This window comes from Mesorhizobium sp. WSM3866 (assembly GCF_002294795.1).
Lineage (GTDB): Bacteria > Pseudomonadota > Alphaproteobacteria > Rhizobiales > Rhizobiaceae > Mesorhizobium.
Genome location: NZ_NSGC01000017.1, coordinates 1 through 90,358, shown reverse-complemented (window position 1 = coordinate 90,358; position 90,358 = coordinate 1). Strand labels below are relative to the sequence as shown.

81 protein-coding genes, 2 tRNA genes and 7 pseudogenes are annotated in these 90,358 nt (G+C 59.4%); 38 read left to right on the top strand and 52 right to left on the bottom strand.

Annotation, left to right across the window (positions count from 1 at the left end; translation table 11 throughout):
- Positions 1 to 441: hypothetical protein (locus tag CK222_RS27565; RefSeq protein ID WP_245433312.1), on the top strand; the 441-nt coding region annotated here is incomplete at its 5' end.
- 361 nt (positions 442 to 802) lie between these two features.
- On the opposite strand, the gene hxsC is transcribed toward CK222_RS27565, so the two are convergent.
- The 3 genes from hxsC to CK222_RS32750 all read right to left on the bottom strand — a co-directional run bounded on the left by hxsC (position 803) and on the right by CK222_RS32750 (position 5,664).
- On the bottom strand, positions 803 to 1,891 hold the full coding sequence (hxsC, locus tag CK222_RS27560) for a His-Xaa-Ser system radical SAM maturase HxsC (RefSeq protein WP_170954325.1): 1,089 nt from the start codon (positions 1,889 to 1,891) through the stop codon (positions 803 to 805).
- Between the two features lie 73 nt (positions 1,892 to 1,964).
- Positions 1,965 to 3,383 carry a His-Xaa-Ser system radical SAM maturase HxsB gene (hxsB, locus tag CK222_RS27555; protein WP_210199702.1) on the bottom strand — a complete coding sequence of 473 codons (1,419 nt, stop codon included), beginning with the start codon at positions 3,381 to 3,383 and terminating at the stop codon, positions 1,965 to 1,967.
- 2,125 nt (positions 3,384 to 5,508) lie between these two features.
- Positions 5,509 to 5,664, bottom strand: coding sequence for a hypothetical protein (locus CK222_RS32750; RefSeq protein WP_210199703.1), 156 nt, complete (start codon positions 5,662 to 5,664; stop codon positions 5,509 to 5,511).
- A gap of 68 nt (positions 5,665 to 5,732) precedes the next feature.
- Here CK222_RS32750 and CK222_RS27545 point away from each other — a divergent pair, with 68 nt between their 5' ends.
- The 5 genes and pseudogenes from CK222_RS27545 to CK222_RS27530 all read left to right on the top strand — a co-directional run.
- Complete coding sequence (locus CK222_RS27545) at positions 5,733 to 6,674, top strand: DUF6361 family protein (protein WP_245433311.1); 942 nt, start codon at positions 5,733 to 5,735, stop codon at positions 6,672 to 6,674.
- A gap of 200 nt (positions 6,675 to 6,874) precedes the next feature.
- A complete protein-coding gene (locus CK222_RS27540; protein ID WP_141247139.1) occupies positions 6,875 to 8,581 on the top strand; it encodes a hypothetical protein in 1,707 nt (568 codons plus the stop codon).
- On the top strand, positions 8,521 to 9,987 hold the full coding sequence (locus CK222_RS27535; RefSeq protein WP_095807913.1) for a helicase-related protein: 1,467 nt from the start codon (positions 8,521 to 8,523) through the stop codon (positions 9,985 to 9,987). The genes CK222_RS27540 and CK222_RS27535 overlap by 61 nt, the downstream gene beginning before the upstream one ends.
- 253 nt (positions 9,988 to 10,240) lie before the next feature.
- Entirely contained in the window at positions 10,241 to 10,495 is a 255-nt protein-coding gene (locus CK222_RS31970; RefSeq protein WP_141245926.1) for a hypothetical protein, read from the top strand.
- 102 nt (positions 10,496 to 10,597) lie between these two features.
- Positions 10,598 to 10,899, top strand: a pseudogene (locus CK222_RS27530) (DUF2958 domain-containing protein); the annotation flags it as partial.
- Positions 10,900 to 10,925: 26 nt separating this feature from the next.
- Here CK222_RS27530 and CK222_RS27525 read toward each other — a convergent pair.
- Positions 10,926 to 11,366: a MucR family transcriptional regulator gene (locus tag CK222_RS27525; RefSeq protein ID WP_095802530.1), complete on the bottom strand. Its 441-nt coding sequence runs from the start codon at positions 11,364 to 11,366 to the stop codon at positions 10,926 to 10,928.
- A gap of 513 nt (positions 11,367 to 11,879) precedes the next feature.
- Between CK222_RS27525 and CK222_RS32545 the strand changes: the two genes are divergently transcribed.
- Positions 11,880 to 12,137, top strand: a complete 258-nt coding sequence (locus tag CK222_RS32545; RefSeq protein WP_170954327.1) for a hypothetical protein — start codon at positions 11,880 to 11,882, stop codon at positions 12,135 to 12,137.
- A gap of 1,367 nt (positions 12,138 to 13,504) precedes the next feature.
- On the opposite strand, the gene CK222_RS27505 is transcribed toward CK222_RS32545, so the two are convergent.
- The 8 genes and pseudogenes from CK222_RS27505 to CK222_RS27465 all read right to left on the bottom strand — a co-directional run bounded on the left by CK222_RS27505 (position 13,505) and on the right by CK222_RS27465 (position 21,528).
- Entirely contained in the window at positions 13,505 to 13,906 is a 402-nt protein-coding gene (locus CK222_RS27505) for a MucR family transcriptional regulator (protein WP_095776686.1), read from the bottom strand.
- 968 nt (positions 13,907 to 14,874) lie between these two features.
- Positions 14,875 to 15,985 (bottom strand): annotated as a pseudogene (locus tag CK222_RS27495) (IS701 family transposase); the annotation flags it as partial.
- A gap of 501 nt (positions 15,986 to 16,486) precedes the next feature.
- Positions 16,487 to 17,272: an ectoine utilization protein EutA gene (gene eutA / locus CK222_RS27490; RefSeq protein WP_095776685.1), complete on the bottom strand. Its 786-nt coding sequence runs from the start codon at positions 17,270 to 17,272 to the stop codon at positions 16,487 to 16,489.
- A gap of 5 nt (positions 17,273 to 17,277) precedes the next feature.
- A complete protein-coding gene (ehuD, locus tag CK222_RS27485; protein ID WP_095776512.1) occupies positions 17,278 to 17,937 on the bottom strand; it encodes an ectoine/hydroxyectoine ABC transporter permease subunit EhuD in 660 nt (219 codons plus the stop codon).
- A complete protein-coding gene (gene ehuC / locus CK222_RS27480) occupies positions 17,937 to 18,596 on the bottom strand; it encodes an ectoine/hydroxyectoine ABC transporter permease subunit EhuC (RefSeq protein WP_095776511.1) in 660 nt (219 codons plus the stop codon). Before ehuC ends, ehuD begins: the two co-directional genes overlap by 1 nt.
- A gap of 152 nt (positions 18,597 to 18,748) precedes the next feature.
- Positions 18,749 to 19,603 (bottom strand): ectoine/hydroxyectoine ABC transporter substrate-binding protein EhuB, encoded by an 855-nt coding sequence (ehuB, locus tag CK222_RS27475; protein ID WP_095776510.1) that lies wholly within the window; start codon positions 19,601 to 19,603, stop codon positions 18,749 to 18,751.
- Positions 19,604 to 19,702: 99 nt separating this feature from the next.
- The gene (gene ehuA / locus CK222_RS27470) at positions 19,703 to 20,527 is read right to left on the bottom strand and encodes an ectoine/hydroxyectoine ABC transporter ATP-binding protein EhuA (protein ID WP_095776509.1); all 825 of its coding nucleotides are present in this window, start codon (positions 20,525 to 20,527) and stop codon (positions 19,703 to 19,705) included.
- Positions 20,528 to 20,622: 95 nt separating this feature from the next.
- A complete protein-coding gene (locus CK222_RS27465; protein ID WP_141245927.1) occupies positions 20,623 to 21,528 on the bottom strand; it encodes a peptidyl-alpha-hydroxyglycine alpha-amidating lyase family protein in 906 nt (301 codons plus the stop codon).
- Positions 21,529 to 21,842: 314 nt separating this feature from the next.
- Here CK222_RS27465 and CK222_RS27460 point away from each other — a divergent pair, with 314 nt between their 5' ends.
- Both CK222_RS27460 and CK222_RS27455 read left to right on the top strand, forming a co-directional pair.
- The gene (locus CK222_RS27460) at positions 21,843 to 22,859 is read left to right on the top strand and encodes a 2-hydroxyacid dehydrogenase (protein ID WP_095776507.1); all 1,017 of its coding nucleotides are present in this window, start codon (positions 21,843 to 21,845) and stop codon (positions 22,857 to 22,859) included.
- 159 nt (positions 22,860 to 23,018) lie between these two features.
- Entirely contained in the window at positions 23,019 to 24,404 is a 1,386-nt protein-coding gene (locus CK222_RS27455) for a PLP-dependent aminotransferase family protein (protein WP_095776506.1), read from the top strand.
- Positions 24,405 to 24,877: 473 nt separating this feature from the next.
- Here the strand turns inward: CK222_RS27455 and CK222_RS27450 are convergent, their stop codons facing one another.
- From CK222_RS27450 to CK222_RS27425, 8 genes and pseudogenes are all read right to left on the bottom strand, one after another.
- Positions 24,878 to 25,270, bottom strand: a complete 393-nt coding sequence (locus CK222_RS27450; protein ID WP_095776505.1) for an ectoine synthase — start codon at positions 25,268 to 25,270, stop codon at positions 24,878 to 24,880.
- A gap of 3 nt (positions 25,271 to 25,273) precedes the next feature.
- A complete protein-coding gene (locus CK222_RS33570) occupies positions 25,274 to 25,750 on the bottom strand; it encodes an aminotransferase class III-fold pyridoxal phosphate-dependent enzyme (RefSeq protein ID WP_348628423.1) in 477 nt (158 codons plus the stop codon).
- Between the two features lie 23 nt (positions 25,751 to 25,773).
- Positions 25,774 to 25,887: pseudogene (locus tag CK222_RS33565) on the bottom strand (aminotransferase class III-fold pyridoxal phosphate-dependent enzyme); the annotation flags it as partial.
- 166 nt (positions 25,888 to 26,053) lie between these two features.
- Positions 26,054 to 26,584, bottom strand: a pseudogene (locus CK222_RS33560) (aminotransferase class III-fold pyridoxal phosphate-dependent enzyme); the annotation flags it as partial.
- 59 nt (positions 26,585 to 26,643) lie between these two features.
- A complete protein-coding gene (ectA, locus tag CK222_RS27440; RefSeq protein WP_210199706.1) occupies positions 26,644 to 27,153 on the bottom strand; it encodes a diaminobutyrate acetyltransferase in 510 nt (169 codons plus the stop codon).
- 480 nt (positions 27,154 to 27,633) lie between these two features.
- A complete protein-coding gene (locus CK222_RS27435; RefSeq protein WP_095776503.1) occupies positions 27,634 to 29,022 on the bottom strand; it encodes a PLP-dependent aminotransferase family protein in 1,389 nt (462 codons plus the stop codon).
- 565 nt (positions 29,023 to 29,587) lie between these two features.
- The gene (locus CK222_RS27430; protein WP_095802528.1) at positions 29,588 to 32,287 is read right to left on the bottom strand and encodes an HAD family hydrolase; all 2,700 of its coding nucleotides are present in this window, start codon (positions 32,285 to 32,287) and stop codon (positions 29,588 to 29,590) included.
- A 431-nt stretch (positions 32,288 to 32,718) separates the two neighbouring features.
- Positions 32,719 to 33,999: an LLM class flavin-dependent oxidoreductase gene (locus tag CK222_RS27425; RefSeq protein ID WP_095776501.1), complete on the bottom strand. Its 1,281-nt coding sequence runs from the start codon at positions 33,997 to 33,999 to the stop codon at positions 32,719 to 32,721.
- Positions 34,000 to 34,238: 239 nt separating this feature from the next.
- On the opposite strand from CK222_RS27425, the pseudogene CK222_RS31965 reads away from it, so the two are divergent.
- Positions 34,239 to 34,407 (top strand): annotated as a pseudogene (locus CK222_RS31965) (IS110 family transposase); the annotation flags it as partial.
- A 397-nt stretch (positions 34,408 to 34,804) separates the two neighbouring features.
- Here CK222_RS31965 and CK222_RS27415 read toward each other — a convergent pair.
- Entirely contained in the window at positions 34,805 to 35,404 is a 600-nt protein-coding gene (locus CK222_RS27415; RefSeq protein ID WP_245418805.1) for a hypothetical protein, read from the bottom strand.
- Positions 35,405 to 36,535: 1,131 nt separating this feature from the next.
- Here CK222_RS27415 and CK222_RS33150 point away from each other — a divergent pair.
- The 4 genes and pseudogenes from CK222_RS33150 (at position 36,536) to trxA (ending at position 37,687) form a co-directional block, all read left to right on the top strand.
- Positions 36,536 to 36,769, top strand: coding sequence for a type IV secretory system conjugative DNA transfer family protein (locus tag CK222_RS33150; protein ID WP_095776498.1), 234 nt, complete (start codon positions 36,536 to 36,538; stop codon positions 36,767 to 36,769).
- Positions 36,769 to 36,834, top strand: a pseudogene (locus CK222_RS33475) (hypothetical protein); the annotation flags it as partial. The gene CK222_RS33150 and the pseudogene CK222_RS33475, both read left to right, overlap by 1 nt.
- Before the next feature lie 74 nt (positions 36,835 to 36,908).
- On the top strand, positions 36,909 to 37,244 hold the full coding sequence (locus tag CK222_RS27405) for a hypothetical protein (protein ID WP_095776497.1): 336 nt from the start codon (positions 36,909 to 36,911) through the stop codon (positions 37,242 to 37,244).
- 122 nt (positions 37,245 to 37,366) lie between these two features.
- Positions 37,367 to 37,687 (top strand): thioredoxin, encoded by a 321-nt coding sequence (gene trxA, locus CK222_RS27400; RefSeq protein WP_095776496.1) that lies wholly within the window; start codon positions 37,367 to 37,369, stop codon positions 37,685 to 37,687.
- 422 nt (positions 37,688 to 38,109) lie between these two features.
- On the opposite strand, the gene CK222_RS33145 is transcribed toward trxA, so the two are convergent.
- Positions 38,110 to 38,364: a hypothetical protein gene (locus tag CK222_RS33145; RefSeq protein WP_245418806.1), complete on the bottom strand. Its 255-nt coding sequence runs from the start codon at positions 38,362 to 38,364 to the stop codon at positions 38,110 to 38,112.
- Between the two features lie 129 nt (positions 38,365 to 38,493).
- Entirely contained in the window at positions 38,494 to 38,646 is a 153-nt protein-coding gene (locus CK222_RS33140; RefSeq protein WP_245418807.1) for a hypothetical protein, read from the bottom strand.
- Positions 38,647 to 38,670: 24 nt separating this feature from the next.
- On the opposite strand from CK222_RS33140, the gene CK222_RS27395 reads away from it, so the two are divergent.
- Positions 38,671 to 43,143, top strand: a complete 4,473-nt coding sequence (locus CK222_RS27395) for a shikimate kinase (protein WP_245433310.1) — start codon at positions 38,671 to 38,673, stop codon at positions 43,141 to 43,143.
- A 96-nt stretch (positions 43,144 to 43,239) separates the two neighbouring features.
- Positions 43,240 to 43,801 (top strand): annotated as a pseudogene (locus tag CK222_RS27390) (type IV secretory system conjugative DNA transfer family protein); the annotation flags it as partial.
- Between the two features lie 724 nt (positions 43,802 to 44,525).
- Here the strand turns inward: CK222_RS27390 and CK222_RS27385 are convergent.
- Positions 44,526 to 45,764, bottom strand: coding sequence for an integrase arm-type DNA-binding domain-containing protein (locus CK222_RS27385; protein ID WP_095776684.1), 1,239 nt, complete (start codon positions 45,762 to 45,764; stop codon positions 44,526 to 44,528).
- A gap of 433 nt (positions 45,765 to 46,197) precedes the next feature.
- Between CK222_RS27385 and CK222_RS27380 the strand changes: the two genes are divergently transcribed.
- The 5 genes from CK222_RS27380 to CK222_RS32745 all read left to right on the top strand — a co-directional run bounded on the left by CK222_RS27380 (position 46,198) and on the right by CK222_RS32745 (position 52,581).
- Positions 46,198 to 47,400: a site-specific integrase gene (locus tag CK222_RS27380; protein WP_095802525.1), complete on the top strand. Its 1,203-nt coding sequence runs from the start codon at positions 46,198 to 46,200 to the stop codon at positions 47,398 to 47,400.
- 187 nt (positions 47,401 to 47,587) lie between these two features.
- Positions 47,588 to 47,791: a helix-turn-helix domain-containing protein gene (locus CK222_RS27375; RefSeq protein WP_095802524.1), complete on the top strand. Its 204-nt coding sequence runs from the start codon at positions 47,588 to 47,590 to the stop codon at positions 47,789 to 47,791.
- The gene (locus CK222_RS27370; RefSeq protein ID WP_095802523.1) at positions 47,788 to 48,045 is read left to right on the top strand and encodes a hypothetical protein; all 258 of its coding nucleotides are present in this window, start codon (positions 47,788 to 47,790) and stop codon (positions 48,043 to 48,045) included. Before CK222_RS27375 ends, CK222_RS27370 begins: the two co-directional genes overlap by 4 nt.
- A 208-nt stretch (positions 48,046 to 48,253) precedes the next feature.
- Positions 48,254 to 50,065 carry a hypothetical protein gene (locus tag CK222_RS27365; protein WP_095802522.1) on the top strand — a complete coding sequence of 604 codons (1,812 nt, stop codon included), beginning with the start codon at positions 48,254 to 48,256 and terminating at the stop codon, positions 50,063 to 50,065.
- Between the two features lie 86 nt (positions 50,066 to 50,151).
- Positions 50,152 to 52,581, top strand: a complete 2,430-nt coding sequence (locus CK222_RS32745; protein WP_210201948.1) for a hypothetical protein — start codon at positions 50,152 to 50,154, stop codon at positions 52,579 to 52,581.
- Positions 52,582 to 52,590: 9 nt separating this feature from the next.
- On the opposite strand, the gene CK222_RS27355 is transcribed toward CK222_RS32745, so the two are convergent.
- The 3 genes from CK222_RS27355 to CK222_RS31955 all read right to left on the bottom strand — a co-directional run bounded on the left by CK222_RS27355 (position 52,591) and on the right by CK222_RS31955 (position 54,391).
- Positions 52,591 to 53,367, bottom strand: coding sequence for a toll/interleukin-1 receptor domain-containing protein (locus CK222_RS27355; RefSeq protein WP_095802521.1), 777 nt, complete (start codon positions 53,365 to 53,367; stop codon positions 52,591 to 52,593).
- Between the two features lie 73 nt (positions 53,368 to 53,440).
- Positions 53,441 to 53,851, bottom strand: coding sequence for a hypothetical protein (locus CK222_RS27350; RefSeq protein WP_095802520.1), 411 nt, complete (start codon positions 53,849 to 53,851; stop codon positions 53,441 to 53,443).
- Positions 53,852 to 54,076: 225 nt separating this feature from the next.
- Positions 54,077 to 54,391 (bottom strand): hypothetical protein, encoded by a 315-nt coding sequence (locus tag CK222_RS31955; protein ID WP_141247138.1) that lies wholly within the window; start codon positions 54,389 to 54,391, stop codon positions 54,077 to 54,079.
- A 125-nt stretch (positions 54,392 to 54,516) separates the two neighbouring features.
- Here CK222_RS31955 and CK222_RS27345 point away from each other — a divergent pair, with 125 nt between their 5' ends.
- The 8 genes from CK222_RS27345 (at position 54,517) to CK222_RS27310 (ending at position 60,677) form a co-directional block, all read left to right on the top strand.
- On the top strand, positions 54,517 to 55,299 hold the full coding sequence (locus CK222_RS27345; RefSeq protein WP_245433309.1) for a terminase small subunit: 783 nt from the start codon (positions 54,517 to 54,519) through the stop codon (positions 55,297 to 55,299).
- Positions 55,300 to 55,312: 13 nt separating this feature from the next.
- On the top strand, positions 55,313 to 55,576 hold the full coding sequence (locus CK222_RS27340) for a hypothetical protein (RefSeq protein WP_095802519.1): 264 nt from the start codon (positions 55,313 to 55,315) through the stop codon (positions 55,574 to 55,576).
- Between the two features lies 1 nt (position 55,577).
- Positions 55,578 to 56,159: a hypothetical protein gene (locus tag CK222_RS27335; protein WP_095802518.1), complete on the top strand. Its 582-nt coding sequence runs from the start codon at positions 55,578 to 55,580 to the stop codon at positions 56,157 to 56,159.
- Complete coding sequence (locus CK222_RS27330) at positions 56,159 to 56,821, top strand: hypothetical protein (protein ID WP_095802517.1); 663 nt, start codon at positions 56,159 to 56,161, stop codon at positions 56,819 to 56,821. The genes CK222_RS27335 and CK222_RS27330 overlap by 1 nt, the downstream gene beginning before the upstream one ends.
- 26 nt (positions 56,822 to 56,847) lie before the next feature.
- Positions 56,848 to 57,138: a hypothetical protein gene (locus tag CK222_RS27325; RefSeq protein ID WP_245433308.1), complete on the top strand. Its 291-nt coding sequence runs from the start codon at positions 56,848 to 56,850 to the stop codon at positions 57,136 to 57,138.
- 507 nt (positions 57,139 to 57,645) lie between these two features.
- A complete protein-coding gene (locus tag CK222_RS27320; protein WP_245433307.1) occupies positions 57,646 to 59,784 on the top strand; it encodes a M15 family metallopeptidase in 2,139 nt (712 codons plus the stop codon).
- Positions 59,785 to 60,123: 339 nt separating this feature from the next.
- Complete coding sequence (locus CK222_RS27315; RefSeq protein WP_095802514.1) at positions 60,124 to 60,408, top strand: hypothetical protein; 285 nt, start codon at positions 60,124 to 60,126, stop codon at positions 60,406 to 60,408.
- Positions 60,405 to 60,677, top strand: a complete 273-nt coding sequence (locus CK222_RS27310) for a pyocin activator PrtN family protein (RefSeq protein ID WP_245493355.1) — start codon at positions 60,405 to 60,407, stop codon at positions 60,675 to 60,677. Before CK222_RS27315 ends, CK222_RS27310 begins: the two co-directional genes overlap by 4 nt.
- A gap of 124 nt (positions 60,678 to 60,801) precedes the next feature.
- Here CK222_RS27310 and CK222_RS27305 read toward each other — a convergent pair.
- The 10 genes from CK222_RS27305 to CK222_RS32540 form a co-directional block, all read right to left on the bottom strand.
- Positions 60,802 to 60,877: transfer RNA gene (locus tag CK222_RS27305), tRNA-Phe, on the bottom strand.
- A 157-nt stretch (positions 60,878 to 61,034) separates the two neighbouring features.
- Entirely contained in the window at positions 61,035 to 61,256 is a 222-nt protein-coding gene (gene yacG / locus CK222_RS27300; protein WP_067328558.1) for a DNA gyrase inhibitor YacG, read from the bottom strand.
- Entirely contained in the window at positions 61,253 to 61,879 is a 627-nt protein-coding gene (locus tag CK222_RS27295; protein WP_066993800.1) for a Maf-like protein, read from the bottom strand. The genes yacG and CK222_RS27295 overlap by 4 nt, the downstream gene beginning before the upstream one ends.
- Before the next feature lie 19 nt (positions 61,880 to 61,898).
- On the bottom strand, positions 61,899 to 62,117 hold the full coding sequence (infA, locus tag CK222_RS27290) for a translation initiation factor IF-1 (RefSeq protein WP_006200926.1): 219 nt from the start codon (positions 62,115 to 62,117) through the stop codon (positions 61,899 to 61,901).
- A gap of 196 nt (positions 62,118 to 62,313) precedes the next feature.
- Positions 62,314 to 62,778, bottom strand: a complete 465-nt coding sequence (locus CK222_RS27285) for a low molecular weight phosphatase family protein (protein WP_082954052.1) — start codon at positions 62,776 to 62,778, stop codon at positions 62,314 to 62,316.
- Positions 62,766 to 63,251 (bottom strand): UPF0262 family protein, encoded by a 486-nt coding sequence (locus CK222_RS27280; RefSeq protein ID WP_095802512.1) that lies wholly within the window; start codon positions 63,249 to 63,251, stop codon positions 62,766 to 62,768. The genes CK222_RS27285 and CK222_RS27280 overlap by 13 nt, the downstream gene beginning before the upstream one ends.
- A gap of 2 nt (positions 63,252 to 63,253) precedes the next feature.
- Positions 63,254 to 64,546 (bottom strand): histidinol dehydrogenase, encoded by a 1,293-nt coding sequence (gene hisD / locus CK222_RS27275; protein WP_095802511.1) that lies wholly within the window; start codon positions 64,544 to 64,546, stop codon positions 63,254 to 63,256.
- Positions 64,547 to 64,555: 9 nt separating this feature from the next.
- On the bottom strand, positions 64,556 to 64,987 hold the full coding sequence (locus CK222_RS27270) for a DUF2948 family protein (RefSeq protein WP_066993786.1): 432 nt from the start codon (positions 64,985 to 64,987) through the stop codon (positions 64,556 to 64,558).
- A 78-nt stretch (positions 64,988 to 65,065) separates the two neighbouring features.
- On the bottom strand, positions 65,066 to 66,358 hold the full coding sequence (murA, locus tag CK222_RS27265; RefSeq protein ID WP_095802510.1) for a UDP-N-acetylglucosamine 1-carboxyvinyltransferase: 1,293 nt from the start codon (positions 66,356 to 66,358) through the stop codon (positions 65,066 to 65,068).
- A gap of 142 nt (positions 66,359 to 66,500) precedes the next feature.
- Positions 66,501 to 66,677, bottom strand: a complete 177-nt coding sequence (locus CK222_RS32540) for a hypothetical protein (protein WP_095802509.1) — start codon at positions 66,675 to 66,677, stop codon at positions 66,501 to 66,503.
- Between the two features lie 224 nt (positions 66,678 to 66,901).
- On the opposite strand from CK222_RS32540, the gene CK222_RS27255 reads away from it, so the two are divergent.
- Together CK222_RS27255 and CK222_RS27250 are read left to right on the top strand one after the other, a co-directional pair.
- A tRNA-Thr gene (locus tag CK222_RS27255) sits at positions 66,902 to 66,976 on the top strand.
- Between the two features lie 380 nt (positions 66,977 to 67,356).
- Positions 67,357 to 68,787 carry an NAD-dependent succinate-semialdehyde dehydrogenase gene (locus tag CK222_RS27250; protein ID WP_245433315.1) on the top strand — a complete coding sequence of 477 codons (1,431 nt, stop codon included), beginning with the start codon at positions 67,357 to 67,359 and terminating at the stop codon, positions 68,785 to 68,787.
- Positions 68,788 to 68,853: 66 nt separating this feature from the next.
- On the opposite strand, the gene CK222_RS27245 is transcribed toward CK222_RS27250, so the two are convergent.
- Positions 68,854 to 69,600, bottom strand: a complete 747-nt coding sequence (locus CK222_RS27245) for a GGDEF domain-containing protein (protein ID WP_245433305.1) — start codon at positions 69,598 to 69,600, stop codon at positions 68,854 to 68,856.
- A 252-nt stretch (positions 69,601 to 69,852) separates the two neighbouring features.
- Complete coding sequence (locus CK222_RS27240; RefSeq protein ID WP_095802506.1) at positions 69,853 to 70,554, bottom strand: thermonuclease family protein; 702 nt, start codon at positions 70,552 to 70,554, stop codon at positions 69,853 to 69,855.
- Positions 70,555 to 70,685: 131 nt separating this feature from the next.
- On the opposite strand from CK222_RS27240, the gene CK222_RS27235 reads away from it, so the two are divergent.
- Positions 70,686 to 71,222: a hypothetical protein gene (locus tag CK222_RS27235; RefSeq protein WP_095802505.1), complete on the top strand. Its 537-nt coding sequence runs from the start codon at positions 70,686 to 70,688 to the stop codon at positions 71,220 to 71,222.
- A 43-nt stretch (positions 71,223 to 71,265) separates the two neighbouring features.
- Here the strand turns inward: CK222_RS27235 and CK222_RS27230 are convergent, their stop codons facing one another.
- The 10 genes from CK222_RS27230 to CK222_RS27185 all read right to left on the bottom strand — a co-directional run bounded on the left by CK222_RS27230 (position 71,266) and on the right by CK222_RS27185 (position 79,396).
- On the bottom strand, positions 71,266 to 71,811 hold the full coding sequence (locus tag CK222_RS27230) for a hypothetical protein (protein ID WP_095802504.1): 546 nt from the start codon (positions 71,809 to 71,811) through the stop codon (positions 71,266 to 71,268).
- Entirely contained in the window at positions 71,808 to 72,371 is a 564-nt protein-coding gene (locus CK222_RS27225; protein ID WP_176477755.1) for a L,D-transpeptidase, read from the bottom strand. Before CK222_RS27225 ends, CK222_RS27230 begins: the two co-directional genes overlap by 4 nt.
- 55 nt (positions 72,372 to 72,426) lie before the next feature.
- Positions 72,427 to 73,590, bottom strand: a complete 1,164-nt coding sequence (locus tag CK222_RS27220) for an AAA family ATPase (RefSeq protein WP_095802502.1) — start codon at positions 73,588 to 73,590, stop codon at positions 72,427 to 72,429.
- On the bottom strand, positions 73,587 to 74,183 hold the full coding sequence (locus CK222_RS27215) for a TadE/TadG family type IV pilus assembly protein (RefSeq protein ID WP_245307567.1): 597 nt from the start codon (positions 74,181 to 74,183) through the stop codon (positions 73,587 to 73,589). Before CK222_RS27215 ends, CK222_RS27220 begins: the two co-directional genes overlap by 4 nt.
- 41 nt (positions 74,184 to 74,224) lie before the next feature.
- Positions 74,225 to 74,695 carry a TadE/TadG family type IV pilus assembly protein gene (locus tag CK222_RS27210; RefSeq protein WP_280951796.1) on the bottom strand — a complete coding sequence of 157 codons (471 nt, stop codon included), beginning with the start codon at positions 74,693 to 74,695 and terminating at the stop codon, positions 74,225 to 74,227.
- Between the two features lie 62 nt (positions 74,696 to 74,757).
- Positions 74,758 to 76,260, bottom strand: a complete 1,503-nt coding sequence (locus CK222_RS27205) for a pilus assembly protein TadG-related protein (RefSeq protein WP_095802500.1) — start codon at positions 76,258 to 76,260, stop codon at positions 74,758 to 74,760.
- A 68-nt stretch (positions 76,261 to 76,328) separates the two neighbouring features.
- Entirely contained in the window at positions 76,329 to 76,616 is a 288-nt protein-coding gene (locus tag CK222_RS27200) for a hypothetical protein (protein WP_067325475.1), read from the bottom strand.
- Positions 76,603 to 77,994: a type II and III secretion system protein family protein gene (locus CK222_RS27195; protein ID WP_245307569.1), complete on the bottom strand. Its 1,392-nt coding sequence runs from the start codon at positions 77,992 to 77,994 to the stop codon at positions 76,603 to 76,605. Before CK222_RS27195 ends, CK222_RS27200 begins: the two co-directional genes overlap by 14 nt.
- Before the next feature lie 109 nt (positions 77,995 to 78,103).
- Complete coding sequence (gene cpaB / locus CK222_RS27190) at positions 78,104 to 79,135, bottom strand: Flp pilus assembly protein CpaB (RefSeq protein ID WP_067325480.1); 1,032 nt, start codon at positions 79,133 to 79,135, stop codon at positions 78,104 to 78,106.
- Positions 79,136 to 79,216: 81 nt separating this feature from the next.
- Positions 79,217 to 79,396: a Flp family type IVb pilin gene (locus CK222_RS27185; protein WP_067325482.1), complete on the bottom strand. Its 180-nt coding sequence runs from the start codon at positions 79,394 to 79,396 to the stop codon at positions 79,217 to 79,219.
- A gap of 519 nt (positions 79,397 to 79,915) precedes the next feature.
- Between CK222_RS27185 and CK222_RS27180 the strand changes: the two genes are divergently transcribed.
- The 6 genes from CK222_RS27180 to CK222_RS27155 all read left to right on the top strand — a co-directional run bounded on the left by CK222_RS27180 (position 79,916) and on the right by CK222_RS27155 (position 85,566).
- Positions 79,916 to 80,998 carry a phosphatase PAP2 family protein gene (locus CK222_RS27180; protein ID WP_141247137.1) on the top strand — a complete coding sequence of 361 codons (1,083 nt, stop codon included), beginning with the start codon at positions 79,916 to 79,918 and terminating at the stop codon, positions 80,996 to 80,998.
- A 119-nt stretch (positions 80,999 to 81,117) separates the two neighbouring features.
- A complete protein-coding gene (locus CK222_RS27175) occupies positions 81,118 to 82,503 on the top strand; it encodes a CpaF family protein (RefSeq protein WP_067325489.1) in 1,386 nt (461 codons plus the stop codon).
- A complete protein-coding gene (locus CK222_RS27170) occupies positions 82,503 to 83,474 on the top strand; it encodes a type II secretion system F family protein (RefSeq protein ID WP_067325493.1) in 972 nt (323 codons plus the stop codon). Before CK222_RS27175 ends, CK222_RS27170 begins: the two co-directional genes overlap by 1 nt.
- 16 nt (positions 83,475 to 83,490) lie before the next feature.
- On the top strand, positions 83,491 to 84,441 hold the full coding sequence (locus tag CK222_RS27165) for a type II secretion system F family protein (RefSeq protein WP_067325496.1): 951 nt from the start codon (positions 83,491 to 83,493) through the stop codon (positions 84,439 to 84,441).
- Positions 84,442 to 84,493: 52 nt separating this feature from the next.
- Positions 84,494 to 85,039: a tetratricopeptide repeat protein gene (locus tag CK222_RS27160; RefSeq protein WP_095802499.1), complete on the top strand. Its 546-nt coding sequence runs from the start codon at positions 84,494 to 84,496 to the stop codon at positions 85,037 to 85,039.
- On the top strand, positions 85,036 to 85,566 hold the full coding sequence (locus CK222_RS27155) for a prepilin peptidase (protein WP_067325502.1): 531 nt from the start codon (positions 85,036 to 85,038) through the stop codon (positions 85,564 to 85,566). The genes CK222_RS27160 and CK222_RS27155 overlap by 4 nt, the downstream gene beginning before the upstream one ends.
- 263 nt (positions 85,567 to 85,829) lie before the next feature.
- On the opposite strand, the gene CK222_RS27150 is transcribed toward CK222_RS27155, so the two are convergent.
- The 3 genes from CK222_RS27150 to CK222_RS27140 form a co-directional block, all read right to left on the bottom strand.
- Entirely contained in the window at positions 85,830 to 87,236 is a 1,407-nt protein-coding gene (locus CK222_RS27150) for a penicillin-binding protein activator (protein WP_245433303.1), read from the bottom strand.
- 26 nt (positions 87,237 to 87,262) lie between these two features.
- Positions 87,263 to 87,631, bottom strand: a complete 369-nt coding sequence (locus tag CK222_RS27145; RefSeq protein ID WP_067325506.1) for a hypothetical protein — start codon at positions 87,629 to 87,631, stop codon at positions 87,263 to 87,265.
- Positions 87,632 to 87,703: 72 nt separating this feature from the next.
- On the bottom strand, positions 87,704 to 90,346 hold the full coding sequence (locus tag CK222_RS27140; RefSeq protein ID WP_176477753.1) for a DUF5801 repeats-in-toxin domain-containing protein: 2,643 nt from the start codon (positions 90,344 to 90,346) through the stop codon (positions 87,704 to 87,706).
- Between the last annotated feature and the right edge of the window lie 12 nt (positions 90,347 to 90,358).

Here is a 90,358-nt window from a genome sequence, read left to right as displayed (position 1 = left end):
AATCGCTGTCCGCGAATTACTGAAATCACTGTCCGGGATTTAGCGAAAAGGGTGTCCGGGAATTACCGAAACACGCACCGCTGGCGCATCGTCGAAGCGGATCTGTGGGATCGCAGCTACCTAAACCTCGGCGGCCCCGCCATGATCACCATCGGCGGCGACAACAATGGCGAGATCGCCTTTGGCGTCCTGCAAGCCGGCCTCGATCTCAGCTACAGCCCCTCGATCGTTCACTTCACATGGGCCGGATGTGACGAGATGGACGAAGTCACAGACGATGGCCACGCCGAACTGCTCGACGACGGCTCGATCGAGATCACATTCACCTACCACAACGGCGACGAGGCCATCCTCAAGGCAATACGGCAGACTTCTTCAACATGCCAGATAAATCAAATCGGTGTCGACTATCAGTATTATTACTTTCTCATGAGTTGCTAAAAGTGAAGAGCGGCCAAGTCGTGGGCCTTGAGGTTCTCGATAATGTCCACGTTGAACGTCCTGATGGTAGCCAGTTGCTGATCCAGTTGAAGCACACCGTACAGCGGAACGCGCAAGACCTCCCCATCAATCTTACGACCATGGACAGTGACCTGTGGAAGTCGCTATCGAACTGGTGCAAGGTGATCATCGACCCTGCGGAGGGCGGATATCCATCCCCGCTCTGATCTACCTCGCGGTCAAGGCGGGTAGGGCGGTCTTGGATATCAGCGACTCATAGTCAACGCGTTCCATGGAAGCCGTCGTCACCCCTGCAATTCTGGGAGCATGCATCGACCGCGGATGAAATGAAAGCAAGACGCTATTGAAATGCTGAGATGTGGGCGCTTCGCGCGAGGTTGCTAGATGAAAAGAAGCCGCCACATTGGTTGCGCTTCGAGCAGTCGTTGCATTCCTCTACATATTCATTTTTCCAGTCGCTGATCGACTGCTTTGCGTATCCATGGAGGGATCTATCAAGCAGACAAAGCTGGTGATTGTAGACAGAGACGTTGATCCTGGCGGCACCCAGATACTGGACTGCCGCCCGCAACTCACTTCTATAATCGTAGGGGTCCATCCAGAGCTTATCCATATTCGCCCTTGTGAACCCAGTGATCTCAAGGCCCATAAACGCTACGTGATCGACGAAAGTCAGGTTTCTAAAAATGAAATCCGACAGGTCGGCCAGTCCTTCGTAAGTCTGCTTGTGAACCACAACCCGTATCTCGACTTCAGCCCCAACGGCCTTCAGGTTCATGATCCCACGGATTGTCTCGTCAAAAGCGCCTTTGGACTGAACGACATAGTCGTGAACCTCCGGGTCCGCGGAATAGATCGGTATGCCTATCGAAAGGCGGCGATGCCCAATCGCTTGATATCTTTGTGCGAACGCCTTGTCCTTGAATGACCGGCCGTTTGATAGAATGTGGATTGGCGTGGAGGGGAGGTGGTCGCGGGCACAGGACAAAATCTCGAAAAAGTCCTCGCCGACTAGCGTTGGCTCTCCTCCGGTTATGCCGAGAAACGGTGTCGTTGAGGGCAGCAGCGGCAGCACATCTATGATTTCTCGCGCCAGCCAGTGATCATCGACATCTTTTGGCGGCTGAGAGCACATCAAGCAGAGATGGTTGCACCGCTCGGTCACCAGGAAATAGTTGGCGTTGGCCTGCTTGCGAAAGAGGACGCGCACCGCCTTTCGATCCGGCCCGAAGCGGATAACGTCTCCATCGCCGAGGTAGGAAAAGTAATCAGGCAGAACGATCAGCTCTCGGTTTGAGAAGATCTCCTCAGCCTCGGCCTGATGCTCTTCAAAGGTCACGACCCATCGGCAGTCAGGAGCAGACTTGTCACCCCGGAAAAGATAGGCGTCATGATCTGGATTCGGCGCCTGACCTGTTGTTGAGGTCATAAGCCGGAGTGCCGATCGAGGGGCGGACGGTTCGATGCTGGCTGACGAAGCAAATCCGCTCAAACGTAGCATCTTAATTCGCCCAGCTTAGAAACAGCTCACGAGTAGCAACGTCGCTTTCCATGAGCGCAATCAATCTTTTGAAGATCGACATGTTACGATTGCAGAAGCCGGAGCGGGTCTTGAGGCCAACGAAGTCGCTATGCGTTGCGGTGTGGAACACCGGGTCGGAACCACAAAACGGCTCGTAAGCGCACTCGGAACACATTGGGACTGAACCCGCGAAGGATTGCTCGATTGGGTCCAGTAGGGCATCGGCCCCAAAGATCTCAGCGTAGGTGTTTTCGTGAACATTCCCGAGCAGGAAGGTTTTGTCGCCCATTTCAGCCAACATTCGAGCCTCGTCGGAGGCGTATACGCTGGCGTCGTAGTTGTAGACGACGGCTGAGATACCGATGCCAGCTGGGCTCATAAGGTCCACGTATCCCGGCTCGAATGGCGTCAGCATCTTCGTGAGGATGGTCGCCGCGTAAAACTCCTTGAACGGAATTCCCCTCCGATTGAGCTCCAGGATGTAGTTCAGTCCTTCGAAATAGAAATCGAGCCAGCGGTCCACGTCGTAGGCGGCATAGAACTTCGTCTTGACGGCGAAACCGTATGGAGAGAGCGGTCGAAGGAATATCCCCGGGAACTGCAAGCTAACGTATTCGTCGATGATCGTGCGGACTTGCGAGAGGCTAGCCTTCGTAGTGGTCATCAACGCGCTAACTCGCTCGTGGCCGAGGGCGTTTCTAGCCTTGTGAATGCCTGCGACGGCCAACTCGCAGCTGTTTTTTCCGGGGCGGGGGCGGTTGGCGTTGTGAAGGGCAGCCGGACCATCTAGCGATGTGGAGATCAGGATGCGATGCTGGCGGCAAAACTCTAGGATTTCGTTCGTCACGACGGCGAGGTTTGTCGTGATAACGAACTGCAAGGATCGTCCGGCTGTCTGATTGATCTCTTCAGCCCGGCGCACGACATGCTGGATCAGAGGGAAGTTTAGGAGGGGTTCGCCGCCTTGGAACTCGATCTTTATCGCCGGACTTGGAGATTGAAAAATAAGCGCTAATGCCTTCTCGGCAGTCTCCTCCGACATGTCGAAGGCCGAGCGATCTTCGCTTTGACGAGAAACCTGACAGTATGGACAGGAATGCTCGCACCGGAGGGATACGACCATGATGTGAAGCGACGTGAAGTTCTCAAGCCGCTTTGCCTTGGTGCGAACCTTTAGCGCCAGCAGGTCTCGCCCCAAATTTGAGGAGGCATCGAACAGAAATTGACGGCTGCGAAGACGGGAGTACGCCGGGTGGGTGCTTGGCAGTTCGTGCTTGACAAGGGAAGCCAGCACGGCGCGCGGCAGCACCAGAAATTCACCGGCTTGGTTCGTCAGGACATACCGTTCGTCATCCAGCGGCGAAAAACGGAAGTAAGCCAGCTGGTACGTGTCGTCCACTGGTCGGCGAAAGTCGCTCGCCGGAGCAAACCTAGTCATCCGCCTGTAGGCCCGATCTCGAGAAGGCCAATGCCAATATCGCATTCCTAACTGAAGCTGTTTCGGCTGCGATCGTGCCTCGCAGGTCTTGGTCCAACACCTCGAGCCGCAGCCTCTCTATCGCTGCGTCCGCCGAAGCTCGCCCGACCGCCTTACTGAAGTTGATCGTGCAAACGGCGAAGCCGCCTTCGATGGCAATCTCGATGGCAGCGTTCCCGGTTGCCCGGTACGCTGCGCGCTTCACACAATCGAGACCGAAGACAGACAGATCAAACTTGGCTTGGGCAGTCCGGACGAGCTCGCTATCGCGAGGAGCGTCCGCCATCAGCAATAACTGTAGCCAGAGCAATGAGACCCGTGACTAGCATGGCTCGAATGGCTGGTATGGTACGCCATGATGACGCCCGTACCATTGGAGCGGTCGAGAACCTCACCGTAGCCGAGGTCCGCTGGAACCGTCCCAGCCTCTGCCAGCTTGGTCGAAGGCTGATTTGCCGATTCGACAAGCGTTGCGGCCTGTACTTGGCCGCCAAGAATCATCGTGGCCGACAAGGCCACTGGCGATAGAAAACTGCGTTTTGACATTTTCCAAACCCCCGTTTGCACGGAATCATTAGCAAGGCCCGTCAAGCTGGGCAAGTACCAATTACGCAGAAGTGCTTAAGCTTCCACTAATATGATTGTTCAATACTGCATTGTCTTCGCGGACGCTAACTCCCACAGCTCGGCTCACCGTCGGCTACGTCCCGGAGGTCACCTCCCACAACCCATGCAAGATAGGCGGCTGCACCATTGTCTCTTGATCAATTCAGCGTCGCAGCTATCGCAGCAGGCTCTCCCGCATCTTGAGTGGCACGTTCCCATTAGGTGTCTGGGAGACTATGAGAAGCCTACGTTAAGACCGAGTGTAGGGCCGTTGATCGGCCGGAGGCGTCTCCTTGTCGACAAGGAATTTGATCCCTCGGTGGAACCAACTTTCGCGCTATTAGCTGCCACTCTGCTCGGCCATCGCACCGGCTGCGGGAGATCCAAAATTCGGCGCTATAAACTTTCCTGTATTCCACGACCTTCTCATCTCGCATCCACTGAGAGGTAGAACACGGGCAGGAAGTGATCTTTTTGCGGATTTGACACGAATCCTATTTAGCTGCGTCGACGAACATTGGTCAGTACTTAGGGAAGTCGTTCGGAGTAGCTTCCGACGCCACACCCCAGCCACTACTACCTCGCCGGCAGCTCGGCCTTGGCGCTAGTTGTCTTGACCAACGTTAGGAAGAGTGTTGTTCAATCCAGTTCACTCGCGTCCCTCATAAAACTCGACACAGGGAGCTGCCTCTTGAGGCGAAAACCAGGCGCAAGACTATTTCTTGTCGTGGCGGAGTTCGTCGCCAACGCAAACTCGAATAGAACATACTACTCCGTATGAATTTAGTCTTTCACATGACGTCCAGAGACGTCGAGTCCGCGTGGCACCGCATGGTACTTCAGGGGATACCCCCAAGTGACTTTTCGGGGTTTAGGCCCGTCGCTAAGGTGTCACAAATAGTCGGTGCCAACCTAGATGTTACGCCGTGCGGTGCTCACCGAGTTACGGGTGACACCATGGCATCGAGCCGGTGGACTACCAGCTTAACCGAATGGCGGCTTTGCGCCCCATTTGAGTCGTTCGACGAGCTTTCGCGAGATCTCAAAACCGGACAACACGTCCTTGCCATGCGAGTGACAAATTGAGGGTCGGAGCCGGACGCGTAGTTTTTTGGTGGGAGACTGTGTGAGAACATGGCTCGACGCATCGCTCACTGCCTGCTGGCGCTGCCCTCTCTCCCGCCGGTCCTCTCAAGGCATTTCCCATCTGCTGTGATTTTCCCAGCGAACAACTGCCAAGAGCCTCGCCTATCGTTTTTTAATAACACCGAGTTTAATTCTTGCATGTCGGACACTGCAACGCTCTTGAGAATAACTTCTGACTCCTAGTTGCTCGCGCCGGTCAATTCCTGCATGGTGCCATAGCTGGTCTAGGGATGAACCAAGCAGTTTACACACCTGGTTTTTTAGGAGCACCCCATGCGTGGAGATACTCTTGTCTTCAATCGGATGGATTGATTTTGACGAAAAGGAGCGCGAACGGGCCCATGCCCTGATGCAGCTCTTCACCGAGCAGGAAGCAAGAGATGAACTCGGTCTGGGCGCGATCCGGGATTCCATCGCCGATCACCTCTTCCCCGGCACCAGCACCGTCCAAACCCGCCTCCGCTACTGTTCGTCCCCTGGATCTTCTCTCGGCTTCCTCGCCATCGAAATTCCATCGAGGTGCTGGACCAGATGCGGTCCGACCAGCTCAAGCTTCGCAATGCCCTGGTTGCAGGCAAGGAGAACAATGGCGTTATCGGCGTGAATGCCGGCCGTGAATTGAAAAGACTGCCTGCCAGCGTCTATTGGGCTGGTTTGGAGAATTGGGGAATCCGGCTGTTCCCGGGATCAATCGACTCCTATGCCGCCTCGCTGCCTTCCTGGCCGAAAGAGACCAGCAGGGACCACGACGAAGACGACTATGGTGCGAACCGTTCCGGGTCAGCGCTATGGCACCCGCAGCTTCCCGCGGCGCCGAAAGGCCTCTTCGAAAATGCGAGCTTTGCGCTGAAAGACGAAGAAGCCGAATTCATCGTGGACCGTCTCAACGCCAGCAATCCCGACAGCTTGCTTACCTTCCTCGCTCGAAAGGGCGGCAATGCTCGGGCCGGCTACATTTGGGCACATCCGCACGTTTCCGAATTCCCCGCCCGCATGCGCCGCCTCGTCGAGCACGCCTCGATCTTCTCAGAGGCCATGTACGGCGCTGCCCTCCAGTACAATCTCCAGCTCAGCCAGCTGCGTGACAAGGATGACTGGGTCGAGAACTACAAGTCGGAGATCGAGAAGTGGCAGCAGGACCTTGATCTTGCCCGGTTGAAGCACTGGTCGCTGGAAGACTTCTGGGATGAGATCCGCCACCCGGCGCATCGGGTGCTCGAGCCCGCGCGACGGTTCGTGATCGATTGGACCGAACTGCTCAAGACCAGCGGCGGCCTCAAGCGAGACAAGGCCAAAGGGCAGGCATTGGTGAAGGAGCGAGAGCGGCGCCTGAAGAAGGGACAGTCGCGCTTCACCAACCAAGCAGCACTGGGCCGCTGGAAGGGATCGTCTGGCGCTTACCGCCTTCAGTTCCGCTGGTCGCAAGCAAGCCGTCATTTGCAGGATCTTGCCCGTGGCTAAGTCGCCACTGGATCCAGAAACGCGCCTGCTCTACGGCGATAGCCTCAAGGCTCCTCCGGGCTACGAATTCGATTGCGGGGTGGCCACAACCTTCTCGATGGATTTCGAGACGGCCCTGGCTGTCCCGGTCAACATTGCCTTCTTGTCGTCCAAGAACCGAGACGATGTCCTGAGCGACCACGTCGCACTGCTCGAAGCCTTTGAACGCACTGCCAAAAGGCTTGTCGTACGTCGACGCCGGGCAGATCAATGCCGACAAGGGCGAAGGATCACGCCTGGCCTCCCTCCTTGAGAAGATGGTGGTTGAGGTGAAGTCGCCAGGCGATGGCAGCTTCCATCCCAAGCTCTGGTTACTGCGCTTCAAGCCGCTCTACGCCGACGATCCAATTAAAATGCGCTTGCTGATCCTGTCGCGCAATCTAACCCGCGATAGATCCTGGGACGCTGCGCTGTCACTCGATGGCAAGGTTGTCTCGAGGCCTTCCGCTGGCAACAGGCCATTGCACGATCTGCTCAAGGAATTGCCAGGCATGGCCGTCGGGTCAATGGATGACGCGCGGCAACGCGTGACCTTGGCGATGGCCGACGAACTCAGATACGTCGAATGGGATATGCCCGCAGGCTGCGACACCTTGGATTTCCACGTCAATGGCATCAAGACCGGCGGCTGGAAGCCAACCAGGAGCAGGAGCATCGCCGTGATGTCACCGTTCGTTGACGAAGAGGCTTTGGAGCATCTGGCTGCCCTGGCACCGCGCGCAGCCAAGAAACTGATCAGCAGGCCCGACCAGCTCGCCTGCGTGCCTGCAGCCACGTTGAGCAAATTCGACCAGGTCCTGGTCCTCTGTGTGATGGCGTTGCAACCTGACCTGATCATCCTCGACGAATTCCAGCGTTTCCGCGAGCTGCTCTCGGGCGACGACGATGCCGCCGACCTGGCGCGCGCGCTGTTCGAGTATGGGGATCAGGAAGCGAGTGCCCGCACCCTGCTGCTGTCGGCCACGCCCTATAAGATGCTGACCCTGTCCGAGGATTCACCCGATGACGGCGACCACTATAAGGATTTCCTCAAGACCATCGGTTTCCTGCACGGTCGCGATCGCGCGTCCGCAGTTGCGGATGAACTCGACCTCGAGATGCGCCAGTTCCGCCGTTTCCTCCAGCGATTGCCGGCCGCGACCAAGCAAGCCAAGAAGGCGCGAAAGGGCATCGAAGCGCGGCTCAAGAAGGTGATGAGTCGCACCGAAAGGATCGACAGCACCATCGAGAGGGACTCGATGCTGAGCGAGCCATCAATGGAAGCGAAGATAGCCGCGGACGATCTTCGTCAGGCCATTGTGGCGGCTCAGGTCGCGCGAAGCGCCGGGGCGCCTGAGATCATCGAATACTGGAAGTCCGCGCCTTACCTGCTGAACTTCATGCGGGAGTATAAGCTCAAGAAGTTGCTCAAGGACGCGGTGGCGAAGCCAGACCCCGCCCTTGTCGCAGCAGTCGCCGAGGCGGAGGCGTTGGCACTGCGGATGGACGACATCGAGAAGTACAAGCCGGTCGAGCCGGGAAATGCCCGGCTCAGGGCACTGATGTCGGACCTATTCGACGCCAAACTCGATCAGCACCTCTGGATATCTCCGTCGCTCCCCTATTATGGCGACGAGGCAAAAGCGCCGACGCTGACCAAGGCGTTGGTCTTCTCCGCCTGGCAGATGGTGCCGGACGCGCTCGCAGCCCTCATCTCCTACGAAGCCGAGCGGCGTATGGGGGCTGCGGAAACGAAGCTGGCCTACTCGGACGCAGAGAAACGCCGGCCTTTGCAATTCCGGCTCGACGCCAACAATCGACCGGCCGCGTGCGCACTCTCAATCTCATCTACCCCTCCCCACTGCTGGCCGAACTCGGGGACCCCTTAGCGGTTTTTGCCGCAGCTGCCGAACGGCCCTCCACCGAGGAGATGCGGACCGCCCTGCGCCACAAGCTTGCCGAAAGTCTTGCTGGGCTTCCCAGGGCCGAGGATGGCGACAACTCTAGCGCGCGAGATTGGGAATGGTCGAGCGTCGCATTGCTGAATGTTGCGGCTGGCAATCGGGCGTCGGAGTGGCTCCGGAGCGGAGCGTTCGCCTCGACCGGCAATGAAGCCGGCTTCCGGGACCACGTCGTCGAGCTGATCTCCGCAAAAGGCATCGGAGAAGATGGCAGTGAAGCTACATTGGAACTGCTCGTCGATATTGCACTAGGCAGCCCCGCGGTATGCGCCGTCCGTGCTATCAGACGCATTGCACCTGAACTTGCCTGGGACGCGCCAGAGCTGCTTGAGGCTGCGGCCCATGTTGCCTGGGGCTTCCGAACCCTGTTCAACCAGCATGAGACCGTGGCGCTGCTGCGCCAGGAGAGCGATGAGCATTATTGGCGCAGCGTTCTCGCCCATTGCGGAGCACACAATCTCCAGGCCGTTCTCGACGAATATGTGCATTATCTCGTTGAAGGCGAGGGGCTGGTGGCCAAAACGCCGTCCGAGCGCGCAAGAGGTGTGGCAGAGGCCATGGTCAGGGCGCTGTCCATTCGCCCCTCCCAGATCGAGGTCGACGACGTGAGGGCTGAGAACGGACGCTTCGTCTTCAAGAAGCCTATCAAGATGCGCGGTCGGTTTGCCATGCGGCTGGCCGAACTCAAGGATGAGGAAGGTGGTGCCGTCCGGCTGTCAACTGTCCGCGAAGCCTTCAATTCGCCTTTCAGGCCATTCGTCCTTGCCACGACCTCGATCGGCCAGGAGGGTTTGGACTTTCACCCGTTTTGCCACCGGGTCTACCACTGGAACTTGCCCGGTAACCCGGTCGATCTGGAGCAGCGTGAAGGGCGCGTTCACCGCTTCAAGGGCCACGCCATTCGCCTGAACGTCGCCGAGGCACACGCTGACGCAGTGCGACAAGGCCGAATGCCACCTGCAGACCCCTGGGCCGCCATGTTCGCCGCAGCACGACGCGCTACCAAAAGCCGCGACGAGCTCATTCCATATTGGATCTTTGAAGGCTCGACTAAGGTGGAGCGGCGCGCGCCGCTGATACCATTGAGCCGAGAGGAGAAACGGCTCCAATGGCTGAAACGAAGCCTGACGGTCTACCGGCTGGCATTTGGGCAGCCACGGCAGGACGATCTCCTGGCGCACCTTGTCCGGCTAGTCGGTGATGGCTTCGATGCCAGCGAGTTCGACGAGCTCCAGATCCAGGTTGCGGCCCTAGGATGTCTGTTCTCGAAGCGGGCCTACGAAACGCAGCAATGCGCCCCCCATTTCGGCCGTTGCCGACATGAGGCCGGTTAACTAAAGCGGACAGGAGCGTTGCCACATCGCCGCAATGCCCTTTATTCGGTACGGGAGATTAGGGATCATACGTCTTACCGCGCATTTCGCGAGTCGTGGGTCCAACAACCGGACCATCGACCGTCACCACGGGAAGGATTGTGGCGACGAATCCGGCCATCACACTCGGTGCCATGCGGTTGGCAGTCGCCTTTTCCGTCGCTAGTCCGCCGGAGCCGATGACGTTCCCTTCTAGCCGGCGCAGCCGTCTTCTTTGGAACGTCCTCCGGGACAGAAACCATCAACCAAAGGAAAAGACCATGACCAACAATCGCAACACCAACCCGAGGCGAAATGGCCGCTCTACCAAACCTACACCGTGCGCGACGCCAGGGAAGGCCAGAAGGGCTTCTGGGCCCACATCGGCTCCCTCTTCGCCCACGACGACGGCGAGGGCGGAACGCTCCTCCTCGACGCACTGCCCATCGACGGGCGGGTCGTCCTGCGCACGCCTAAGGCTGACGAATAGGAGGCCGCCATGCAGATCTTGACCAAAGACTGCGGGAGAAGCTGCTGGCGAATGGTCGCCAGCAGCACCTCTCCGCGGCACCGACGACGAACCGAGTTCGTCCCGGTCCTTAAGCTGTTCACGCCGGATGCCGGCGCGACCTGGCTCCTGACGGAAATTTACCCCGAGCACCCTGACCTCGCATTTGGACTTTAGGACCTGGGACTTGGCTACCTGAGATCGGTAGTCTGAGCCTCTACGAGCTCGCTGCCGTTCGTGGCCGCCTGGGCTTGCCTGTCGAACGCGACCTGTGTTTCAAGCCGGACAAGCCGCTGTCGGCCTATGCCAGTGAGCCTCACGCTTCGGCCGCATCCAGGTGTGACGTTCGTCACGATGCTCAACGCCAGCCTTCCGGGTGGCGTTGAGTGCCCAAGGCAATAGCGGCCAGACCTCAGGCCCTGGCCTTGCGTTTCGTCGCTGGTTTCTTGGCTGGAGCTGGCTTTCGTCCCAAGCCCAGCGACTTTGCCAATGCCGATCGGGTCGCCGAATAACTCGGCGCAACCATGGGATAGTCCTTGGCCAAACCCCATTTCGTCCGGTATTCGTCAGGCGTCAGCCCATGACTGGTCGCAAGATGCCGCTTGAGTGACTTGTATTTCCTGCCGTCCTCAAGGCTAATGATGTAGTCCGGAAACACCGACCTTTTGGGATTAACTGCCGGTTTGGGGACAGGCTCTGGTGTGGGAGATGGCGGGCTAATATTCGACAATGCCGAATTCACGCTCGCGATCAAATCCGGCAATCCGGACACTGGAACCGCGTTCTTTTGGACATAGGCAGCAACGATATCGGCAGTAAGTTCAATCATATTATTGTTTGGTTCCCCGGGCATTGGCGTGCTCCTTCAATCACCACGTCCTCATATCCGTCAGGTGACGATATGCAATCAACCTATGCCACTTGGAATTTGTCCGATCAATCCGGATATTTGATATTTCTGTATGACGCGAGGGCAAAACGATCTTTTGTTTAGCGGCAAAGCGTACCCACGCCAAACCCTGCAGCCTGAAAATCGTATAGAGAGATGAAATTGCCTCAACGGACGCTAGGCAATGGGCATGAAGGCGGGGCTGGATTATGCGAACCACGTTTCCTCTTCCCATTTTTTGAAAGCTTTCAAAGATTATTTTAGCATGCTGCCTAGACATGCCCGTCAGTTGGTAAGCAACGTTGTACAGGTGTCCAAACGCGGCGCAGCCGGGTGAATAGCAAATGGCAATCGTCGATGGACCCGGGCCGTCGACAGCCTTCCATAGCCTAGCCCGGTCGGCCATATTTATCAGGCGGTGGCCGGCTCGCTCGGCAGAAAGACTGCCATCAGGAACGTTGAATGAAGGGGAAATGAATGCTGTCAACCTCGGCGAGCAAGGATGGCAACCGGCGAAGCTTCCGCTATCGCCCAGAACTCTCCGGTATTTGGCTGATGCATTGTTCGAGCTTCTCCAGGCGGAACTTCGCCTTCGGGAAGTTCATGGCCGGCGTCGAAACGTCGATGGCGTCGCAAAGGCGTGGTCGTCATGAGGTCGCGCCCCAGTTCGGCAATGCGCGCGCGCACCTGTTGAGCGTCGTCCTGGCGCAACGCTCTAATCAATCCACGTCCTAGCATCAGTCTTCCTTGCGCCATCCAAAAAGCCTTGCGGGTCTATCCACGAGGACCCTGGCGAAGACTAAGAGGCTCCTGGGAAAAGTCCGGCGAGTAGCAGCAAAGGGCCTGAACACGGGGCCGACGCTCGAAGGTAGCGCCGGCAAATAGCGCGACTGTGACGCCGCATCGGCTGCGGAGTCGGCGGCTGAAGTGTGGATAACCAGCCCTTGCTATAGCCGCTTGCGCCAGCCGGCGTGCACCCCAGCAGTCATGGTGGCGGAGCATGTTAAACTGGCGTTGTTTGGGCCGTCACTCGGCTACCGCGAGGGCGTGCATCAACCGTTCGGTGATCGCGTGGCTGGCGCCGCGAACAAAACCGGAGGATCGGTTCTATTCGACATACGTGTCGACGGCGATACCTGCATAACAGCAATAATGGTGATGGAGAGAAGCGGTGGCGCACGCGCGGTTCGGGTACCAGGCGCACGAAATGGTTGAATCTCCGCCTCAGTATGATAGGGCAGGTGCAGAGAGGACGCGCCGTCACTATAGCCAGAAGCTTGGGAGATATTTCCCACCTCGGAACTTGAGATCGACGATAAGGCCCCCGATCGGGCCGCCGTCACCGCCTATGACGAAGCGCACATCGCCGCCTACGCTGCCTTGCTGGTCGCGGAAGCAGAGGGCGCCGATTGGAGCGACGCGGCTTGGGACATCTTGAAAATCGACCCTAAGCGTGAACCGGCACGGGCACTTGATGCCTGGACATCGCACTTGGCGCGGGCGCGCTGGCTGGCGATCAGCGGTTTACAGAGTTTCCGAAGCGACTTGTTGCAATAGGCAACGCCCCCCCAAGTTGTCATTTGGGGCACCCGTGGCTCGAAAAGGAGGAGGGTGCGAGCTAAGACCGCCGCTGTTATAGCAAAGATAGGAGAAAGGCAGTTCCGCCTAACCGCCGGGGAACGAGGGGCGAGGTTGCCCATCGCTACCACAGCACGATTTTCCCGGCTACATCCGTGAAGGGACGTTCTAGGCTTCCTCATACCTTGGCCGTCCGCGGGGCCGGCCCACATGCTTCCCATTCGGAACAGAACTGTTTCCCTATGTCATAACCTGCCTTGCGCCCTTTGCGGCTCGCTCGATGACGTCCATAGGAGTTGGATCGGCAGCCAAGGTCGGTTGTCGGCCGCGACATGAGGCGGCAGACGAGATCCCAATCAGCGCTAGAACGATTGCAACATGGGCTTTGAGAAGCCTGTGCCACCATGCAGTTCGCCGGTTACGTCATGGCTGAACCGCATTCCCATCACCCCACTCCCTAGGTGAGGACGCGTTTGCCGTGGCAAAAAAATCAGAAGGCGCCAGCAAGCAGCGAGGTTGGATCTTCACACTGGTGTTTTGACGGCTGACCTGCGGCCGAGACCAGCTGACTTTGCAAGACGAGAACGCTGAGCAGCATAGTTAGGCGCCACCATCGGATAGTCATGGGCAAGTCCCCATTTTGCTCTATAATCCTCGGGTGTCAGGCCGAAATGGGCTTTGAGATGGCGTTTAAGGGACTTGTATTTTTTTCCGTCCTCCAGGCAGAGGATATAGTCGGGAAACACGGACCGCTTGGGGTTGACTGCCGGAACGAGCCCGGGGCCTTCTGAACCAGGCGGCAGCACAACAATCGCCCTCAACGCAGAATTGACACTAGCGATCAAGTCCGGAAGTCCGGCAACAGGGATCGCATTCATCCGGACGTAAGCCGCGACAATATCTGCCGTAAGGGACAGTAAATCCATGCTGGGCGCCTCGGCAGCCTTCTCATCCACGTTTATGCGCGCAGTATTCTCCTCAATCACGCCCGTCTGTTCTGTATTGGCGTCCTCTGCGCTTGTGCGCTCGGTATTGTCGTCAATCATAATCATGCTCCTTTCTTTCTGTAAGCCTTCCTATTCGAGACGTGCTGGCGGTCCAAATGTGCGGCGCAGGTTGAAGGCGTCATCTCAAAAGGCGCAAACTGCACATTCCCACTAGGTCTCATTGCAGCCATCGAAGGGATGGCATCTCGTTTACTTCGAGTACGGCCGGTTGAGGATCGAGCCTAACCTCTCAACGAAGATTACGTGCTTGTCCAAGTAAGGGCAGGGCCTAGGTCGGTGGGCCATTCTCTTCGCCAGTGCGCCCGCCCCCGGACTCCGCCCGGGTTGCATGCCAAATTGCCCGAATTCGATCGCTGGCTTCTAGGTAAGCCATCTCGACCAAATAGGTCAGGAGGCTCTCACCATCTGACTGCGCCGTCTGACGAATTTGTCTCAACATTGCCTGGGCATGGTGCAAGTTCTGCAACTTTCTGGACTGTTTCACTGGAATCCCGGCTTTCAAACGGCGTTCTCCCTAAAGGACAACTGACACTCGCTCCAACCCGAAACGCGTGCCCTCGCAGAGCTTCGCGCTACGCCCTTGCTCAGGGTCGATCCATCACCGATGAGGCATTTGTCGCATGAATTTCTCCCAATCCAAGCTAATCCGGCGGCCTGGTCGGTCCTGTTTCGGAAGAGGGGTGGATCTCGTGTCATGATGGAAACCTCACGCTACTATTGCGTTTTGACCGGCAAGGGCTTGCGGCTACGTTCGCGGGATTGATCTTGCCATGGACAGCGGCCGCGGCGCCGAGCGATCCCGGCTTCGGCTTCCTGGGAGGCCTCGGTAAGCGTTCGAAGCGGCGGCTCGTTTCCATGAGCCTTCCAACCGCTCCCGAGGGGTCGAGGCTCGCCTTGTGGCGAACGGTCGACACCATCGCGAATGCACGAGCGAGACGTTGCGATGCCACCCGCGCCAAGAACGGTTTCGTTATGGTCGAGGCCCAGCTCGTTCTTCGCCGTGCGGAGGTTTTCCTCGACAATCCTGCAGCATTGGTGCACTGCGACAAAGGTTTCGATCTCAGTTCCCACTGGAGACCATGTTGAAAAGTAGCTGAGAGCCTGATTGGCATCGCGTCGGATTAAGAGCCCTGCGGTCCAGAGGCCTGAGCGGATTTTATCGAATTGCGCGAGGTCCGTGTCAGTGAACGGGCGGTAAGCCCATGATTTAGAGCCCTTTAGCGCCTCTCCTGGGGGGAATATCCGCCAACCGGAGAGATCGAGGTTCCGTGCGATATCTTCGGCCATTCCTCCTTCCGGAAAAAGGCGATTTCGGAAAGCGAAATGATGGTCTGCGCTAACGGCGAGCACGTATCCCTTGGACCAGCGTCGTAGGGCCATCTCGATGTCGACGTCACTGTAGACCAAGTCGACGGCTACCCAACTGAAGGGTACGTCGGCTGAGACGATACGCGCGATCATATCAATTGCTAGGCGGGACTTCGTCGCGAAAGTCCTGCCCCAGGCACGTGGGACTGCGCAAGGCGGGCAGGGTCTTCCGTGCAGGGCCCTTGGCAGATACAGCACGCGATCGACGAAAGCATTCCCGTGCTTGGATGCATAGGCGGCGAACACGCCGATCTGGCAATTTGCCGTCTTGCCCGTCGAGACATTGACCTGCCGCGCTACCCCACAGGACGTCTTGCTTTGCTTGACGAAAACCGTCTCATCGATCACCAGGACCGCTTCGGCGTCAGCCAACGTTTCGAGGGCATATTCGCGCACAATGTCGCGCGAGACGTCTGCGTCCCTCCGGCCCCTTCCGAGAATGGCCTGTTGGCACCACGGCCCAGGGTCACCCGCAGCCTCGGCGCGCATCCACCCGGTTTTGCGATGCGCATCCCGGAGCAGGCCTTTAAGGAACAGTCCGGCCGAAATCGCCACACGTTCCTGAGGGAAAAGTCTCCTGATCCGGGACTTCACCTCGGGCATTGCCGAGGCCCATATCTCCAGTGTCATATCGATTCAATCATTCCCAATAACTCCCTTTTGGCCGCCCGCGCAGAATCGACAAAAAACAACTAATTCACCTGTGAACAGCTCTCCGGTATTTTCTCGCGATAACAGTAATGCCTGAGCGACATTTGAGCGGCGCTCAACCCTCACATTCTATTGTTCGAGACAAGCTTGACTTAACAACCCGTGATTGCCATAACTCCGACGTAGACGACAATGCAAGCATCTCCGCGAAGGATTACCGAGGAAATCGCAAACAGGGGCTCGCGCGACAAAGTTAGATATGTTTAATAAGCGTTAGCTGGCAGCGGATCAGTAGGAGATATCCAAGAACAGCATAAACAAAGCAAAAGGTGACAGCCTTATTTTGTAGCGATTACTTCATATCCGGACCTCATGTATGCTCGGGGTTCGATGGTGCGCGGAGCATCGGGAAGGTATGCGCAAGTCCTGCGAGTTCGTAGGGCAACGACCGCAGTCGAGGGGAACCTTGGAGAGCTTTCCTTAGTGGGAGTTATCTCCTGGCCGCTTCATCATCAGCCGGCCGAATTCGGGCCGCGCTGCGCCGTCCCCGCAAAGCCGCAGGCAGTTCCAGGCGCTGGCCTGATTGCTGGTGACGACCGGACGGCCGATCGCTTCTTCCATGTCGGGAACTGCGAGAGCCGCGCGCAGCGCCGTGCAGGAGACGAACAGCGCATCGGCCTGCGCATCCGCTGCCTTGCGCGCGAGGTCCACAAGGGAAGCGGGCTTGATGCGTGCCATTTCGCGATCGTCCTTGAAGTCGAGGCAGGTGAAGCTCTTGATATCGAAACCATGCGCCGCGAAATAGGTGGCCATCGGCCGGCTGGTCTCGATGGTATAAGGCGTGAGAATGCTGATGCGCTTCGCCCCTAAGGCCTTTAGGCCGCGCACGCCTGCCATCGGCGGCGTGACCACGGGAACGCCGGGCTTAGCCGCCTGGATCGCGGCCTCAATCTCGGCATCGCGGATCACTACTGAGGCAGAGGTGCAGGAGTAGCAGATGGCATCGAGCGTCTCGTCCGGCAAGATGAGCGCCGCGCCGGCCGAAAGGGACGGCTGCATCTTGCGCAGATTTTCCGCTGTCGTCGGATTGGCATAGGGAATGCGAGCGACATACACGCCGATCCGCTCGCTCGCCACCATGCGGCGGAAGTCCACCTCGCTGGTGTGGTCGGTGGCTAATGCGATCAGCCCGACGCGCTTTTCCAGCGGACGCGCGTCAAGCGCGGGACGTGCCGTTTCGAGGCGGATCTCGGGCAATGCATTCATGACTTTCATCTTTCGATCCTGCCGTAGCGATGCTCCAGCCAGCGCAACAGCACGACGGAGCAGAGGCTGATGAAGAGGAAGAAGGCGCCGACCAGCGTCATAGGCTCGATATAGCGGTAGTAGCTGTTGGCGACGCCCTTGGCCTGGTTCATTAATTCCAGAACGGTGATCGCCGAGAGAAGGGGTGTTTCCTTGAACATGGCGATGAAATAGTTGGCCAAGGCCGGGATCATCGGCGGGATCGCCTGCGGCAGGATGATGTGCGTCCAGGTGTGGCGTCCCTTGAGATTGGAGGCCTTGGCCGCCTCCCACTGGCCGCGCGGCACATTGTCGATGCCGGCGCGATAGACTTCCGCCGTGTAGGTGCCGTAATGCAGGCCAAGCCCGATGACGCCCGCCACCAGCGGAGGCAACAGGATGCCGATATCGGGCAGCACGTAGAAGATGAAATAGAGCTGCACCAAGAGCGGCGTGCCGCGAATGAATTCGGCAAACCAGCCGACGCTGCGCGAGACGAGCAAGTTGTCCGAGCGCCGCGCCAGCGCAATTCCTAGGCCGACGATCGCAGCCAGGATCGAGCCAAGCACTGTGGCTAGGATGGTGATCTTCACACCCTTGAGCAGGACCGGCATGATCTCCCGAACGAAGTTCCAATCCCATTCCATCAGACGCGCACTCCGTCGAGCCCGCGCGCCAAGCGGCGTTCCAAGGACCGCACACCCCAGGAGATGATCATCGAAAGCACGAAATAGATGATAAGGACGGAGAGGAACGGCATCAGCGTGCTGCCTGTTTGCGAGCGCACCACCTGCGCCTGGAAGGTAAGGTCGGCAAGCGAAACCAGTGACACCACCGAGGTCGCCTTGAGTAACTCGATGGCGTTGTTGCCGAAGGTCGGCAGCATCACCAGCAGCGCCTGCGGCAGGATGACATGGCGCATGCCTTGCCAACGGCTGAGGTTTAGCGCCGTACAGGCCTCATATTGCTCGCGGCCGACCGACAGGATGGCGCCGCGCACCACCTCCGCCCCATAGGCGCCGACATTGAGACCGAGGGCCAGCACGCCGGCCTGCAGCGGCGTCAGCGTTAGGCCAGCGAAAGGCAGAACGAAGTAAGCGAAGAACAGCTGCACGAAGCCCGACGTGCCGCGGAAGAACTCGATATAGGCCGTCGCGAGGACGCGCAACAAGAAGAAGCGTGACAGCCGTCCCATGCCAGCAATGAATGCCATCGCTAGTGCGACCGCTGCGCCCATCAAGGTGATTTGCACCGTGACCACCGCACCCTGCAAAATCAAGTCAAGATATCCGGACCAGTCTGTCATGGGATCGGGGTTGCCAATTAGAAGCTAAAGACTTGCCTTGGGCTGACTTCATATCCGTCGGGACTTGCTGCGGCACGTCCGGTGGGGTTAACAGACGCGGTCCGAAACCCCTCCCGTTCGCCGATCTTCCCGCTGCGAGGTCAGACAAGGTCCTATTGCGCCGAGGCGCAGAGTTTCTCGCGCGTGGTCGACATAGCCGCCTTGGCGGAGAACCCGTACGGCTCGACAATCTTGGCGAATTCGCCTGACTTCTTCAAATTGGCGAGTTCGGTATCAAAAGCATCGCGCAACGCCTCGTCGCCTTTCTTGAAAGCGGCGCCGTCGCACGAGACCGGCAGCCCCTGCACCGGGGCGATCACTTCGAGGTTGGGATCGTTCGCCTTCTTGACCAGGTCAGTGATAGAGAGGATCGGGAGCGTATAGACGTCGATGCGCCCGTCCTGCACCATCTTCAGGCCGCTCTGACCGTCAGGCACAACAATGAAGCGATCACTTGGCACGCCGGCTTTTAGAGCGTACTTCGCCTGAAGTCCGCCACCCGGTCCACCGATGGTGGCGGATGTGTTCTTGGCGATATCCTCATAAGTCATCAAATGTTTTGGGTTGCCCTTCTTCACTAGAAAGGCGTCAGCGTCGCAAAGCACGGGTTCGGAGTAGGCAACCGCCGCGCAACGCTCCGGCTTCATCATCAGGCCGGCGGTGACGACATCGAAGCGGCCAGCTTGCAGCCCGGGGATCATCGCGCCGTATTCGGAGATCGAGGCGACGACGTCCTTGACGCCGAGTCGCTTGAAGATCTCACGCGCCACGTCGGGCGCCGCTCCCGAAACCTTGCCGTCGGCCGCCACCGCCGTATAGGGGGGCTCGTTGGCAATGGCGACGCGGGCGAAGCCCTGTTGCTTGAGCTGATCCAGCTTGGCGTCATCCGCCGACCGCGCGCCGGAGGCAAGCAGCATTGTGGTGACAGCGAGGCCGGCGACGCCGGTCAGAATGCCTAGTTTCTTCATGTTCCCAACTCCTTTGTCTCTTTTGTTGCTCGAATTGGGCGCACAGCGTCGAGGATATTTCGTTACCTCGGGATGGACTGCGTCGCCCATGCATCGCGGTTAGACCCTATGTCCGGCCGCGATGATCTTCTTCAGGAAGCTCTGCGTTCTTTCCTGTTTGGGATGGCGAAAAATCTCATCGGGCTTGCCTTCCTCGACGATCCTGCCGCGGTCAAAGAACAGCACGCGATCGGCAAAATCGTGGGCGAAGCCCATCTCATGGGTGACCAGAAGCATCGTCATGTCTGTCTCGGCCGCGAGCTTGCGCATGACGTTGAGCACTTCCTCGACGAGTTCCGGGTCGAGCGCCGAGGTCACTTCGTCGAACAGCATGATCTTGGGCGACAGCGCCAGGGCGCGCGCGATCGCCGCGCGCTGCTTCTGGCCGCCGGAAAGCTGCCCGGGCATCGCTTTCGCCTTGTCGGCGAGGCCCACCATGTCCAGCAGTTCCATCGCCCGCTTCTCGGCGGCGGCGCGCGCGGCACTCTTGGTCAGCATCGGCGCCAGGGTCACGTTGTCCATGACGCATTTGTGCGGGAAGAGATTGAAGAGCTGGAAGACCATGCCGATCTTCTGGCGCATCCTGGCCAGATGCCGCTCATCGGCCTGCAGCAATTGGCCGTTGCGCTCCATGTGATAGAGCTGCTCGCCGTCGATCTGGATATGGCCGCCGTCGATCTTCTCCAGCGTCATCAAGATGCGCAGGATCGTCGTCTTGCCCGAGCCTGATGGACCGATCAGCGCCAGCTTCTCGCCGGGCATAACCTGCATCGACAAACCGTCGAGCACCTTGAAGGCGCCAAAACTCTTCGAGATTCCGTTGATCCCGATCATAGGCGCCGGCTTGCTGTGCGCCTCATCAAGAGATTGCGAAAAATGTCTCATTCGTACTCCAGCGGGAAAAGATTGCCTCAGTGTAGTGGGTCTCAACTCGCCACCGAAACGGCTCCTAAAAAGCCAACACTTACACCTTTGAGCGATTATTGGACTTTTCGGAACTTTGATACACGCCAGCCGTAAACTTCGCAGACATAAATGTCGCCGTTTTCAGCTACACAGAGATCGTGCGGCCCGATCAGAGTGTCTTTGTTGCCACCCGCCGTATTATCCCAGCTGCTAAGAAGCACGCCATCCAAGTTATATAGCGAGATCGATCCGCTTCCCCTTCCATTTGACTTGTCCTCGAACGGCTGTAGTTGAGCGAAGTAAACAATGTCATCTCTAATGCAAATACCGCTAGGATTACCAAGCGTCCATTCTTCCAAATATTTGCCTTCGGTATCAAAGAGCTGAACTCTGTCATTCTCGTCATCGCAGACAAGAACTCTGTTCCTGCTATCGATCCAAACATTGTGGACCAGCTCAAATTGGCCTGGTTCGCGCCCTTGACGCCCCCAAGACAGCAGCAGTTCACCCTTGGAATTGAAGCGGTGGACCTTGTGGCCACCGTAACCGTCCGCAACGAAGATATCTCCGTTGGGTGCAATCGCGAGATTCGTAGGCAAGTTGAACGGCTGCGCGTGGACTAAGCGCCCCTCGCAAGTAGGTGATGCTGAATTCTTGTTTCCTAGTGTGCGCAAAAGCTCGCCGTGCGGTGCGAACTCCATCGCGACGTGAGCGCCACAATCCACTATCCAGACATTGTCGTTCTTACCGATGAATATTCCATGGGGTGTAGCTGAGAACATGCCGTCGCCCCACGACCCAATGAAGTCCCCCTCCGGAGTCCAGATGGTTACCGGATGTTTGCCTCGAGAGAGAACGAAGATCTCTCCCGAGGAGTTGATGGCAACGTCGCTTGGTTGCCCCATCTCAAAATATTTTGGGACGTTTGGCCAACTCTCGACCCGTTCAAAGCGGTACTGACCCGACCCTAGTACTTTCAATTTCTTATTCTCCTGGGCTGGACGTGGTGCGCGGCTGCAGCCATTGACACGGCCCGATATGGGGCAATGTCACTATTCGTGCGTTTTAAAAAAGCTGTCAATCGCGAAATTGCCTCAATTCAATCGCCTGCTAATCGTGATCTTTTGTTGCCGGAGGAGTAACAACTGAAGATTGCGATGCCCTTGCCGCGCCTCTCGTTCTTCGGGGTCGGGCGGTGAGGTCCTATTGACATGATGCAAGTTTGCTATTGAGACATGTCAAAACTGATGCTACCAGCAGGCGACTTAGCGTTTAAAAAGGATCAGAGGATCAAATGAAAGTTTTATTGGGATGGCACGCTACGGACGAAGAGGTGTCAACGTTTGAGCGGTCGCTTGCCGGCGCTACTCTCGTAAGGCCGCGTCCTGAGCCCTATCTTTCTCGTTTCGATCTAACACTAGAATCGATCGTGGAAACGCTTGGAGACGTAGACGCCTTCGTTGGATATGTTTTGCCCGAAGGGTCGTTGGACGTCGCAAAGAAATTGAAGGTGATATGCTGGATGCACGCCGGCTGTGATGAACTTGACTTAGCTCGCCTGAAGACAATGGGCGTCCAAGTTACTAATTTGCGAGGCGCCAACAGTATTGCAGTTGCCGAACATGCGATGTCGATCATTCTGGGGCTGGCAAAGCGTCTGATCACGAAGCACCAGGCCTGCGTCGACGCTCTCCCAGTGCCAGTTTACGATCGCGATTCCTGCTCAGCGATGTTGCATCGCAGAACACTGGGAATAATCGGCCTAGGGCAGATTGGAAGTGCGATCGCCCAGCGCGCCAAGGCTTTTGACATGGGAGTTTTGGGTGTTCGCCTCCATCCTGAACTCGGTGCGGGTGCGGCGGACGCGGTTTTCGGCGTCGACCAGATGGGGCAGGTGCTGGGAAGCAGCGATTACGTTGTGTTGGCCACACCTATCACCCGCAAAACGAATTCGTTTTTTGGGGCTGCTGAGATAGATGCGATGAAACCAGGGGCATTCCTCGTAAACATCGCTCGTGGCAATCTGATACAGGAACGACCCCTCTATGATGCTCTTAAAACCGGAAAGATAGCAGGCTACGGTTCTGACGTCTGGTGGACATATAACAACGCCTTCCCCGCAAGTTATCATTTTCCGGTGCCCTCGCGAACGGGGATCCAGAGGATGCCGAATGTCATCGGTACGGGTGATCAGGGAGCTAATGCCGATGACGTTCTCGAGCGCAACATAGCGCGCTCTGTGGAAAGCTTGCTTGAGTTCCAGAGCGACAAGCCTCTTACTTGGAAAATCGATCTCGACTTAGGATATTGAAGAACCTTGCAGCTTTTTCCGAAAGGTGTTGATGACAAGAACGGCTGGTCGCCATCGTGCGACCGGCCGCTTCATTTAGGGAACTTCAGTGATACATCGGATAGCGCAATTCATTGAGTTTGTTAGGGCTTCTCCCGTACCCTAAGAGGATCGTGCAATATGGATGTGTGGCTACCTGATCCGAGTTCGCTCGAACGTCCCATCTATCTTTCTTTAGCAGAAAGGGTCATCGAGGCTCTCCAAGCTGGCAAATTGACGGAGGGTGCGCGCTTGCCGACGCACCGCGAGTTATCGTTCCGCTTGAAGATTTCAGCCCAGACCGTTAGCCGGGCATATGACGAATTAGCTAGACGGGGGTTGGTCACAAGCACAGTCGGTCGTGGAAGTTTCGTCAAATTCTCACTCGATAAACCAGCCTATCCTCACTCCCCTGAACGCTCCGAAACATCGATTGACCTTTCGATTTTGAAGCCGGTGAGTGGTTCAACCCATCTTCAGCATATGAGTAGGGTGCTCCGGGACCTCGCGGTGGATCTTCCCCATACGAATTTCTTCTCATTCCGGCCAAATAATGCATTGGCCCGCCATCGCAGCATGGGCGTCGACTGGTTGCGATCGTATGGCATCGAAGTCGACGAACGCAACTTGGTGGTCACGAATGGTGCAACGCCCGGCATGACACTTGCGTTGATGTCCGTTCTAAGCCCGGGGTCAACTCTGCTATCCGAGGAAATAGGCCACCACACGCTAAGCCCGCTCGCCGCGTACCTCGGCTCGAAGCTCCATGCGGTAAAAATAGATTCGGAGGGCATTTGTCCGGATTCGTTGGAGCAGGCTTGCTTGGAGCACAAGGCGCGCGCTCTGTTCATCATGCCTGGTCCCATCAGCCCAACTGTCAGTATTATGAGCAACGGGCGGCGGGCGGAAATCGCTGAAATCGCGCGGCGCCATGGGTTATTTATTGTTGAAAATGATCCTCTCGGTGCGCTGGTCGATCGCGGCCTGACGTCCTTTGTTGAACTCGCTCCCGAACGGACATTCTACATTACCTCTTTGACAAAATCCCTTATGCCGGGTTTGCGAACTGGCTATGTGGTCGTTCCGAGTAGCTTGATTCCTGCAGTCACAAATCGGTCCCTCGTAACGACCTGGATGGCTACACCACTCATAGCCGAGATTGCCAGCCGTTGGATTGAAGACGGCACTGCAAAAGACCTTATCGACTGGCAGCGGAAAGCGTTGGCGGAGCGGCACAAACTAGCCGCTGAACTTTTGGGCGGCGTTCCCTATCTTTCCCACCCGCAAAGTCTTCACATCTGGCTCCCGATGCCAAAAGGTCACACTGAAGATGGGTTCGTCGCCAATGCTCGTCTCCGGGGAGTGGGTGTCGCACGCGGCAGCGCATTTACGTTATCGCAACACGCGCAGCCTCCTGCAATCCGCATCTCTGTAGGATCAACGCGCCCAGATGAATTGAGGCGTGGCCTTGAGACAATATGCGCTATGCTAAGAGAGGAGCCTGAACCGCTTCTCCACAGGCTGTAAACTATCACCGAAGCTGCCGCAGCCCGTCTGTCCACGAAGATCGCCTCCCGCGGAGACAAATGTGGGGCCCTGGGCTGGCGGTTAGGCAAGAAGAGGTTTTATCTTTAGCCTTTCAGCGAAGTGGGTTGGACAGTTGGTCACCCGCATCCTCAGCCAGTATTGCGCCGCAAGAGGTCTTGCATGCGCGCTCACGTCCCCTTCTCCTTCTGACGTCACTCGCAGCGCTACCCCGTCGTAGGAAGGTCCTCCGAAACGCCAGATCGCATCTACTCAACGTCGCACTTTCCTGTCTGCTGAGGTGCACGGTGCTCGCGCCCTGCAGAACCGGCAACGGCGCAAAATGGGGAAGGCTCCCACGGCACATTTGGGGAGTATTGTTCCGATAGACAGACGAGCGCGGGGAAGAGAGGCGGAGGAGCCAATCCTCGAATGCCCTCCGATGTCGACGCTCATTGACCTTCTCTGAGGCGTCATCAGATCGCCTCCGAGTCGAGCGGATACGCGCCGGTCTCATCATGGACCTCGCTGCCTGCCAAGGGAGGGACGAAGACGCAGGCTAGCACCAGTTCGGTCTCTGCACACAGCAGGTGAGCATCATGTTTATCAAGCGCGTAGATGATCCCCGGTCGAACGACATGGACCTCATCCACCTGTGAATTCTCGATAAAACCCGTTCCTGAGATGCAGTAAACTGCCTCAAAGTGGTTCCGATAGTGCATCTTGAGCCGGGCGCCCTTATGGATCGTGGTGATGTGAAAGGAGAAGCCCATCGCATCATTCTTGAGGAGCAGTCGCACGCTTTCCCAGCTCGCCGTCTGGACCCGCCTGGCCGTCTTTTGCTCCTCATTGAAATCTCTTACAATCATGACTTATCTCCTACTCGCCGTGCTGACTGTGCTGCCGATCACGCTTTCGATTGTATGCTCCAGGATGTCGAGGCCTTGGTTAAGCTGATCCTCGGCGATGACCAGAGGTGGCTGACACTTTACGACCTCGTCGTTGGGACCAGCGGTCTCGACAATCAGACCCCTCTGGAAGGCGGTGCTGACTTGACCGGCAATCTCGCCGGACTTCAGATCTATGCCCCGCATCACGCCACGACCTTTGGCTGACACTCGGCTCGGGTCGTATTTCTGCGTGATCTGATCAAGGCGGCTTTTCAGCAAATTGCCTTTCTCCTTGACAGACGCTGCAAAGCTATCCGTGTGCCAGAAGTGCTCGAGAGCTGCGCGTGCCGTGACGAAAGCATCGCAGTTGCCGCGGAACGTGCCGTTGTGCTCTCCGGGCTCCCACTTGTCGAGTTGTCGATCTTGAGAACGAGGGCCATAGGCAGGCCATAGCCGGATATCGATTTGGCCATTGTGACGATGTCTGGACGGAGCCCAGATGCTTCGAAGCTGAAGAATGCATCGGTCCGGCCAACCCCCGCCTGAATTTCGTCGACGACGAGCAGAGCTCCATGTCTGCGCGCAACGGCCGCCAGCTTTTGCAGCCACCCCGGGCCTGCGACATTCAGGCCGCCGTCGCCCTGAACTGTCTCGAACGATCACCGCAGCCGGCGCGTCCACACCCCTGGAGGGATCCGAAAGCAGGTGATCAAGATAGTCGGCGGTGTCTACACTTGACCCAAGATAGCCGTCATGTGGTAATCGCGAGACGCCGCCGAGCAACCGGCCGGCGGCTGCGCGGTGGTATCTACTGCCGGTGCACGAGAGAGCGCCGAGGCTCACACCATGAAAGCCATCGGTGAACGCTACGATGTTGGACCGACCAGTTATCTTGCGCGCTAACTTGAGGGCAGCCTCGACCGCGTTAGCGCCGGTTGGACCGGGAAACTGAACGACGTAGTCGAGTTGTCGCGCTCTGAAAATCGTCTCGTTCAATTCCCGTAAAAAAGACTCGTTGGCTTCACTATACAAATCGAGGCTGTGCGTGATGCCGTCTCGGGCGATGTATTCTACGAGCGCGCTCTTGAGCTCGGGGGGACTATGACCGTGGTTTAGACTTGAGCACCCCATCAGAAAATCGAGATAGACGGTTCCATCGCGCGCAAACAACTGGGCGCCCCGCGCTGTCGTGAAAACAGCAGGAGCGCGACGAGCGTAGCTGCGCACTTCGGACTCGAGATGGCGGAAGGTCGCGAATTCGTCCCCGCCGTACGGCCTGCTTCGGTTAGTCATTGCTTGACTCCCTTCTTTGCTACGAGCTCCGGGGCCTGGCGAGCATGCCTGCAGCGCTTCTAGGAGGGTGCGATGGGGCCGATGGCTATCGTGTACTCGCTCTCATGCTGTCCCTTAAAATGGATATCGCGATCGAAGCGTATAGCCTGTCGGATTGGCGCGCGCATATCCCGAGCCACACCCGCGAAGAGCAACTGGCTCGCAGTGTTGCTGAGAGTCACCGTGGCGTTGATGTGGGTCACGCCGTCGCAAGATCGCCTGTTCAGAGCTGAGATAATCAACCCTTTCCCAACCCCCATACCGCGCGCCTCAGGATGCACGGCAATTTGCCAAATGAAGAGCGTCGAATGCTCGCTCGGCCGCCGATACGTCGCTAGCCAGCCAACGACCTCACCATCGCGCACCGCGAGAACACAGGTGTCAGCGAAATCAGTGCAGAGCAGGAGCTCGCAGTAGACCGAGTTGCGGTCCAGGGGCGGGCACTTCCCGATCAGTTCCCATACGTCGGCCGCATGAATATCGGTGGGCTCTCGGAATGTCACTCCTGACAATAGGACGGTGGGAGGCAATGAGAACCTCTGGCTATCACTAACCAATTTGTACCTCCGGGCGAACATCAATGCCGCCTCGCGTCGCGTTTCACGAAGAGGAGTTAGCAAAGGTCGTGCCAGCTACGTCGAGGCGCCTAGAAATTGCTTTGTCAATTGTGTTGCTGACTTGACCCGCAGTGCAGGGGGGGGCACCTAGGCAAAAAACTGTGTGTCGCGAATTAGACAGACTTGACAGTAGGTGTCGGTTACGCAGCATTTTCTCGGAAAGGGCGAGGGGTAGGATTACGATGGGAGTGGTGGCGGAATCTACTTGCGAACGGCATTGACGACGGGGAGGGCCGCCGCTCTGACAACAAGATTGCGACCTCGTGGACTTCGGGGGCTAACCATCGAGTCCGCCGATCCTTCACTCACGGTCATCCCGCTTAGCGCCTCGATCGTCCAACCACGCCCTCTCCGGTGTTCCCACAATTTCTTTGCGCGATGGAGTCGACTGGATCAGTACGAAGTACCCATTGGATCGGGATGTTCTTGCAGGAGGGCCGCAATTCGTTCAAGGCCCTCTTTGAAGTTCTGGTCGTTTCTATTTGTGTCACCAAGTGCCAACCGCACTGCATGGGGTTCGACTGCTCGTCCGATGATGAATGGATCCGGAGGGCTGACAAGGAGCCCTAGAGAACGCGCATGATCCACAAAATGGGTCGATCGCCAGTGTTCAGGCAAGGTCAGCCAAGCATGCATCGCGTATGGCTCCGCTTCATACCTAAATGCCCCTAGTATGTGGTTCAGTATCTCGTATCTTGTCTTGAGTTTATGTCGCTGCCATTCGACCAGTCGATCAATCGTGCCGTCCTGGAGCCAGCGGGCAGCAACATCAGCGGTCCAGGTGTTTGCACTGCATCCGGTGGCTCGAGCGCGTGAAATTAGACGAGGTATTGCCGGAATGGGGCCCGCAAGAAATCCTGTCCGTAAAGCAGGCATTACGCACTTCGTAAAGCTCGTCGCGTAGTACGTGCGTTCGGGAGCGAAACACAACATGGGCTTCGGTCGGTTGGGGATTAGCGGACCGAAGACGTCATCCTCGATGATCGCTACATCATGCCGCCGCGCAATTTCGGCAATCCGCTCGCGACGCGCCTCTTCCATGAAGGAGACTGTGGGAACACTGTAGCAGGGGGTAACGCACAAAACCTTGATGTTTTCTTGCTCACAGGCTTCTTCAAAGGATTCCGGTATAATGCCGCTCTGATCGATAGCTAGGCCGCGGAGCCTGATCTTGAGGATTGAGGCATTAATGGTGATAGACGTGTCCACAAGCGCTTCGGTGGCGACCACATCACCAGGCTCGGTTATGCTGGCCATTGCAGTCCAGATCGCGTGAGCAGCGCCGTTCGTTACGATGAGGCCGTCGGCACTGCCCTGAACCCCATTGCGCTCAAGCCAAGCGGCGCCAGCTTCGCGATGCTGCACTATGCCCTGGCTCGGCCGATACTCGAGCATGCGCTGGATGGCGCCGTCTTTGGCTGACGCGACCATCGCCTCCCTGAGTTCCTCGATATGGGTTTCGGAGAGCACCGGCACGATGTTTGAGAAGTCTCGTATGTTCGGCTCTTCGCTATCGGCGACATACCGCGCACGGCGTTCCGGCCTGAAATACTGAACAAACGTTCCTCGACCCACTTCGCCCGAGAGTAGTCCTTTGCGTTCCGCCTCGGCGTAAGCGCGAGCTACGGTCTGCACGCTGACGCCGAGCTTTTCGGCGAGTTGGCGCTGGGTGGGCAAGCGATCACCCGGCTGTAGCGATTTCGAAGCAATGGCTCCGTCAACCGCGTCGATGATTGCCTTGTATCGCGGGCCGACTGAATTAGACAGGTCTGGAATCCACATTTAATAATCCAAGCTTACTATTGAAACAGACATGGCATTGAAGCGGTCGAGACCGTGCAGGTAACATCAGGCAGGCCGAAGGTACGTCTGGGGCGGAGATCCTTTCTCTCTCTCTCTCTCTCTCTCTCTCTCTCTCTCTCTCTCTCTGTCTCGTCTCTCTGCGGGTGTGAAGCTGGGGCCCACTCCAACGGAGTCCGGGACTTACTGAATGACTCAGCCAGATCATGCCGCACTTGGACACCGCTCGCATAAAGGCTTGAACAACGGGCGGAGAATTCTCATCTACGCTCCCAGAAGCGGGGGGGGCGAACGCGACAGGCTTCCTCTCGGTCACCCCAATTACATCATTTCTTGTCGACTTCCTCCGCGATCCCTTCGTTCCATGCCAGACCATCGGACCATGGCCGCGTAGGAGCCGTGAGTGCAAAGCCTGCCTGAAAAGCGCAGGATCGGCGGCATCATGCGGCTACATTTCAAACAACCTGACAACCCCGCGCCGGACGCGATCTACTCCTCATAGGAGCTGAACAGTCCGCCAGGTCAATCGTCGCCGCCGGCGTACTTGCTATCCTTCGAAATTCCCGCGAGCCAGTGACTCGCCGTAGCGCGACCAGCAGGAATCTTCCCCCTCTATTGCGCCGCGCCTGGCTTCCGCAGCGGAGTCAGATGCCCTTGAAACCAACGGGCGAAATATCACGTTATAGTAATGCGGTGAATTAAGCTGACCCAAATCTCTTGGACGTATTGTCGCCGCACTCGCCTGTGACAGGCACTGGTAAATCTCTCCCTCTCGGTTGATTTCTTCCAAATCTAGATAATTGGATGGATTCCTGCACACGCTTCTTGCTTTATTAAAGAGCTGGATATCTGCGACCTGCAACCATTCGTAGTTCTCGCCAAAAAACATTTTCACACTGGCGCTACTTACATACGGCAGCATAACAGAGTAAAATCCGTCATGCAGATGACGTGCTCGAAGCAAGAAGCGTTTGGGCTCGTGTCTGCTCCCAACCGAAATCATCAGAGGTGAAAACCGTACATTCATATCGTCTGGGCCTAGGTCAAGTTGAAACCTTCTTTGCACTAAGCCGCTGAATGTGAAGTCAAGGCCCAAGCCACGCGTTTCATATGCGCCCAGCCGATAGGGTGAGGGCAGGCACCTCACATTCTTCCAAGCACTTTCCAGATGGTAGATCGTTTTTTTGCGATCTGGTCCCATAAACTTGTCATGCTGGAAATCCTTGAAATATCGCAACTCCCCTTCAACGGGCATATACGCATTGCGGAATAGAGCTGCGTGCGCTGCACTCCGCAACATAGAAGAATCATGCGTCAAACCAGACTTGCCAAAGAACATTCTGGCATCATCAATGAACCGCAAACACTCAGCTTGAACATTGGCAACCTTTTCATACTGGTTGTCACTAAGCACAATGTCCGCAATAATTGGCCTCCCGTCCAATTCATAGTCAACGACCGCACCCTCCTTGAGGGTACAGCATTGCTCGAATATAGTCGTGTTGTCCCAGGTTGATGCTATAAGTGCCTTGCTATCGGAAGCCCTATACGGTTCATCCGACGCGTACACGTAACGCCCAAGTATATCTACGTCCAAGAGTCCGCCGCCAACTGTGCGAGACAGATATTCTTGCGTTCTGCCGTTATAGCCGACGTCGGCCAAGACAATCGTATCACCGTCCTCTACGCCCAGCTCAGTGGATATATAGCGCATCAAGCGAGCGCGCAAAGCGGACGAGTTGTTGAAAACCAAGGTTAGTACATCATCGTCGTGCAGAAGCTGATGGAACGCGGTTTTTGGATCGCGAGATTGACGGGCGACCTGTATTAACAATTCCGTGAGTTCAGGCGGAAGCAAAAGCTGTTTTGCGATGGCGTGAAGGCTGTCGCATTCGGGCTCGATCGCGCTGATGTAATAGTCGATATCGGCGCGGGTTTTGAAAGAAGCGGCAATAGCATGGAATTTCCGGATTCGTGCGAGCTTTCCGATGGGCTTGCGCGCATAGACTTCGCATGCGGCTGAAAGGAGGTAAGCATCACGCAGCAAGAAGAAGACCTTTACTCGTTTGCCTTGTTGTTGTAAGGCATCAACTTCGTCCATAAGAAAGCGAGCATAGGCGTATAGCGCCGGGCCAAATGACATGTAGCCTATCAGTGTCTCGGGCGTGCACTGACGGAGGTGTGCTAAAGAAAAAACAGGGCGGAATGGGCTATAGCATGGGAGAATGATTGCCGACGGCGCTGCCTGCTCGAGGACAATTAACGATGATGCTGCGCGCTGAAGGCGCAACAATTCAGCGACATCACGGTCAAAGGGCACGAAGTGCAACGCTCGTACGCCCAATTTCCGCGGTGCTTGCACGTCTGCTACATCATTGTCTCCAATGTGAAGCAGTTCCGAGGCAGGCACCCCAGCCTCGTTGATTACGGCCTGAAAAAGGGACTCGCTTTTTGGCGTCCCATAATCAACAGAGCAGTAAATCTTGCTGATTGACTGCATGACGTCCGCGGGCAAATGCCGAGCCAAAAGACGTCTTAAGTCGTATTCGCGCAAATACGTGTCGCTCACAACAATTATCTTCATACCACGGGTGCGCGCTAGCCTGATCAGTTCTACATACGGTGAGAATGCAAAGCAAACTCTCATTTCGGTCTGGATTTCTGCCTCGACCAATAGCTCCCGGTCCTCACTGGAGAGCGACGTAAAGGACCGATAGATGTCACCTAAATCAATTTCGCTGGATCCGTTGTCTAATAGGTTCGCTCGGCGTGCACGCGCCGCGGCGCTAATTCGTTGGTGAACAGTTACCCCTAACCTTCGCGCGATTGGATTGGCGGCCAGCACGGCAAAAACGTCCTTGGGTGTCGCTGTTTTGCGCCATAGCAACGTGTCGAAACAGTCAAGTGAGAGTACCTTCACGCAATCCCCAACGCCGTCGAGAACTGTCGGGATATCCTTCGCCGTTATCCGGGCGTTACTGTCGGTGTCTGTCGTGTCGCTCCAGGGGAGGCCGCGCCCCAGTCCTGTGGTCTTTTTTGTAAAACCATCACCGCCTGGAAATATTGAATCTGGGTGGCCGACGAGTCCGTAGAGCTCAGTATAGACGTCATCTTCTGGAAGACGTTGAACTATCTTGCCATTGAGGTCAGCCTCAAGCTGATAGTCAATACAAACTCGTTCGGAAGACTGTTGGTTATCATCGATTCGAACTATCTTGGCGGCCATGCGCGTTAGTAAGTTCTGCATATTGCCTCCGTTGCGCCAGCGCAATCGTTCTGGCCGACAACTCTTACTTGTCGTTCAGGCGAGGTTAGGCCATCGCCAAGTGTCGAGTTTCGGCAACCGCTTTCGCTATGAAGAGTCAACGGCATTTGTCTCTTGGTGACTTGGCTTCGAACGGGGGGCCTGCGAGTAAACTAGGCTTATCCTATAGCCAGGCGATCACGATTTATCGATTGCCACCGCCGCTGCACAAAATGGCTAGCTCAAATACACGGCTAACCCTCTGCGCTGGGCAAAGCAGCCTAAGACATCAATGTGACTGCGCCACTGGCCACCCTGGCCACTAGGCGTAGAGCCTCGCGAAGGCGAGAAGAGTGGCTGAAACAACCGGAGGTGTGAAAGGGTATTCGAACTCATTTGCGATCCTGCTTGGAGGTAGAATTATGCCTCATCGCTTACGCTTTGATCGTTTCCCTCAGGGTCGACCCCGGATACTCCTTGCGGAATAAGCCGCGCTTCTGGAGGATCGGGACCACCGATCGCGTGAAGGCCTCGAAGGAGCCTGGCATTTCGGTGGGCGTCACGATGAAGCCATCGCAGCCCTCGTTTTCGAAGAATCCCTGAAGCTCGTCGGCCACGCTCTCGGGTGTGCCTACAACTTGAGGGCAAAGTTCGCTTATGGCAAAGTGTTTGGCCGCTTCGCCGAGCGTGAGATTACTGGCCTTTGTGGCTTGAAGAATGACATCAAAGGAGCCGCGAGAACCGGCTTCTGCCGGAATGTCGTTGATTGGCTTGTCTATCGGGTATTGCGACAAATCGAGTCCGGTATGGGCCGACATGAAGGGGATGGCGAGGCGAGGGTCGACCAAGTCATTGATGTAAGCCTGCTTCTCGCGGGCAATCGATTGTGTTTCGCCCACGACCGGGTCCACCGACACCAGGATGGCGCAATCGTCAGGATTCCGCCCAGCCTTGTCGACCCGACCTTTCATCTCGACATAGAATTTCTGCATGTCTGGCAACGAATGCTGAAGCGTAAAGACAAGCTCGGCGTGGCTGGCGGCGAAATCGCGGCCGCGAGGTGACGAACCGGCCTGCATGATGACCGGATGTCGCTGGGGGCTGGGCGGGACGGTGAACATGCCCCTTGCCCCGACGTGTTGTCCCGCGATCTCGGTGTGGCGCATCTTCGCCTTATCGATGAAGTGGCCGCTCTTCTTGTCGCAGACGAGCGCGCCGTCGGCCCACCCCGTCCACAAGTCAAGACAGACTTTCAGGACCTCCTCGGCGCGGTCGTAGCGTTCACTGCGCGGCAGGAGCTTCTCTTCGCCAAAAAACTGCGCCTCCTGATCGAGAGCGGAAGTCACGATGTTCCAGGCGATGCGGCCGGCCGTCAGCGCATCGAGCGAGGAAAGCACGCGGGCTATCGCATAGGGCTGTTGGAAACTCGTCGATATCGTCACACCGAGTCCAATGCGCGACGTCGCCCGCGCCATCATTGCGGCGAGCGGGACAGGATCAAGCAGCGACATCTGCCCGCCCCGTGCCATAATAGTTTCATTATAAAAACTCAGAGCATCGGCGAAGAAGAGCGCGTCAAATCTCCCCGCCTCGAGCGTTCGCGCCAGCGTCTCCCAGAACGCCGGGTCGAGAAACCTGTTCTCTGTTTGCGGGTGGCGCCACATCCCATGATGATGACAAGTTGGCCCCGCCATGAGATACGCTACAAACTTCATTTGACGCGACATTCTGGCCTCGCTCAATTTGGCATTTGACCTCGTCATGCAAGCGACGTGCCGACTTATGACACCCCCAGATAGGTGGTTGATTTTTAATCGTTTCGCACTGTGCGCCAAAGCGATGAGAGCGAAAAGCTGCCTTCAAAGCACAAGGATTGTGAACCAATGATGGATTCAGGACACATCGATTGGCTCCATTGCAACAATTGACTTGGGACGCAGGTATTTGCGCTGAAGGATTGCCGGCGATTTGCATAGATACCCGACTGGCCAGGCTTTGGAGACGACCCCTAACAAGACGGATCCGAATGCTGCGCGCGCCTTGGCGCAGGTCATGTGCACTGGTCGGCTCTGGCGGTCCTCCTCGTCGGACGACGGGCGGTCGTCAACGAAATGCGAACCGTCGCGGCTAGCCTATCGTGGCGTGGCACGTCGCTCATGATTGCCTTTTCCGCCGAAGGGTAATGTGCTGCTGGACCCCGGCTCTGACAGAGGAATCCCCAATCGCTTGCCAAGCTCGTATTTGCAGATCTACTTGGCTACTTCCCATATAAATCCAAAACTTCCGCTCTCCACCTTCTTGTCGCGTCCTTTGCTGCGTGCCATGCCTTCGCGTAGCGCACGTCGTCCACGAACTCATGGCCGGTCCACCTGAAGCCATCATGGTTTTCGATCGTAATGCCGTCCGCACTGATGCCTCCCATGGAGATTAGGTCGCCTTGGGTCATAAATCCGGAAAAAATTGTCCCAAGTGATCAACAAGGGCGGCACGGCGCCCAAGCCGTCGCCTGAGGAGCCGAACTCATTCGGAGTCCTCAACTACCAACGTCGGCGGGAGATGGCCGAACAGATCTGCCAGAATTTCCCTCAGGGTGCTTCGCGGTACGAACGCTGCGCCCGGCACTTCATGATGGTTCTTGCGGATCGGTCGAACACCGGTCTTGTTGGGCGTCACGCGCCGCGAGTTGGGATAACCGTCAAGCGCGGCGAGCCGCTGCCCCGGTGCAGCACCAAACCAGAAGGACGGGCCCATGCCCAAGTCAGGATTGAGCCGGATCCAAATGGCGCATCCGCTGGGCTTTTCTGCCAAAGACCGGGACAAGGATACGGTGCCGGGTTTCTTCTGCGTTCCGGTCTTGAACTGAATGTGGCGAACGATCTTCCCTCGGGCCATCACTAGGTCGTAGCCGTGGGCATCGAATTCCGATCGGAGGACTTCGAGGTCATAAACGCCAAGCCGCCATAGCTCGCGGAGAGCGTCCCCAACGAAGACATGCTCGACAATCCGCTCCCGCAAGGTCGAATAAAGGAGGTTTGATGCGACCGTCGTCATACGCGGCTCGGCGAGATGGTTGTTCTGCGGCGAATTGGTTTCTGAACAGATTCCGCGGCTGTTGGTCATCGTACCGTCTGACCCTCTGCGCCGGCAAATTGGTTCGGCGATCGCTCGCCTTGTCTCGTTCTATCTGATGACCGGCTCCCAGTAGCGCTCGCCGCTTGTCATCGATGCCCAGACCATCCGGGCGGTCTTGTTGGCCAACACGACCGCTGCAACCTTGGCTGTTCGCCGCGCCATCAACTGCACGAGCCATGGGCCACCTGGTCCCGTTCCGTTCGGCGTAGCGGATGACCCCCCATTGCGCCGATCACGAGTAGCTGTCGCAAATAGCAATTGCCGGCCTTGGAAATGCTGCCGAGCTTCTCCTTCGCCCGCTAGAGTTCTGCTTCGGCACAAGCCCGATAAGCATGCGCAGGCATAGAGCCAGGTCCAGCATGTCCGATCTATCCACATTACGAGTGTAACCCGTTTCGAGTTGACGCTTCAGAATTTTGGATCTTCATTAAAGGACACACACCAATCGGCGCATTCGATATTGAACGGAGGTCCATTCACGGCTCGGAAAACTTACATCATCTCACTTGGGGCCCAGTCAAAGTGGAGACAGCGTTCGGCTATCATGTGAACTGAGTGCGCTTTGGACATTAATGCAGACGACTATGAACCGATGGACGATCCGATTCTGTTTCTGGAATCTCGTGAACGTCGGCTTATAGCCCTAAGAGCTGTTAAGTCCTCGAGATGAAACACAAACGAAAACAAATTGCAGCTGGGTATCCATTGAAGGAGCGCTTACATGGCCGATGATGATATGTCCGATGTCGAGAATCAGGGGGATTTCTGCCGACGAAGTCGATGCTTCGCTGGGCGATTGTCAACGTTTCGACTCAACGCAAATCGACGCTCCGACGCCGCCAGACTTCCTTCGAACGATCACCTTTCGATGGCGGTCAGTGGATCCCACACTATATCAACATAGTGTCGTTGTATTTGAAAGTTTCATTCACGTCCCTTGCTCAAACTCTGGCAGAGGGCCAACCAAGAAAGGAATAAGGCGCCGGATCTCCCAATTCTATGCCAACCGACGGTGAATTCTTTGAGGGCTTGTTTGTACTCGACGAGTTTAAGCATCTCGGCAGGCGGGAGTCAGTGTAGACGGCCGTCGCCACAATCGCTACCTACCAGGGCCGGTTCATGTTTGTGGTACATAGCCTCGCGGCTCTAACCGGCCTGTACGAGCAGTCGGGGAGAGAGACTTTCCTCTGCAACACCGGGATCGAGGTCTTCATGGCCACCGCCGATGAGGAGACGCCGATCTATCTTCCAAGGAAATCGGCGACTAGACTTTTGGTGCCCCAAATCGACCTCATTCAAGCTAAGCCGAATGTTCGAGACCAATCCAGCTATCGGATCAGGGAGCCAACCTGATGCGGCCTGAGCAGGTCCGCCGGATCGATGAGAACAGCGAGATCGTCCTCATCAAGGGACTGCCACCGCTGGGAATGTCCAAGGTGAAATACTATTCAGACCGCCTACTAAGGCGAATCTTCGAAGCCAGACCGGATGAATGCCCGAGCCAACGCCGATTACTCAGCAAGTCGCCGCATCCGCTACGCCATTGCAGTGGGAGCAGAAGGGAGAAGAGATCGAGAGCACAAGCAACCGCGGGTACTTTGCCGCTAATCAGGCGGATACTTTCTCACCTCACCCCATTGCTCTCCTGACGGCGAGAAATATCTCGATCATGCCGATCAGGAGGATCAGTGTCGAGTCCAACATAAAGCCCGAACATCAAACTCCGTTAGAGGAAGCGCAACAAACTGAACCGGCCGACGAGAAGGCAGTAAAGCAACGGCGGGGGCGCGAGGTCGAAGATCATACGTTCGCAAAGGCTTGGTGCTGAAGCCGGAAGAAGGCGAGGCCCTGCGCTCCGTAAGTCCCCAAGAGCGTCGGGTTGATAATTGAAAATTCTGAACCGCACCGTCACATGTGGTTCAAACATCTTCTTCGGTCAAAGGAGCAGTCATGGCTACCGTGAAAGTCGATATCAATAACTTCCAGTCGGAAGTCCTGGAATCCGCAGCACCCGTCGTCGTCGATTTCTGGGCCGAATGGTGCGATTCCTGCAAGATGATTGCTCCGAGCCTCGAGGAAATCTCCGTCGAGATGGAAAGCAAGATCAAGGTCGCCAAGCTCAACATTGATGAATACCCGGAACTCGCCGCTCAATTGGGCGTGCGCTCCATTCCGACGCTCGCGATCTTCAAGGGCGGCGAAGTGGCCGATTTCTCGGTCGGCGCCAAACCGAAGGCAGCTCTTCTGAACTGGATTTCGAACGCTGCCTGATCATATCGCTCAATCTGTACCGCATTGAAAAACCGTAGATTCGTCCCGGATCGGCGTTTTGTACAGGGCTCAGGCATTTGAGCTTCAGCCTGATGGCGGAGCGATCGCGTGGCGACGAAGCTTCCGGCGTTGTCGAGGCGTTGCGTGAATGCTGCGGCTTTCAAGCACGCCGTTACAGGCTCGCGTGACCGCACCAAACTAAGTGATGCCCTGTTGTTGACAGGCTTAGGCGATGCATTTTGCTGAATCGGAGAGGGAATATGGGCAGCAACCGAGAGTTGGTCGGACAAGCAGGGCGCCCTGATACCGAAGGAGGCCCGCGCCAGATCTCCGACGCAATGTCGGACCAGACGCGCGAAGCGACGCTTGCTATCGCCGGCGCCGTGGTTGCCCGCGACGGCAATCTCGACGGATATTCGGATTCAGAGTTGGCCGATTTTGTTAAAGGCTTCAGCAAATGGCCGGACCAGCAGAAGACGCGCGAAGCGACGCTTGCCATCGCCAGCGCGGTGGTTGCCCGCGACGGCAATCTCGACGGATTTTCGGATCCAGAGTTGGCCGATTTGGTGAACGGCTTCAGCAGATGGCCGGACCAGCAGAAGACGCGTGAAGCGACGGTTGCCATCGGCGGCGTGGTGGTTGCCCGCGACGGCAATCTCGACGGATTCTCGAATCAAGAATTCGCCAATCTGGTGAACGGTTTCAGCAAGTGGCCGGAAGAAGAAAAAGCACGTAAGGCGATCGTTGCCATCGCCGGCGAGCTCGGCTCCAAGGGCCGTCGCTTCAGTACTTTCAGCACGCCTGCGCTAGTCAGGATCGCCAACGGGCTGTCGCGGGGTATCGAGGAGGGAGAGACCGCCGGCGAGATCGCCGAACCCGCCTTGCTGAAGGACCGGCTGCATCAGTTGGCGCACTACCTCCAATATGCCGAGGATCGGCTGCAGCAGGCCGATGTCCATGCCATTGCGAGTATATTCAAGGCGTTGGGCAAGGCGCAGTTGTTGGACGATTTCGGCGCGCTGGCACAGCCGGGGTTGGACAGGCTCGAGGTGTTAAGCGCCAATCCCGGGTTTAAGCTCGACAACAACCTCGAGACGATGGGCAACCTTTGCGCCTCCCTGCTGCCCCTAGCTCGCAGCCCGAAGCCGGTGTTGCGCTGGCACCGCAGACCGGCGCTGAACCTGCTCAACGCCATCCAGCCGGTGGTGGAACACAAGATCGATGCCCATCTCAAGGCAGGCCAGGCCGAGCGCACCAGCGGCCCCAATGCAAGCCGCTGCCCGGCGCTTTCGATCTATCAGGTGCTCAAGACCCGGGCAGTGCTGGAGACGCTCTACCGGCGGCCCTATGTCGACGGCGACGAACTCGCCTTGCAGGCCAGGCAGGAAGAGCTGCACGGCAAAACCAGGCAGATCCTGGACAGTGCCCGCGCCCTCATCTACGCCGACCTTTCTTACATGAGCTGGAACGTGATCGCCGAGATCGAGGCGAAGGAGCCCCTCGATGCGCTCGACACCTTCATGGCGCAGAACGCATCGATGGTCCAGGCTCAGCATGCAGCCGCCAGCTTCGATGTCCATCGGGTCCTTCAGGGCATGGACCACGAGCCGAGACCGCCGCAAGGCGATGCCGGACTGATGCGGCTGCCGGTGGTCGACATGCAAGGCCGGCCGCTGGCCAGCGAAGCCGAGTTGCGCTATTCCATTTTCCACCGCTTGACCTCGGGCGCGGTGCCGGTGGTGGCCGTGCAACTAAAGGGAACTCCGACTGGCGCCATGTTGACACGCACGCTCCCCGTAGAGGGCGTGCCCTACCGCATGGACCTGTTCGGCGGCAGCAAACTAAAGCCGCCGCAAAAGAGCCTCAACCAGCTTGCCTCTCACCTGCCCTTCGCGCCCGAAGAGGCCCCAAGCGGCAAGCTTTTGGCGATCCCCTATGCCGAGACGGCTCCGGGCACGGCCTTTGAGCAGTTGTCGCGGGCCTGGGCACCGTTCAAGGAAGCCTATTACTATACTCAGCGCCGCGGATTTGCCGCGCCGCCGGGCATCCCCGACGTTGGCCCGCATGATTATGCGCTGGAAGGGTGCTTCAAGCTGTCCCTTCTGCCCGACCGCCCCGCAGGCGCAGAGCACCCCTTCCGGTTCGAGGGGCGAGACGGCGAGGTCGCCTTGCGGCCGCATGACGGCTGCGGCTTCATCAGGGCCTCACTGGCCGAGCGCATGCCGGCCATTGCCCGGGCTCGCCACGACGCTCCCGAGCGGATGCCTGCCTATGCCGACAGTCGTCAATCGGCGGTACCGCCCTCGGCGCTGCAACATTATCCGCGCAGCGTCGAGGTGGCACAGGAGACCCGCGAGAAGGCTCTGGCTTGGCTCGAAAACCATCCAAGCCTCACCCTCGAGGAGGTGTTCCGGACGGTCACGGGCGGGCACATCGAGGGGTCGGGCGCTATCGCCGTGCCGTCCAGCGACGAATGCCTGCATGTCCCGACGGGCAAGAGCAAGACCTTGACCCGTGACGCTGGCGTGCTTGTCGGACGCTCCCCCTATGACAAGCCCAACCTGCGCCCGTTCGCCGCCGACCGGGTCAGGTCGGCGCGCGATGGCGATCGGACCGCGGCGTTCCTGGATCGGTGCGTGGCCTTCCAATACAGCTTCAACGTCGCGCACAGGTCGGGGGCCGGGCTAGCCGCCGACGATCCGACCTTCTTTGCCAAAGGCATCTTGATCGTTGTGCCCGACGAAATGTGGCCGGCGGACTTCGCCGACCGCGGGGTGGTGATGTCTGCGGAGGACGTAAAGTGCCATTCGCGCTGGCTGGAGGAAAAGAACCGCGTTAAGGCCGACACCGCGCTCGAGTGCGTCGGCATCCTGCAGGCGACGGAGGTGTTTGCGCCCGGCTCTTTGGTTGCGGTTCCGAGCGTCGAACAAAAAATGCTCGACGGCGATTTTGACGGCGACGCCGTCGTCATCATCGGCAACCGGCCTCGCCTTTACGAGCATGTGCGCCAGTTCGACGCGCAGCTGCAGGCGCGCGGCGTCGCCTCGATGAAGCCGCCGAAGTCGCACACGCCGGCCATTGAGAAAGGCGACTACCAGTTCAGCCGGGCCAAGCAGATCCTGTCGGCCACCGGGCTGGTGCTGGAGACCTACAGCTGCCTGCAGCGCAACGTGCTGGCGCAGCCGCAGGAGGCGCAACGCTGGTTTGCCGAGCGCGCCATCTTCGGCACCTACGAGGGCATTCATCCTGAGCTCAAGGCCGACATCCGCGCACTGTTGCAGAAAGATCGGCCGGATGGCCAGACCCTCCATGAGCTCATCACCAGGGCGGGGGAAGACAGCAAGGCCGCCAAGCACCCGGTGGCCTGCGAACTGGCCGCCTTGCTAGTGGCCGAGCTCCAGGACTGGAACCTGCAGCTCGGCGAGCCGGCTCATCAGCAGTCGGACGTCAAGCAGCAGTTAGCGCGATCCGTGGCCTCAGCCGGCGCGAAGCTTGCCGTCAGCGCCGACGCCGCCGCGCTCTTCCCGAAACTCAGCGAATCCTATCCGGCTACCGCTGACGCCAGGAAGCGCATCGATTTCCTGCTCAACCACTACCAGCCGCGCATCGATCCGCGGCCCGACGGCTACAACCCGGACGATCTGCATGAAAGTGCGATCAATCTGTTGAGCGTCGGCATCAAGGTCGGCACGGACGCCTACAAGTCCGATACCGGTGCGCGGGTGTTCATGCAAAAAACCACCGAATTGCAGCGGCTCTTGGAGCGGAGGCCGGGCTTCAAGGCGGCCCCCTATGTCAAGGCGCAGGCGGCAAAGCTCCACCAGGGCCGGTTCGACGTCGATGGCAGCCTGGCGGATCTGAAGGACAACCCCACGCTGGCGGCCTCGGTCATGGAGGCCTCGATCAGACTCGCCGTCGAAAAGCGTATCCTGCCCAGCGCCTTAGCAATCTCGGCCGACAACCCCGCCAGCAGGATAACGCTGAGCAGCGAACAGGCCCTGGAGCGCGCCAGGCTCGAAGCCGCCCCCGCCGAAGCGCAAGAAAGCGCGATTATCGAAACTGTGCATGCGGTTGCCGAGCTTTTGCGGCAGGACGGCATCGAGGTGAAGGTGCCGCATCTTGACCAACGGTCGCGCGGGCAGGTCTGGATAGCCGACGAGTTGACCGGCCATAACGTGAGCGCGGCGCCGGAGGCCAAATTGGTCACCAATGCCGTGCGCCATGTCTTCGAGATCCCGGACGAGGCTTTTACGCGCGCCTTCAGGAAGGCGGCACTGGCCTTCGAGGAGCGGGACTGCAGCGAGGTCGAGACCACCAACTGGTTCATCAGGATGGACACGCCGCGGTTACGCGGCGTTCACACGGCATTCAGAACTGCGCAGAACTATCGCTTCGAGGTCGAGTTCCATACGCCGGCCAGTTACCGGGCCGAGCTCGCGCAGCGCGCGCAGAGCGAATGCGAGCTGGTTCCCGTTCCCCATGGTGCCTGGGAGATATTACACTGGGGCTCGTCAGGAGAAAGCAGGTCGAGGGCGGCAGGAACCTCCAGGTCGGCCACCATCGCAAGACAACAGATTGCGGTCGCTCACTCGCCGCAAGCCGGCGAGATCGTCGCGGCCCTTGGCACGCGGCCGGTGGTGCTCGTCGGCATGCCGGCGAGCGGCAAGTCGACCATCGGTCCCCGGCTTGCCAAGGAGCTGGGGGTGGAGTTTGTCGACATCGATAAGCTTATCGTCGCCCAGCACGGCAATATTAAGGATATATTCGAGCGCCATGGCCAGCCGCACTTCAGGGAGCTGGAGGCTAGAGAGCTCGCCGAACAGCTGAAGAAAGGGCCCATCGTCATCGCAACCGGCGGCGGCTGCTTTGTCAAGAAGTCCAATCGAGACCTGATCCTCGAGAAGGCCGTGTCGATCTGGCTCGACACCGACCTTCAAGAGGTCGGCAGGCGCATCGCCCTGCAACAGCGCCTCACGGGCGACACCGGCCGGCCGCTGCTGCAAGGCGCCGACATCGAGCAGCAGCTCGAAAACATGTTAGAAGCGCGCGGGCCAGACTACCAACAGGCCGATATCAGGGTGGTCCCGCCCTTTAAAAAAGACAAGAAGAACGTCGGCACTTGCGTGAAGGAGCTCTACGCTTTCCTGTGCAGCAGGGAGAGAGAAGCCGCTCTGCCCGCTGCCGAAATATCACATGTTTCCGGTGCTTCCGGCACCGCCATCAGCATGTCCCCAACAGCGCAGCGCATGCACGATGATCATCACAACGGCCACGAGTGCGGGGGCGGCGGCGTGGAAACCATCCAGGCGCCGGCGGCACCATTGAGTGAAGGGGAACGGCCGCCGCCCCTCGACAGCTTCACCGCCGACCCGCAGCCTTTGCTGGCCGGCAATAACGCACGCGCGGATTTAGCGTCTTCCACGAGAAGCAGAGAACGCTCGAGTCGAGGACAATAAGCTTTAGGCGGCAACAATCAAGGGTTCTTTCGCAGGTTTGGTGCAGGGTGTGGGTTCGCGCCGAATGCTAAAAAAAGTGAAAGGCGGGTGGCCGGCGCGCGACAGCGTGGGTTGGTCACAACCTACGGCTCTTCGCGATGGGCCATTAACCAGGAGATCGACCAGGCAGGGTTGCTCCGGCCGGCCGGCGTTTTCCTGGGTAAACTGAAAGATCGGTATCTGTGCCATACCGGGCCAGAGAACGTCATGGCTTTTGCGCCGGCACGTTCGGGCAAGGGCGTCAGACTGGTTGTTCCAACGCTTCTTTCCTGGACCGGCTCAGCCGCATTCACGACATCAAAGGGGAGGAGTGGCAGTTGACGGCCGGCTGGCAGTCGAAGTTCTCGTACTGCCTGCTGTTCAACCCGGCCGATCCGAGTGAAAGTCCTCAAAGGTCCGAACGAGCTCCGCGACGTCCAGAACATCGCCGACATTCTCGTCGACCTCGGGGGGCGCTGGAACGCGGCGAAAAGACGAGTCATTCCCTCCTGATCGGCGCCACCCTGCCCGTGTTCTACGCCGAACAAGAAAGACGATCGCCCGTGCGTCACCTTTCTTGCCGGACCCACAACGCTCATTTGCCGCGACACTGCAGCGGATGATGACCACCAACCATCTAGCCGCCGCCATAGGCGTTGGCCTACAGCAGTGGGTTGCCGGGCTGGTGCTCTGGATCGCCGACCACAGCTCGCGGTCTTCGCAGCTCGCCGCGAGCCTTCGCAAACGTGTTTGTCCGCCACCTTCGCCCGAATGATTGGCTCGCATGCTGAATCGTTCAGAATATCACGGCAAAGCCGACCGGCTTGCCGATCATCTGCCTTGAGCCGCACTCGACGCGCACAGCATCGTCCTCAAAGGACGGCAGCTTTCAGCGCACCTTTCGGCTCCGCGGCTCCGATCTCAAGCGCGACTGAAGCCGAACTTGTAGTCAGGTGCGCGCGGCAAACTATGAGCTGAGAAGCTTGGCTCTGGCTGGGCATTTTTCTTTGACGCCGAGCGCATCGAAGCGCTGGACTATCGGCCTCATGCTAGTCGATGAAGAACGGCACGGCGCTTTCGATGGCAAGTCGCGCATTGCGAGAGCAGATATCGTCTGACTTTGCTGTTCATGCCGTCGCCGGACAAGCAAGCGCGTGCGGAAAGCGCACTCGTCGACTCGCATCATTCCAAAGGCGAGACAGACTCATACTTTCGTAGGTGAGACGATGGGACTGTCGCTCGCGCGCCTCGTGGATCACGGGAGTTCTGCTGGGGCGTCCTTTTCTGCCCGACGACGGTGGCGGGATGACCTACGCCGATCTGGTCGTGCGGTTGGAGATTCGTTTCGGCGTTTGCTGTTGGGTTCAAAGTGGGTCTGGTGTATGAACGGCAGGCTTGCCGCGTCGCCCGATCGAGTTCACTATCCCGCTTTTGCTCTCGAGTTCATCCAAATAATCTGCCCACCACTGCATCATCTTGACACGCTCTTCCCAATGCTCAGCCCGGGCGTAGGCACGACGAACGTCGTTGTTTTCGATGTGGGCCAGTTGCCGCTCTATGGCATCCGAATGCCAATTTCCGCATTCGTTTAGCAGAGTTGATGCCGTTGCTCGAAAACCGTGCGCTGTAGCTTCCTCTTTGCTATAGCCCATACGGCGAAGGGCGGCGTTAAGCGTGTTGTCGGAAATCGGGCGCGAACCCGATCGAACACTAGGAAACAACAGCGATCCACCACCAGAGATTTCTCTAAGTGAGGTCAGGACGCTGACCGCCTGCCTGGAAAGAGGTACACGGTGCGGCCTTCGCATCTTCATGCGTCCTTCAGGGATGCTCCACACCGACCTTTCAAAATCGAACTCATCCCATCCGGCCGCGCGCAGCTCGCCGGGGCGGGGAAACAATAGGGCCATCATCTTCAGGGCGGCTCGGGTTGTTGGCTGTCCATCAAACGCATTGATCGCCCTCAGCAAGCCTCCCAAGGCCTTAGGATCGGTAACTGCCGCACGCGGCGTGACCGTCGGACCGACGAGTGCCCCCCTCAGGGCGATCGTCGGATCTACATCGGCGCGTGCGGTTGCGATTGCATATCGAAACACGCTGCCGATAGTGGAGCGCAGTCGCCTAGCCGACTCGTATCGACCGCGAACCTCCACGCTGCGGAGAGCGGCCAGAATTGTGGCCGGATCGATCTCCCTAATGCTTTTGTCCCCAAATGTTGGATAGGCAAAGTCGAGCAACCATTTGACCTTGGTGATGGTCCGGTCGGCACGTCCCTCCTTCTTCAGCTTGTCGACATAATCCTCCGCGATTGAGCGAAAGGTGTCCTCTGCCGAAGCCTTTTGCGACTTACGCTCCTGTGCGGGGTCGATGCCACGTAGGAGAAGACGTTTGGCGGTATCGCGCGCCTCGCGTGCCTCAGCGAGGGAGATGAGGGGATAGCTGCCCAATGCCAGAAGCTTCTGCTTGCCCCCAAAACGATAGGCGAGGCGCCATAGCCGAGATCCGGTAGGCTGCACCCAAAGCTGGAGCCCGCCGCCGTCAGAAAATTTCACGAGCTTGGAAGCGGGTCGGGCATTTCGGCATTTCACGTCGGACAGCACCATTTTCGGGAGCTCCATTTGGCTGCATCGATACCATCAGGATCTCCAATACCATCGAAAATACCAGCCCTCCGCCTCGTTGGACCAACTACGCCGAAATTCCACAAAACACGACCAACCGCGCCTTGCGAGCGAAAATCACCAAGAATTTCAGATATTTGCCGAGACAAAAGCGTAGATGCTTCGGCGGAAGAGACTGTCGGGAGAAGGGGGGATGGTGCCCAGAGGCGGCACATAATCATCTTGCCACCATGCGACATGTAGTGACGCCAGACATCTACCCATAGCAATACCGCCTGATTTTGTTGCATTTTCTGCAACATGATCTAACCAAGCATAGCCAAATCACGCCACGCCATGCTACATCCTGAGTGTGTAAGGAACTGTGTAACGGAGGCGGTGGGTGGCTAAGGAACGAGACAGGCTTTCGGCGGTGATGGTCAAACAGGCTCCTGCTGGCAAGTACGGCGATGGCGGCGGGCTGTGGCTCATCAAGTCTGGCAAGGACACGGGAAGCTGGATGCTGCGCGTCTCCGTGCATGGGCGGCTCAAGCACATGGGGCTAGGCTCGATTGCCGACGTGTCACTGAAAGAGGCGCGCGAGGCGGCAGAGAGGTGGCGCAAGGTGGCGCGCGCGGGAAGGGACCCGATCAACGATCGTCGTCGCCAGAAGCGCGAGGCCGCTCGCAACATGCACCTCCTGAAAGACGTAGCCGACGATTGTTTCGAGGCCATAAAGGCAACGCTCAAGGGCGATGGCACGGCAGGGCGTTGGCGGACGCCGCTCGATCTCCATGTCCTGCCAAAGCTCGGCAAAATTCCGGTCGCCGAGTTGACCCAGGACGACATCAAGAACGTGCTGCGACCGTTGCGCGATACGAAGCACGAGACGATGCGGAAGGCTTTGAACCGTCTCAATCTGGTCGTTCGCCATGCCGCAGCCGCCGGGCTCGATGTTGACTTGCAAGTCGTTGACAAGGCGCGCGCCCTGATCGGCGCATCGCAGCACAAGGCTGAGAATGTACCGGCAATGGCCTGGGAGGACGTGCCGGGCTTCTACGCCAGCCTGAGCGACGGCAGCGTCACGCACTTGGCGATGCGGCTGCTGATCCTCACTGGCGTTCGCTCCGCGCCGCTGCGGTTCATGCGCGAAGATCAGATAGACGGCAAGGTGTGGATGATACCGGCAGCATTGATTAAGTCGCGAAAGGGCAAAGCAGACGATTTTCGCGTGCCCCTGTCGGCTGAGGCGATTGTCGTCATTGATCAGGCCAAGCGCCATGCGCGCGGCCGGTATTTATTTCCCAATGCCAGCGGCAAGGGCGTGATCAGCGACATGACACTTTCGATGTACATGCGCCGAGCCAAGATCGAGGCGCGCCCGCATGGCTTTCGAAGCTCTCTGAGAGACTGGCTTGCGGACTGTACAGACGCGCCGCATGAGGTCGCTGAGACGATCCTGGGGCATGCTGTCGGCAGCGCAGTGACGCGCGCATATTTGCGCACTGACTTTCTAGAGCAGCGCCGGGTGCTCCTCGATCGCTGGGCGAACCATTGCAACGGCAAAGCCACGACTGACGACAACCCCGCCGCCGATGATCCGGCTTCCAACGTTGTCCCGATGAGGGCGCGGACATGAGCGGCAAATTGCGGGCTGATTTGCCGCGCCGCTTTTGGCGACTTGCGCCAAACAAGCAATTGTCGACAAAATATTGCAGGCACATCCTGATTAACGACGATATCTTGCGCTGTTCTCTGAATTTGTAGGGAGTGGTTGCAGCAACTGTTGCTGGGAATAGTCAGCCTATGACAACGGAGGCTGACCTATGAATACACATGCTGCAACCGATCCGCTGATTAGGGACAAAGACGCCGCAGCGATGCTCAGCGTCTCGGTTCGGACTTTCTGGCGTTGGGTAAGCGAAGGCGATGCGCCCAAGCCGCTTAAAATGGGCGGCATCAGCCGGTGGCCGCGCTCCGAAATCTCCGGGATGATCGAGCGCGCCAAAGCAGCACGCGAAGCCGCGTGATCGCCGTGACCGAAGACATCGTGTTTTGCGCCAAGACCGGTCGCCAGATTGTCGACGGCAACGTGATCCCGTTCCCCGCGCGCCCCAGGCCGGTTGCCATACCGGGCGACGTAGCGGCGTACGCTCAATCGGTGACAATCAAACCGGCCCTGGCCGGGCTCACCGTCGACCAGATTTGCGATCTCGCAGCTGCGGAGGAGCTTGCTGCGCTCGAACGTCGGTTTGCCGCCGATCCGCTTCCCGATGACATCTGATGAAAAGCGAAAAAGCCCGAGCGGCAACTCGGGCTTTCTGAATAAGCTTCTGAGACAGTGAAGCTAGATCAACAACAATCGACGTTGTAAATTTAGCAACAATGCACTGTCTCGTCAATGATGATGAGACGAAAGTGAACAAAGATTGCAATGCGGCCTTCGGGCCTTCCATCCATATACTGGTCGATCAGCCGATTGGGTGCGACCAGTGAACGCCGCCCAGCCATACACTTTTCAAGACTGGCAGGACGGCAAGGCTCCTAAAAAGGGCTGGGATTGCGCCGACGCGATCGATGACGGCTGGTCGAAGGATCAGCTTGACGCGTTCATGCGCGCGACCGCTCGCCCGTGGTCGCCACCGCAACAGAAACCGGAAAGCGAGGCCGCTGAGCGCGTTTCTCCTAAGGCTGAGCCGTTGCCGATCGGTGGCAACGACAACGGGCCGGGTGGAGCCCCAGGCGTCAAGCCCCGTATCTATGTCGTGAAGGGCGAAATTCACCGGGCGGTGGAGCAGGCGATTTCCATACTCTCAAGTCAGTCCCTGGGCATCTTCTCCAGGGCGGACGAGCTTGTCAGACCCGTCACCCATACCACGCCCAAGCAGACCCTGACCGTTGCTAAGCAGGGCGAAAACACCAGCCGTCCCGATGGATCGGTAATCGTCACGACCATCACCGAGGCCGCGCTTACCGAGGTCCTGTCCGAGCGTGCTCTGTTCATGAAGTTCAACGCTCGTGTCGCTGACTTCGTGCCGTGCGACTGCCCGCCAGAAGTGGCTAGGATGATCCTGGCGAGAAAGGGCCATAACTGGACCATGCCGCGCCTGAGAGCGGTAATCAGCGCACCGACGCTGCGCCATGATGGCACGGTCATCAGCGAGCCAGGATATGACGCCGCGACCGGATTGCTTCTTGTGGGTGGGCGGCTGTGGCGGCACGTTCCTGAAAATCCGTCTAAACGCGAAGCCGCCGAAGCGCTCGCCGTCTTGTCGGAGCCGATCGCCGCGCTTCCCTTCGTGGCGGATAGCGACCGCGCCGCCGCCCTAGCTCTGCTGATAACAAGCGTTATGCGACCCAGCCTCAAAACCGCGCCCATGTTCGCGGTGTCAGCGCCCTCTGCCGGTACCGGTAAGAGCTTGGTTGTCGACGTGGCCGCTGTCATGGCAACAGGTCGGCGGGCCGCTGTTGTCACCCCGACGCCAGACGAGCAAGAGCTTGAAAAGCGTATAGGTGCCTGCGCACTTGCCGGCGATCAAATATTAAGCATAGACAATATCACCTCTATCCTGCGGAGTGACCAACTTTGCCAGATGCTGACGCAGGATGAGGTTCAAGTTCGCGTGCTCGGTTCATCCAAGAATGTCCGCATCCCCGCGACTAGCCTGATCTGCGCCACTGGCAATAATCTGACATTGTTTGGGGACCTCAATCGCCGCACGATCCAAATTCGCCTGGATGCGAAGTGCGAGCGGCCCGAGGAACGGAGTTTCAAGTTCGACGCTATTGATCTGGCCTTGCGCAAGCGGCCCGAGCTTGTTGCGGCGGCTCTTACGGTTGTACGTGCCTATCTGTCGGCCGGCGCTCCGAACGTGGCTCCCGCTATGGGAAATTTTGAGGACTGGAGCGATCTTGTACGGTCCTCGCTGATGTGGCTTGGCCTTGCTGATTGCCGGGGCGATGTTGCTGCTCAGCGCGCATCGGACCCGGAGAAGGACGAACTTGCCGAGATCATCCAGGCGCTACCGAGCGGGCCGTTTACGACGCGGGAAGTAGCTATCAAGGTAGCCGAAAGCCCGCTGCTCAAGGAAACGCTGGCATCCTTCATGGACAGAGGCGGTGTGTTCTCCTCGAAACGCTTCGGTCGATATCTCGCGCGGTATGCAGGAACACGGATCGGCAATCGCTGGATTGAACAACTGCCTCGTGACTGCAATAGCAATAGCAGCGTTTGGCGCGTGGCTGATGACGATCGGGATCAGCCATCATCGACTGACCGGGAACAGGAACTAGGTAGTTGGTGATACTGCCCGCGCTTCCTGCCAGGAAATTCTAGCTCCCAACTATCGGCCCCTACCGTGCCCTCAACTCAACGAGGGCACGACAAAAAATGACCGTTCCTAGCGAGACCAACCGTTCCGGCCCTTACAACGGTAACGGGGTCACGACCGTTTTTGATTACGAGTTCAAGATCACCAATGAGAACTATATCAAGGTGATCAAGGCTGACGCGGCCGGCGTCGAAACGGTGTTGACGATCGACGCGGATTATGTCGTGACCGATGTTGGCAACCCGGCAGGCGGTCAAGTCGCACTCACCGTGCCGCTGCCAACCGGGCAGACGTTGACGATGATCCCGAACGTGCCCTTTACCCAGGAAATCGACCTGGAAAATCAGGGCGCTTATTACGCCGAAACGGTCGAGAACGGGCTTGATCTCGCGACGATGCGCGATCAGCAATTGCAAGAGCAGATCAACCGCGCCGTGCAAATCCCGGCCTCGGAAGACCCCGCCCAGCTTGAGGGCCTGGTTGGCGACATTCTGCGGCTGGCCGATAGCGCCGACAAGATCGACACGGTTGCGGACAACATCGCCGATGTGAACGAGGCGGCTGACAACATGGCCGCGATCATCGCCGCGCCCGCCCAAGCTTCGGCAGCTGCGGCGAGCGCAGCTTCGGCAAGCGCCGCTGTGTTTGTGGCGAACAAATGGGCGACGGAAGCCGAAGACGTTGCCGTGAATGACGGAGTAAACCCGGCCGGCTTCTCGGCGTTCCACTGGATGCGTAAGGCTTTGGGGTACGCTACAAGCGCCTCGGCGTCGGCAATCGCTGCTGCGGCCTCGGCTGCAAGCATTGCCCTGCCCGCGATCGTCGCCAGCACCTTCCTGCAAGCCAAGGCGGACGCGAGCGGGTATGAAACCAAGACGCCGACCGAAGTCCGCAACGCGCTCGCCGCTGCCGCTTTCGTCGTTGATCGCGCGGCGCTCAAAGCGCTGGACCCGACCAAGGACAAAGCCGCCACGACGTACGGCGAGGCCGGCCGGAATGGAACCTGGGTCGCCTATCTGCACGCTAGCCTTTCCGCCAACGATCAGGCGGCGGCGGTGGATGATGCACAGGAAGGCATGTTTGCGCGCTCCACCGCAAACAACCTGTACACCTGGGTTCGGCAATGCCGCCGACAAGCCGACATCGAAATGTTCGGGGCGTCGCCGTCCGCGACCGCTGCGGCGAACTCGACGGCCATTCAAGCCGCCATCGACCTTTGCCAGAAATACAGCTATCCACTACGCATTCCGGCCGGCGACTATCAGTATGACAGCGGCCTCACGGTGAAGAACGTATTGCGCCTGACCGGCGATGGCATGTTCCGTTCCCGATTGGTCTACACCGGTGCGTTCTCGGCGATGTTCATCAATCCCGACGCGACCTTTGCGAACGACAACACCGGCTATTATTTTGCCGATTTCTCTGTGTCGCCATCCGCTCAGAACGGCGGCACGTATGGCATGATCTGGACCGTTGCCGGTACGGAATACGTCTCCAACTCCATGGTGGAGCGTTGCTATATCGGGCAGTTCGGTACGCAGGGCTTCTATTTCAACAACACCGGGACTACGGGCGGTTTCTTCTCTCTGCATATCAACCGCTGTTTCATCGCCAACGGCTTCAAGGGCAACAATGTTGGCGATAGCGTCACGATCGAACACACCACGATCAACGCACAGGGAAACTTCATCGGCGTGTTTGTCACCCAGGCGTCGGGTGCGCGTGAATTCATCATCCGCGACTGCAACATCACCTGCCAGGGCGGCGGCATTCAGCTTGTGAACACGATCGGGGCCAAGATCATTGATACTTGGGTCGAGCAGCCATCATATTGGGGCGATGCTCTCGGCGCGCTCGGCGCTCAGGTCCTACTATCCGGTACGCAGAAGACGACAATTCGCGGCTGCACATTCCAGCCGCTCGCCGCTTCGATCGTGTCGACAGCGTATGCGCTGATCGTCAACGGCAATGACACAGTCATTGAGGATACGGAGTTTGGCATAGGTGAGACCGCTCACGTCAACATCGTTGCTGGCGCTCTGCGCACCCAGATAAGGGACGGAAACAGCGATATTCAGAATGGCACGCTGACATTCGCGGACGCCGAACCGACGACCGTATACGGACCTAAGTTGCAGGCGACCTCAGGTAAGGGCATCGGCTACGCCTCGGGCGCTGGCGGAGCCGTGGTGCAGGCTACCAGCAAGACGACTGGCGTGACGCTCAATAAGGCGTCAGGTCAAGTCACGATGAACGCAGCGGCGCTCGCCGCTGGCACGATCGTTAGCTTTGTCCTGACGAACAGCGCGATCGCGGCCGGCGACGTGCTCATCCTCAATCACATATCTGGCGGCACGCGCGGGGCGTACTCACTCAATGCCAGCAGCGCAGCCGGATCGGCAACGATCGACGTGAGAAACAACACAGCCGGGTCTTTGTCTGAGGCGATCGTGATTGCATTTGCGATGGTCAAAGCCGTCACAAGCTAGTCGGATTTCTCATCCACGGCCTGGAAAAACCTGCAAAAGGTTTGGAAGCTCCCCAAACAGGATGGTGCTGGGGGCGGCTGCAAATTGCAGATACGCACTGTTCTGAGCGTCTATGGCGTGGCCAAGTTTCAAACCAGCGTAACCGTTGTTTGCAGGAACCTCTGAAACGGCTGTCATACTGGCTAGCGGCACGCCACCCGATGGGCCGAAAAAGGCGTTCTTGAGCAACTGGCGCTCCTGCTCCAAGACAAAGCAGTAAAACGGGTACCATCGGCCAGCGCGAGGCCGCACCTCGACAATGATCTCACCATTGCCCGAGACGGTCGTGGCTATGTGAAAGGGAGCGATCGAAGGTTCGGGCCGGCCTTGGCTGAGGTGAGTTACACCGTCCGCAACGCGATCTGCCCAATCCGATTGTCTAAGATCAACATAGAGGCGCGTGGCAATCGATGAGGGAACGAGTTTTCTATCAATTGCGTGGGGGAAGATCCCGATGATAGGGAAGCCCTCTTCTCGCGACCTGAGGGCGCGGTCCAGGGCGTAAGCAAGCTCCTCTTGGCAAGGTTCGCTCTTTAAGCTTTTTTCGGTGACGTAGATTGCCCATGCGTCACTCTTTGCCGGGTCCGTGATGGCTGCGTCGATCTGGGGCCAAAGCCGTTGACCCGCAATCAGGTGGTTCCGATCAAGCTTCACGTCGATCCCACGTTTGCGTATCTCTTGGGCAACGAAATCGACGTCCTCGGATTCATTGTCTGCCCAGGCATAGGTAAGCCAAAGTTTCTTCATACTCGCCGCCGCCTGAATGTTGGTCAATCTAATCGGAGCGCTTTCCGGCTTTTTCCAGGAAAGCAGGGAACCGTCATTTTACCTTAGGAAATCGGCGCGCATATCTTTCGCACCCGCCAATGTTCCCGTCGTACCTGGTGATCTCGATAAGCCCCGACGATCCTACGATCACATCGACCTTACAGTGATAGTCGTAGGTCTCGGTCTTGGTGCCTTGCGATTGGACATAGATCGGCTGTCCGTTCACGTAGGCTGTGCTCGAATTGAATGTTGGCAACGTGTATGAGCCGGTGTTTCGGCTACCCCACGTGAACACTCGCTTGCCGTCGATGGTGTTCTCGGCATCCGGGAACCCGAGCACGTTGAAGGCCTCTTGGTAGGGCTTCCCACGTAGCGAGCTAAGGCCCGCGTCCATATTCTCAAACGTCTGACACCCGGCCGCGATCGCCGCTATGGCCAACGCGCAAATACTCCGAATCTTCATGTAATATCCCCCTACAGCGATCCCCGGATTACCGGATTTCCCGGGTTGATTTCAACCGCTTCTATAAATTTCGCAGTATGGGCGCATATAAAACAACCTCTACTGCGAAATTCCCGCGTTTGGTTGTAGCAAATCCGGGAAATCCGTAAATCCTAAGTCGTAGACTGACAGATAATCGCCAATAGGTTGCATGGTCGGCGCACCACGCGATTGCGCTGCTAGACCTTAGTTCGATGCCTTTCGATTGAAGCTTTCGACAGTCTCGTTGAACTGCTCAATGGCCTGCTCTTGCTCGCTTGCAAGGCAGCGTCCATAGCCGGCGATCTTGCGCCGATATTCTTCCATCTCAGATTTGCAGCTATCGAAATCGTACTCCCCTGAGAACTGGAAGCCATATGAGGCGCAGCTAGGCGGTTCGGGCCGTTTAGTTTCATCGTTTGCAAGCAGGGGCCTATAGCCGGAACACTCCAAGTCGAGACCGCCTGCACTTGCGGATTGCGCGTACGTTGCAAGCAAAAGCCCGAGCAGTAGAATTCTCATGATATAGCCCCACACCTCTGGCGGGCAGCTAACATACCTTGCGATCACACACCAGAACGCGGCGTCGAATATAAGTTTGTATAAGCGGAAACAGCCGACAACTGATCGCCTGTATCAGTTCGCTTATGGCACTCACGCATCGTCAGCGTCGGTTCGTTCAAGAATACCTGAGGTCGGAAACGGCCACAGAAGCCGCATTGCGCGCTGGCTATGCCTCATCTTCTGCCCACGTGATGGCATGCAGGCTGATGGCCGATCCGAGCATATTGGCTGCGATCGAGGAAGGGCAGCAAAAACGCCTGGATCGCGTCGAGATCGATGCAGACTATCTGCTTAAGCGGCTGCACGAGGAAATCGAGGCCGATCTAGCGGACCTCTACGACGAAGAGACGGGCGATCTTCTGCCTGTTCACGAGTGGCCGGAAATTTGGCGGCGCGGGCTGGTTGCCGGCGTTGAGATCGAGGCGTTGTTTGACGGTCGCGGTGAAGATCGCAAGCAGATCGGCACGGCCAAAAAAATCAAGCTTTCTGATCGTGTGCGCCGCCTGGAAGCTATCGGCCGTCACGTCTCAGTGGCTGCATTCCGCGACACACTGGAGATCAAGGGACTAGATGGCCTTGCCGAGCGCCTGGCGCGCATATCACGCGCTCAAGCTGCGGCTGAGCCGGCAAACTCTCCTCCATCCACTATGCCGGTCCCTGCCCAGGAGCCTACGCCGACGCCGACACCCGCGCCGGCTCATGAGCCCGCACCGGAACCCGAGCAGCGCGCAGCCGCCGATTGGGAAGCGCCGAAGACGCCCGCGCCGTATCAACCGATCCTCTACTACCCGGAGCGGCAGGGCTTCGCTGACACAGACTACGACAATGCCGAGGACGGGTTTGTAAGCGCCCGTCGCAACACCTGAGAAGGAAAGACCAATGGCAGACATCGCCACCAATATTGCAACGATCCAGGCTAAGGCCGCTGAGCTTGACGCGCTGATCGTTCAGGTCCGTGCCGCCAAAGCGGCCATCGAAGCCGCTGAGGCTGAAATCAGGCGGCTTCGGCCCGCGTCCGAGCCGTCGCGCGCGTATCAGGAACGCCTCACGCTGGTCGCGCTGGATGCGATGGGCAAGCCATCCATCGAGAGCGACCGGAGCATTGCCGATCTGGCGGCGGCAGCTTGGGCAGGGGTGGCTTAACATGACTACTCCCGTCACCTCATCGGAAATCGGCGACAAGATCAGCGCCCTCGATATCCTTGTGCAAGAACTTGGTGCCGAGTTCGACAAGACGGCCGGCGAGGCGGTCGCGGGCGTCGACGGTGCAGGCAAGAAGGCTGCGGAGATCAACCAGCGCATTGAACGCCTGGGCGTGGACCGCTTGATCCTCTCCCGCGCTCTGGAACGCGCACGGGCAACCGAAGCCGCCGCGCGTGAGGCCCAGGCAGAGGACGTGCGTCGGAAGCACTTCGACGCCGCCAAGGGTCACGCTGCGCGCCTGTTGGCGGCGGCGTCTCGCATTGACGCGGCGATTGCTGAGTTCACCGCGGCGCTGCCCGAACTTAGTGAAGCGGAATTGTCCGTGCGCCTTAGCCTTAGTCGCGCGGATCATCGTTTGCCCGGCGCTGTGGTCGGGCAGATAGGCCTAGCGCTTATGGCTGTCGACAAGCTCACCAGGATCGCAGACGGCAGGGCGCGTTTAAACGCCCCAGGCAAATCAATCGCTGAGACGGTGGCCTTCGCCTGGAGCTTTCTGGTCAACGACAACGAGGAGGCCGCGTGATGGCTGAGATCGACGCGGCAAGCATCCTGTTCCCCAACGATGTGCCGTCGAAGCCGACCCAGGCACCCGACTGGTATCAGGCCCAGCGCAGCGCTGCCGAGCAGCGGCTTACCGGGAAAACCGATGATGCCGCCGCCACGATGTTCCCAGGCGAGCGCAAGGGCGACGCCAATCCTCCTGCCGGTGACAAGACGGATGTCGCCGCCGCGCTGTTCAAGGATGACGCGGCGCGAAAGGACGTTGATTTCGAGCGGGTCGTTGGCGGTGAACTGGATCAAGTGACGCTGGACGCCATGAAGGATGGCGACAGTGAGAGGGCCAACGCCTTGAAGGCGGCAACGGCGGCGCTGAGCGAGGATTTCCGCTCGGCCGGCACTGATCCAGCTTCCATTCAGGAAGCTTTCCAAATCGTTCGCCAGAGCGCGGACAGCCTGTCCCCGCCGACGCCCGAACAGATCGAGGAGGGCTTTGCCGCTTCCATGGCTGAACTGACAGCTTCCGGCGTCACCGAGGCTGATCTGGGCATTGCGCGCCAGTTCATCAAAGACATGGAGATTGTATCACCGGGCGTTGTGGCAAGTCTGGAGCGACATGGGGCAGGCAATGATCCTCGCCTTGTCCGCGCGGCGATCAAGGAAGCCAAGAGGCGCGGCTATCGATGATCGCGTGCCCGCTCTGCAAAGCTGCCGTGGCCGTGCCCGCGCTCGATGACCTTCTTGCCTCGCATGAGATCAAGGGCCTTGAAGCCAGCATTCTCGGTGCAGTGTGGAAGGGCAGGGGAATGCCCGTCAGCACCGAAAGGCTGTTTGACGCCATGTATGCCGATGATCCTGACGGCGGGCCGTCGCCCACGCGCATGTATCTCACCTTCAATAGGACCCTTCAGCGGCTCAACAGGCTTCTCGACGGGTCCGGCGTCTCGATTATCGCGGTCGGGTTTCGACAGGGATACCGCCTCGCGCTTTCGTTGGGAGAATGACAGATGCCTACCGTTCCGGAATATCAATCTGACGTTTCGCTTCGTCCGATCTACCGGCAAGACCTGGAGCCCAACGCGACGCCGGATGCTTTCGGCGCGGCGATCGGGCGCGGCATGCAAGGCGCGGCGGCTGGGCTCGACAAGTTCGCCGACGTGGCCGCCCAGGTGAAATCGCTAGAAGACGAGGCGGCAGTAAGGCGCGCTAGGAACCAGTACATCGCGGAAGCCGACACGCTCAAATACGACCCGGAAGGCGGATTTTTGCAGAAGGAGGGGCGCTCTGCGATCGATGCTTTTCCCGAGTACCAGCGCAATATGGGCGACCTCCGCAACAAGGTCTCCAGCGCCGCGCGGCTGACGCCAAGCCAGCAAAATATGTTCGCAAAGGCCGTCGATCCGCTGGAGCAAGATAGCCGCCGCCAAGGGCTGATGCATAAGGGCCAGGCGCTGAAATCCTACATCGTCAGCGATCTGAAAAGCAGCGTCCAGACCTTCGGCGATCAGGCGATGAAGAATGCCGGCAATCCGGCGATGGTGCAGAAGTACATCGCGGCCGGCCAGCTTGAGCTACGTCGGCAGGCTGAGCTTGAGGGCTGGGGCGCTGATACGTTGAAGCTCCAGGAAGCCGGGTTTGTCTCGGGCGTTCACAAGAACATCACCTTGAAGATCGCGGCCACCGATGCGATCGCCGCCGAAAAGTACATGCAGTCCAATGCCAAGCAGATGACCGGCGCGGATCAATACGATCTCGGCAACTCGCTCAAGACCGAACTGATCCAGGAGAAATCGAAACGCGAGGCTGAGGCGATCTTGTCGGACGGTCGCCAGCCGTCCACCTCGGCGGAACCGGCCCAGCCGGCGAGCGGTCGCACCCTCGCGCAAGCCGGCCCGACGCGCGCTCGCGCCTTCCTCCAGTCTGTGAGCAACAAAGGCCCGGCCTCGGTCGACAACCTGGATGACAGTTTCGCCACCAATCTGGCGGCGATGATGCAGGACGCGCCGCCCGATATCCGCAAGGGTCTCGGCATCTATTCCGGCTATCGCTCGCCCCAGCGGCAAGCAGAGCTTTTCGGGGCGGCGGTGAAGAAATACGGCTCCGTTGCAGCTGCGCGTCGCTGGGTCGCGCCTCCCGGCAATTCCCAGCACAATGAGGGCCGCGCCGTCGACCTGTCTTTCAACGGGCAATCGCTCTCGCACGCGCCGCAAGACGTGATCGATTGGGTGCATGAGAACGCCGGCAAGTATGGCCTCTACTTCCCGATGAAGCATGAGCCCTGGCATATCGAGCCGATGGGCACGCGCGGCACGCGGGCGTTCTCTGCCACGGTCGCGCCAAGGAACAACACAATCGCGCCGCGCTCGGTCGCACCGTCCTATGACGACATCGAAAACCGGCTTGCGGGCATTGCTGATCCCGACGTTCGCGACGCGACGCGCAAGCGCCTCTATGCTGTCATGGAAGCCCAGAGCAAGGCCCAGGAGCAAAGCGAGCGAGCCGCCAAGGCCGAACTGTGGAAGTACATCGATCAGGGCCAGACGCCCGACCAAGTGCCGATGGAAGTTCGGCAGGCGGCGGGCATGGCTGCTGTCTCTGCGGCCTGGAGCTACCAGGAAACCGCCGCCAAGGGTCGCGCGGTCGACAGCGATCAAACGCTGCTCTACGACATGCGCCGCTACGCCGCGACCAATCCGACCGAGTTCGCGAACTACGATCTCAACGATTACCGCGATCGTCTCTCGAAAGAAGACATCAAGGAATTGACCGGGCTCCAGACCAACGCGCTATCCGATCAGCGCAAGGCGAAGGAAGACGGGATTAACATCACCAACGCGTTTTCCCAGGCTGACAGCCAGCTTGCCGCCGTTGGCATTACCACGACCGGGAAAGAGGGAAGCGAGCGTGAAGCGGCAGCTAAGCGCGTCGCGGAATTTCAGAACCAGTTGGCCTCCCAATTGGAGGAGTTTAAACGGCAGAACCAAAACCGGCCGCCGAACCAGCTTGAAATTCAGTCGGTGATCAACAAGCTCCTCTTGCCGGTCGTGATCAAGGACGGCCCTGCGCCGTCTTACGGATCGATCCCCAACCCGTTCTCGTCTGCTGTAAATCTTTTCGGCGGCTCGACTTCGAACGGGTTCCTGTTCGATGCAGCCAAGCGCGGGGATAATACGACCGTCGATGTCGTCGTGAAGTACACGGATATCCCGATTGATCTGCGGCGCGGCATCGCCAACGACCTTGAGAACGAGCTTGGCCGCAAGCCCAGCGAGGAGGAGGTTGTTCAGCGCTACGAGGATTTCACCCTCGGGCGCGATCCGACGCCGATCCCCGTGCAACCAGTGCCGTATGATTATGAGGACACATGGGCCAACCGGGCTCTACAGCCGCTCTCCTACGTCCCCGGCAAGGCTATGCAATGGGTCGGGCAAATGATCGATGCGGTCGGCTCCGAAGCGTCGAGCGACAAGGCCAATGCTCCAGCCGAACCAGATGCCCTGGATACGCTCGGCAGCAAGATCGGCAGCGCAGCAAAGAGTACGGCCGGCATAGCGGCGACGGTCGAACGCGGGCACTACCTGCCAAGTCTGTCCGGGTTCTTCTCCAAGTCGCAGGCCCATGAGGAAGCGGACAAGAAGTCGAAGCGGTAGGCGGCTGACTAGCCCCGGTCTGTGGCGGGCTCTGCCTCGCGCTTCTCGATTTCGATCTGAACAGCTTCGCGAATGAACTTTGCGCGCTGCTTCTGCCCAACGAGGTTGTCGATCCGATCGAGAACCTCGTTCGGAAATCGGACGATTGTCGGCGTCATGTTGAGCGGCGGTCTTCCCATAGCTCACCCGATAAACGATATCGCATATTGTGTCAACGCGCTGGCGATTAGAAAATAAACGATATCGTTTATTGACGCACTAAACGATATCGTTTATATCGATGGTTGTGAACGCGGCGATCTCTCTGCCGGTCGGAACCAAGTCGAAAGGACCACGATCATGGACAAGGGCGTTATATTCGAAGGCGAAATGAACTTCCTCGGCATTCTGCTGCAACAGGCCATGATGTATTCGAAGGCAAAGATTGATGCTCTTCCGGAAGACATCGACGTTGACGATGAGTGCGCCGCGATCGAAGCTGCTAGCGCGCCGGCCTTCGCCATCGCGCAAACGATATCCTCGTTGCCGGCAAAGAGCGAAACTGAAAATCGGATCAAGGCCACGGCAGCTGCCTGGATGGACGGAACCTATTGGGCGACTAAGAGCCCTGGAGCAATGAATTGAGCTTTCGAACAGAATTCCTGCTGATGGCCCAGTATGACGGAGCGGCGGTCATTCCCACTGAGAAGGTCTGCCGCGACTATTTCAGCCACCTCACACCGCAGCAGTTCATGCGCAAGGTCAACAGCGGCGATATCGATCTGGTTGTCACCAGGATAGAGCCGAGCCAGAAAGCGGCGACCGGGGTCCACCTCCTGGACCTCGCCGCCTGGATCGACAAGCGGCGCGAGGCCGCGAAAAAAGAGAACGACCAGTTACATGGGCGTAGGTAGCGGCAAGAAACCGCCCCACCGAAGTCAATCGCGCCATCATCGCGTTGATTGTGTATCCAAGTGTGTAAGGCGCAAGGTCAGTTTTTTCTAACCATCTGATTTCATTCACATTTCCGGAATGAAATGGTGCCCAGAGGCGGATTCGAACCACCGACACGCGGATTTTCAGTCCGCTGCTCTACCAACTGAGCTATCTGGGCCTGCGCCGGCTAACGGGCTCGTCCGCCGGGTTTCACGGAAGCGCCGGGTGGCGCCCCCCTCGAAAGCGCGTGGGTTATAGCACGGGAATTCGCCCTGTCCAGCGCTTAGGTGTTGATAAAGAAAAATCGTCGGGAAACGGCGTATTGCTACGGGCCTTCACTGCTCGTCTGTGGACGAAGGGCCTTGCTTGGGGCCTCCGTCTTCTTCCTCTTCGTCGTCGCGGCCGGGGATGACGTAGGCGCCTTTCAGCCAGCGATTGAGGTCGATGTCCTTGCAGCGTGTCGAGCAGAACGGATAGTGCTCCCGCACCGAAGGCTTGCCGCATTCGGGGCAGGGGCGCTTCGGCCTCAGCGGCGTGACCTTTTCGTCCGGGCTCATGGCCGCGCGACGTGCCAGTTCTTGTGCGGCTTGAAGCCCTCGCCGGACAGCAGCGCGATACTCTCGTAGAGCGGCAGGCCGACCACATTGGTGTAGGAGCCGACCAGCTTGACGACGAAGGAGCCGGCGAGGCCCTGCACGGCATAACCGCCGGCCTTGCCGCGCCATTCGCCCGACGCGACATAGGCGTCGATCTCCTCGCGCGGCAGTCGCTTGAAGCGCACCCTGGTCTCCACCAGCCGCTGCCTGAGCTTGCCGCCCGGCGTGATCAGGCAGATGCCGGAATAGACCCGGTGCGAGCGGCCGGAAAGCAGGCCGAGGCAGTTCACCGCGTCGTCGATCGTCTCGGCCTTGGGCAGGATGCGCCGCCCCACCGCCACCACCGTGTCGGCGGCCAGGATGAAGGCCGGCGCATAGTCTTCCTCGCTTTTCAGCGAGGCGAACGCCTTCTCGGCCTTGTCCTTGGAAAGGCGCTTCGCCAGCGAGCGCGGATGCTCGGCGCGCAGCGGCGTCTCGTCGACATCGGCGGGCAGCACGCGGTCCGGTTCGATGCCGGCCTGCTGCAACAGCTCGATGCGACGCGGCGAACCCGAGGCAAGCACGAGCTTCTGCAGGATGCTCATCGCGGTTCGCGCCGAATTGTTACTTGAAGCGGTAGGTGATGCGGCCCTTGGTCAGGTCGTAAGGCGTCATTTCGACCAGGACCTTGTCGCCGGTCAGCACGCGGATGCGGTTCTTGCGCATGCGGCCGGCCGTGTGGGCGATGATTTCGTGCTCGTTTTCGAGCTTCACCCGGAACATCGCATTGGGCAGCAGTTCCGTGACCACGCCCGGAAATTCGAGGACTTCTTCCTTCGGCATTCGATACCTTTGCTTGGATGGCGGTTCCGGGGCCTAGAGCATGATGCCGAAAAGTGTGAAGCGGTTTTCGGACGACATCATGCTCTACTCTTGATCTGGAGCCGGACGATTTCAGGTCGAACAGACCTGAACTCGTCCGACTCCAGCCGGAATTTGCGGCGGAACCTATATGATAATCGCCCGCTTGTGAACATGCTTAATCCGTCGCGTTTTTTGCTTCCGGAAGCAAGAAACGCCGGCTTATGCGCGTCTTCAGCCGCTCTCGCACATCGCGATAGGCGGCCATAATGTGCTCGCGCGTGCCGCCGGTGTCGGTCGGGTCCGGCATCGGCCAGTACTCGACCTCGACGGCGAGCGAGCGGGTAAGCTCGAGCGCGGCGTGATGCGCTTCCGGCGCCAGCGTCACAATCAGGTCGAAATAGTCGTCTTCCAGCTCGTCAAGCGTCCTCGGCTGCCGCTCGCCGAGCGTGAGACCCTCTTCGGCAAGCACGGCATCGACGAAGGGGTCGCGCTCGCCGCTGCGCACGCCGGCCGAGGCCACGAAAGTGGTGGCGGGCAGCATCCGCCGCGCCAGTTGCTCGGCCATCGGCGAGCGCACGGCATTCATGCCGCACACAAAAAGAATCGAATGCGGCAGCGCGGCCAGGACTACCCCCGCCAGTGCAGCACGCAGACGAGCGTGAACAACCGGCGCGCCGTGTCGAAGTCGATCTCGATCTTGCCGGCGAGCCGGTCCATCAGTGTTTGCGAGCCCTCATTGTGCAGGCCGCGGCGGCCCATGTCGATTGCCTCGATATGGCTGGGCGTGGAGGAGCGGATCGCCTCATAATAGCTTTCGCAGATCAGATAGTAATCCTTGACGATACGCCTAAGCGGCGTCAGCGACAGGATGTGGGTAACCACATTGGCGCCATTCTGGCGGCTGACGGCGAACACCAGGCGCGATTCGGCCAGCGACAGCTTCAGCCTGTATGGGCCGGCGCCATCGTCGTTGACCGGCCGGAAACTGTTTTCCTCGATCAGGTCGAAGATCGCCACTGCCCGCTCATGCTCGACATCGGGCGTCGAACGCCCGATCGATTCGTCGAGCTCGACGTCGATCAGCCTGTCGCGGTTTTGGTGGTGGCCGGACATCGCTACATGTTCAGCCTGATCGCCACCGATCGTGCGTGGGCGTCGAGCCCTTCCGCCTTGGCGAGCGCGATGGCCGCCGGCGCCAGCGCCTTGAGCTGCTCCGGGCCGAGCTTCAGGATCGACGTGCGCTTGACGAAATCGAGCACGGACAAACCAGACGAGAAGCGCGCCGAGCGCGCGGTCGGCAGCACGTGGTTGGAGCCGCCGACATAATCGCCGATGACTTCCGGCGTGTGGCGGCCGAGGAAGACGGCGCCGGCATTGCGCATCCCGGCGAGGAAGTTCTCGGCGTCGTCGAAGGCGAGCTCGACATGCTCGGCCGCGATGCGGTCGACCAGCGGCAGCGAAGCCTCGATCGTCGGCACCAGGATCACGGCGCCGAAATCGCGCCAGCTCGCCGCGGCCGTCGTGGCGCGCGGCAGGCTCTTCAACTGGCGCTCGACCGCCTGCTCCACCGCCGTGCCGAATGCGGCATTGTCGGTGATCAGGATCGACTGCGCCGACGCGTCGTGCTCGGCTTGCGCCAGCAGATCGGCGGCGATCCAGTCCGGATCGTTGTCCGCATCTGCCACGACCAGCACTTCCGACGGCCCGGCGATCATGTCGATGCCGACGCTGCCGAACACCTGGCGCTTGGCTGCCGCGACATAGGCATTGCCCGGCCCGACGATCTTGGCGACCGGCCGGATCGTCTCGGTGCCATAGGCGAGCGCGGCGACGGCTTGCGCGCCGCCGACGCGATAGATCTCGGAGACGCCGGCAAGGTCGGCCGCGACCAGAACCAGCGGATTGATGACGCCGCCGGAGGCCGGCACCACGATCACGATGCGCTCGACACCGGCGACCTTGGCCGGCACGGCGTTCATCAGCACCGAGCTCGGATAGCTCGCTGTGCCGCCGGGCACATAGAGCCCCACGGCATCGATCGCGGTCCAGCGCGAGCCGAGCTCGACGCCGGCGGCGTCCGTGTAGCGGTCGTCCTTCGGCTTCTGCCGCTCGTGATGGGAGCGGATGCGGTCGCGTGCGAATTTGAGCGCCTCGACTGTGGCTGGGTCGGCCGCGGCGTATGCCTTTTCGATGTCGGCCCTGGAGACGGCGATGCCGAGCCTGTTGAGATCGGCCTTGTCGAATTTCAGCGTGTAGTCGATGAGCGCCTTGTCGCCTGCGGCGCGCACGCGCGCGACGATGTCGCGCACCACCGCTTCGACGTCGGCCGACACTTCGCGCTTGGTGGTGAGGAATGCCGAAAAACGCAGCTCGAAATCGGCGTCGGTTTGGCTAAGCGTGATGGCCATCGTCGGTGCTCAGGTCCTGTGAACCGGGCGCGAGGTGGCTTCCCAGGAGCCGCCGACATCGGCGAGCCGCGCCTCGATGCACTCGACGTCGAGCATGATCGTGCCGCCTCCGGAAAAAACCAGCTCGATGATGCCGGCCGGCTTGCTGAATGCGACGAAGCTGACTGCCAAGAGCGACAGTATCTCCGCCGGCTTGTCGCGGGCGATGCCGCTGGTCTTGGCGCCGAGCACGCGGTCGAAATGCAGCACGCACTGGCGCCGTTCATTGTGCTGGCGGAAGAAGCCGGACCTCGCCTCCCAGACGAAGCGGTTCATGGTCAGCACGAAACGTTTGGCCGCCGGCAGGTATTCGAGGTCGGAGACCTTCATCACGGCGTCCTGGACGTGGGCCGAGATGATGCTCAGATCCTGGTCGTCGAGCGCGATGAGCTTGAGGGCCATGCGGAATGCGCACCTGAAGGTTGATTAGTCAATCTTCTGTTATGCGGTCTTTCCGCTCTGCGCAACCGAGGCGCTTTGTCAGCCCGAAATCCGCTCGATCACCGCGCCGCAGCCGGAAAGCTTCTCCTCCAGGCGCTCGAAACCGCGGTCGAGGTGGTAGACCCGGTTGACGGTGGTTTCGCCTTCGGCGGCAAGCCCTGCGATGACCAGCGACACCGAGGCGCGCAGGTCGGTCGCCATGACCGGCGCGCCTTTCAGCTTGGCGACGCCGTCGACGATCGCCGTCTGGCCCGACAGCGTGATGTGGGCGCCGAGGCGGGCAAGCTCCTGCACATGCATGAAGCGGTTCTCGAAGATCGTCTCGGTGATGCGCGACTTGCCCTTCGCCATCGTCATCAGGCCCATGAACTGCGCCTGCAGGTCGGTCGGGAAGGCGGGGAAGGGCGCGGTCGTAACGTCCACCGGCGCGATGCCGGCGCCGTTGCGCTTGACGCGGATGCCGGCATTGGTCGGCGTGATCTCGGCGCCGGTCTCGGCAACGACATCGAGCGCGCTCTGCAACAGGTCGGGGCGCGCGCCTTCCAGCACCACGTCGCCGCCGGTCATCGCCACCGCCATGGCATAGGTTCCGGTCTCGATGCGATCGGGAATGACGCGCACGCGCGCCCCCGACAGCGCCTCGACGCCCTCGATGGTGATGGTGGAGGTGCCGGCGCCGTGGATCTTGGCGCCCATGGCGATCAGGCATTCGGCGAGATTGACGATCTCCGGCTCGCGGGCGGCGTTTTCGAGTACCGTCTCGCCCTTGGCGAGCGAGGCCGCCATCATCAGCACATGGGTGGCGCCGACCGACACTTTCGGGAACACGTAGCGGTTGCCGTGGAGACGACCGTTCTTGGTTTTGGCGACGACATAGCCGTTGTCGACGTCGAGCTCGGCGTCCAGCGCCTGCAGGCCTTCGAGGAAGAGGTCGACCGGGCGCGTGCCGATGGCGCAGCCGCCCGGCAGCGACACCTTGGCCTCACCCATGCGGGCAAGCAGCGGGCCGATAACCCAGAAGGAGGCGCGCATCTTGGACACGAGCTCGTAGGGCGCGGTGGTGTCGACGATGTTGCGGGCGGAGAAATTGATGGTGCGCGAATAGCCCTCCTGCTGCTTCTCGCGCCGGCCGTTGACGGAATAGTCGACGCCGTGATTGCCGAGGATGCGGATCAGTTGCTCGACATCGGCCAGATGCGGCACGTTTTCGAGCGTCAGCGTGTCGTCGGTGAGCAGCGAGGCGATCATCAGCGGCAGCGCCGCGTTCTTGGCGCCCGAAATCGGAATGCTTCCGGCAAGCTTATTGCCGCCGACAATTCTGATGCGATCCATGAAAGAACGTCCCCTCGGCCCGGACGGGCCGGTTTCAATCGGTTGAGTATATCCGGCTCTAGACTATCGGCCGGTGCGGTTCAAGAAATAGGATTTCCCCATGTGTGGACCGAGTGTGATCGGCCAGTGTGGCTGATTTCGGTTAGTCCTTGTGCATTTTTCCAGCAGTCGGCAATCCTTCCGGCCGATCATCAGGATTGCCATCCCGCCGCGAACGGGCCTGCGCCTTGCGCTTCTGCAGGTTGGCACGCAGCGCCTCGGCCAGCCGGTCCTTGCGCTCGCCGTCGCGTTTTTTCGGCGGATTTGGCTTGTCGTTCATCGCCGGTCCTCGCCGGCGGATAGCCGGCTGTGGCTCAGGCATAGTTAACATTGTGGCGCCGCCATGTCATCGAAGCCTGCTCGCAAGCGGCCTCCACAGCCGCGGCATTCGACACATGCCGCGGGAAAACCGCGCAGCGATTTCGCACGAAGGCATGCGTCGTTTTAAGGTTTTCTTGGCCTTGCGCTTGCCGGTTCGTTATGGCAGAAGCGCCGCCATCGCAGGCTGCGGTAGCTCAGTGGTAGAGCACTCCCTTGGTAAGGGAGAGGTCGAGAGTTCAATCCTCTCTCGCAGCACCATCCTATCCCTTTGATTGGGAATAGCTATCTGACTTTCTTGGTTTTTTCGGCGCCTGTCTGGTACACAGGGGTGGTGTTAGCTCGAGACTGTCTAGACCCTGGGCGATGGAAGACGACCGGCGTCTATTACCTTCGACAACGCGCCCCTCCAATTTGCTGATTTTCCGCTGGACGGAAAGGTCGGTATTCCCGTGGCGAAGACCACAAGAACGGTTAAAGCTGGGAGACCCAAGGCCAAGAAGCTCCAACGATCACGCTCAGTCCTTGAGAGGCGCGGACGTGCGGAATACATCTTGGCCTTCTGCAAGGTCAGCCTTTGAACGAGGAGACTGGTATTGCCCCTGTGCCTGCCGATCCTGCGCCACCTGAAATCCCCTGACCTGTTCGGCGCTATCGACCGTGTGCCGGCGCTTGGCACGCCGGTTGGCGGGAGCACGTTCGAGGTCTTCAATCCATCGACGGGCGAATTGCTGGCGGAACTTCCCGACATGGGGATTGCGGAGACGCGCGCGGCGATCGACAAGGCCTATGCCGCACAGGCCGAATGGGCGGGGCTGACGGCCCGGGAGCGCAGCGAAATGCTGTGGCAGTGGCATCAACTGATCGTCACCTACACCGACGATCTCGCGGCGATCCTCACCGCGGAGATGGGCAAGCCGCTCGCCGAAGCCAGATCGGAAGTCTCGCATGCGGCGGCGTATCTGCAATGGTATGCCGAGGAGGCCAATCGCATCTATGGCGAGACGATCTCGGCACCGTCGACGGACCGCCGCATGCTGGTGATCAAGCAGCCGATCGGCGTCGTCGGCACCATCACACCATGGAACTTTCCCGCATCGATGGTGGCGCGCAAGATCTCACCGGCGCTGGCGGCAGGCTGCGCCATTGTGCTTAAGCCTGCCGAACAGACGCCGCTTGTTGCAGGTGCCATGTTCGCGCTTGCCGCCGAGGCCGGCTTTCCCGATGGTGTTGTAAATCTCATTTATGCCTCGGAGGGTGCCGCGGTGGGGTGCGAGCTCTGCCACAATCCCAAAGTGCGCAAGATCAGTTTTACCGGCTCGACCGAGGTCGGACGCCTGCTCATGCGCCAGTGCTCGGACCAGATCAAGAAGGTCAGTCTCGAGCTCGGCGGCAATGCGCCTTTCATCGTCTTCGACGACGCCGACATCGATGCCGCCGTGGATGGGGCGGTCCAGGCGAAGTTCCGCAATGCCGGCCAGACTTGCGTTTCGGCGAACCGACTTTACGTCCAATCGGACGTTCATGATGAGTTCGTCGACAAATTCGTGCGGCGGGTCGGCGAGCTTCAGGTCGGTGACGGTTTCGATCCCGGCGTCGCCATCGGCCCGCTGATCGACAGGCGGGCGCTCGCCAAGATCGAATCCCACATCGCCGATGCCGTGGCAAAGGGCGGCGCGATCCGGTGCGGCGGAGGCCGGATCGCCAGAGACGGCACGTTTTTCCAGCCGACGGTCCTTACCGACGTCTCCAGCGCCATGACGGTGGCGCGGGAGGAGACATTCGGGCCGTTGGCCCCCGTCATCCGTTTCGAGGATGGCGATCAGGTCGTGCGTGAGGCCAACGACACCATTTACGGACTAGCCGCGTATTTCTACGCATCCAACCTGAAGCGCGTCTGGCGTGTGGCGGAGGCCCTGGAATACGGCATGGTGGGCATCAACACCGGGCGCATGTCCTCGGAAGCAGCACCCTTCGGGGGCGTCAAGCAGTCCGGCATCGGGCGGGAGGGGTCCCGCCACGGCCTCGAGGATTACCTTGAGATGAAATATCTCTGCATGGGCGGCATCTGAGACGCAGAGATTTGAACCGCAGCCCACGCCAGGTTGCCGGCGGGGGTTGGCTGCTGATCGCGCCGCTCAGTTGGTGAAATGGGACAAGTGAAAGCCGGTCTCGTCCTGCAACTCGGATAATCCTTCCTCGGCCGAGCGGAACATGTCTTCGAAAGCCAATTCATGCTCGAAGACGACGCCGCCAACGCGGATGGCGAGCACGTCCTTGTCGCCTTTCGGCGCGAAATAGATCTGCCCGACCGCTTCCCGGACGCGCTTGCCGATCTCTTTGGCGTCCTCCTCGGTCGCGCCCGCGAGGAAAACACCGAACATCGCCGTTCCGATGCGGCCGATCAGATCCTCCTTGCGCACCGAGGACCTGATGGCGGTGGCGATCAGCCGCAAGGCTTCGTCGCCCCATTCGAGGCCGAAGCGCAAATTGATCGCCGAAAGATGCTCCGGATGGATGACGAGAAAAGCGCCGGAGCGCGGCCCGGCCGGTCTGGCGGCTCGCCTGTCGACCATCGACGTGAACACGGCCCCGTTGAGGCAGCCGGTCAGATGGTCGTAGGTGCCGGATCTGGTGAGCTCCTGCCGGTAACGGCGGATCTCGACCTCTCTCCAGCCGAGTAAGGCAAAAAGCGGCAGACCGATGATAATGGGCAGAAGGGCGGCCGTGATGACGCTGCGGCCGAACGGCGTCAACGCGTCGCTGAGCAGCAGCAGATAGTTGAGGCCGAGCGACAGGCCGACGCAGCCCGCGGTGCCCAGCAGGGTCAGCCAGACGACATGCTTCCAGGCCTCTGCCGGCGCGGTCTCGGTTTTTATACTCACTGGCCAATCTCCTGTTGGACGCATTGGCATAAAGGCGGTGTGTTACGATTTCCGTTTCAGCGTGGCCTACAATTTGAAGGAAATCAGTGTCTTTCTCCCTGGATGGCGCCGACGGCTGCGGCCCGGTTCTCGCTTCGATCTGATTCGTCGCTGAAACAGGTCAGCGTTTGGTAGGATCGCCGAGCTGCTTTAGCCATTCCGTTTTTACGCAATGGCGCAGGCAAGGCCGTTGCGCGCCTTTCCGGGTATGCTCTATTGCGGCGGGCCGAAGACGCCCATCTTGGCAGCCCTGGCGACGGATTCGGCTTTGCCGTAGATGCCCGAGGGGGACGCCATCGCCCAGCCATTGGCAACCAGCCAGGCGCCGACATCCTGTTTGCCGAGCATGCACGGCGCGGCGATGGCAAAACGGTCGGCATCGGGCGGCAGGACGCATTTGAGCGCCCGGCCGCGCAGCCAGGCATTGAAGGCGGCGCGGGCGCGCTGCCCGCAGGGCCAGATGACGTCGCCGAACGCGCAGGTTCTGGCGGGATCGACCTCGATGGTCCCGCTGACGATCACCCTGCGCCCCATGGACTCGAAGATCGCCGACGAGGTGGCGACCGGGCGATAGAGCAGCGTCTCACGCCAGTCCTGCGGCATCGGCGTCTTCGGCGGCACGGCGAGGCCGAGCTCGCCGAGCGGAGGGCGGGGCTCGATGCGCTCGATCCCCGCCACGTCGAGCGGCGGCGGCGCGATGAGGTGCTCGGCTATCCTGCGCGCCGGCTGGCCTGGCCGCGTGTCGTGGACGGCGATGCGCGAGGCAGGTCGGGCTTCGCTCGCGACCTGGGCGGGCGGGGAGGGGAGGTCGAGCGGCAACCAGTGTCTCGACGCGGCGACCAGCAGCGCGCCGGCGACCAGCCCGAGGCTGCCGAGCGTCGTGGCAAGCCGGCCGGTCGATTTCGCCTCGCCCAAAGCGCCGCCTCGTCGTTTCACCGGATCATAGATTAGGCGCCGATGACATCGCTTGAAAAGCAAGGCTTTGCGTTAAGTCTCGCGCAACCAATGCGGCCTACAATCGAGCATCGGATGTCGAGGGGGATGACATGACGCGCAAGCCGACACTGCTCTTTGCCTTCCCGGCTCTCATGCTGTTCCTGCTGGCGGCGGAACGGACGGCGACGTTTCTGCTCGGAACCTATTCGGCCAGCCCGACCATGTGGCGCATCTGGCTCGAGCTGCGCCCCTTCTCGACGATGTTCTGGCAGCAGGTGGACTTCTATCTCGGCGGCTCGATGGCCGTCGATGCCGCCGTCATCGTCGTTGCGTCAGGCGCCTGCTGGATGGCTTGCCATGCCAAGAGATCCGCCGGCTTTTTCCTCGCCAACCATGCCGCTCTGATGTTCGCCGGTCTGATGATAGCGGCCGGCAGCCGTTCGGAAACGGCGAGCACGATCGCCAATTTCACGGCGCCGCGCGGCTTTCAATTCTCGCTGGCGATCGACTTCAGCTTGAAAAACTGCATGGTGCTGTGCCTTGGCCTTGCGGCCTGCGCCTATTGCCATGTCGCCTTCCTGCGCGAGGCGAGGCTGCGCGCCGAAGCCCGCGCCGTCCGCATCCTGGCGCTGCAGCGTGATCTGTAGACCCCGCTGATCGGAATGCCTTCCGCTATCGCCCGATGCCGCGTCAGTTGATCTTCTTGTAGTAGACTTTACCGTCGGCCTGCTGGATGCGCTGATAGGACGGATTGGGTCCGGGCGGCGCGGCCTTGCCTTTGAATGCCGGCGCGCCGACGGAGGGGTTTTCACCTGCCGAGGCCTCGGCCACGGTCGTGTTCGCGAAACTGGGCTCTGGCGCCCGCGGCGTTTCGGCATCGGCGGCGACGGGCTGGCTCTGCTCAAGCCGGGAAAGATTGCCGTTTATCTGGCCGAAACTCGCCTGCAGCTGCCGGTCCAGCGTCTCGAACCGGCTCTGAAAGCCGTTGTTGACGGTATCGATGCGGGCACCGATCCGCTGCTCGAACTGGCCGAGCTGGTCCAGCCGCGCCTCCAATGCCCGAAGGTCGTTGACGCCGCGATAGAGATAGAAGGCGGCGGTGACGTTGATGGCGGTGACGAGGACCGCGCCGGCCGCGACCACGCCGATGGTTCTCGCGCGGCTCGGCCTGCCCGGCGCCTTTTCCCGTTCGCTGAGTTCGATTGCCGGAATATCCGTCTCGCTGATCATCGTCATTCAACCACCACCTTTGCGCCCACCGCGACGCGCTTGAAGAGATCTATCACATCCGTGTTCGTCAGCCGAAAACATCCGGACGTGCCGTCGAAGCCGACACCTTTGGGATCGTTGGTCCCATGGATGCGATAGAGCGTGTCGCGGCCGTCGCGCGACAGATAGAGCGCCCTGGCGCCGAGCGGATTGTAGGGGCCGGCGGGCACCATCGCTGGCAGCTCCGGCTGGCGGACCCGCATTTCTTTGGGCGGGCGCCATTCCGGCCATTCGGTCTTGGCGGCGACCTTGACGGTGCCGGTCCAGCCGAAGCCGTCGCGGCCGACGCTGATCTGGTAGCGCAGCGCCTGGCTCTTGTTCGTGACCAGATAGAGCGCCTTCTCGCTTTTGCGGATGATGATCGTTCCCGGTTGCTCGCCGGTCTGGAAGGCGACCGTCTTGCGCAGGCTGGGGCCCATGGCCGGAAGCGGCGGCAGTCCCGACCCGGCATCCGCGAAATCGCAAGGCACCGCCAGCGCGATGCCGATCAGGCAAGCGCCGGCGAGGCCTGTCGCTATCCGCCGCATTGGCGTTGTCGCAATTCCGGATGGAAAACCGCTGCGCAGATTTCCCGGAATGGCTTTAGCGCTGGGCATTGTCCAGCCGCTCCTTGAACATGCGCTTCAGGTCCTTGTTGAAGCGCGCCCGCCCGTCTACCTCGGAAGGCAGGATGGCGCGGTTCAGCGCATCGGCCAGCAACGCGTTGTCAAGCACCAGCGACTTGATGTGCGGCGCCTTGAAGATCTTCTCCAGCTCGCTGCGCGAGAAGTGGTTGCCGAACCATTTGCGCTTGTGCTTGTTGGCGACCAGCGTGATCGAGACGCCATTGCCGCGCAGCTCGCGGATCTTCTTGTAGAGCCGCTTGCCCTGCCTGAGCGAGGCGACGTTGAGCTCGAAGACGATGAAGATCTCGTCGCTGGTGCGCAGCACCGACTCGTGCCACGGCGTCTCGATGTTGGGCAGGTCGATGACGATGTCGTCGAAGCGGTAGGCGACGAGGTCCAGCAGCCGGAAGACGAAATCGGCGCCGCGCGGCTCGAACGGCAATTGCGGCCGCTCGAAGGAATAGAGCGTGAGGCCGGACGGCCGCGACAGCTTGATGACATCCATCAGCTCGACATCGAGCCGCTCCGGCTGGCCGATGATGCCGGCAAGATCGAACTGGTTGAACTGGTTGAGATAGGCGCCGCAATTGGCGCTCTGGAAGTCGAGGTCGACGAGGCAGGTCGAGGCCGCCCGCTCGGCCGATTTCGAGGCGAGATGCTCCGCCGCCGAGATCGCCAGCGTGGTCGCGCCGGCGCCGCCGCTGGCGGCAATGAAGGTGACGATGCGGCTTTTGGTGCCCTGGTTGCCGGTGTCGTGGAAGGTGACGGCGTTGAGCAGCTCCTTGGGGTCGAGCGGCTTGTGCAGCCAGTCCGAGGCATTCATGCGCACCAGCACCCGGGTCTGCTCCGACGTCAGCTCGCCCGAGACCGCGATCAGCGGCACCGACGCCCAGGCCGAGCGCGCCTCGACGAGCGCATTGTTGCCGAGCAGCTCGCCATCGCCGAGATCGAGGATGATGATGCCGGGACGTGCATCGACCGGCGGCCCCTTGAGGAACTCGACCGCCTCCGAAACTCTGACGTCGTAGATCGCCAGCGCGTCGAGCCGGGTGGTCACGTCGTGCCTGAAATTCGCATCCGACGAAAACAGCGCCACTTGCTTGCGTTTCGTGGGCAGGACTCTGGTGTCGATGGCGTTCATGGCCAGGTACTCTTTAAATCTTCACCCGTTACGGTACTCAGCATGGAAGGCACGTTGATGTTGGCGAACCCCATCAGTCCCTGGAGGAAGAAGAACTGGAAGGTTCGGTTTTGCAGGCTGACCGTGATGGTCGGCACGGGACCACCGAGGCGAGTCTGGTAACCGAGCCCGGTTGCCATGTAGGTGACGACAACGTTGCTGCGCAGCAGGCCTGGGAAGAAGTGGCACATCCCGGGTCTCTGGCCCGCCGTAAGGGCCGGGCATGCATCGTCGCTGGTATTGGCCGTATCGCCGCGGAATACCCGACTGAATGCGGCGGCATTGAACCCGCCATTATTTGTGCAAGATCCCGTGGCACCGGTGTAACTGCAAACGAACGGACCGTAAGCGCCGGCGACGACCGGCGCGCCGGGATTGGCCGTCGGTGCGGCGGTGGCAAGATTGGTCGCGACGGCATCCGATATTGAGGCCAGCCGCGCTCCGACCTGGACCGCCTTGGTCGCCGCATTCCACTGATAGAAGGCGTAGCCGAAATCGACGAATCCGAGCGTCAACGCAAAGAGCAGGGTCGCGACGATGGTCATCTCGACCATGGCCGCACCGTCCTCGGATTTTGCGAAACGCCTGATCATGGTCAGAACCGCATCAACCGTTCTTGATGTGAGCCGCTCAGCGTGATCGGGCCAATGCCGACGAGTGACAGCATGCCGACGCCGGTATAGGCATACGTCCCGTCTGCCTGGACGATGCAGACTTGCGCCGTCGTGGATCTATACTGCGTGACGCCGGCAACCACCGCATCGTGGCAGCCGGTCCCGATCGTTACGGTGACGTTGGCTTTCTGCCAACCTGAGATTCGCGCGACGTCCGTCTGAGTTATGGCCGGCTTGCCGTAGACAGCGATGTTGGTGGCTATGTCGGCGCAGTCTATCGCCGCTAGCCCGGCATCCGTGTAAATCTGGCTGTTGCATCGCGCAGCGAAACGGGCCGCGTCGGAAAGTCCGGCCTCCATCAGAAGCTTGTCGTGGATGAGATTGCCGAACTCGAACACGCCAGCTGAAAGCGTAAGCATCAACGGTGCGACAAGGGTCATCTCGATCAACACTGCGCCGCGTTGGTCGCGCCGAAATTTTGCAAGATGACGAAGGATAATGCCAAGCATTTTCGTCACCGATAAAGCTGGGCTTCGTCGCGGAGGAAACTGTCGAGCGTCCCCGCACCGCCGCGACCCGTTATGTCGACGAGTTCGACAAAAACGGAGCCACCTGCACTGGCACCCGGAACGGGCTCAGTCAGGAAAAAGCTTGCGAACGCTTCGACGGGAAGATTGGTGCTGTTGCCGTTCAGATCGTTCCCGGCGGCTTCCAGCGCGTTGCAGTTGAGAATCGCGCCGTAAAGCAGACGACGATCGACGGTTGTCACCGGGGGCTGGCAGGAACTCGGCGGTGTTCCTACTTCTCCACCCGCGGAGGCGGTTCCGACCAGATTGTTCGCAATCTCGTATTTGTAGACCTGATACCGGGTCGGCGCAGTCGTGTTCCAGGAGGATGGATAGCTGGTTCCACCGAAGTTGGTGCTCCAATAGCTGGAGAAGTTCCAGTTCCCGTCGCCCATCCGGCCGCCCATATAAGGTGTAGCGGCATCGCGCGGCAGGCCCATGTTGCCGGTAGCGTTGAACGTCAGCTGATTGTAACTGGGGCACTGATTGCTGTTGCCGTTGCCGTTCCCATTTCCGGCGGTCGACGCTCCCTTCCGCACATTCGAGGCGGGGCCGTACTCCGCGCTGTTGAAGGCATTGCCACTGGGATTGATACCGAAGCGTACGTTGAACGCATCCTGAATCGGGCCGGTGTTCTGGCCGGTTTTGGTGCTCACGCCTTGGGACGAATAACAGCCGATCGGCCTCGACGTTGCGATTGTCTGCGCAAGCGCCTGCGCTCCATTGCCGACACCGTCCGGCGGCGCCAGGAAGCCGAAATTGCCCGGGCCGTATGCAGCATTGTTTCCGACTGTACGGAGTTCGATCAGGCGCCGGCGGATAGAGGTATCGGCCACGGCCTCCTCGAGTGTAACGCCGCCAGCGGAATTGGTGCCGTTGACCATTTCATAGGGATTGCAGATGAAGACGGGTGTGTAGTTGCAGACACCGGAGGTAAACCCTGCGACAGACACCGCGCCGACATTGAAGCTGTTGTTCGCGGTGTTTCCGGTCAAGAACGACGCCGGGAATATGGCCGCGAAACCAACAGGCGTCACGGTCACGCGGACGAACCGGGCGTTCGGCGCATCCGTCACTTCGTCGGTGATGATATTGGCTGCTGCGATAGCAGTACTGTCGGATGCCGGAAGTGACCGTAGGTAGGTCCTCGTCACGCCTGCGGCGAGTAATATTTGCGGAACGTTGGCTGTCGAGAAGGTATATTGGTTGCTCACCAGGGTCGCTAGCGCCCGGTCGGCGCGGACGATCGAATCGGTGCGGCCATCCAGTTCCGCAGCCGCGGCGAGGGCCATTGCGTCTCCCGCCTTCTGCAGGTCGTTGTGCATGTTGTTGACCCGGCTCATGTCGATCGCCAGGAGCGAGAAGCCGATGATCGCCGGCAACATGATGGTAACGAGCAGCAGCGCTATGCCTCGCTGATCGCGCCAGAACCTGCGCATGGTCCCCAACATGACCCTACCCTTACCCCTGGTTGTCAGGCTCCTCGCATGCCTGATACAACCGCATCCTTTCGTTCATTTCACTGCGTACCGGCCGGACCGACGTTGACCGTCATATTTGTTGTAGGCGCCGGCGCCGGCGGAAGCTTATATTTCTGCACGACGCCGACGGACCGTGCGCCGTCGCCTTCGATCTTGGTGTTGTTGGAAGCCGGATTGTACGGATCGACCGTCTGCAGCAGCTGGTTGGCTTTCTGCGAGTCGCCCGACGCCAAGGTCATCGTGTCGTAGTTGTTCAGATAGTCCGCGGCGCAGCCTCCAAGCAGGCTGGAACCGAGCAGGACAAGCAGGAGCTTATTTCTTGACATAGACCAGCTTATCCTTCGATTTTACATCCAGCATGTGGCCGTAAGGGCCGGTGACGCCGTCGCCCAACTCGTATTTCCGGATCATGTCCTTGCTGACCTCGAGCTGGCCGAGCAGGAACAATTCCGGATCGTTGGACGGCTTCGTCTTGTCGAAAGGCGTTGCCAACTGGTCGCCGGGCTTTACCGGTCGCACAAGATGCGGCGTGACGACAACGACCAGCTCCGTCTCTTCCTTCTGCGTGCTCGAATTCTTGAACAACGCACCGATGATAGGCACCTGGCCCAGCCACGGCACCTGATCCTGAAGCCTGGTGTTCTTGCTGGAGAGCAGACCGCCGACCGCGAAGCTCTGGCCGTCGCGCAGGTTGACCACGGTTGCCAGCTTGCGGTTGGTGAAGATCGGGTCGCCGGCGGGCGTGAAGCCGGTCAGGTCGCTCACTTCCGGCGCCAGCTTGATATGGATCTTGCCGTCATCCAGCACCACCGGCGTGAAGTTGAGATTGACGCCGAACTGCTTGAATACGATCTCGATCTCGCCCTGGCTGTTGACGCTGCGGATCGGCACTTCGCCGCCTGCGTTGAAGCTGGCGGTTTCGCCGGAAACCGTCGTGAGATTCGGTTCCGCTAACAGACGCACGACGCCTTTCGACTCCAGTGCTTCAATGATAAGATCGACCTTGACGTTGCTGTCGATAACGCGGGTAATCAGTGCTCCAAACGGACTCGCCGTGGACAGCAGGCCGCTGACAAGGTCGCCGGGCCCAAGCACGACTCCGTCCTTATCTACTGCGGCAACGCCGGTGCCGGTCCGCGTCGTCCCGCTCCCATTTGTGCTCCTGATCGAGACCCCGAGGTCGCGGCCGGCATTACGCTTGGCTTCAAGGATGCGCACCGAAAGATTGACCTGCTCGCTGTCATCGATAGTGACTGCGTTGATGATCGAGTCAGGTCCATACTGCTGTGTGACTTCGACGATTTGCGCCAAGGTCGCGGCGTCCTTGACATGGCCGCTCAGCCGAACTTTGCCGTTGATCGAACCGATCTCGATGCGGGCTTTCGGCGCCACCTGGCGGATAGCTGCCGCCATATCGCTGACATCTTGGCCGACCTCGATCTGGATGGCACCCAGGGAGCGCTTGTCCTCGGAAAACAGATTTACCGTCGTGGTGCCGAGGCTCTTGCCGATGATGTAGAGCGTCTTGTCGGTCATCGGCTGCGCATCGGCGATCTTTTCGTCGCCAACGACGATGTCGCCCAGTGTAGCGTTGACCTGGATCGTGGCGGATTGGGAAACGGGCACGAACACGCGGTGCAGCGACGGGCTCGACACATCGATGAAGCGGTCCGCGGCGTGAACTGCGGGGCTCAACGGCAACATAAGACAGGACCAGGCCAAAGCCGCGACGGCCAGTGATCCTCGAAGAATTCGCATCTAGATCGTCCCCCTTGCGGACCCACCCGGACCCCCCATCCGAATGCGTCTTTCGCTATCTCTGTCGCGGCACGTCGTATGTTTCGAGCTTCACGCCGCGAAATACGCCGATTGTAGCGCGGGCTGGCGGCGCCGGCTGCACATATTTGACCACTTCCTTTATAACTTCTTGCGGTTGTGGTGCGGGTGCCACAGTAGGCTTCACCTTGCTCAACTGGTCGATCTGGCTCCCAACCCGCTCCACGGCTTGGGCTAATCCATTTATCTTGTCGTCGGCGCGCTTGCGTTCTTCGGCGGCCGCAGCGTCGGCTGCCTTCTGCCTGTCCAGTTCCGCCTGTCTCTTAGCGACATCTTCCGGCGTGTCGCCGGTCAGGTCGGCGAGCGTCACGCGCTCCGTCGACTCGCCCTTGTTGCCTGCCGCCTGCCGCAGCGCCAGCGACAATTGTCCGGCGCCGGCAGCAAGCGTCAGCTTCTGCGCGTCCTTGGTGTTGACCTCGACCGTGACCGCCTTGACGACCGTCGGGCTGTCCTTGCTTTCGTCGGCCACCTGATCGACGGCAAGCACCTTGACGCTCTGCAGCAGCACGTCAACGAAGCTCTTGTCGGGACCGTCGCTGCTGCGCACGGTGCGGGTCAAAAGCACGTCGACTCGGTCGCCCGGGAAGACAAATCCTGCGACACCGAGCACGTCGTTCACGCGGATGGAGACGGCTTTCATCCCCTCCGACAGCACGGCCGAAAGCGTCGCGCGCTGGCCCGGGCCTGTGATCTTGGTGGAAAGCACCGGCTCATTGACGCCGATGGCTTGCAACGCCTGCTTGGTTCCTTCACCAGCCAGGAGATCCTTGCTTGTCTTGAAGGCGCCGACCGGAACCGCTCCCGCGGGCCATGGGATCTCCCGCAATTTGTCGTCGCTCAGCGAGTCGCCGAATTTGAGTGGCACCGCGGCCACCACGATCGTATCGCGCGGCAGATCGGGCTTGGCCATCGCACTCCGCTGATTGGCAAGCCACATATTGGCAAGCACGACCGCCAGCACGCCGAAGACGCTGGCGAGAATGATCATGATTACGGTATTTGCACGCATCGCCAGCCCCCGCTGAATTGTGTTAGGCACCATCGGCGCCAAGTATGACCCCGGCGCCGATGGATAGTCGAAGACTGCCGATCAATGGGCGGAGATCGCCGTCCACAATGCGGTCCACTTGGTGCCCACCCAGCCGCCGACCAGGACCACGGTCGCAATCACGGCCACCGTGATGATGCCGAGGAGAATTGTATATTCGACCATAGCAGCGCCGTTCTCATCGTCGCGGAACTGCCGGGTCAACGTCATGAGCTTTTTCATGCGAATGTCTCCCACACTTGGAGGTTGAACCCGACGAGACAGAGCCAAGGAATGTACCCCATACCCAAGCATCCCCCGTCACGTTCAATCCTTGTCCCGCAAAAAAGCCGAGTCAAACGGATTAACGGTCCCTTAACCCTTCAATACTCGATTTGAGACTTTCTCAATTTTGACAACAGCTTGATTCGCTTCGATTTTCAAGCGATCTTAACCATTCATTCACAATTCGGCCACACCCCTGTCCATGGGGAAACACATTAGAGGTATGACATATGGATTTATATTAAGTGGGTTAGGGGCGTGACCGCCGATGTGGTGACAAAGGTCCTAGGACTTTGGTCGGTGAGCTTGGAGTAGGGCAAAATAAAACGATTTCTTAAATCCCTATTTCTTAACTATGTCGCAAGTAAAACTCCACTGTGTCCTCCAGGCCGCTTGCCCATCATGTGGTTAACAGTTAGTTTCGTTCTGGGAGCAATTAGCGAAGGCTAAGGCAAGGTGTGGGGTCGGGTGGAGCTCATGCAGATTAAGGGCTCGGGGCAGGCCGGTGGCATGATGGACCTATCGGCAGCGGTGGGATTGCCGAAATTCCGAAAAGGCGACTCTGCCCAAAGATGGGCCTCAGTCCGTCCCAACATAAGGCTGACGGTATTAAATTTTGCCTTGCTCGCCGGCCTCATGTCAGCAAGTCTGATTTGGTTGCCGTTCTCGACCGTTGCCATTCAATCAGCACTGCGCCTTGATTTGGCTGTCGCGATGGCCCCTTTGCTCTTTCTGTGGGTTGTTTTTGGCGCGCTGCGCTATCAATTCGGTCGTGTCGCCCTCAGGCATGGCGGCGTACTGAGCGACTTCGCAGCTCGCATCCAGGCATGGATTATGACTCTGGTTGCTACCGCTCTGCTTTCCTTTCCGTTGCTTCTCTATTCTTATCTCGCCACCGCGACGAGCCGCCCGTTGATGGACGATTATCTCGCCTCAATGGACTCGGTGCTGGGTTTCAATTGGGTCGGCTATACAGCGTGGCTCAACAGCCATCCGCTGATAGCCTCGACCATTTCCGCGGCATATGCCAGTTTGAAGATCCAGTTGCTGGTTCTCCCGGCTGTGCTGGCGCTCACGCGCCGAACGGACCGGCTGCAGGAATTCACTGCATATTTTGGCCTCTCCGGCACGCTGACGTGCCTTGTGATGACGTTTGTACCCGCAGCGGGGGCGTTCGACTTTTTCCACCCATCATCTGAAATACTGACGTCCTTCAGTCCAGGCGCTTCGACGCGGCACCTTGATCAACTCCACGCGCTCCGCGAACTCAAGCCGTTCGACATAGTGCATCCGGAAGGGCTCGTGACCTTCCCGTCGTTCCACTCCACCCTGGCCGTGATGTTCGCCTATTCCATGCGCGGCATCCGATACGTTGCCTTTCCCGCTCTCGTTCTAAATGTGCTGATGATTCTGGCGACGCCTCCGGAGGGGAGTCACTATTTGGTCGATATTCTGGCCGGAGTCGTTATTGCCGCGATTTCCATCCGAATGGTTGGCTGGATCGCTCGACCTTCAACGGCGCCGAAACCATCACGGCGACAGCGGATTGGAGCCCGATAGTGCCGCGCTGGTCATTCCTCATGCTACGTCTGAAGTTGCTGTGGAGCATGTGCAACACGCTCTTGCGAGTTGCTGTCCGTATATCAGTTCCTGGGTTAGTGTCTTGAGGGTTGTGTGAAATGCTGGGTCGATTCATCAAAACGGCGGCCGAGCAACCCCCTTCACAGCCCGCTCAGCGCTTACCAGTGCCTGCCGCCACGCCGGTTCCTGCCGTTCCGGACATGACGCCGAACGGCGATGAATTCCTGGCGTTGAAGGTAGATCTGCATCGTCACCTCATTGACCGTTTTAATCTGACCGCCCTGGAAACCGCGACGAAGGGCGAAATCCTCGATGAGATTCGGCCGATCGTTCGTGAGTTCGTGCGCGGCCGAAACGTACCGCTCAACGCGCGCGAACTGGACCAGCTCACTAGCGACACCGCGGACGAGATGCTGGGGCTTGGCCCGATTGAACCCCTGTTGAAGGATGATTCGATCGCCGACATCCTGATCAACACGCACAAGCATGTGTTCGTCGAACGCCGCGGTGTACTGGAAGAGACCGCGATCCGATTTCGCGACGAGGCGCATCTTCTGCGGATCGTCAACAAGATCGTATCGAACATCGGCAGGCGAGTAGATGAATCAGCCCCGATGGTCGACGCCCGCCTGGATGACGGTTCGCGCGTCAACATCGCGGTGCGGCCGATCTCGGTCGATGGTCCGCTGGTGTCGATCCGCAAATTCTCGAAGAACCCTTATTCGCTCGAACGCCTGATGGCCTTCAACTCGATCCGCCAGCCGATGATTGAGTTGCTGCGGATTGCCGTGCAGGCACGCAAGTCGATCCTCGTTTCTGGCGGTACCGGCAGCGGCAAGACCACGCTGCTGAATGCTTTGTCGAGCTATATCCCAGCCAAGGAACGCTTAGTCACCATCGAGGACGCGGCGGAACTGCAACTGCAGCAACCGCATGTCGGCCGGTTGGAGACGCGCCCGCCCAATATAGAGGGCAAAGGCGAGGTCCGCCAGCGTGAGCTGCTTAAGAACGCTCTGCGCATGCGGCCTGACCGCATCATCGTCGGCGAAGTTCGCGGCGAGGAAGCCTTTGACATGTTGCAGGCCATGAACACAGGCCATGAAGGTTCGATGACGACCATCCACGCCAACACACCCCGAGACGCCATCTCGCGTCTCGAGCAGATGGTCGGCATGGCAGGCATGCCGATGACCAATGACTCGATCCGGGCGCAGATCGCTTCGGCCATCGACATCATCGTGCAGACGCAGCGCCTATCGGACGGCGGGCGGCGGGTTGTCTCGATTTCGGAGCTGACCGGCATGGAAGGCAATGTCGTGCAGCTCCAGGAAATCTATCATTTCGTTCGTCGCGATGTCGCTTCCGACGGCACCATTGTCGGCGAGTTCCGCGCGACAGGCGTTCGGCCGCGTTTTGCGACTGAAGTCGCGACCTTGGGATATCATTTCGCCAAGGACGCCTTCAATCCGCAGGTACCGCTCTGATGTTGTCCGGCCAAACGCTGCTTTATTTAGTCTACGTCCTAGCTGCCGCCTCTGTCATCCTAGCGGTGGAGGTGACGTATGTTTCCATCGCAGGCTCGCGTGCGAGGGCGGGCATCATAAACCGCCGCCTTCAAGCGATGAGCGCGGCTGCTCCAGTGGAACAAACCTTGCAAGGGCTTCTCCAAGAGCGGGGCCTGACGACATCGGGCGACTTTGCTTTTGGAGCCGTGGCACTTAATCGGCTCTACACACAGTCTGGCATAACCGGCAACCCGATCAGTTTCGCAGTTGTCTTCGTGCTGGCGGGCCTTGTGCTTGCATTGATCTCAGTGCTTCTCCTACGATCCCCGATTATCGTCGCGAGCCTAACATTTCTATTTGTTGCATTCGCTCTGCCTTTGCTCGTGATGAGACGAGCCAGGAATAAGCGAATCACCAAATTCGCCGGCCAACTTCCTGACGCCCTCGACATGATCGTGCGTTCGCTCCGCGCGGGTCATCCGACGACGGTGGCGATCGGGCTGGTAGCACGTGAAATGCCCGATCCCCTTGGGACCGAGTTCGGCATTGTCTCGGATGAGATCTCGTTTGGTCTGAGTCTTGAGCAGGCGGTGCGTAAACTGTCGGAGCGTGTCGGTTTCGAAGGATTGCACCTTTTGTCGGTCTCGCTTTCCATTCAGGCGAAAACCGGGGGCAATCTCACAGAAATATTGTCCAATCTGGCCTCGGTTCTACGCGAGCGGCGCAAGCTTCGCCTGAAGATCAGGGCCCTGTCGGCCGAGGGCCGGATGTCGGCGTGGATCATCTCACTCTTTCCGGTGCTGATGTTCCTCATCCTGTTGGCAATTGCCCCAAGCTATTATGGCGACGTTTGGGACAATCCACTCATTATGCCGGTATTCGTGATCTTCGGATCCTGGGCTCTCCTGGGTGATTACATCATGTACCGCATGGTAAATTTCGATTTCTAGGACTGGGACACCGGCTTTGTTGAATGATCTCGGAAATTCGTCGGTGTTGCTGTCGGTCGCTGTATTCCTCGCAGCGGGCGCGCTCTTCTTGTTGGTCGCTCTGATAATTGCGCCTGTCCTTCAGACGAGAAGGCGCATCGCCAACAGCCTTTTGTCGGAGGGGATAGCAAGTCGCCGCTCGCTGACAGCACAGCAGGAAATCAATAAAATCTCGGCCCAGCGACCGGTCGATGCCTATTTCAAAGCCCTTGAGAAGGAGCGCGGTGAACCCAACGCGCTGGAAGCAAAGCTCTTCCGTGCCGGTTTTCACCAACCGAGCGCTCCCATCATCTACGCCACTTCTCGCCTAGGTGCGGTATGTGTCGGCTTTCTCGCCAGCTACGCATTGTTTTTTAACTTGCTGCCGCCACAACTGCCCAGTGTGCTTGCCTTTGCCGGGGCGGCTCTAATCGGATTGGGATGCATCGTCGTCCCCAGCATCATGCTTGATCGCTTTGAAAATTCGCAAAAGCAGGTCTACCGGCGCGGATTTCCCGATTTCATGGATATGATGATCACTTGCGCCGATGCCGGCATGAGCCTTGAGGCTGCGGTCGAACGCGTCGGCAGCGAACTGGCCGGCACCCACAAATGGCTTGGCATTCAGCTCTCGATCATGAATCTTCAATTGCGGGCCGGCAAACCGTTGCGGGAGGCGCTACGTGAACTTGCGGACCGCGTCGGACTAGACGAAGCGAAGGCTCTCGCCGTGCTGTTTCGTCAGTCAGAAGAACTCGGCACCAGCCTTACGGAGGCGTTGCGTGTCTATAGCGACGAAATGCGCACCCAAAGAATCCTGCGTGCCGAAGAGCAGGCCAACGCCTTGCCGGTCAAGATGATGATTCCTCTTGGTCTCTGCATCTTCCCGGTGGTGATGATGGTCGTGATGCTGCCGGTCATTCTCCGCATGAAAGGCATTTTCTTCTAAGCCATCATATGATTAGGTTCTCAGACAGAGTCGGGGACTCGTGGGACACACAATGACAAAGCGCCTCGCAGTCGCGACCAGCCTGCTGCTTATTTTCCTTGCAGGTTGCCAGACAAAAGACATCGCCGACGGCGTGGTTCGCACCAACGAGCCCGCCAAAGGCGATTACACCGCCTTCGGCGATGCCTTCGACGGGCTGAAGACGATCAGCGACGTCGACTACTATGCTTCGGACCAGGCGGTTACCGAAGCCAAGACCCAGTTCCGCTCCGAAAACTATGGCAACGCCGGGGCCCTATTCTACAAGGCCACACGTTTGGCGCCTAATGATGGCATCGCCTGGCTGGGTCTTGCGGCTTCCTGCGACCGCATTCGTCGTTTCGATCTTTCCGATATGGCCTACAGCCGGGCTTACCGTCTGCTCGGCGCGACGCCGGAATACTATAACAATCTCGGCTATTCCTACCTGCTGCGCGGTAAGCTGCAGCAGGCGCGCACCAATTTCCTCAAGGCCTATGAGCTTGCGCCAAACGATCCGACCGTGGCCAACAATCTGAAGCTGCTGTCGTCCAGCGTGCGGAACATAGAGCGGTCATGAGCCCTCTGCTCGCCGTATCGCTCCTGTTCAAGGCGCTTACTATCCCTCTTCTGGCAATGGTTGGTTGGACCGACTTTAAAACCCAGAAGATATCGAATCGCGACGTCCTCCTGCTCCTTTTCCTGGGCCTTGGTTCCTTGCAACTGGTCTCCGTTGAGGCTGGGTCGTGGTGGGACATGGGATTGAGTGCACTCGCGGCATTACTACTGTTCGTCGTGCTCTTCCCCTTCTGGGTTCTGCGCAAGCTGGGCGCCGGCGACGTGAAGTTGATGGCGGTTATGCCGTTCGTGATCGGGGGCAGCGGCCTCGCTGCGTTCTCGATCTTGCTTCTGCTGTTTGCCCTCGCAACAGCGGCAGTCATGAAGTTCCCTTTCATGCTGCCTGAAGGTGCGTTCCGTCTGTATGTCCAGCATCTCGACCGCAAAGGGGTGGTCCCATTCGGCGTACCGATAGCCGCGGCGGCAATCTGCGCAACAGCATTCCAGATATTCGCGACCGTTACGGTGGCTGCCAACTCAGGAATGTAGCAGCGGCTTAATTGAGTGCCGACTAACTCCCGACACAACGTGCTCCAAAGCAACGGTCTTCATCGGTAGCTAAGTGAGCCGCCACCTCCATTGCCGCACCGGCTTCTTCGGAATGAGAGATGGAGGCTCCCCTGAGACTGCTGGCTTTGCGCCTCAAACATCAGGCGTTCGATGAGCGCGACGGCGCCAGCTCCAAGCGCGCCGACAACAGCCAAAATCAGAAGCTTTCTGAGAAAATCCAACGGCACCACCCGAGTGAAATTTCAAAACCCCGCGGTCTGCTTCTCGACCAGCTTCAGTCTTCCCTTTTCCACCTTAAAAAACGGCATCGATCTTTGGCTCGAGCCGTCGGCGCGGAAGCGGAACAGGCCGGTCGAGCCGCGGAAGCCGCTGGCGTTTTCCAGCACCTGCTTGGAGAAACCGTTCGGGCCGACCGAGCTTGCTATGCCGGCCGACAGCGCCACCATGTCATAGGCGTAGGCGACGTTGACGTCGGGCTGGTAGTTGTAGGTCGCCTTGAAACGGTCAGCGATCGGTCCGGTCTCGCTCTGGTCGAGCGTCGCGATATAGGCACCCTCATAAAGCGGATCGATCGGGCGCTCGAGCCAGCGTTCGGTGCCGATCAGGCTTACGGCCTTGCCCGGAATACCCTTCGCCTTCAGCGCCGCCAGCACGGCGACAGGGCTGCCGTCGCCGCTGGCGACGACGACGGCGTCGGGCGCCTCGACCAGCGAGCCCATGTCGGATACCACCTTGGTGGCGTCCGACGCCGAATAGGGAAGCGTCACGGCAAGCGTCGCGCCATAGATGCTGAGCGCGTTGGCGACCCGAGCCTCGACGGCACTGGCGTTCGCGCCCGCCGGCACCAAGAGCACGAATTTCTTGGCGCCCTTGCTGGCGACCGCTGCCGCGCCCGCCGCCGCGCTGTCGGCTTCGCTCAGCCGCACCGAATAGACGCCCGGGCCGCCGGCGAAATTGTCGGCCAGCGCCAGCACCGGCGGCCGCTGCGTGCCGGAGAGCTTGGCAAGGTGCTGCGCCGCCGCAAGCTCGGCCGGCCCGATGACGATTTTCACGCCGCCCGAAGTGATCGCCTTCACCGCCAGGTCCTTGGCATAGCTGCTGTCGCCGCGCGTGTCCTCGATGGTCAGCGTCACCAGCTTGTCGCCGAGATCGGCCATTGCCAGCCGCGCGGCATCATACATCTTCCTGCCGTTCTCACCCGCGCTGCCGGGGGCGGAGAGCGGCAAAAGCATGGCGATCTTGGTCGGGCCCGTGCCGAGCGTCAGATTGCCCTTGGGGGCGGTCGCTGCGGAACTGGCGGTCAGCTGCGCGGGCGCGGCGGTGGTGGCTCCGGCCTGGCTGCTAGGCGCGGCGATCGCCGCGGGATCGAGCACCTCCGATGCGCCGTTCTTCGACTGGCAGCCGGAGATCGCCGCGACAAAGGCAAAGGCGAGCGCCGCAGCAATTCCAGGGAAACTGCGCAGCAGTTTCCCGTCCGCAATTGCGCAAAAACGAGTAGTCGCAGCAGTTTGGCGTTTGCCTGAAACGATGAACTGCTCGAAGGCTCGCGGAAAGTCGCGTCGGAAATGCCCCGCCACGCCGGCAGGCACGGCAACCGGCGCCGGGCGCGCGGAAGCGTCGGCCTCCGCCCAGGCTCTCTTGGCCATCATCGCAGCTGGTCGGCGCGCCCGTCAGCTCAGTGCATGTACTCGACCATGCGGTCGTGGAAGCACTCGCACTTGTTGAGATAGTCCTCGTCCTTGTAGTTGGTCTTGAGGTAGCCATAGGCCTTGCCGCAGGCGACCTTGGCTTCCGATGCCCAGACGAAGGCGGGGCGCGACGAGTTGATCCATTCCGGGCTGTTGGCGACCGCGACGGAGTCGTCCATCAGCTTGACCACCCTGTCCTTGAGCTCGACTATGTTGTCGGTCAGCACCAGGTCCGAGGTGCCGACGGTGCGGCAATAATTCACTGCCGGCTCGCCAATGATATCTGCGGCAAAGCCGGTCGATCCGGCGAGCAGCACCGCCACGGCCGAAGCCAGCAGTCTTACGGAATGTTTCATGTAAGCCCCTCTCCAAATTGCGAATTCATGCGTTGCTTATGCTTAGCATGCGATTGCAGTCGTGCATAAGTGCTAAATGGTGACAGTGTGCTGTGCATGTGTGTTGTCGTCGTAGAGGATCGTGATGGTGCCGGCGGCAGGTGTATTCGTCAGCTGCGCCACGTCCACGAAGTTGGCCGGGTTGCCCGAACCGCTGGTGTCGACACTCAGCGTGCCGGTCCCGCTGTCATAGTGCACGTAGTTGCTGATGTTGCCGGCGGGCGCCGCGTCGAACAGCGATGTCAAGTCGATCTTGTCGCCCTCTGCGCCGTTGTAATCGGTGATGAGATCTTTGATGTTTAGTTCGAGGTGGTCGAGCTTGAAAGTGTCGGCTCCCGCGCCGCCGGTGAGCGTGTCCTGGCCGAGTCCACCAATCAGGGTGTCGTTGCCGCCGCCGCCATTGAGTGTGTCGTTGCCGGCGCCGCCTGCGAGATAGTTGTCGCTGGAATTGCCGAACAGATAGTCATTGCCGGAGCCGCCGATTAGCCCTTCGATGCCGGTGAGCGTATCGCCGGCAGCATCGCCGCCGCCGATTGTGCCCGCAGTCGGGTTGCTGAACGTCCCCGGTGCACCCGATGCATGGCCATCATCGGCCAGATGGATCGAGATCGCCGCGACACTGCCGGTATAGTCGACGAGGTCGGTCCCGGTTCCGCCAGAGATCGTGTCGGCATGTGTGCTGCCGGCGAGCACGTCGTTGCCCGCCGTTCCGGTGAGCGTGTAGTTGCCCGATCCATCCGCCGCCACAACGTGAACGGCGATAGGCTGTGTGCCGGTCGTATCGCCATCCTTGTCGGTGGCCGACACTGTGAACGCCAGGTTCTGATCCTGGGGCAAGACGTTATGCGTGAGGGAAACGTTCGAGAACTGAGCGCCTTGCCCGGGGACGTTGACCGCGCTGACCTGCAACTGGTTGAAGCTGATCGACGGATCGATCACGTATGTGCCCGTTGCGGTGATGGAGATGTCGCCGGACACGGACGTGTTGGTAAGCGTGTTCGTCGCAACCCAGTGATAGGTTCCCCCCGAACCGTTCAGCGAGTTGACAACCAAACTCACGGAGTCATTCATCTCAGCATTGGTGCTGGGCGGATTGTCGACACCAATTCCGGTGCCAGCCGTGTGGAACTCCATCGTGAAGGATTCGTTTGCGCCAACGAAGGTGTTCGCGACGCCAAATCCGTTGTTGTTGGAATTGATGCCGTCGGGGCTTGAAAATTCGATATGGCCGTCATTGGTTTCGCGCCAGTTCGGTCCGCCGGCGGGAAGGTTCTGCAGCGAATACGTAACTGTCGTCCCTGCATCGGGCTTGAGCAGGTCGAACTGATAAGTTCCATCCGGCCTTACTACTAGGTCGAACACCTCTGTCGCGCCCGCCATCGCATGGAGAACGGTCGTCCCATCTGCTGCGATCGTCGTGTTATAGGCGATGCCGGTGATTGCAGGACCGGTGATGTTGAAGTGATCAATGCCGTCCGCGCCCGGCACCAGCGAGAAGAAGCCGGCGACCGATCCAACCTCGTTCGGGATGGTGCCCGACGTGAAGGAACCCAGCGACGGGCCGTCATCATGGAAAGTGGTCTTGGAACCGAGATCGATCGACTGGGAGGCGTGGTCACCATCGTTGTCGGTCACCGTTGCCGTCAGCGTCACCAGGCCGGAGGTCAGGCTGATGCCTTCGGAAGTGTCCGTCGGATTGTCCGCAGTATTCTGGTGTACGGCACGGAACTCCGTCAGCGTCGTCTGGCCGGTTGCTGCGTTCACCGCCAGTGTGAACACCAGATAGGCCGGATCGCCGCTGTGGCCGGTCACATAGCCCGAAACTGTGCCGCCGCTCTGCGTCAGGACCACTGCTTGGCCAGTTGCCGAGTCGATCAGGTTCGAAGTCACGCCCTGCGAGGAGACGCTCACGCCGTAGCTGGTGGTGGCGCCGTCGGCGCCCTGCACCACGGTGAACATCGCCGCAAAGGCGGCCGTGGCCGAAGTCAGCGCAGCGTTCGGCGTCGAGCCGTTCGCCAGGTAACTTTCATCGACCTCGAGCGTTGGGGCGGTGGCGCCGCTCAGCGCGATCGACGGACCGTCGTCATGGAAGGTGGCCTTGGAGCCGAGGTCGAGCGACTGCGAAGCTTTGTCGCCGTCTCCGTCCGTCACCGTCGCCGTCAGCGTCACCAGGCCCGAGGTCAGGGTGATCCCTTCGGAGCTGTCGGTCGGGTGGTCGATCGTGTTCTGGTGCACCGCGCGGTCCTGCGTGAGCGTCACCTGGCCTGTCGAGGTATTAACTGAAAGGGTGAACACCAAGTAGGCCGGATCGCCGCTGTGGCCGGTCACGTAACCCGAAACGGTGCTGCCAGTCTGCGTCAGCACCACTGCCTGGCCGGTCGCCGAGTCGATTAGGTTCGAGGTCACGCCCTGGGAGGAGATGCTCACGCCGTAGCTGGTGGTGGCGCCGTCGGCGCCTTGCACCACGGTGAAGGCACCAACAAAGCTCTGCGTGTCGGAGGTCGAGCCGGAAGGCCCAGCGCCCGAGCCGGCAATGCCGTTGGTCGCCGCCGTCAGGTAGCTCTCGTCCACATTCAGCGTCGGTGCCGGCGTGCCGCTCAGCACGATCGAAGGCACGTCGTCCTTGATGGAGATGGTGATGGTTGAGGTGTTGGTGTTTCCGAAGGCGTCCTGCACCGTATAGGTGAA

Bases quoted from the DNA above. Each gene is read 5' to 3' on its own strand.
- hxsC (WP_170954325.1), bottom strand. From the start codon at position 1,891: ATGACCTCAACAACAGGTCAGGCGCCGAATCCAGATCATGACGCCTAT.
- CK222_RS27525 (WP_095802530.1), bottom strand. From the start codon at position 11,366: ATGCCCGGGGAACCAAACAATAATATGATTGAACTTACTGCCGATATC.
- CK222_RS32545 (WP_170954327.1), top strand. From the start codon at position 11,880: ATGCTGTCAACCTCGGCGAGCAAGGATGGCAACCGGCGAAGCTTCCGC.
- CK222_RS27505 (WP_095776686.1), bottom strand. From the start codon at position 13,906: ATGGATTTACTGTCCCTTACGGCAGATATTGTCGCGGCTTACGTCCGG.
- eutA (WP_095776685.1), bottom strand. From the start codon at position 17,272: ATGAATGCATTGCCCGAGATCCGCCTCGAAACGGCACGTCCCGCGCTT.
- ehuD (WP_095776512.1), bottom strand. From the start codon at position 17,937: ATGGAATGGGATTGGAACTTCGTTCGGGAGATCATGCCGGTCCTGCTC.
- ehuC (WP_095776511.1), bottom strand. From the start codon at position 18,596: ATGACAGACTGGTCCGGATATCTTGACTTGATTTTGCAGGGTGCGGTG.
- ehuB (WP_095776510.1), bottom strand. From the start codon at position 19,603: ATGAAGAAACTAGGCATTCTGACCGGCGTCGCCGGCCTCGCTGTCACC.
- ehuA (WP_095776509.1), bottom strand. From the start codon at position 20,527: ATGAGACATTTTTCGCAATCTCTTGATGAGGCGCACAGCAAGCCGGCG.
- CK222_RS27460 (WP_095776507.1), top strand. From the start codon at position 21,843: ATGAAAGTTTTATTGGGATGGCACGCTACGGACGAAGAGGTGTCAACG.
- CK222_RS27455 (WP_095776506.1), top strand. From the start codon at position 23,019: ATGGATGTGTGGCTACCTGATCCGAGTTCGCTCGAACGTCCCATCTAT.
- CK222_RS27450 (WP_095776505.1), bottom strand. From the start codon at position 25,270: ATGATTGTAAGAGATTTCAATGAGGAGCAAAAGACGGCCAGGCGGGTC.
- CK222_RS27435 (WP_095776503.1), bottom strand. From the start codon at position 29,022: ATGTGGATTCCAGACCTGTCTAATTCAGTCGGCCCGCGATACAAGGCA.
- CK222_RS27430 (WP_095802528.1), bottom strand. From the start codon at position 32,287: ATGCAGAACTTACTAACGCGCATGGCCGCCAAGATAGTTCGAATCGAT.
- CK222_RS27425 (WP_095776501.1), bottom strand. From the start codon at position 33,999: ATGAAGTTTGTAGCGTATCTCATGGCGGGGCCAACTTGTCATCATCAT.
- CK222_RS27415 (WP_245418805.1), bottom strand. From the start codon at position 35,404: ATGACCAACAGCCGCGGAATCTGTTCAGAAACCAATTCGCCGCAGAAC.
- CK222_RS33150 (WP_095776498.1), top strand. From the start codon at position 36,536: ATGTTTGTGGTACATAGCCTCGCGGCTCTAACCGGCCTGTACGAGCAG.
- CK222_RS27405 (WP_095776497.1), top strand. From the start codon at position 36,909: ATGCCCGAGCCAACGCCGATTACTCAGCAAGTCGCCGCATCCGCTACG.
- trxA (WP_095776496.1), top strand. From the start codon at position 37,367: ATGGCTACCGTGAAAGTCGATATCAATAACTTCCAGTCGGAAGTCCTG.
- CK222_RS33140 (WP_245418807.1), bottom strand. From the start codon at position 38,646: ATGGACATCGGCCTGCTGCAGCCGATCCTCGGCATATTGGAGGTAGTG.
- CK222_RS27385 (WP_095776684.1), bottom strand. From the start codon at position 45,764: ATGGTGCTGTCCGACGTGAAATGCCGAAATGCCCGACCCGCTTCCAAG.
- CK222_RS27380 (WP_095802525.1), top strand. From the start codon at position 46,198: ATGGTCAAACAGGCTCCTGCTGGCAAGTACGGCGATGGCGGCGGGCTG.
- CK222_RS27375 (WP_095802524.1), top strand. From the start codon at position 47,588: ATGAATACACATGCTGCAACCGATCCGCTGATTAGGGACAAAGACGCC.
- CK222_RS32745 (WP_210201948.1), top strand. From the start codon at position 50,152: ATGACCGTTCCTAGCGAGACCAACCGTTCCGGCCCTTACAACGGTAAC.
- CK222_RS27355 (WP_095802521.1), bottom strand. From the start codon at position 53,367: ATGAAGAAACTTTGGCTTACCTATGCCTGGGCAGACAATGAATCCGAG.
- CK222_RS27350 (WP_095802520.1), bottom strand. From the start codon at position 53,851: ATGAAGATTCGGAGTATTTGCGCGTTGGCCATAGCGGCGATCGCGGCC.
- CK222_RS31955 (WP_141247138.1), bottom strand. From the start codon at position 54,391: ATGAGAATTCTACTGCTCGGGCTTTTGCTTGCAACGTACGCGCAATCC.
- CK222_RS27345 (WP_245433309.1), top strand. From the start codon at position 54,517: ATGGCACTCACGCATCGTCAGCGTCGGTTCGTTCAAGAATACCTGAGG.
- CK222_RS27340 (WP_095802519.1), top strand. From the start codon at position 55,313: ATGGCAGACATCGCCACCAATATTGCAACGATCCAGGCTAAGGCCGCT.
- CK222_RS27335 (WP_095802518.1), top strand. From the start codon at position 55,578: ATGACTACTCCCGTCACCTCATCGGAAATCGGCGACAAGATCAGCGCC.
- CK222_RS27330 (WP_095802517.1), top strand. From the start codon at position 56,159: ATGGCTGAGATCGACGCGGCAAGCATCCTGTTCCCCAACGATGTGCCG.
- CK222_RS27320 (WP_245433307.1), top strand. From the start codon at position 57,646: ATGAAGAATGCCGGCAATCCGGCGATGGTGCAGAAGTACATCGCGGCC.
- CK222_RS27315 (WP_095802514.1), top strand. From the start codon at position 60,124: ATGGACAAGGGCGTTATATTCGAAGGCGAAATGAACTTCCTCGGCATT.
- yacG (WP_067328558.1), bottom strand. From the start codon at position 61,256: ATGAGCCCGGACGAAAAGGTCACGCCGCTGAGGCCGAAGCGCCCCTGC.
- CK222_RS27295 (WP_066993800.1), bottom strand. From the start codon at position 61,879: ATGAGCATCCTGCAGAAGCTCGTGCTTGCCTCGGGTTCGCCGCGTCGC.
- infA (WP_006200926.1), bottom strand. From the start codon at position 62,117: ATGCCGAAGGAAGAAGTCCTCGAATTTCCGGGCGTGGTCACGGAACTG.
- CK222_RS27280 (WP_095802512.1), bottom strand. From the start codon at position 63,251: ATGTCCGGCCACCACCAAAACCGCGACAGGCTGATCGACGTCGAGCTC.
- hisD (WP_095802511.1), bottom strand. From the start codon at position 64,546: ATGGCCATCACGCTTAGCCAAACCGACGCCGATTTCGAGCTGCGTTTT.
- CK222_RS27270 (WP_066993786.1), bottom strand. From the start codon at position 64,987: ATGGCCCTCAAGCTCATCGCGCTCGACGACCAGGATCTGAGCATCATC.
- murA (WP_095802510.1), bottom strand. From the start codon at position 66,358: ATGGATCGCATCAGAATTGTCGGCGGCAATAAGCTTGCCGGAAGCATT.
- CK222_RS32540 (WP_095802509.1), bottom strand. From the start codon at position 66,677: ATGAACGACAAGCCAAATCCGCCGAAAAAACGCGACGGCGAGCGCAAG.
- CK222_RS27235 (WP_095802505.1), top strand. From the start codon at position 70,686: ATGACGCGCAAGCCGACACTGCTCTTTGCCTTCCCGGCTCTCATGCTG.
- CK222_RS27230 (WP_095802504.1), bottom strand. From the start codon at position 71,811: ATGACGATGATCAGCGAGACGGATATTCCGGCAATCGAACTCAGCGAA.
- CK222_RS27225 (WP_176477755.1), bottom strand. From the start codon at position 72,371: ATGCGGCGGATAGCGACAGGCCTCGCCGGCGCTTGCCTGATCGGCATC.
- CK222_RS27220 (WP_095802502.1), bottom strand. From the start codon at position 73,590: ATGAACGCCATCGACACCAGAGTCCTGCCCACGAAACGCAAGCAAGTG.
- CK222_RS27215 (WP_245307567.1), bottom strand. From the start codon at position 74,183: ATGGTCGAGATGACCATCGTCGCGACCCTGCTCTTTGCGTTGACGCTC.
- CK222_RS27205 (WP_095802500.1), bottom strand. From the start codon at position 76,260: ATGTTGGGGACCATGCGCAGGTTCTGGCGCGATCAGCGAGGCATAGCG.
- CK222_RS27200 (WP_067325475.1), bottom strand. From the start codon at position 76,616: ATGTCAAGAAATAAGCTCCTGCTTGTCCTGCTCGGTTCCAGCCTGCTT.
- CK222_RS27195 (WP_245307569.1), bottom strand. From the start codon at position 77,994: ATGTTGCCGTTGAGCCCCGCAGTTCACGCCGCGGACCGCTTCATCGAT.
- cpaB (WP_067325480.1), bottom strand. From the start codon at position 79,135: ATGCGTGCAAATACCGTAATCATGATCATTCTCGCCAGCGTCTTCGGC.
- CK222_RS27185 (WP_067325482.1), bottom strand. From the start codon at position 79,396: ATGAAAAAGCTCATGACGTTGACCCGGCAGTTCCGCGACGATGAGAAC.
- CK222_RS27180 (WP_141247137.1), top strand. From the start codon at position 79,916: ATGCAGATTAAGGGCTCGGGGCAGGCCGGTGGCATGATGGACCTATCG.
- CK222_RS27175 (WP_067325489.1), top strand. From the start codon at position 81,118: ATGCTGGGTCGATTCATCAAAACGGCGGCCGAGCAACCCCCTTCACAG.
- CK222_RS27170 (WP_067325493.1), top strand. From the start codon at position 82,503: ATGTTGTCCGGCCAAACGCTGCTTTATTTAGTCTACGTCCTAGCTGCC.
- CK222_RS27160 (WP_095802499.1), top strand. From the start codon at position 84,494: ATGACAAAGCGCCTCGCAGTCGCGACCAGCCTGCTGCTTATTTTCCTT.
- CK222_RS27155 (WP_067325502.1), top strand. From the start codon at position 85,036: ATGAGCCCTCTGCTCGCCGTATCGCTCCTGTTCAAGGCGCTTACTATC.
- CK222_RS27150 (WP_245433303.1), bottom strand. From the start codon at position 87,236: ATGATGGCCAAGAGAGCCTGGGCGGAGGCCGACGCTTCCGCGCGCCCG.
- CK222_RS27145 (WP_067325506.1), bottom strand. From the start codon at position 87,631: ATGAAACATTCCGTAAGACTGCTGGCTTCGGCCGTGGCGGTGCTGCTC.